Genomic DNA, 111,592 nt, shown 5'->3' on the forward strand with positions numbered 1-111,592 from the left:
CCGACCGGGGCCGAGGCCCGGCCCCACCGCGTCAGGCAGCCGGATTCCGCCTCCAGGTGGGGGCGGCCGGGCCGCAGCCCAACCGCGCCTCGGGCGGCGGGACTGCCTACGCGCGGGTGTCCGGCCAGGCCCGCGGTCCCACCGCGTTGGGCGGCCGGATCCCTACGTGCGGGGGCCCGACCGGGGCCGAGGCCCGGCCCCACCGCGTCAGGCAGCCGGATTCCGCCTCCAGGTGGGGGCGGCCGGGCCGCAGCCCAACCGCGCCTCGGGCGGCCGGACTGCCTTCACGCGGGTGTCCGGCCAGGCCCGCGCCGCACCCGGCAGCCGGACGCAAGGGGGCGGATCCGGCCGGGTCGCATTCCCTCCGCGCCCTCCACCTGCCCGACCGAGCGGCTGGAGTTTCCAAGGCGGCAGACGAGCCGCGCCTGTGAAGTGTGCGGTACACGCGTGCCGGATGGTCACGTCCCGACGCCCGGCATCCCGCCCCTACACCCGCCGCAGCCGCAGTCCGACGAACGCCAGGCCCAGGCCCAGGCCGATCAGGACCAGCCCGCTGCCCAGGGGCAGGATGCGCAGGACCGGGCCGCTGGGCCGTTCGGCGGTCGCGGCCTCTCGTACGGGCTGCTCCGCCGGGGCGGACGGCACCGGGGCGAGCTCCCGGGGCGCCTCGGGGACGGCGGTGGCGTCGGTGACGCCCGGCCTCTCCCCGACGTCCTCCGGGCGTCCCGGACGTGCCCGGCCCTCACCGGCCCTGCTCCCGGCCCGCGAGGGCTCACCGGCTGTGGAGGGTGCCGCCAGGGCCGACGGGCCCGACGAGGCCGCCCGGGCCGAGGGTGCCGCCAGGGCCGACGAGGCCGCCCGGGCCGAGGGGGCGGACAGGGGGGACGGGGCGGCGAGGAGCCCGGCCTCTTCCTCCTCCTCGTCGGTGAGGGCGGCGGCCCCGTAGGACGGGACGGATCCGTAGGGTGAGACGACCGCGCCCGCCCCCAGGGCGAGCACCAGTCCCGCCGCCCGCAGTGCGCGTAGCCATGGAGTCACGTGGGTGACCCCCTCCCGCCGCGCCCGTCAGGGCAGAAACGGCAAGTTCGGTCATATCGAGGCAATCAGACTCACACCGTCCCGGACTTCCGGCACTCCGGACTCGGCCGACGGGCGGAATCGCTGCACAATCCGGTTATGTCGATACGTCACGGCCTGCTGGCGCTCCTGGTGGCCGGTCCCCGCTACGGCTCCCGCCTGCGCACCGACTTCGAGGCCCGCACCGGCGGGACCTGGCCGCTGAACATCGGGCAGGTCTACACGACGCTCGGCCGCCTGGAGCGGGACGGCATGGTCGTCCAGGACGACGTCGACGCGGCCGGACGGACGCTGTACGCGCTCACCGACGCCGGCCGGGCCGAGCTGCGCGCCTGGTACGACCACCCCGTGGAAAGGACCGGCCCGCCGCGCGACGAGCTGGCGATCAAGCTGGTGATGGCTCTCGGCACGGACGGCGTCGACGTACGGGAGGTCGTCGAGACCCAGCGCCGGCACGTGACGCGGGCGCTGCACGAGCACGTGCGGCAGCGGGCGGAGGCCCTGGCCCGCGCGCCGGAGCACCCCGAGGGGATGGCCCGGCTGCTCGTCCTGGAGCAGCTCGTCTTCCACGCCGAGGCCGAGGTCCGCTGGCTGGACCACTGCGAGGCCCGCCTGCTGCGCTTCACCCACGAGGAGGAACCACCCGGGCGGAAGCAACCCGAAGTCTGACCGATTCGTCTCCTTCGTCGTGGTGGATCAGCCTCCCGTGGGGGCACCACGGAGGTGAGGTGCAGGCGTGCGACAGAATGGCGACATGGAGATGCCGAGGAACGAAAGGTCGCCGGAGAACCCTCAGATCCTGGTCGTGGGCCAGGACGGCATGGCGCTCGGTGGCGGCAGCGCAGACGAGGACTCCCGCGAGACCCCGGTCACGGAACAGGTGGAGCAGCCCGCCAAGGTCATGCGGATCGGCAGCATGATCAAGCAGCTGCTGGAGGAAGTGCGCGCGGCTCCCCTGGACGAGGCCAGCCGGGTCCGGCTCAAGGACATCCACGCCAGCTCGGTGAAGGAGCTGGAGGACGGGCTGGCGCCCGAGCTGGTCGAGGAGCTGGAGCGGCTCTCCCTGCCCTTCACGGACGAGGCGACCCCCAGCGACGCGGAGCTGCGCATCGCGCAGGCCCAGCTCGTCGGCTGGCTGGAGGGGCTCTTCCACGGGATCCAGACGACGCTGTTCGCCCAGCAGATGGCGGCCCGTGCCCAGTTGGAGCAGATGCGCCGGGCCCTGCCGCCGGGTGTCGGCGACGGCCTCGACGAGCAGCAGCCGGGCGGCCGCTCCGGCGGTCCCTACCTCTAGACGAACCACCGGCCACACCGGCCGCACACCGACCACAAGGGCCCGGCGGCCGAAGCCGCCGGGCCCTTCCGTGTCAGGGGACCTCAGGAGGGCGGGTTGCCCGTCGAGACGCTGAGCTCGATCTCGGGCATGTCCTTCGGATCGACATCGGTGTCGGCGGACGGGAACTGGTTCATGACCGTGCCGTCGCCGTAGGTGTTCTCGTCGACCTTCTTCTCGTTCACTTCCCAGCCGGCCGCCTGGAGACAGGCCTTGACCGACTTGATGTTCTTGAACTTGAAGTCCGGGATCTGGATCTTGTCGGGGTCGTTGTAGGACTCCCGCGGCTCCGTGCACTCCTCGGTGTCGATCGTCTTCGTGGTGTCCGGGCCGCGGTAGCCGGGCTTCTTCTCCACGGAGGCCGAGGCGCTCGCGCTGCTGCCGCCGCCGCCCTTGTCGTCCTCGCTGCCGCCGTTCAGGAGCAGCGCCGTGACGAGGCCGCCGACCGCGACGACGGACACGATGATCGAGCCGATGATCACCGGCTTGTTGTTCCGGCCGCCGCCGGAGGAGGCCGGCGCGCTCTGGGGCGTCAGGTTGTACGGCGGCGGCGTCGACGGGCCCGGCTGCGGGGAGTAGGCCGCCGGGGACGGCGTCTGGTAGCCGCCCTGCTGCGGATAGCCGTACGCCGGGGACGGTCCCGTCGGGGCGGGCGTGCCGTACGGGTTCGGGGGCGGTGTCGGCTGGTAGGGCGTCTGGACCTGCCCCGAGGGCGGCGGGGTGGCCTGGTCGACCGGAGGGAACACGGCCGAGCCGACGCCCGCGCCGCTCGGGGTCGGCGTGCCCGGGACGATGCTCGGCGGCGCGGTCTGGACGGACGCCGCCACGCGCAGGCACTCGTCGCGCATGGCCTCGGCGCTCGGGAAGCGCTCGTTGGGGTTCTTCTTCAGCGCGCGGGCGATCAGCGCGTCCACGGCCGGCGGCAGCGCGCGGTTGATGGAGGACGGAACCGGCGGCTCCTCCTGCACGTGCGCGTACGCGATGGCCAGCGGCGAGTCCGCTTCGAACGGCAGCCGCCCGGTCACCAGCTGGAAGAGCATGATGCCGACCGAGTACAGGTCTGAGCGGGCGTCCACACCGCGGCCGAGGGCCTGCTCGGGCGAGAGGTACTGGGGGGTGCCGACGACCATGCCGGTCTGCGTCATCGACGTCACACCGGACTGCATGGCGCGGGCGATGCCGAAGTCCATGACCTTGACCACGGCGCGCTTGGTCATCATCACGTTGCCCGGCTTGATGTCGCGGTGGACCAGGCCCATCTCGTGGCTGATCTCCAGCGCGGCCAGCACGTCGGCCGTGATCTTCAGCGCCTTGTCGGCGGGCATCGCGCCCTGCTGCCGCACGTCCTCGTCGAGGACCGAGCCGAGCGGGCGGCCCTCGACGTACTCCATGACGATGTAGGGAGTCGTCATGCCGTCGAGGGTGTCCTCGCCGGTGTCGAAGACGGAGACGATGTTGGTGTGCGTGAGCTTGGCCACGGCCTGGGCCTCGCGACGGAACCGCTCGCGGAAGGCCGGTTCCCGTCCGAGGTCGGTGTGAAGTGTCTTGATGGCGACCTGGCGGTCGAGCACGCTGTCGTACGCGAGGTGCACCGAGGCCATGCCGCCCTGGCCGAGGAGGTCGCGCAGCTGATAGCGGCCACTGGCGAGCGCCCGCCCCGTGTACTGGCCCTGTGCGCCGTCCTGGCTCATGTCCCGTGTCCCCCGTAGCACCTGCTGGCGCCGCCGACTGCCGCTGATCCGCCGTTGATCCAAACCGCCATTCCCGGCCAAGTCTGCCCCAGGGCACTGACACGTCAAGCTCGGTGCCCGTTCCGTGACCGTACGCGAAAGAAGCGTCGCGGAAGCGTTACAGGGGGCATACGGCCGGAGCACAGAATTTGCACGACAGTACGGAGTGAAGGTTTCATGGCCGGTCCGTCTCGTGCCGGTCCGGGCACCCCTTCCCGGACCGGAGGCTTGCGCGGAGGCTGTAGCGTGGCCGACGGAGACCGTAACAACACCGCGCGCACCGCGGGCAGAAACGACGGCGAGGACTGATGGCACAGCAGCAGCGCGCTCAGGGCCCGTCCGACCCCGAGGCGGCTGGCAGCGGTATGTCGGACGCGCCGGAGTCCTGGGGGAACGGCGGGCTGGTCGGGGACGGCCGGTACCGGCTGACCCACAGACTCGGCCGGGGCGGCATGGCCGAGGTGTTCGCAGCCGAGGACGTCCGCCTCGGACGCACCGTCGCCGTCAAGCTGCTCCGCTCCGACCTCGCCGAGGACCCGGTGTCCAAGGCGCGCTTCACGCGCGAGGCCCAGTCGGTGGCCGGCCTCAACCACCACGCGATCGTCGCCGTGTACGACTCCGGCGAGGACTTCGTCGGCGGCCAGTCCGTGCCCTACATCGTGATGGAACTGGTCGAGGGCCGAACCATCCGCGACCTGCTGCTGAACGCGGAGGCCCCCGGCCCCGAGCAGGCGCTGATCATCGTCTCGGGCGTCCTGGAGGCGCTCGCGTACTCGCACCAGCACGGCATCGTGCACCGCGACATCAAGCCCGCCAACGTCATCATCACGCACAACGGCGCCGTGAAGGTGATGGACTTCGGCATCGCCCGCGCCCTGCACGGCGCGTCCACGACGATGACGCAGACCGGCATGGTCATGGGCACCCCGCAGTACCTCTCCCCCGAGCAGGCCCTCGGCAAGGCCGTCGACCACCGCTCCGACCTGTACGCCACGGGCTGCCTGCTCTACGAACTCCTCGCGTTGCGCCCGCCGTTCACCGGCGAGACCCCGCTGTCGGTGGTCTACCAGCACGTCCAGGACATCCCGACGCCGCCGTCCGAGGCCTCCGACGCCTGCCCGCCGGAGCTGGACGGCCTGGCCATGCGCGCTCTCGCCAAGGAGCCCGACGACCGCTTCCAGACGGCCGAGGAGATGCGCGGGCTGGTCCAGTACGCGCTCCAGATGCTCTACGACCAGGGCGGCCACACCGGCACCTGGAACACCGGCCCGGTCGTCCTGCACGAGGGCCGGAACACCCCGTCGGGCGGCTTCGCCGGCACGGCCGTGATGGGCCACCCCGGGGACGCCTCCGGCACCACGCAGATCCCCTCGCCGATCCTGCCCGGCGGCTACGGCGGCGGGGACGACGGCGGTTTCGAGGGCCACGGCAACAAGGGCAGCGGCCGGGGCAAGCTGTGGATCCTGGCCGTGCTCGCGGTGATCGCGATCGCGGCGGGTGTCGCCCTGGCCCTGCAGAACACCGGTGACGGCAAAGACGACCCGAGCAAGAAGCAGTCGCCGACCACCTCGCAGACGACCGAGAAGAAGACGCCCAGCGAGACGCCGAGCGACGAGCCGAGCGACGAGCCGACCGACACGAACACGGACGACGGCACCGGTACCGGCTCGGGCAACGGCAACTGGACGCCCTCCTACACGCCCTCCTACACGCCCTCGCAGAGCGCTCCCCAGTCGCCCACCGGCCAGCCGTCCGACCCGCCGACCTCGACGGAGCCGACCGGCGAGCCGACGGGCGAGGAGCCCACGGACCCGGAGACGCCGCCGGACGACACGGGCGGTGCGGACGGCGGCACCACGGAGGGCGTGGTCGGCGGCGCGGGCGGCGCCGGCGAAGGCTGACCTCGCTGCTCAGAGGCATGATCCACGCGCGCGTGGGACCCGGGAACGGGGCCCACGCGCGCGTGCCGTTTGGACGCGCCGACAAGAGGACTCTTCCCGTGACCTGGGTCACCGGGTTAACGTGCGGTTGCTCCGGCCTCCTGCAAGGCTGTGACCAGGGACCCTTCACCGCCTTTCCGATTTACTTGGATATCCAAGCAAAATCCCAGGTCAGAGGGGGTTTCACAGAAATGTGGAGCACTGGGTAACGTGCTTTCTGCAGGGCGCTCGCCGGGGCACCTGTCACGCCTGTCCCCGGCCGAGTGGCACCCACCCCGTGCACGGTGGTCGAGAACAGGTGAGCCGCTCCCCCAGGCTCAAAAGAGCAGGGGGGACCCCCAGGCCTACCGGCAACCCCGTGGCCCGGACCGACGGAGGAGCACACGTGACCGTGGAGAGCACTGCCGCGCGCACACCGCGACGCAGCGCCGGAAGCAAGGCCGGCACCACCGGCACCAAGCGCACCACCCGCACGACTGCCAAGAAGGACGTCGGCACCGAGCCCCAGCTCGTGCAGCTGCTGACGCCCGAGGGCAAGCGTGTCAAGAACGCCGAGTACGACAAGTACGTCGCCGGCATCACCCCGGAAGAGCTCCGCGGGCTCTACCGCGACATGGTGCTCACCCGCCGCTTCGACGCCGAGGCCACCTCACTGCAGCGCCAGGGCGAGCTGGGCCTGTGGGCGTCGCTGCTCGGGCAGGAGGCCGCCCAGATCGGGTCCGGCCGGGCCACCCGCGAGGACGACTACGTCTTCCCGACCTACCGCGAGCACGGCGTGGCCTGGTGCCGAGGCGTCGACCCGTCGAACCTGCTCGGGATGTTCCGCGGCGTGAACAACGGTGGCTGGGACCCCAACAGCAACAACTTCCAGCTCTACACGATCGTCATCGGCTCCCAGACGCTGCACGCCACGGGCTACGCGATGGGCGTCGCCAAGGACGGTGCGGACAGCGCGGTGATCGCGTACTTCGGTGACGGCGCCTCCAGCCAGGGCGACGTGGCCGAGTCGTTCACCTTCTCCGCGGTCTACAACGCCCCGGTCGTGTTCTTCTGCCAGAACAACCAGTGGGCGATCTCCGAGCCGACCGAGAAGCAGTCCCGCGTGCCGATCTACCAGCGCGCCCAGGGCTTCGGCTTCCCGGGCGTCCGGGTGGACGGCAACGACGTGCTCGGTGTCCTCGCGGTCACCCGCTGGGCCCTGGAGCGGGCCCGCAGCGGCGAGGGCCCGACCCTCGTCGAGGCCTTCACCTACCGCATGGGCGCCCACACCACCTCCGACGACCCGACCCGCTACCGGGGCGACGAGGAGCGCCAGGCCTGGGAGGCCAAGGACCCGATCCTGCGCCTTCGCCGCTACCTGGAGGCCTCGAACCACGCGGACGAGGGATTCTTCGCGGAACTGGAGGCCGAGTCCGAGGCGTTGGGCAAGCGAGTGCGCGAGGCGGTCCGTGCCATGCCCGACCCGGACCACTTCGCCATCTTCGAGAACGCCTACGCGGACGGCCACGCGCTCGTCGACGAGGAGCGCGCCCAGTTCGCCGCGTACCAGGCGTCGTTCGCCGACGAGGGGGGTAACTGAGATGGCCGACAAGATGGCACTGGCCAAGGCGATCAACGAGTCGCTGCGCCGCGCCCTGGAGTCCGACCCCAAGGTCCTGATCATGGGCGAGGACGTCGGCAAGCTCGGCGGCGTCTTCCGGGTGACGGACGGCCTGCAGAAGGACTTCGGCGAGAGCCGCGTCATCGACACCCCGCTCGCCGAGTCGGGCATCGTTGGCACGGCGATCGGGCTGGCCCTGCGCGGTTACCGCCCGGTGGTGGAGATCCAGTTCGACGGCTTCGTCTTCCCGGCGTACGACCAGATCGTCACGCAGCTCGCGAAGATGCACGCCCGTTCGCTGGGCAAGGTCAAGCTGCCGGTCGTCGTACGCATCCCGTACGGCGGCGGCATCGGCGCGGTGGAGCACCACTCCGAGTCGCCCGAGGCGCTCTTCGCGCACGTGGCGGGCCTGAAGATCGTCAGCCCGTCGAACGCGTCGGACGCCTACTGGATGATGCAGCAGGCCATCCAGAGCGACGACCCGGTGATCTTCTTCGAGCCCAAGCGCCGCTACTGGGACAAGGGCGAGGTCAACACGGAGGCCATCCCGGGCCCGCTGCACAAGGCCCAGGTGGTCCGCGAGGGCACCGACCTCACCCTGGCCGCCTACGGCCCGATGGTGAAGCTCTGCCAGGAGGTCGCGGACGCGGCCGCCGAGGAGGGCAAGAACCTGGAGGTCCTGGACCTGCGCTCGGTCTCCCCGCTCGACTTCGACTCGATCCAGGCGTCGGTGGAGAAGACGCGCCGTCTGGTCGTCGTGCACGAGGCGCCGGTGTTCTTCGGGTCGGGCGCGGAGATCGCCGCCCGGATCACGGAGCGCTGCTTCTACCACCTGGAGGCCCCGGTGCTCCGGGTCGGCGGCTACCACGCGCCGTACCCGCCGGCCCGCCTGGAAGAGGAGTACCTGCCGAACCTGGACCGGGTACTGGACGCCGTCGACCGCTCGCTGGCGTACTGAGGAGAGGGTCGTGACGACGATGACGGAAGCGTCCGTGCGCGAGTTCAAGATGCCCGACGTGGGCGAGGGACTCACCGAGGCCGAGATCCTCAAGTGGTACGTGCAGCCCGGCGACACGGTCACCGACGGCCAGGTGGTCTGCGAGGTGGAGACGGCGAAGGCGGCCGTCGAGCTCCCCATCCCGTACGACGGCGTGGTCCGGGACCTGCACTTCCCCGAGGGCACCACGGTCGACGTGGGCACGTCGATCATCGCGGTGGACGTGGGCGGTGGCGGCGCCGCACCCGCGCCCGCACCCGCCGCCGAGCAGCCGGCGGCGGCAGAGCCCGCCGAGGAGCCCAAGGCGGCGGGCTCGGGACGCCAGCCGGTCCTGGTGGGCTACGGGGTGGCGACCTCGTCCACCCGCCGCCGCCCCCGCAAGGGCCCGGAGGTCCCGGTCCAGCAGGCCTCGACGGCGATCCAGACGGAGCTGAACGGCCACGCGCCGGCAGCCCCTGCCGCATCCGCCCCGGCGGCCCCCGCCCCGGTGGCCTCCGCCGCTTCCGCGCCGGCCGGCGCGGAACGCCCGCTGGCCAAGCCCCCCGTCCGCAAGCTGGCCAAGGACCTGGGCGTCGACCTGACGACGGTCGTCCCGACCGGCCCGGACGGCATCATCACCCGCGAGGACGTGCACGCGGCGGTCGCCGCCGCCGTCCCGGCGGTTCCCGAGCCGTCGGTCGCCCCCACCCCGGCCGCGGCCCAGACGCCGGCGTCGTACGACACGGCCCGCGAGACCCGCATCCCGGTCAAGGGGGTCCGCAAGGCGACGGCGGCGGCGATGGTCGGCTCGGCGTTCACCGCGCCGCACGTCACCGAGTTCGTGACGGTCGACGTGACGCGCACGATGAAGCTGGTCGAGGAGCTGAAGGCGGACAAGGAGTTCGCGGGCCTGCGCGTGAACCCCCTGCTGCTGATCGCCAAGGCGCTGCTCGTCGCGATCCGGCGCAACCCGGACGTCAACGCGTCCTGGGACGAGGCCGCCCAGGAGATCGTGGTCAAGCACTACGTGAACCTGGGCATCGCGGCCGCGACCCCGCGCGGCCTGATCGTGCCGAACATCAAGGACGCCCACGCCAAGACGCTGCCGCAGCTGGCCGAGTCGCTGGGCGAGCTGGTGGCGACGGCCCGGGACGGCAAGACGTCCCCGGCGGCCATGCAGGGCGGCACGGTGACGATCACCAACGTCGGCGTCTTCGGCGTCGACACGGGCACGCCGATCCTGAACCCGGGCGAGTCCGCGATCCTCGCGGTCGGTGCGATCAAGCCCCAGCCGTGGGTCCACAAGGGCAAGGTGAAGCCCCGTCAGGTCACCACCCTGGCCCTCTCCTTCGACCACCGTCTGGTCGACGGCGAGCTGGGCTCGAAGGTCCTGGCCGACGTGGCGGCGATCCTGGAGCAGCCGAAGCGCCTGATCACCTGGGCGTGAGCCGAGTCCGGCGGCCCCCTGCCCCTCGGGGTGGGGGCCGCCGGCGTTCGCCACGGGTGCGGACGGCCGTCACCCGGCTGAAGAGCGACATGGGCGTCGAACAGGCCTTCCCGGGCGCCGGGTTGACGCCCAAGGTGGTCAAGGCGCTGCTGACGATGGACTCCTACGTCCTCGGCGCCCCGGGCACCGGCCAGATCAGGGCCGTCCAGCGGTGGCTCAACGGCCGCTACCTCGGCCGGCGGGACTTCTACGTCATCGCCTGCGACGGGCTCGTCTCCCGGGACATCGTCAAGGCACTGCTCTTCGGCGTGCGGTACGAGCTGGGCACGCCGGGGCGATGCCGTCGGGTGGCGCGAGCCGTCCGGCCTCGCCGGGAGCGGGCCCGAGTCCAATCTCTCCTCCGGCACGGCCGTGCGGATCAGGCCGGGCTTCTACCCGCGCGGCGCCCGGGGCGGGTTCTTCCCGCACCAGGAGGTCGTGATCCACGACATCCTCGCCGAGCTCGACGGGGTGGTCCGCTGGGGCGGCGACGACCGTACGCCCGACGAATCGCTGTTCAGCGTCGACGTCCGCCCGGGCGACCAGCGGCCGGCCCGCGTCGCGGCACGGATCCGCGGCCGGCAATTGGAGCCGGGCGCCGGTGCGGGCTCCCCGGTGAAGGTGCTGGCGGGCGGGCGGCGCAAGGCGGCCCGGGCGCCTGGAGCGCCGGCAACGCACCGCGGTATGACAAAGGGGGCTCCGCCGCGGTGCGCGGCGGAGCCCCCTCGGTCGTGCTACCTGGTGAAGCCGTAGTTGAGCAGCTTCGTCGCGTCCGCCTTGCGGGCGTCCAGGCCGGTCGAGGCGAGGACCGTGCCGATGACCGTCTTGCCGCCACGGGTGGCGGCGAAGACCAGGCAGTACTTCGCCTCGGGGCCGGAGCCGGTCTTCACACCGATCGCGCCGCTGTAACTGCCGAGCAGCGGGTTGGTGTTCTCCCACGGGGCCATCGTCCGCGTGCCGCCGGTCTTGGTGATCGTCTTCGCCGTGTACTTCTTCGTCTTGACGACCGTGCGGAAGTTGGCATTCTTCATCGCGGCGCTGGCGAGCTTCGTCAGGTCGCGCGGCGTGGAGTAGTTGGCGCCGTGGCCGATGCCGTCGAACGAGTCGAAGTGGGTGTTCTTCAGACCCAGGTTCTTGGCGGTGGTGTTCATCTTGCCGATGAACGACTTCACGCGCGCCGAGCGCGTCGAGCCCGAGCCGAACTTGTCGGCGAGCGCGTAGGCCGCGTCACAACCGGACGGCAGCATCAGCCCGTACAGCAGCTGGCGGACGGTGACCTTGTCGCCGACGATCAACTTGGCGTTGGACGCGTAGTTGTTGTCGACGATGTAGTCGCTGTACGCCTTCTGGATCGTGACCTTGCTGTCCATGTTGAGGTTCGACTGCTTCAGCACCACCAGTGCCGTCATGATCTTGGTGGTCGAGCCGGTCGAGCGGCGCGTGTCGGCAGCCTTGGTGTAGAGCGACTTGCCGGTCGCGTTGTTCATCGCGTAGCCGCCCTTGGCGGCGATGGAGGGCGCCGAGGCGGCCTGCGCCGGCGCGACGGTGAGGGCACCGGTCGCGAGCATGGCGCCGGTGGTGACGGCGACGGCCGCGGCTCTGCGGAGACGAGTGCCCTGAATGCCGGTTATCAAGTGAAGTACCCCGATTGCGTCGAATGCCCCAACGGTGCGGCCGAGTTGAGGACGAGGGGAAAGGGGGCCGCACGTGTCTGACTCGTAACTAGCACACGAGGTTGTGCTGTTGCCGAGCGGGACCCCCGCTTTGCCACAGATGTGTGACATTCGAGTCCGCATTTTGGACGTATCCCTCCATGCGTACCTGTTGTATCTATGCTGTCCGCATGACCTTGGCCGTGAAGCAACCGCCCGCCGCCGACCGTGTCTACGCCCACGTCAAACAGGGCGTCCTGGAGCGCCGCTACGAGGGCGGGACCCTCCTCACCGAGGGTGAACTCGCCGAGGCCGTCGGGGTCTCGCGCACACCGGTCCGCGAGGCGCTGCTCCGGCTGGAGGCCGAGGGGCTGATCCGGCTCTATCCCAAGAAGGGCGCCCTCGTGCTGCCCGTCTCCGCGCAGGAGATCGCCGACGTCGTCGAGACGCGGCTGCTCGTCGAGGAGCACGCGGCGCGCAAGGCCGTGCCCGCGCCCCCGGGACTCATCGAGCGCCTGGAGGAACTGCTGGCCCGGCAGAAGAGGCAGGCCGCCGCCGGAGACCTCGCGGGCGCCGCCGTCACCGACCGCTGCTTCCACGCCGAGATCGTCCGCAGCGGCGGCAACGAGATCCTCTCCCGCCTCTACGACCAGCTGCGCGACCGCCAGCTGCGCATGGGCGTCGCCGTCATGCACTCCCACCCCGACCGCATCGCCAAGACCCTCGCCGAACACGAGGAGATCCTCGACGCGCTGCGCTCCGGGGACGCCGAGGCGGCCGTCGGCCTCGTCCACCGGCACATCGGCTGGTTCTCGCACCTGGCCCGGGGGGAGGTCCGATGAGCTCCGGCACCACACTCCCGGACGATCCGCCGGGCGGCCGCCGCGCCCTGGCCGTCTGGGGCATCGGCGTCTCGGTCTACTTCGTCGCGGTCATCTTCCGCACGTCCCTGGGCGTGGCCGGCCTCGACGCCGCCGACCGCTTCCATGTGAACGCCTCCGCCCTGTCCACCTTCTCCATCCTCCAGCTGCTGGTCTACGCGGGCATGCAGATACCCGTCGGCCTGCTCGTCGACCGGCTCGGCACCAAGAAGGTGCTCGCCCTCGGCGCGGTGCTGTTCACGGCCGGACAGCTGGGCTTCGCGTTCTCCCCCTCGTACGGCACCGCGCTCGCCTCCCGGGCCCTTCTCGGCTGCGGTGACGCGCTGACGTTCATCAGCGTGCTGCGCCTCGGCAGCCGCTGGTTCCCGGCCCGGCGCGGGCCGCTCGTCGCCCAGTTCGCGGGACTGGTCGGCATGGCCGGCAACCTGGTCTCCACGCTCGTCCTGGCCCGGCTGCTGCACGGCGTCGGCTGGACGGCGGCGTTCGCGGGCAGCGCCGTCGCCGGGGCGGTGGTGTTCGTCCTGGTGCTGCTGTTCCTCAAGGACCACCCCGAGGGCCGCGAACCGGAACCGCTCCCGCACCAGGGCGCGGCCTACGTACGGCGGCAGATCGCCGCCTCCTGGCGGGAGCCCGGCACCCGCCTCGGCCTCTGGGTGCACTTCACCACCCAGTTCCCGGCCATGGTGTTCCTGCTGCTGTGGGGCCTGCCGTTCCTCGTCGAGGCACAGGGGCTCTCCCGGGCCACGGCCGGTGAACTCCTCACGCTCGTCGTGCTGTCCAACATGGTCGTCGGCCTGGTCTACGGCCAGATCGTCGCCCGGCACCACGGGGCGCGGCTGCCGCTCGCCCTCGGGACGGTCGGCGCGACGGCGGCCCTGTGGGCGGCGACGCTCGCCCATCCCGGCCCGCACGCCCCGATGTGGCTGCTGATCGTGCTGTGCACGGTGCTCGGGGCATGCGGACCCGCGTCGATGATCGGCTTCGACTTCGCCCGCCCGGCCAATCCGCCGGAACGGCAGGGCACCGCCTCCGGCATCACCAACATGGGCGGCTTCGTGGCCTCCATGACCACGCTGTTCGCGATCGGTGTGCTCCTGGACGCCACCGGCGACGACTACTCCCTGGCCTTCTCGGTGGTGTTCGTGCTCCAGGCGGTGGGCATCTCCCAGATCCTGCGGCTGCGCGGGCGCGCGGCCCGGCGGGAGCGGGAGCGGCTGGTGGCCAGCCGGGTGGAGACGGTGCACGTCCCGGCGTAGCTCAGCGGTCCGCCACCGGCACGAGGGTGAGGTAGGCCAGGCCGAGGACGCCTCGGTAGGTGAGCCACCTGGCCCGGTGCCGGTCGACGCGCTCACGGGTCTGGGCCGCCAGGGGATGACCGGGGTGCTCGGCGAGCCACACCTCGGTGTCCGCGAGGTACCCCGACTCGAACTCCTCCCATTCGTCGAGGCTCGCGGTCTCCGTCCACTCGGGCCTGAACCCCGCGTCGATCGCCAGGCCGATGAGCGTCGCGAGGTCGGGATGGTCGGTGACCGCGGCGTCCGGCCACATGCGGGACAGTTCGGCGGGGGTGGGGGTGCGCTGCCAGAAGCCCTCGCCGAGCAGGACGCGACCGCCGTCGGCGACCAGGCGGCGCAGTTCCTGGAGGGCCTCCGGCAGCCGGTCGCCGAGGGCCTGGCTCGATCCCACGCACAGGACGAGGTCGGCGGGGCCGTGCGCGGTGCCCGTGGCGGACTCCTCCACGAAACGGGTCCGGGACGCCAGTCCGCGGTTGTCGGCGGCCTCCCGCCCCCGCGCCAGGTCGTCGGCGTTCAGGTCGACGCCGGTACCGGTGGCCTCCGGGGCGGCGGCCAGGACGCGGAGCATGAGCTCGCCCGTGCCGCAGCCGATGTCCAGGACGGTGGTGGGGCGATGGCGGGTGAGGCGTTGTACGAGGGCGTCCGCCCGGGCTTCGGACAGCGGGCCGTGGAAGGTGAGGCGGGTGCGGTGGGGTGGGGTCATGTCGACGGACGCTACGGGTGAGGGCGGGTCTGCGGCACGGGGTTTTCCGGTGCGTGCTGCCGCGGCCCGGGCCGGGTGGGCGCGCGGCCCGGCGGAACGGGGTGCTCCCCGCGCTCTCGACCGCGGTCGAGCAGAGGGTGCCCCCACGCCCACCCGTGCGGGAGGGCCGGCGGCTCGGGAACGGCTGCCTACCGCGTCACCGTGAAGTGCCTCAGGATGGCCGCCGTCAGCTCCGGGTCGCCCTCCGTCTTCAGGCGGTCGGACACCGACTCCGGGCTCACGCGGCCGCAGGCCAGGCGGACGTACGTCTCCCAGTCGAGCGTGAGGGTCGCGGCCGGGCCGAGGGCCGGTGCCGTTTCCAGGGTGCCGCGGCCCTGGATGTCGACGCGGATCGTGCGCAGGAACTCGACGGGCCCGTGCACGTCGAAGACGATGGCCGAGCTGCGCGGCGCCTGCGCGTCCTCGGCCACCACGCGCGGGAGTTCGCCGAGCAGTACGTCACGGGCGACCAGCGCGCCGGGGGAGTCGAGGTTGCCGGGGCGGCCGAGGGCCGTGCGCAGGTCCTGCTCGTGCACCCATACGTCGAACGCGTGCCGCCGCATCGACTCCTCGAGCGTGAGTTCGCTGCCGAGCGGCCCCCGCACCTTCGTGCCCGGGTCACGCGACTCGTTGCGCAGCTGCCGGTTGCGGCGGATGATCACGTACTCCAGCTCGGAGGTCATCTCCGGCGCCGTGTGGTGACGGCGGACGTCGACCTGCATCTCCATGTAGCGCTGGTGCTCGTTGGTGACGTGGAAGAGGTCGCGCGGGAGGCTGTGGATGGGCCGTGGGTCGCCGAGCATCTCGCAGTCCAGACCGATGACATGGGAAACCACGTCCCGCACCGACCACCCCGGGCACGGCGTCCGCCGGTTCCATTCGGCCTCCACGAGCGGCTGGACCAGCTCGGATATCGCTTCGATGGAGTGGGTCCAGGCGTCGGCGTAGGGCTGGAGGGTGGGATGCAGACTCACGGAACGGGACCCCTCGGCGGTCGGTGCACGGGCTGGTGGTGGCGGCGTTGCCAGTGGGAGGTGGCGGCTGTCGGCGGGCGTCTTGCGAGCTAAGTTACGCTGCTGTGAGGCACCCCGGCAGTGCTTTCGTGTGACGATCGTAGGCCCGTGTGGACGACTCGAATGCCAGGACGGTGGTAGTGTGCGCGCCTCTGTGATCCAGATCGCCGTAAACGAGGACGAATCGGTCGAAGCGCGTCGGCGGCGGGCGGTCACGATGGTCCGCGAGCAGGCCGGAGCCGATCTCGTCGTCCTGCCGGAGCTGTGGACCACGGGTGCCTTCGCCTACGAGGAGTTCGGGCGTGAGGCCGAGCCGCTCGAAGGGCCGACGTACGAGGCGATGGCGAAGGCCGCGAGCGACGCGGGCGTGTGGCTGCACGCGGGGTCGATCCCCGAGCGGGATCCCGACGGCCCCCTGTACAACACCTCCCTCGTCTTCTCCCCCTCCGGCGATCTGGCCGCCGTCTACCGCAAGATCCACCGCTTCGGCTTCGACAAGGGCGAGGCCGTGCTGATGGGCGCGGGCACGGAGCTGGTGACGGTGCGTCTGCCCGCCACGACCCTGGGCCTGTCGACCTGCTACGACCTGCGCTTCCCCGAACTCTTCCGCGGTCTCGTGGACGCCGGTGCCGAGACGCTCGTGGTGTCGGCGGGCTGGCCGGAGCGCCGCCGGTCCCACTGGACGCTGCTGGCCCAGGCGCGGGCCGTGGAGAACCAGTCGTTCGTCATCGCCTGCGCGACGGCCGGGACGCACGCCGGGGTTCCCCAGGCCGGTCACTCGATCGTGGTCGACCCGTGGGGCGAGGTGCTGGCCCGGGCCGGCGCCGGCGAGGAGGTCCTCACGGTGGAGTTCGACCCGGGGAAGGTCGCGACGACCCGGGAGCAGTTCCCGGCGCTGAAGGACCGGATGCTGGGCCTCCAGCCTCCCCGCCGCCCCTGAAGGACGGACCCGGCCCTGGGACGGGCTCTCCGGCGGCTCAGCCCTCCCGCTCCTTCTCCGCCAGGTGGATCACACACACGGCCACGGCGATCAGCAGCGCGGGATCCGCGTCCTCGCGGACGACGTCCACGCCGTAGGTGTCCCGCACGGTCAGCCACCGCCGGGAGATCACCGCCAGCAGCTCCCCGTCGTACTCGACGGCGAACTCCCGGTCGAGGATCTTCCCGCTGACGTCGAGTTCGTTGCCGTCGGCCAGGGACACCCGGTAGTGGTTGCGCAGCAGGGACAGCCGCTTCCTGCGGATCGTCGCCAGCGGCTCCCCGCTCCGCTGGAGCACCATCGTGTCCCGCAGGGCGAGCATCTTCTGGTGGATGTCGACGAGGACGCGGCCCTGGGCGTCCTTCAGCTCCCAGGTGTCCCGCAGCCGCAGCGCCTTGCCGTCGACGAGGAACACCTTGCTGCCGTGGTCGTCCTCGATCCAGTAGTCGTCACCGAAGCCGAGGAGCCGGTCGTACACGAGGAATCTCATGAGACCAGGGCTTCCCCGCCACCGGCCCGGAAACGCAACGGCTAGGCCGAAGGGCCGAGGCGTGTCCGGCAGGGCCCGGCCTCGAGCCCGGATCGTTCACGGCGACCGTACGGTGACGGTGAGCAGCCGCCACATCCGCACCCTGGAGAGACCATGCACCCGGCCGCAGAAGACCGCGATCTTCCCGAGGAGCCAGCCACTGGCGGCCCACCCGCCGGGGTCACGTGCCCGTTCTGCCGCATCGTGCGCGGGCTCGCACCTGCCCGGGTGCTGCGCGACTGGTCGGATGCGCTGGCGATCCTGCCCCATGGCGGGGGCGTCACGTCGGGGCATGTGCTGGTGCTGCCCAAGACGCACGTCCCGGACGTGGCGGCGGACCCGCTGGTGTCCGCGGCGACGATGCGGCGCGTCGCGGAACTCGCGGCCGAGGCGGGCGACTGCAACGTCATCACGTCGCGGGGCGCCGCCGCCACGCAGACCGTGCCTCACATGCACGTCCACTTGGTGCCGCGGCGCCATGGCGACGGCCTCCTGCTGCCCTGGACGCCGCCGGTCGCGAGCGGGAGCCGACGGCCGGGCCGGGACAGGTGGCCCTGGTCGTCCCGCACGGCCGGTCGGTGAACCGGCTTCCGGCGGCCCGGCATGTGTCAGCCCAGAAAAACGAGCAGCAAACTGTTGGCGACGGCCAGCACGCCGTAGCAGAACAGCATCGGCCGGGACAGCAGCACGGCGGACCATGACACAGGGCCCCCGTAGCGCTCGGCATCCATGGTGAACGGGGGCGGCAGGTCGCCCCCGTCGCTGACGACCCTCTCGTAGAGGGCGCGGAAAAGGCGCTCCTGCCTGAGGTAGTAGCCGTCCAGCAGCCAAAAGCCGACGGCTAGGGCCAAAGCCACGGGGACCGTTTCGCAACCCCGACTCCGGTCCGCGACCGCGACGAACACGCCGCTCAGCGTGATGCACCAGCCCTTGATCAAGAATGAGTTGTTGCCGAGCCGGGCTATCACGCTCTGGAGCATCTCCAGGTGCTTGAGGCGCTGTTCGTCGAGGCCTGGGCCACCCGTCATGCGGCGGGTGCCTTGTCCGGCCCGGACGGCGTGCTGGGCGGCTCTTGCTCCGCACGCCGGGTTCCGGGTGGCTCGTCTTCCGGTGCCGCAGCGACGGGAGGGGCGATGTCCGGCAGTGAGAACTGTGTGTTGAGCTCCCCGACGGTGTCCTCCAGCCAGTTCTCCAGCAGACTCGGGGCGTACCGTTCCAGCAGACCGTCGCTGTGCTCCAGTATTTCCAGGCGCAGACGTGGCAGGGTGGTTCTGCTGTCATTCCCGGCCGGGTCCGAGTCCCCGGCACTCGGCCATGCGTAGCCGCGCAACGGCAGCCTCAGGGTGCCTGCGACGCCGCTGTCGGACCGCTCCTCGACGATCAGAACGCAGGCGTCGTCCACGGTGCGATGCGCGTCGGCCTCCGTCTGCTCCAGGGCGGAGCGCAGCCGGTGCCAGGAGGTGCTGTGCGAGACGAGCCGCTGCCTCGCCTCGGACACGAGTCGGTTCGCGTCTTCCTCGGCGTCGGACACCGTGTCCGTCGCCGACCTGTCGGCCTCGGCGCAGGGGTTGTGCGCCAGGACGGCCGTCGCCGAGGTGGCGAGGCCGAGCGCGACGATGAGGAAGACGGCCATCACCGTGCCGGCCGTGTCAAAGGCCAGCGGGTTGCTCTGGTCCGTGCGCGTGTAGGCGGTCGTGGCGAGCAGGCCGAGCAGCAGCAGGTTGGCGAGAACCGGAAGGACCGGAGCGGACCAGGGCAGGTCATCCGGCCGCCGGGTCTCGGTGCGGGGGCCGTCCAGCCGCAGCGCGTGCCGCAGGGCGGGCCACGGCGCACGTCGTACCCGTTCGGTCCGGTGACCGGCGCGAACTCGCAGCCGGAATAGCGATCTCGCCAGCCAGCAACTCAGTGCGAACTGGAGTGCGGACACCCCCAGGGCGACCAGGAAGGCGAAGCCGTAGACCACGTTCTGCCACAGGCCGCCCGGGCCGACGCTCAGGGCCTGTGCCGTGGCCTGGCCGACGAAGGGCAGGTCGAACAAGGCGCTCAGCCCCAGCATCACCCACTGAAGCCACGACCAGGGCCGTGGGCTGCGGCGCAGCCCCTCTGGCCCGTCGGAGGTGTGCCGCACCCGCACAGCACCGACCCGGTTCCGGGCCTCTCCAGCCGACCGGCCGACCGCGTAACGCTCCACGGCGTCGATCGCGGTCAGCGCAGACTGGAACGTCTCGACCAAGGCGGTCCCCAGGTCCCCGAGTTGCCTTTGCGCCTTGGCCAGTCCGGAGTTGGCCTGGGCGAAGGCCCGCATCAGCACGGCCTGTTCCCGGTTCTCCACTGGGTCGGCCGACCGCCCGGCGGGCCGGGGCCCGTCCGGGCTGACGAGGGGAAGGAACGACTTGGGGCAGGGTATCGGCGCCTCGCGGGCGCCCCCATGCGGCGAACCGTTGCTGCTGTTCACTTTCATGGCGGTCTGTCTCGCCTCACTTCCGGATGATCTCGACGTCCACGCGACGGTCACACTGCAACCGCTGCGCCCGGGTCATGTCGGTGACGGCCTTCTCCTTGGGGCAGCCTGGCGACCGGCCGCGGCCGTGTGCCGTCACACGGGAAGCGGGCACCCCGTGGTCGACGAGGACCTCCCGCACCGAGTCGGCACGGTCCTGGGACAGCTCACGGTCGTTGCCACTGCCGCCGCGCGGGTCGACGTAGCCGTTGACTACGACCCGGTCGAGGGAGGGAGTGGTGCGTGCCGTCGCGGCGACGTCGGCGAGCGTGGGGACAGCCGCCGGCCGCAGCCGCGGCGAGTCCGTGTCGAACAGGGCGGCTCCCGGCAACGTGATCGTCCGTGACCGGCTGTCCCCGTAGCCCACCGTCGGCTCGTCGGGGGAACCCGGCCCAGCCGGGGCGGGTGACTCCGCCATGACGGAGGCGTCCTCAGCGTCGCAGGTGCCGCCGGCCCGCCCGCACAGCGTGGTCCACAGCTTGCGCAGCCAGGCTCGTTGGGCCGTATCGGCGGAGGGCTGGCCACCTGCGGAGTGCCCCAGGCCGACGAATGTGACCTTCACCCCTGACAGATGGGGGAGCTCGCTGAACTCCCCCTGTGCGTCACATACCGAGACGATGGATTTCAAGTCCTGCGGTGAGCCGAACCGTGCCCCCCGCAGGTCGGCGCAGCCTGCGGTGGACAGTCCGTCGCTGAGCACGAGCAGTCGTCGTTCGCCCTTGGCGCCGCTGAGCATCTCGGCTCCCGCCGCCAGAGCGGCGAGGACATCGGTGCCCCCGTCGACGGGCCGGGTCCGCTGGGCCGTGGCGAGGTCGTCTCGGAGACAGCCGTTCGCGGCCTGGCGGTTCAGCTCCTGGTTACGCGGGTTTTCGTTGCTCTCCTTCCAGTCGCCTGGCCGCTCCTGCACCGTCCACACGACGTCTCCCGCGGGCCCGCCGAAGGTACCGATGGAGACGGTCTCCCCCTGTTCGTCCTCCTTGCCGAGCAGTTCGTCTACCGTCCGCCCGTAGTCGGGACCTCGGGCCCCGGCCTTCTTGACGTGCACGGACGCCGAGCCGTCGACGAGGACGACGGTGCTCCCGGCTTCCGCAGTGGGCGCCTGGGTCTTCGTCCAGGCGCATCCGGCTCTTTCATCGTCCTCGTCGCAGCCGGTGAGCACGGTGGTGGCCGTCAGGATGCCCACCACCGCGACGGCGGCGATAAGCCTCCGACCACGGCGGTCTGGTGCCGGCGGCCGGGTGGGCAGGCCGGTGGAACCGTGGTGTCGCCCCTGCCGGGCAGCACGTGCGGCGCTCACAGCGCCGACCCGTCGGGCGCGATGGCGTCCTCGATCCAAGAGGACTCGCTGAGCCCCATTTCCCGGCGGAATGCGCTGATCGCCTTGTCGTAGGCATCGGCGAATTCGAACAACCCGGCCTCCTGATGAGCGCCGCGCGCTCCCTCGAGCGTGGTGATCAGCGCGTCGACGCTCGTACGACGCTGCCTGCGCAGTCCCTCCATCACCTTGCGGAAGTCCTGGTCGGCCAGTGTGGCCGCGAACGGGACCAGCAGACGCCTCTGGTGGGCGTCGAGTTCGCCGATCAGCTCCAGTTCGCTGATCACCTTCAGCCACGCCTCAGTGAGCTCCCGCGCCCGCTCCGCCTTGATCAGTTCCAGGCGCTGCGTCTCCCGGAGCGTCAGCTCGTGCAGGCGGTGCGGCAGTACGTGATCGCGCAGGGCGGGGTCGACCCGGACCCGGACCGAGGGCGTGCACCGGATGAGTCCCTCGGTGTCGTCGAAGCACCAGTTGCCGTCGACCGACAGCTTCTCGTTGATCGCGCGCTCCGCGGCGACCGGGTCGGCCGGGTCGCAGTCGCGGGCGGCCGACCAGCCCACCCGCAGCAGTTCCTCGCGTGCGGTCGCCTCGTGGTGTACGACGCGCTCCCTCAGCGTCTCCCGGGACATCGCCGAGCTGTTCCACTGGAACGTCGGGAACACCTCGTAGGAGAAGACGTCGTCCCGTGCCGCCATGGAGAGCGGTGTCTCCGGGGGCAGGGACTGCACGAAAACCTTCCTGCGGTGGGGCTGGGGAGCGGTCTCGTCCCCCTCGTCGAAGCCGGTCTCCGGCTCCTCCTTGAAGGTGTCGTCGTACCGATTCCGTCGCCAGGTGCGCCACGCCTCGCGCAGCGTGGCGAACAGGCCTTTGCGCCGTGCCATGTCGATCCTCCTGTAAAACTGTCTGTTTTCGGGTGCCGTGTGCCGGGTCGAGTGGTGCGGCTGGGAGAAGGCGGGACGTGGTACGCCTGGGGTCAACGGCCGCCCAGGGCACGCAGCAGCCGGGCCACCAACCGGGCGTCCGGCAGCTGGCGCGTCCACCGGCGCAAGTGGAAGAGCGCACGGCGGTCCTCGGGCAGCCAGATCCGGAGTGCGAACTTCTCCAAGAACAGCGTCAGTTCCTCGTCGTCGTCTGCTGCCACCAGCCAGTCGCGCAGCAGTTGCCATGCCTGTCCCGAGTGGGCCGGATCGATCAGCGCGCGCTGCCACAGCAGCATGAGGGTCTCCTCGCGCCCGACAGCCTCCATCGCCTGGTGCGCGAGCGTCGGACGAGACGGCAGCTCGGGTCCGGCGGCCAGGGGACCAAGGACCAGCAGAGTGCGGACCGCGTGGCGCGGCAGATGACCGTCATCCGAACGGATCCATCGGCCGAGGGCCTCGCCGACGGGCTCCGCCCCGCCTTCGGCGAGGAACAGCGTCGCGGTCGAGTAGGCGACGGACGCGTAGGGGTCGAGCGCGGGCCTTCCGGCCAGGTCTTGCAGGGCCCGCAGGGTGCCCGGCACGTCTTGGGCGCCCACCTGCGTCCCGTAAACCCGCGCGGCGCTGTCCTGGAGTTGCGGACGGGGGCTGCCGGCCCAATCCCGTACCTGACGGCCGACCTGGGCTGTGAGCTGGGGATCATTGGCCGCCATCGCCACCGACAGCGCCGTGGCGGCGTATCGGCGGTCCCGCACGGAAGGGCTGCGCGCCCAGTCCTTCACCACGTCTCGGTAGACGCCGTCGAAATCGTGCCGGAGCAGCTGGCCGACAATCATGGCGGCCCGGGAACCGACCCGTTCCAGACGGTCGTCGGCCAGGGCCCGCAGCCAGGCCACCAGCGGGTCGCGGAGCCAGCCGAATCCGTGCCAGATCACCTCGACGACCGCCGGCATCAGCTCCGGGTCCGTGAGCCGGGCACGGCGGGGGTTGTCGGACAAGTGGGCGCCGGGGTCGGCTGCGATGCCCATGCCCGGCGCGACCAGCCGGTCCAGGTCCAGCTCGAAGACGGGCCGCGCGGGTGCCGACTCGCGGTACTCGGCGCGCAGCATCTCGGCGCTCAGCCGCGTGCCCATCCGCAGGACGTCGGACAGCGGCAGGTCGTGTCCGAGGACGTAGGAGATCCGCACGGCCTGGTGGTGAGTCTCGGCCTCCCAGGCGGACGGTTCTCCTTCGGCACTGTGCGGCTCCGACAGTTTCAGAAACCTCCTGGCAAGACTCCGTAAGTCCTCGTGAGGGGTGTCGAGAAGGATGTCCAGGGCGTCCTCGGGACCGTGCAGACACCCGGCGATGTTCCGGGCGAAGGACGTGACCCAGTCGACCGTGCGGGCGGCGTCGAGCTTGCCGCCGACCCGCGGGTCGTCCAGCACCTCGTCCGCGAACCGGCGTACCCGAGCACGGTCGCAGCGGTCGCGCTCCGTACATCGGGCGCGATGCGCTTCGAGCGCGGAGCGAAGGTGGGCGTCCAGCACCGGCCTGAGCTCCGGGCGTTGGTGCCGAAGGGCGTACGGGGCCGGGAGATCGTCGCCGGTCCGGGTGTCCTCGACGACCAGGACGACGTACGCCCCGTGTTCGCGGGCGAGCAGGCTGAGCGCCTTGAGCGTGCTCTGGCCGGGGCGCCGGGTGCCCAGACCGACCAAGACGCCGTCCCCGTGCTTCAGGCAGCGCCGGGCCTGCGCGACCAGGGCTTGCAGCAGGTCGGTGTCCGCACTGTGTAGGACGGCGACCCGGTCGCTGCCGCATCGGTCGGCCAGCAGGAATGTGCCGGTGCCTTCGCGTCCGCTGCCCGCCGGTCCGACCAGGGCGACGAGGTGGTGGTCCCGCAGCGTTTCGACCATCCGCTTCTGTTGGGGGACCGGGTGGTGCAGTTGATGCTGCCGTGCCGTCTCCGCGGTTTCGAGGCGTATGCGCTGTACTTCGATGCCCTTGGCCGTACCGACGTTCAGGGTGTAGGCGTTGCCACCGAAGGACATGGCGTTGTTGAACGCCTCATTGAAGGCGGCGGAGGACACGGTCTCGGCACGGTACCGGTCCTCCGCGTCGCGTCCCTGCGGCCTGGACGGCCGCAGGGACTCGCCCTCGTCCGGCGGCCGGTCGGGCGACTCGCCGGCCTCTTCGTCCTGCCGTCCTTCACCGTCCGGGCCGGTACCGGTCCGCTCGCCGGAGTCCACGTCCGAGGCGGCGCCGTCCGGCGCGGAAGGCTCTTCGTGCTCGGCGAGTGGGGCGTCCGGTCTCGTCTCGGGGGCGGGTTCGGGGCCCGGGGCGCCGGGCGTAGGGACGTCGTCAGTCGTGCTCATGAGCGTTCCTCGTCGTCTTCCTCGGGGTCGGAGTTGTACGTGTTCGCTGTGTTGCCGTTGCCGCCGAAGTTCGCCGAGCCGTGGTCAAATCGCTCGATGCGGTAGGTCGCTCCGCCGCCGTCGCCCTGGGGCCCGCGCGGCCGCCTGCGGCGCAGGTCGGGCACCGCCTTGTGGACGGCCTCGAAGAGCGGAGGGAAGTCGATGTGTTCTTGATGGGGCCGGAAGAACACACACTGATGGCTTGTCAGCTCCCGGATTTCCTCCGGGAGTTCTGAGGCATCGGGCATGTCCGCGCCGTCGACCAGGACGGGGAGGACGGTGATGTTCCAGTCGAGGGCCAAGGCGATCTCCTTGCGGACCCAGTCCTCCGGGTTGTCGATGCAGCGGCGGTTGTCGTCGTCCGTTACCGATGCCCACCGATGACCCATGACCGCGAGTAGGAGGTCGCACTTGCGCAGGGCACCCTTGATCTCGGCAGGGAAGTGGGTGCCTTTCCCGATTGACCGTTGGTCCCGGAACACCTCCTGCTCACCGAACTCGTGCCGAAGCGCGGTGTCGAGGTGCGGACCGGTCGTACCGGTGTCCGCCCGACGGAAGTTGACGAAGACACGCGGAGCCATGCTGTTCCTCGTTTCGTGAAAGGGTGCGCGCCCGGCAGGTCCGGGTGGGCTGGGCGGATACCGGGAGCCGTGTGCTCCGCGGACGGGTCGGGAAGGGCCGTCGAAGTGGTACCGGCGGGGGCTGAATTCGACATTTTCAGCCGCTGTGCGGGCGGTCAACGCGTTGCCTGTTGACACTTCCGGTGCCAACAGGACACAGGTCCCGGGGTTGCCGTCGGTGGCCGCCCGGGCGGCTGTCGCGGCCGGGCCCGGCGGTGCAGGCCTTTCAGCTGGTCCGGGCCCCGCGCAGGCTCGTGGCGATGACCGGCAGGATGTCGCGGACCGCGGGATGTTTCCGCCGGGTGGCCAGCGACGACCTGAGTTGCCGCAAGTCGGCCCGTACGGTGGCGGAGTCGGTGGTTTGCACGTCCTGGGCGACCGATCGGGCCACCGTGCAGGCCCGGTCGACCTCATCGGCGTCCGCGAGGGCCAGGGCCAGCCGGGCGCCGTGGCGGGCACGGGCTCGTAGGGCGTGCGGAGCGATGGTGTCCCGACCCGAGTCGAGCAGGGTGACGGCGGCATCGGACTCGCCGAGTTCCCGCAGGCACCAGGCCGCGACGAAGGCGGCGAGGTCGGGGAGGTGGGTACCGCCCAGGGCGGGGCCGTCGTCCGTCGACGTTCGGGCGGAGTCTACGAGTCCGGCTGCGCGGTCCAAAGCGCGCCGACACTGCGTCTCGCTGCCCATGAGCGCGTAGCCCTGGGCCTCGCGTTGTGCGGCCAGTCCCCTGGTCCGCAGGCCGCGCGCCTGCCGACCGGCCGCCTCCGCGAGGTCCACGGTGGTCTGCGCGTCGCCTTGGTAGAGAGCCAGTTCAGCCTGACGCAGCAGCGAGTACGCGGCCATCTCGTGATCGCCGCAGGAGGCGGCCAGATGGGCCGCTTGCTCGGTCCACCAGCGGGCGGCCCGGTCGTCGTCCGCCTCCTGCCACATCCAGCCCGTGTACTCGGCGAAGCGCGCGGCGAGCCGGAGCACGGCGGCGCGGCTCGCAGGCGCGGTGCTGTGGGCGAGGCCGCGTAGTGCCCCGGTGGCCGTGCTGCTCAGCGGGATCACGAGGGCAGGGCCGGAGCACTGGCCGAGTCGGCGGTATTCCTCGAAGACGGCGTGGAACACGGGGAGCGACACCTCCATCGAGGCTGCCTCCCTGCAGCCCGGTGCGACCACCCAGTGAGCCATGGCCGATGAGGCATGACCGTCGGCGAGGGCTTTGGGGTCGCAGGCCGTGAAGGTGCTCTCGCCGGCGACGGACACACTCAGCGACCACGGCACGCCGTCGCGCGAGGCGGGGCGCTCCTCCCGCGTCCGTGCCGCAGCGGGCAGCAGGGCGAGGAGTTGACCGTCCGCGCGCAGCTTGGCGTCACAGGCGCGGGCGAGTTCGATGCTGGGGTTGCGGTGGCCCCGTTCGATCTTGCTCAGGTGCGACCTCGTCGCATGGACGAGGCGTTCCATGTCTGTCAGCGACTTACCGGACTCGTTCCTTCGTCGGCGTAGTTCCTCGCCGAACGTCGGGGCCTGTGCTGACATGGTGGCTCCCCCGCCTCGTGCCAATCGTCGCTCGAGTTTGGCATACGTTTGAGCAAGATCATCTATTAAATGCAGATATGCAAAAAGAGGGGGATCATGTGTTCTATGTCTGAAATCTAAGTTCGAATGCTCTGGGTCTCTCCATGCACTGGAACCATGAGCGACCAGGAACAGCCGATGCCCCGCCGCTCCCGCGTCCGCGCCCCCGAACTGATCGGCAAGGGCGGCTGGCTGAACACGGGCGGCAGTACCCCCTTCCCGAGCTGCGGGGGCGGATTGGCATCCTGGATTTCTGGACCTTCTGCTGCATCAACTGCCTGCACGTCCTCGACGAACTGCGTGACCTGGAGGAGAGGCACCGGGACACGGTCGTCGTCATCGGGGTGCACTCGCCGAAGTTCGCGCACGAGGCCGAGCACCGGGCGGTCGTCGACGCCGTGGAGCGTTACGGGGTGGAGCACCCGGTGCTGGACGACCCCGAGCTGGTCACCTGGAAGCAGTACGCCGTGCGGGCCTGGCCGACGCTGGTGGTGATCGACCCCGAGGGGTACGTCGTCGCGCGGCACTCCGGTGAGGGGCATGTGCACGCCATCGAGCGGCTGGTCGGGGAGCTGGAGGCCGAGCACACGGCGAAGGGGACGCTGCGGCGCGGGGACGGGCCGTACGTGGCGCCGGAGCCGGAGCCGACGGTGCTGCGGTTCCCGGGGAAGGCCCTGCTGCTGCCGTCGGGGAACTTCCTGGTCAGCGACACCACCCGGCATCAGCTGGTGGAACTCGCCGGGGACGGGGAGAGCGTGGTGCGGCGGATCGGGTCCGGGGAGCGGGGGTTCGCGGACGGGGCCGGCGGCACCGTCACCTTCAACGAGCCACAGGGGCTCACCCTGCTCGACGACGGCTCGGTGGTCGTCGCCGACACCGTCAACCACGCCCTGCGGCGGCTGGACCTCGTCACCGGCGAGGTCACCACCGTCGCCGGTACGGGCCGGCAGTGGTGGCGCGGCTCACCCACCTCGGGCCCGGCCCGCGAGGTCGGCCTCTCCTCCCCCTGGGACGTCGCCTGGTGGCAGGGCCGGGTGTGGATCGCCATGGCCGGTGTTCATCAGCTGTGGGCGTACGACCCGGAGGAGGGGACGGTGGCCGTCACGGCCGGGACCACGAACGAGGGGCTGGTCGACGGGCCGGGTGCCGAGGCCTGGTTCGCGCAGCCCTCCGGCCTCGCCGCCACGCCCGAACGGCTGTGGCTCGCCGACTCGGAGACGTCGGCCCTGCGCTGGGTGGAGCCGGACGGTTCCGTGCACACCGCCGTCGGCACCGGTCTGTTCGACTTCGGCCACCGCGACGGCGCCGCCGAACAAGCCCTGCTGCAGCATCCGCTGGGCGTCACGGCCCTGCCGGACGGCTCGGTCGCGGTCAGCGACACCTACAACCACGCCCTGCGGCGCTACGACCCGGTGACCGGCGAGGTCACCACGCTGGCCACGGACCTGCGGGAACCGTCGGCCGCGGTGCTCGCCGGCGAGGACATCGTGGTCGTGGAGTCGGCCCGGCACCGGCTGACCCGGCTGCGGCTGCCGGGGGAGGTGGTGAAGGGGCCCGAGCCCGCTCACCGCACGCGGCGGGAAGCGACCGAAGTCGCCCCCGGACGCCTCCGGGTGGACGTGATCTTCCGGACCCCGGCGGGACGGAAACCCGACCTTCGCCACGGGCCCTCGACCCGTCTGCTCGTCTCCTCCACCCCGCCGGAGCTGCTGCGCGGCGGTGAGGGCGCGGGGACCGATCCGTCCCGCGCCCTCGACCTGGACCCCTCCGTGCCGGAGGGCGTGCTGCACATTTCCGCGATGGCCGCCACCTGCGACGACGATCCGTCGAACCCCTACCCCGCCTGCCATGTCCACCGGCAGGACTGGGACATACCCGTCCGCCTCACCGAAGCGGGGACGGACCGGCTGTCCCTGGTGCCGGCCGGGCCGGACGCCTGAGAGCCCCGGGCGTCAGACCCCGTATCCGTCGCTGTAGCCGTCGCGGCGGTGGTGGTGTGCCGCCGGGTCTTCGACGACCTGCGTCGTGGGGGGCACGACCACGCGCCGACGCCGGGCGATGCTGCTGAACGTGGTGACGCCGATCAGTCCGACGATCATCAGGATGATGCCGACCAGGTCGAGGTTGACCCCCTGCATGTCCCAGTCGGTCGCGAACGTGAGGATGGCTCCCACGGCGATGAGGATGATGCATCCGCCGAGGCCCATGAGTGTCGCCTCCCTGTACGGTCCGGTCGTTCCGGTCCCGAACACCGGGTACCCCCGCGGCGAACACCCATGCGGTAAGGCTCTGTTCTACCTCTCCAGGAATGCCGTCAGCGCGTTGGCGAGGAGGAACGGATCGTCGGCGCCGCACAGTTCGCGGACGCTGTGCATCGACAGGATGGCCACGCCGATGTCGACGGTCTTGATGCCGTGCCGGGCGGCGGTGATCGGGCCGATCGTGGTGCCGCAGGGCATGGAGTTGTTGGAGACGAAGGACTGGAAGGGCACGTCGGCCGCCTCGCAGGCCGCCGTGAACTCGGCGCGGCCCGAACCGTCCGTGGCGTAGCGGTTGTTGACGTTGACCTTGAGGATCGGGCCGCCGTTGACGCGCGGGTGGTGCGTCGGGTCGTGCCGCTCCGCGTAGTTGGGGTGGACGGCGTGGCCGGTGTCGGAGGACAGGCAGACGGTTCCGGCGAAGGCGCGGGCCCGGTCCTCGTAGGAGCCGCCACGGGCGAACACCGAGCGTTCCAGCACGTTGCCGAGCAGCGGTCCGTCCGCGCCGGTGTCCGACTGGGAGCCGTTCTCCTCGTGGTCGAACGCGGCCAGGACCGGGATGGAGGCCGGCTGCGACGACGACGAGGCGACGGCCGCGAGGGCCGCGGTGCCGGCGTGCACCGACAGCAGGTTGTCCATGCGCGGCCCGGCCAGGAGCTCGCGGTCACGGCCCAGGTAGGCGGGCGGTTCCACGGAGTGCGTCATCAGGTCCCAGCCGGTGACCTCGCCCGCCGGGATGCCGGCCGTCTCCTCCAGGAAGGCGATCAGGTCGCCGTCGCGGACGTCGCGGCCGAGGCCCCACACCGGCTGCATGTGCCGCTGCTTGTCGAGCTTGAGGCCGTCGGCCGTCACCGAGCGGTCCAGGTGGATGGCGAGCTGCGGGACCCGCAGCAGCGGCCGGTCGACGTTGACCAGGCGCGTCGAGCCGTCGCGCAGGGTCAGCCGGCCCGCGAGGCCCAGATCGCGGTCCAGCCAGGAGTTCAGCAGCGGTCCGCCGTAGATCTCCACGGCCACCTGGCGCCAGCCGTGCGCCCCGCTGTCGGGGAGCGGCTTGACGCGCAGATTGGGGGAGTCGGTGTGGGCGCCGACGATCCGGAACGGTGTGTGGGGTGCGGCGCCCTCCGGCACGTACCAGGCGACGATCGCGCCGCCGCGCAGCACGTACTTGCCGCCGCTCGTCCCGTCCCACGCGTCCGTCTCGGCGACCTGCCTGAAGCCCGCCTTCTCCAGCCGTTCGGCGGCGGTGGCCACGGCGTGGTACGGCGTCGGGCTCGCCGCCAGGAAGGTCATGAGGTCGTCGGTGTGGCCGCGGTCGAAGCGGGCTGGTTCGGTCATGGGTTCACCTTAACGACGGACGAGGGCCCGCTCCCCTGGGAAGGGAACAGGCCCTCGTGCGGAGGACGTGAGGGCCTAGAACGCGGCCTCGTCCAGCTCCATCAGGTCCAGCTCGACGCCCTCGGCGACCTTGCGGGCCAGGGTGACGCCCGGCAGGACGTTGGCGGCGAAGAACTTCGCGGCGGCGATCTTGCCGGTGTAGAAGGCCTTGTCCTTGGCGGAGGCGGTCTCCAGCTTCTCGGCGGCGATCGCGGCGCCCTTGAGCAGCAGGTAGCCGACGACGACGTCACCGGAGGCCATCAGCAGGCGGGTGGTGTTGAGCCCGACCTTGTAGATGTTCTTGACGTCCTGCTCGGTGGCCGCGAGGTCGGTCAGCATCAGGCCGACGATGGCCTCCAGCTCGACGGCGGCCTTGGCGAGGTGCTCGCGGGCACCGGCCAGCTCCTCGCCGCCCGTGCCGAGGGCGAGGAACTTCTTGATGTCCTCGGCGAGGGAGTTCAGCGCGGCGCCCTGGTTGCGGACGATCTTCCGGAAGAAGAAGTCCTGGCCCTGGATCGCCGTGGTGCCCTCGTAGAGGGTGTCGATCTTGGAGTCCCGGATGTACTGCTCGATCGGGTACTCCTGCAGGAAGCCGGAGCCGCCGAAGGTCTGCAGCGACTGGGCGAGCTGCTCGTAGCCCTTCTCGGAGCCGTAGCCCTTGACGATCGGCAGGAGCAGGTCGTTGAGCGCGTGATCGGCGGAGGCGTCCTCGCCGGCGGCCTCCTTGATCTGGATCGCGTCCTGGATCGAGGCGGTGTACATCACCAGGGCGCGCATGCCCTCCGCGTACGCCTTCTGCGTCATGAGGGCGCGGCGCACGTCGGGGTGGTGGGTGATGGTGACCTTGGGCGCGGTCTTGTCCATGAAGTTCGCGAGGTCGGGACCCTGGACGCGCTCCTTGGCGTACTCCAGCGCGTTCAGGTAGCCCGTGGACAGCGTGGAGATCGCCTTCGTGCCGACCATCATGCGGGCGAACTCGATGATGCGGAACATCTGGCGGATGCCGTCGTGCTTGTCGCCGATCAGCCAGCCCTTGGCGGGGTGCTGGTCGCCGAAGGTCATCTCGCACGTGTTGGAGGCCTTCAGGCCCATCTTGTGCTCGACGTTGGTGGCGTAGACGCCGTTGCGCTCGCCCAGCTCGCCGGTCTCGAAGTCGAAGAGGTACTTCGGGACGAGGAAGAGGGACAGGCCCTTGGTGCCGGGGCCGGCGCCCTCGGGGCGGGCCAGCACGTAGTGGAGGATGTTCTCCGACATGTCGTGCTCACCGGACGTGATGAAGCGCTTCACGCCCTCGATGTGCCAGGAGCCGTCCTCCTGCTGCACGGCCTTGGTGCGGCCGGCGCCCACGTCGGAGCCCGCGTCGGGCTCGGTGAGGACCATCGTGGAGCCCCACTGCTTCTCCACGGCGACCTTGGCTATGTGCTTCTGGACCTCGTTGCCCTCCTCGAAGAGGATGCCGGCGAAGGCGGGGCCCGAGGAGTACATCCACACGGCCGGGTTGGCGCCCAGGATGAGCTCGGCGTAGGCCCAGATGAGGGAGCGGGGCGAGGTGGTGCCGCCGATCTCCTCGGGCAGGCCGAGACGCCAGTACTCGGAGTCCATGAAGGCCTGGTAGCTCTTCTTGAAGGAGGCCGGGACCGGCGCCGTGTTGGTCTCCGGGTCGAAGACCGGCGGGTTGCGGTCGGCGTCGATGAAGGACTCGGCCAGCTCGTTCTCCGAGAGGCGGGTCATCTCCTCCAGGATGCTCTTCGCGGTCTCGACGTCCGTCTCCTCGAACGGGCCGGTGCCGTACACCTTGTCGCGCCCGAGTACTTCGAAGAGGTTGAACTCGATGTCGCGGAGATTCGACTTGTAGTGCCCCATGGCGACGGCTCCCGGCTCCCTAGAGAGATCGGCGAGGCACTGGCTCCTCGCGCTAGTTCACGTACCAACAAGTAGCTACGATGATGCTACCCGCCAGTAATAAGACGCAACCCCATCCGGTCATCTGTGACAGGTCACACCGGAACGGTCAAGACCGCGGTGTAGCCGTCCGCCGTGCTGCCCGTCACCCTCGCCAGCTGCCGCTCGTGGCCGTCGCCGAAGACGCCGTCGTCCTCCAGGGCCAGGCTGCTCAGGTTCCGCACGCTGGCGCCGTAGCCGTCCGTGGCGTACACGGCATCGCAGACGTCCTTCGGGAAGGCGAGCTGCGAGGTGTTGGTGATCGACGTGGCGGCGGTGGCGTCGGCCAGGCTGCCGTAGACCTCGAAGTGAACGTGCGGCCAGCGGCCCGGGTAGCAGCCGGGGAAGATGCTCGTGAACGTGACCTGTCCCTTCTCGTCCGTCTCCTGGACGCCCCGCAGGTAGTTCTCCTCGGTGACGCCCTCGGAGTACAGGGAGTAGGCGCCGTCCCGGTCGCAGTGCCAGAGGTAGACGGCGGCGCCCTCCTTCGGCGTCCCGCAGCGGGAGGCCGCGTCCACCACGGTGAAGGTGATCGTCAGGGGAACGCCCTCGGCCGTGCCGCCCGCGGAGTCGCCGAAGCTGCTGGTGATGTCGCCGCGGACGACCCCGCTCTCCTTCAGGACGTTCACGCCGTTCGAGCCGTCGCCGGGGAAGGGCCCGGCCGTCTCCTCGGGGATCTCCGCGCACCCGGCGGAGGCGGAGGAAGGGGAGGAGGAGGGGGACGCCGTGGTCTTCTCCGGCGTGGTGCAGCCCGCCAGCGGGACCAGGCTCACGCCCGCCATCAGCCGGATCATCCGGCGGCGGGCGAGGACGGGCAGATCGTAGGAAAGGCCTCTGTCGTGTTCGTGCGGGCCCTCGTCATGGCGTCCGTTCATGGATCGACGCTACGAGCGGCGGGCGCGGCGATCCACAGAGACGGTGCTGTCAGGTCGCTGTCGGTTTGCCGGGCCTGCCGTACCGGCCCGATCGCCCGGCCGCTCTCGGTACTCTTGCGCTCATGTACGGCTACGACCAGACAGCGGGCCCGCAAGGGCAGTACGCCCCTCCGCAGCAGCCGATGTCCGGCGGGTACGGGCAGCAGCCGCCGCTGTACCCCGAGCCGTCCCCGCCCTCCCTCACGGACGCGGTGCGGGCGTTCACCACCGGGCAGATGGCCGCCGAGGACTTCCAGCAGGTCTTCGCGACGTCGAAGGTCTACTGCCCGCGCGGCGACAACCCCGGCTTCCTCGCGCTGCACAACACCCAGCAGCCGGTGATCCCGATGTTCAGCACCCTCAAGGAACTGCGCCGGTACGCGGGCAAGGAGTCCAAGTACTTCGTGATCACCGGTGCCGAGGTGCTGGACCTGCTGCCGACCGGCTACGGCTTCGTCCTCGACATGGAGGGCGATCACCGCATGGTGTTCGACGCGAAGGCCGTGGAGCAGATGGTCGAGTTCGCGATGCGCCGGATGTACGGCTAGCCTCCCCGGCTCACTCGGCAGGCGCAGGGCCAGGCCGTCCAGGACGACCTCCAGGCCGTAGCGAGTTTCATGTCGCGCCGGTTGGCCGTCACCCCGCAGCGGGGTGACGGCCTTTCGTCATGCCGGTCCGCCGTGGTTCGCTGCGCCGTCGCCCGGTCGGGAATGCCCTCCCGGATTTCTCTGTTCTGGGTGGCAGAAAGTTCAACGCTCAACTAAACTGGGCGTACACGAGGAGGAACCGACATGCCTGCAGTGACCGTCGAGAACCCGTTGACGCTGCCCCGCGTGACCGCGTCTGCCGATGCCGTGGCACGTCCCGTGCTGGCCGTCACGACCGCTCCGAGCGGTTTCGAGGGCGAGGGCTTCCCGGTCCGCCGGGCGTTCGCGGGGATCAACTACCGCCATCTCGACCCGTTCATCATGATGGACCAGATGGGCGAGGTGGAGTACGCGCCGGGCGAGCCCAAGGGCACGCCGTGGCACCCCCACCGTGGCTTCGAGACCGTCACCTACATCATCGACGGCATCTTCGATCACCAGGACTCCAACGGCGGTGGCGGCACCATCACCGACGGGGACACCCAGTGGATGACCGCGGGCTCGGGTCTCCTGCACATCGAGGCCCCACCCGAGCATCTCGTCGTGTCCGGCGGGCTCTTCCACGGCCTCCAGCTGTGGGTGAACCTCCCGGCCAAGGACAAGATGATGGCCCCGCGCTACCAGGACATCCGCGGCGGCTCCGTCCAGCTGCTCAGCACCCCCGACGGCGGCGCGCTGCTGCGGGTCATCGCCGGTGAGCTGGACGGGCACCAGGGTCCCGGCATCACGCACACGCCGATCACGATGATCCACGCGACGGTTGCTCCGGGTGCGGAACTCACCCTGCCGTGGCGCGAGGACTTCAACGGCCTGGCGTACGTCATGGCCGGCCGCGGCAGCGTCGGCGCCGAGCGCCGCCCGGTGCACATGGGGCAGACGGCCGTCTTCGGCGCGGGCTCCTCGCTGACCGTCCGTGCGGACGAGAAGCAGGACTCCCACACGCCCGACCTCGAGGTCGTCCTGCTCGGCGGACAGCCCATCCGCGAGCCCATGGCCCACTACGGTCCGTTCGTCATGAACACCAAGGACGAGCTCATGCAGGCCTTCGAGGACTTCCAGAAGGGCCGCCTGGGCACGGTGCCCGCGGTGCACGGCATGACCGCGAGCGGTCCGCAGGACTGACGCGGATCACCCCGCCTCGGAGTTCTCCCAGGTGGTGACGTCCATGGTGATGGACGACAGGCCCTCACCGTTCTTCTGCCAGCCGAGGACGGTGAGGGCGGCGACCCGGTTCTCGTCGGTGAGCACGCACGCGGTGAGCCCCCTGCGGATGTTCTTCTGATCGATGGTGAACCCGAACCGGGTGGCCGCGGCGCAGCTCTCGGCGGTCGCCGGGCCGTCCACGGTGGCGAGATCGCCGCTGTCGCCGGCGAGGGTCCAGCCGTTGCCGTTCGACGGCATGGTGAAGGTGATGTCGGAGAACTGCTTGGTGAAGTCGAGGTCCACACTCGACGCGGACCGCAGCACCACCTTGCGGTGCTCCCGCACCACCGCCGCTCCCGCTCCGCCGTCGGCCGCCGGAGTCGCGCCGCCGGGCGGTGAAGCGGGCGGGCCGGACGTGGCGGGCGCCGGATCCGTCGTGCCGCCCGTGGTCGCGGCCGTCGTGCTCGGGTCCGACGTCGCACCGGCGCCGGACGTCACGCTCGTACCCGGCCCTGCCCCCGTGCCGCCGGCATCGCCCCGACCGTCGAGCAACCGGTAGGCGACCACGCCCCCGGCGGCCACCAGGGCGAGCGCCACCACGGCGGTGGCGGGACCCTTGTACGAGAGGCGACCCAGTTTGACGTGGGTGGAGGGGTCGCGTTGGCCGCTGCCCTCGTACGACACCGAGAACGAGGACCTCTTGTCCCGGTCTTCCCGGGATGCGGACTTGCCCATGCGACTTCCTTGCCTGCGGTCGGGATTCGGCCAGGGCACTCATCGTGCAGGCGGTGCGGGGAACGTCGTCGTCACTCACCCGGCGGTCACACGAAAGGGTGGATTGGTGTCGGATTGTTGACGCCGGTGCGGCGGGGGGCCGCTCCAGCGACCAGGCGCAGGCGCAGCGACCAGGACCGGTCACAGCGGCCGGGGCCGGTCACAGCGGCCAGGTACCGGCGCCCGAGCCGTCCGCCGGCTCGTAGAGCTCGAACCAGATGCTCTTGCCCTCGCCGCGCGGCTCCACCCCCCAGGCGTGCGCGAGCAGTTCGATCAGCACCAGTCCGCGGCCGGAGGACGCCAGCTCCCCGGGGCTGCGCTTGTGCGGCAGGTCGTCGCCGGCGTCCGCGACCTCGATCCGCAGGCGCCGCTCACCCACCCCGCCCGTGATCTCGGCGACCAGCAGCGCGTCGGAGTCGGTGTGCACGAGGACGTTGGTCAGCAGCTCGGACAGCAGCAGCACGGCCGAGTCGACCTGGTCCGGCGAGGTCCAGTCGTGCAGCAGCTCGCGCATCTGCTGCCGGGCGACCGCGACCCGCTCGGGCTCGGCCTGCGCGACGGTCAGCACCGAGCGGCGCACCGGAGACCGTACGACCATCGAGTCACCGCACCCGCAGCCGTCACCGTCCCGGCTCAGCAGCAGCATCGCGATGTCGTCCTCGCGCCGGTCCGCGAGCGGGCCGGTGGTGTGGTGCGAGGACGGCCCGTGCACGGCCTGCACCAACGCGTCGGCGAGTTCCTCCAGGTCGCCCTTGTGGTCCTCCAGGATCACGCGCAGCCGCCGCCAGCCGGTGTCCAGGTCGTGGCCGCCGGTCTCGATCAGGCCGTCCGTGCAGATCAGCATCGTCTCGCCGGCTTCCAGGGTGAGCCGGGTCGTGGGGTAGTCGGCGTCCGGGTCGATGCCCAGCGGCAGGCCGCCCGACGTCGGACGGGTCAGCACCGTGCCGTCGGCCATCCGGATCGCCGGGTCCGGGTGCCCGGCGCGGGCGATGTCCAGCACCCCGGTCGCCGGGTCGACCTCGACGTACACACAGGTCGCGAAGCGCGGGTCGGCCGGGTCCTCGTCGCTGATGCCGTGCAGGAAACGGGAGGCGCGGGAGAGCACCGCGTCCGGGCGGTGCCCCTCCGAGGCGTAGGCCCGCAGGGCGATCCGCAGCTGGCCCATCAGCCCCGCCGCCCGTACGTCATGGCCCTGGACGTCGCCGATGACCAGGGCGAACCGCCCGCTGGGCAGCGGGATCACGTCGTACCAGTCGCCGCCGACCTGGAGCCCGCCGCCGGTGGGGACGTAGCGGGCGGCCACGCTCATGCCCGGGATGCGCTGCGGGCCGAGCTTCGGCAGCATCGTGCGCTGGAGCCCGTCGGTCAGTGCCCGCTCGCTCTCGGCCACGCCCGCCCGGGTCAGGGCCTGCGCCAGCATCCGCGCCACCGTCGCCAGCACGGACCGCTCGTCCGGGGTGAACGCGACCGGGTAGGTGAACGCCGCCATCCACGCGCCCATCGTGCGCCCGGCCACGGTCAGCGGCAGGAACGCCCAGGACCGGCGTCCGAAGCGCTCGGCGAGCGGCCAGGTCAGCGGATAGCGGGCCTTGTACTGCTCGGCGGAGGACAGATAGACGGCCCGGCCGGTCCGCACCACCTCGGCGGCCGGGTAGTCCGTGTCCAGCGGCATCTCCGAGAAGGGGCTCTCGGTGCCCCGCTGCTGCCCGTGGTGGCCGATGATCGTCAGGCGATCGCCCGAGACGCCGAACACCGCCAGTCCGTCCGGCGAGAACCCGGGCATCGACAGATTGGCCGTGACCCGAAGAACCTCCTGCGTGGAGCGCGCCTCGGCCAGCGCCCGGCCCGCGTCCAGCAGGAACGCCTCCCGCGAGCGCCGCCAGTCCCCGGTGACCGCGCTGCGCCCGGCCGGGGTGCCCGGCGTCGGCTCGGTGACCTCCTGGAGCGTGCCGATCAGCCGGTACGCCTTACGGGCCCGGTCGAAGGACGGCTTGGAGCGGCTGCGGACGACGCGGACGACCCGGCCCTGCTCGTCCATGATCCGGATTCGGACCTCCGCGAGGGTGCCCTCGGAGACGGCCAGCTGGATCACACCGGTGATCTCGTTCCAGTCGACGGGGTGCAGCCGGGCCCGGGCCTGGGCCTCCGTGAGGCTGACCTGCTCGGCGGGCAGCCCGAGCAACCGGGCCGCCTCGGCGTCGACCGTGACCAGCCCGGTGGCGGTGTCCCAGTGCCACAAGCCGGTCGCGAGGGCGGCGAGAGCCTCCCCCACGGCGGGCAGAGGCTCGCCAGTGCGCATTGCCCTACTTTAAGAAGACGCGATCGAACACTGCCACCCATGGCGGACCTGCGCCCGAACGACGGTGTGCGCGTGCTCGATCGATAACTGTGGAGAGCCGGTCTTCGCCTGCCCGGTACGCTGGGGACCAGTTTCACGTGAAACACAGACCCCGATCAGCGAAGACTGGATGAACGACGATGCATCGGTACAGGTCCCACACCTGCGGCGAGCTCCGCTCCTCTGACGTCGGCAGCGACGTCCGGCTGAGTGGCTGGCTGCACAATCGGCGCGACCTGGGCGGCATCCTCTTCATCGATCTGCGCGATCACTACGGCATCACGCAGCTCGTGGCCCGTCCCGGCACGCCCTCCTACGAGGCTCTCGACAAGCTCTCCAAGGAGTCGACCGTCCGTGTCGACGGCAAGGTCGTCTCCCGGGGCGCCGAGAACATCAACCCCGAGCTGCCGACCGGTGAGGTCGAGGTCGAGGTGGGCGAGGTCGAGCTGCTCGGTGCCGCTCAGCCGCTGCCCTTCACGATCAACACCGAGGACGGGGTCAACGAGGAGCGGCGCCTGGAGTACCGCTTCCTGGACCTGCGCCGCGAGCGCATGCACCGCAACATCCTGCTGCGCACGTCGGTCATCTCGGCGATCCGCCACAAGATGACGGCGCTGGGCTTCAACGAGATGGCCACGCCGATCCTCTCGGCGACCTCCCCCGAGGGCGCCCGTGACTTCGTCGTCCCGTCCCGCCTGAACCCGGGCAAGTTCTACGCCCTTCCCCAGGCACCCCAGCAGTTCAAGCAGCTGCTGATGATCTCCGGCTTCGACCGCTACTTCCAGATCGCGCCCTGCTTCCGTGACGAGGACGCGCGTGCCGACCGCTCGCCGGGCGAGTTCTACCAGCTCGACATCGAGATGAGCTTCGTCGAGCAGGAGGACGTCTTCCAGCCCGTCGAGAAGCTCATGACCGAGCTGTTCGAGGAGTTCGGCAAGGGCCGCCACGTCACCTCGCCGTTCCCGCGGATCCCGTTCCGCGAGGCGATGCTGAAGTACGGCTCCGACAAGCCCGACCTGCGTGCCCAGCTCGAACTCGTCGACATCACCGACATCTTCGAGGGCTCGGAGTTCAAGGCGTTCGCCGGCAAGCACGTACGGGCCCTGCCCGTGCCGGACGTCTCCGGCCAGCCCCGCAAGTTCTTCGACCAGCTCGGCGACTACGCCGTCTCGCAGGGCGCCAAGGGCCTGGCCTGGGTCCGGGTCGGCGAGGACGGCTCGCTGTCCGGCCCGATCGCGAAGTTCCTCACCGAGGAGAACGTCGCCGAGCTGACCAAGCGCCTGTCGCTCGCGGCCGGCCACGCGGTCTTCTTCGGCGCGGGCGAGTTCGACGAGGTCTCCAAGATCATGGGCGCGGTGCGGGTGGAAGCCGCCAAGCGTGCCGGGCACTTCGAGGAGAACGTCTTCCGGTTCTGCTGGATCGTCGACTTCCCGATGTACGAGAAGGACGAGGAGACCGGCGCGATCGACTTCTCGCACAACCCGTTCTCCATGCCGCAGGGCGGTCTGGAAGCCCTGGAGACCCAGGACCCGCTGGACATCCTCGGCTGGCAGTACGACATCGTGTGCAACGGCGTCGAGCTGTCCTCCGGCGCGATCCGGAACCACGAGCCGGAGATCATGCTCAAGGCCTTCGAGATCGCCGGGTACGACCGCGAGACCGTCGAGGAGAAGTTCGCGGGCATGCTGCGCGCCTTCCGCTTCGGCGCCCCGCCGCACGGCGGCATCGCCCCGGGCGTCGACCGCATCGTGATGCTGCTCGCCGACGAGCCCAACATCCGTGAGACCATCGCCTTCCCGCTCAACGGCAACGCCCAGGACCTGATGATGGGCGCGCCGACGGAGCTGGAGGAGGCGCGGCTGAAGGAGCTGCACCTGTCGGTGCGCAAGCCGCAGCCGAAGTAGGCGATCCCTCGGGAGTGGCCCGGAACCGTCGCCGGTTCCGGGCCACTGTCGTACCCAGGGCTCCTCCCCAGCTCGTACCCAGGCTCCTGACAGGCGCGCTCCCTAGGTTCCCTCCCATGACGGGACAGGAGACGGCCCAAGGGCCGAACCACGAACGGGATCTGACACGCCGTAAGGTCGTCGCCGCGGGAGCCGGTGCGGTGGTGGCGGCGGGCGTCGGCGGACGCGCCCGAGCAGACTCTGACCGTCCGCCCCGCATTCATCTGGTTCGGCCTCGCCGCCCTGCCCCTGGCCGCGGTCGGCGGCACATGCGCGGCCACCCTGTTCTGGCCGATGGCCGTCTGTCACTCCGCGGTGAACAGGTCCTCTGCCGTGGTGGCCGTCAGGGAGCGGTCGAACCAGAGGGTGAGGGTGTCGAGGTCGGTGCACGTGGTGATGCGGTCGCGGGTGTCCTGGGAGACGTCGATACCGCGCTTGTTCAGTACGCGCAGGATCAAAGTGACGCGATCTTCAGCTTTGCCTTCAGCTTTGCCTTCAGCTTTGCCTTCAGCAATGCCTGCGGCCTTGCCCTCGAGGTACGTCTCCTCGAAAAGGGTTCCCCTGCCCGGGAAGTAAGTGCCGACCATCTTCTCCAGCTCTCTCCATGTGTCCCGGACCGGGGTGTCCTCCAGCCCGACTTCAAGCCATTCACACCAGTACTTCGCTGTTGCCTTGTCGAACGCCCGCATGCCGCGGGCCACCATGTCCAGTATGGCGGGCGCGTTTTCGCTCTCGCTATGCACGATGGCCGAGAAGGTGGCCAACGCCGGTTCCCGGGCCACCGCGGATTCGTCGGTGATCTCGGGTACGTTGTCCGGTCCCAGTACGAAGGGCCGTGTGACCTGAGTCGTCCAGGTACCGACGCGGCTCTCGAACGGACCGGCTGCCCAAGCCGCGGTCGCCCGGTTACGGCAGACCGCGACGAGCAGGACCGGCAGATCGAACTTCGCGCGCAGGTACGCCACGTAGTAGGACCAGCTGGAGCCCTTGTCGCGTGATCGAGCGGTCTGGGCCTCGATGGCGATCAGGAAGCCGTCGCCGTCGGACGGTTCGACCTTCAGCACCGTGTCGACGCGACGTTCCAGCGGTTTGACCTCCGTGGCGTCGGGGGTGAGCGCCTCGATGATCGCTTTCGCGGGCGGCGGTAACCCCAATGCCTCGAAGGCGGGACTGAGCACCTCCGGATGGTCCTGGAAGATCCGGTGCGAGGTCTCATGGGTTGATGTGACCATGAGCGCAAGCTAGATCCGTCGACAGGCGGTGTATTACGGGAACGAGCTGCGTTCACTCTTTCGAGAGGCGGAGAAACGTTCCGGGCTCTTCGGGGGAGGTGGCTACCTCGCCACGAACTGGGTCAGGATCGCCTGGACCTCGTAGATGTCGACGCCCTTCGTGAAGGTCTTCTCGATGGGGGTCGGGGTGCCGGAGATCCAGATTTTCAGTTCGGCGTCCAGATCGAAGGTGCCCGCCGTTTCCACGGCGAAATGGGTGATGCTGCGGTAGGGCACCGAGTGGTACTCGACCTTCTTGCCGGTGATGCCCTGCTTGTCGATCAGGATCAGGCGGCGGTCGGTGAAGAGGATGGTGTCGCGGATCAGCAGGTACGCGGCGTGAACCTGCTCGCCGTGGCCGAGGAGACGGGCGTAGTCCTGCTGGGCCGATTGCGGGTTCACGGTGTGTGCGTTGCCGAACAGTGCCATCGGTGATCCCCCATGTGGTTGGCCAGGTGCCTCGGTCATCCTATGAACAGAGGTTCCCTGAGGCGATGAGCCTGAGGACGAGTCGTCGCGGAAACGCGTCCGCCCCCAGGAGGAGACTCCCCTAGGGGCGGACGCGGGGCGGGTGTGGGGCCGGGGTTACGCCGGCTCGCCGCCGAAGCGCTCCTTGTACGACTCCAGGTCCTCGTCCGTGAGCTTGGCGAACAGGACCGGCGGGATGGTGAAGGGGGTGCCGGCCGGGACGGCGGTGAGGGAGCGCGCCTCGTCCGCGGTGACCCAGAGCGCGCTGTCGTTCTCCAGGGAGAACGCCTCGCGCATCTTCTTCGCCGACGTCGGGATGAACGGCTCGGAGACCACGGCGTAGAGGTGGATCAGGTTCATCGCCGTACGCAGGGTGAGCGCGGCGCCCTCGGGATTGGTCTTGATCTCCAGCCAGGGGGCCTTCTCCTCCAGGTAGGAGTTGCCCGCCGACCACAGGGCGCGCAGCGCGGCCGCCGCCTTGCGGAACTGGATGGCCTCCATCTGGGACTCGTACTCCGCGAGCAGACGGGCGATCTCCTCGCCCAGCTTCGCCTCCGCCTCGCCGGGCTCGGCGCCCGCCGGGACCTCCTCGCCGAAGCGCTTCTTGGAGAAGGACAGCACACGGTTGACGAAGTTGCCGAGGGTGTCGGCCAGGTCCTTGTTCACCGTGGCGGTGAAGTGCTCCCACGTGAAGGACGAGTCGTCCGACTCGGGGGCGTTCGCCATCATGAAGTAGCGCCAGTAGTCGGCGGGCAGGATGTCGAGGGCGTCGTGCGTGAAGACGCCGCGGCGCTGGGACGTGGAGAACTTGCCGCCGTAGTAGTTCAGCCAGTTGAAGGCCTTGATGACGTCGACCTTCTTCCACGGGGCGCGGGTGCCCAGCAGCGTCGCCGGGAACATCACGCTGTGGAAGGGGACGTTGTCCTTGCCCATGAACTGCGTGTAGTGGACGTTCGCGTCCGACTCCCACCACCAGGAGCGCCAGTCACGGTTCTCCGGGTCCTGGTCCGCCCACTCCTTCGTCGCGCCGATGTACTCGATCGGGGCGTCGAACCAGACGTAGAAGACCTTGCCCTCCGCGGCGAGGTCCGGCCAGGTGTCGGCGGGGACGGGGACGCCCCAGTCCAGGTCACGGGTGATCGCCCGGTCGTGCAGCCCCTCCGTGAGCCACTTGCGGGCGATGGAGGACGCGAGGACGGGCCAGTTGTCGGCACGCTCGTCGACCCACGCCTCCACCTCGCCGGCGAGCGCCGACTGGAGGAGGAAGAGGTGCTTGGTCTCGCGGACCTCCAGGTCGCTGCTGCCGCTGATCGCGGAGCGGGCGTCGATCAGGTCGGTCGGGTCCAGGACGCGCGTGCAGTTCTCGCACTGGTCGCCGCGGGCCTTGTCGTAGCCGCAGTGCGGGCAGGTGCCGATGATGTAGCGGTCGGGCAGGAAGCGGCCGTCGGCGTTCGAGTACACCTGGCGGATCGCGCGCTCCTCGATGAAGCCGTTCGCCTTCAGCTCGCGGGCGATCTCCTGCGTGATCTCGTGGTTCTGCGGGGAGGAGCTGCGGCCGAAGTAGTCGAAGGCCAGGTTGAAGCCGTCGTAGATCGCCTTCTGCTGGTGGTGCGCCTCGGTGCAGAACGCGTCCACGGGCACGCCCTGCTCCTTGGCCGCGAGCTCCGCGGGGGTGCCGTGCTCGTCCGTCGCGCAGATGTAGAGGACCTCGTGGCCCCGCTGGCGCAGATAGCGGGAGTACACGTCCGCCGGGAGCATGGACCCCACCATGTTGCCCAGGTGCTTGATCCCGTTGATGTACGGAAGGGCGCTGGTGATGAGGTGTCGAGCCATCGCGGGCTGCTCCCAAGTCGCTACGTGGGGTGACGATCTCGTGGTCGCGGTCGTCTACGGAACCTTGAAATCGTAGCTGACACGGGTACGCCGCCCGCCTCCCCTTTTACGGGTGGGAAGCGGGCGGCGTCGTGGGCGGTGGATGGCTACGGGCGCCAGTTCGCCAGTACGCCCTCGTAGAGCTCCTTGTCCGTGAGCTCGCGGGGGGTTTCGCCGGCGAGGAAGTGGGACGTGTTCGGGGTCTTGAGCTTGCGGAGGTAGTCGAAGGCCTTGTTCTCCGGGTCCCCGAAGGCGACGAAGGAGAAGAAGACGGCGGGGTGGGTCTTGGCGGCCTCGGTGAGGGCCTGGGTGGCGGGGGTCTTCGCGTCCGGGGCGCCGTCGGTCTGGAAGACCACCAGGGCGGGGGTGGCGGGTTCCGCCGTCTTGTCGTGGTGGGCGAGGACGGCTTCGACCGCCGCGTGGTAGCTGGTGCGGCCCATGCGGCCGAGGCCCGCGTGCAGGTCGTCGATCTTGTTCTCGTGCTCGGTGAGGGTGATCTCACCGGTGCCGTCGAGTTCGGTGGAGAAGAAGACGACCGGGACGGTGGCCTCGGGGTCGAGGTGTGCCGCGAGGGCGAGCGTCTGCTCGGCGAGGGCCTGGGCGGAGCCGTCCTTGTAGTACGGGCGCATGGAGGCGGAGCGGTCGAGGACGAGGTAGACCTTGGCCCGGGTGCCGGTGAGGTCGTTGGCCTCGAGGGCGGCGGTGGCGGCCTTGTAGGCGGTGGTGAGGCCCGGAGCGCGGGTCTTGACGCGGGTGAGGGGGAGGGCGGGCCCGGCCTCGGCTTCGCCGTCGGCGGCCGCGGGTTCGGGGGCCGCATCGGCCTCGGCCTTCGGCTCGGCCCCCTTCTGCGTGGCCTCGGACTTCGGCTTCGGCTCGGCCGCCTTCCGCGTGGCCTCGGACTTCGGCTTCGGCTCAGCCGCCTTCTGCGTGGCCTTGGGCTCAGGCTTCGGCTCGGCCGCCTTCTGCGTGGCCTTGGGCTCAGGCTTCGGCTCGGCCGCCTTCTGCGTGGCCTCGGACTTCGGCTTGGCGGGTGCCTTGGCGGCGGGTACCGCGTCGGCTTCGGCCTCGGGGGCCGTCTTGGGCTTCGTCCCTGTGCCGGCCTCGGCCTTCGGCGCGGCCTTCCGCTTTGGCTTGGGCTCGGCCTTTGGCTCCGGGGCGGCCGGGGGCTCGGCTTCGGCCTCTGGCTTCGCGTCGGCCGTCGGCTCAGCCTCGACCTCGGCTTCGGGCGCCGGTTCCGCCTTCGGCTTCGGTTCCGCCTTGGGCTTCGATTCCGACTCGGGCTTCGACTCCGTCTCGGACTTCGATTCGGCCTTCGGGGCGGGGGCCTCCGTCGTTGCCGGTTCCGTGGCCTCCGACTCCGCCGGGGCGGACTCGGCCTTCGGCTCGGCCTTCGGCTCGACGGGCGTCTCGGCCTTCGGCTCGGCGGGCGTCTCGGCCTTCGGCTCGGCGGGCGTCTCGGCCTTCGCCTTCGCCTCCGCTTCCGCGTCCGTCGTGTCCGCAGGTGCGTCCGCCTCGGCCGATGCCTTCGCGTCCGTCGTCGCCGTGGGCTCCGGCTGCGCCTCTTCCGCCGGAGCGGTCTCCGTCTCGACCGGCTTCTCCGCCGGAGCGGCCTCCGCCTCGGTCGCCTTCTCCGCTACGGCCGGCTCCGAAGCCCCCGCCGGCTCGGCGGCCTCCGTCGGCTCCTCCGGCGTCTTCCGCTCCGCGGCAACTGCCGGTTCGTCGTCGGCAGCCGTCTTCTCGGCAGCCGTCTTCTCCGGGGCCGTCGGCTTCACCGCCGACTCCTCCTCCGCCGACCGCACGGGACGCGGAACCGTCACATTGTCGAAGGCCAACGACACCAGGTCGTGTTCCCCGGAGTCCGCCGTGCGGGGTTCGGGGACGCTCGCCGTCGGTGTCGGCTTCGGCTCCGGGGAGGGGGACGGGACCTTCGGGTCCGCGGAGGGGGCCGCGGCCGGTGTCCGCTCGGCAGGTGCGAGGGTGTCGCGGCCGGTGTGCTCGGCGGTCCGGTCCTCGGTCCCGCTGGTCTCACCGGCGGTCGTCGTCCGCGCCGCACCCTCGGCCTCGGCGGTCCGTGACTTGCGTGACCGTCCGAACGCGTTCCGCAAGAGAGTGAGAATGCCCATGTGCGCGCAACCCTTCGCGTGAGTTGAAGCCCGTCAATCCCTGGCCAGGACGGACACGTAAGGTTAGCGGCCCTCCTGTGTGATCTTGGGCAGGGTCTGTGGTGCCCGGTCCACCCTGTCAAGGGGGACATCCGGCCTGTGCAGGTGTCGCGATGCTGAATGACAGCAACCCCCGTACGGCAGCCACGGGTTCACTCGGTGTTCATCAGGGCGCCCGGCTACCGCACGTATGTGCCCCTACGGTCACGCTGACACCAAGGGCATCCATGGGGAGAGTAAAGTGCGCAAGCTGCTGCCGTTGATCGGAACGCCGTCCGGTTCGCACCCTGGCGGCCGGTCCGCCATGACCTGTCGTTTCCGGTGTGGTGACGCCTGCTTCCACGAGGTGCCCAACACCAGCTCCAACGAGTACGTCGGTGACGTGATCGCCGGTGCGCTCAGCCGCCGGTCGATGATGCGGGCCGCGGCCGTGGTGACGGTGGCCGCCGCCGGAGCGGGTGCCGCGGGGGTCGCCCGGGCCCCGCAGGCCGCCGCCGCACCGGCCGCCACCCCGGCCGCCGCTGCCGCCTCCGTGGCCGCCCGGCGCAAGAACAAGGGTGCGCGCGGCCTGCGCTTCGCGCCCGTCGCGCCGAACACCGCCGACGCCGTGACCGTGCCGGAGGGGTACCGGCAGAACGTGGTCATCCGCTGGGGTGAGCCCATCCTGCGCGGGGCGCCCGCCTTCGACCCGGAGCAGCAGACCGCCAAGGCCCAGGCCGGTCAGTTCGGGTACAACTGCGACTTCCTCGCCCTCCTTCCGCTGCCCGGGGAGCGGAACAGGCAGCTGCTCGTCGCCAATCACGAGTACACCGACGAGATTCTGATGTTCCGCGGGTACGACGCCGCGAACCCCACCCGTGAGCAGGCTGAGATCGCCTGGGCCGCGCACGGGCTGTCCGCGGTCGTGGTGGAGGAGGACCGCCGGAGCGGGAAGCTCACCGCCGTCTCCCGGCATCAGCTGAACCGGCGGGTCACCGCCACCACCGAGTTCCGGCTCACCGGGCCCGTCGCCGGGTCCGAGCTCGTGAAGACCTCCGCCGACCCCACCGGCACCAAGGTGCTCGGCACCCTCAACAACTGCTCGGGCGGTGTCACCCCGTGGGGCACGACCCTGCACGGCGAGGAGAACTTCAACCAGTACTTCGCCAACAGCGGCCGGGCGACCGACAAGCGGTACGGGATCGGCACCGGCGCCACCGAGCGCAAGTGGGAGAGGTTCGACAAGCGGTTCGACGTCGCGCAGGAGCCGAACGAGGTGCACCGGTTCGGGTACGTCGTGGAGTTCGACCCGTACGACCCCGCGTCGACGCCGCGCAAGCACACCGCTCTCGGACGGTTCAAGCACGAGGCCGCGACCGTGCGGCTGACGCACGACGGCCGGCCGGTCGTGTACTCCGGTGACGACGAGCGGTTCGACTACTTCTACAAGTTCGTCGGCAGCAAGCGGATGCGGCACGGGTCTTCGCGTGCCGTGCGCGAGCACAACCTCTCCCTGCTCGACGAGGGCACGCTGTACGTCGCCAAGCTCACCGGTGACTCACCCGCCATCGAGATCGACGGCACGGGCAAGCTGCCGGGCGACGGCGAGTTCGACGGCGGCGGCGAGTGGATTCCGCTGGCCACCGCGACCGCGAAGGGCGCCGTCTCGCACGTGCCGGGGATGAGCGCCGAGGAGGTGTTCGTCTTCACGCGGCTCGCCGGCGACAAGGTGGGCGCCACCAAGATGGACCGGCCCGAGGACATCGAGCCCAACCCGGTGACCGGCAAGGTGTACGTCGCCCTGACCAACAACTCCAACCGCGGGGTCGGCGCCAACGCCAAGGCGGACGAGGCCAACCCGCGCCACGCCAACAAGCACGGGCACGTGCTGGAGCTGACCGAGCGGTGGAACCGGCCGGAGAGCACGAGGTTCGCCTGGTCGCTGTTCCTCGTCGCCGGTGACCCGGAGGACCCGGCGACGTACTTCGCGGGCTTCCCGAAGGACGGCGTGAGCCCCATCTCCTGCCCGGACAACGTGGCCTTCGACCCCTACGGCAACCTGTGGATCTCCACCGACGGCTCCCAGCTCGGCTCGCACGACGGCCTGTTCGGTGTGGCGACCCGGGGTGAGCGGCGCGGTGAGCTCAAGCAGTTCCTGACCGTGCCGAAGGGTGCCGAGACGTGCGGCCCGATCATCCAGGACCGGCGCGTCCTGGTCGCCGTGCAGCACCCGGGCGAGATCGACGGCGCGTCCGTGGAGAAGCCCGCCAGCACCTGGCCCGACGGACCGGGGACGTACGTCCGGCCGGCCGTCGTGGCCGTGTGGCGCGCCGACGGGCGCGACATCGGCGTCTGAGCCGGGTCGTCACCGGCAGGTCAGGGGAGGGCCGGGCTCGGCGGTCTGAGAGCACTGCCGGGCGCCGGCCGTTCCCCGCGGCGCCACTCCCGGTACGCCGGTGCCTGCCGCGCCACCTCCCCGTACGCCTCCTCCAGCGCGGGGTAGACCCCGTCCAGATCCGTCTCCGTACGGGCCGCGGCGAGCAGCCGTACGCCGAGCGGATCGCCCTTGATGCGGCGGACCGCCATGTCGGGGCGGGGGGTGCGGGTCGGCTGGCAGACGGTGACGACCTCGCCGGTCGCGACCAGGGCGTCGGCCGTGTGGTAGTCGCCGTGCAGGACGTGCGGGCTGACGCGGGCGGCGCGGAACATCTGCTGGACGGCGTCCCATTCGCCGTCGACCGTCGGGTCGATCATCCAGCGGTCACCGGCCAGGTCGGCCAGCTCGACCTCCTGCTTCACGGCCGCCGGATGGTCGACGGGCAGTGACACGCACTGCGGTTCGCGCTCGACCAGGACGCGCAGCCGGAGTTCCGCGGGGATGCGCAGCGGGCAGCCCTCCACCTCGTGCACGAAGGCGACGTCGAGCTGGCCGTCGGCGACCATGCGGAGCAGGGCGTTGGGGGAGACGTTCATGTGGAGGCTGGGGTTCTGACCCCGGGCGCGCAGTCGGCGCAGCCAGCCCGCCAGGGCCTTGCTCGCCGTCGAGCCGATGCGGAGCTCGGTGCCGCTGGACGCCGCCGCCCGCGCCTCGGTGACCAGCAGGTGCAGGTCGGCCATCAGCGGACGGGCGCGGCTCAGGACCAGGCGGCCGAGCGGGGTGGGGCGGCAGCCGGTGTGGGAGCGCAGGAACAGCGGTCCGCCCAGCTCCTGCTCGATGCGGCGCAGTTGTGTGCTCAACGACGGCTGGGCGACGCCCAGTTGCCGGGCGGCACGGTGCAGACTGCCGGTGTCGGCTATGGCGCACAGCGCGCGGAGGTGCCTCACCTCGAGCTCCATGCTCCGTGAGGCTAAAGCGGAATGGCGGCGTTAACCAGCCACATAATTCATCGCTAAAGCAGGTGAATTGGGCGGCCAATAGCGTCGTCCTATCCCCGGTTGCCATCATCACAGGCGGCGCACAGGCATCGAGACTCACCGGTGAGACTCAACCCCCACCCAAGGAGTCCTCGATGCGAAAGACCACGTCCGCCCTGGCGGTTCTCGGTCTCGGCCTGGTGACGGCCGGTCTCGGCACGGCGGTTCCCGCCGCGGCGGCCCCGGTCGCGGAGGCGGCCCACACCGGTTTCGTCGCCACGCCCGCCCCGGCCGCCGGTTCCGACGCGAGCAGAGCGTTCTTCCAGGCGGTCCTGAAGTCCGTCGCCGAGAAGCGCGCCGAGAACCCGAGTGCCACCGCGGCCGTCACCGTCGTCTACGACGCCTCCCGCGCGCCCACGTTCAGCGCCCAGATAGCGCGCAGCACCCAGATATGGAACAGCTCGGTGTCGAACGTGAGGCTCCAGGCGGGCTCCGCGTCGGCGGCCGACTTCAGCTACCGGGAGGGCAACGACTCCCGGGGCTCGTACGCCTCAACCGACGGTCACGGCAACGGCTACATCTTCCTGGACTACCGGCAGAACCAGCAGTACGACTCCACGCGGGTCACCGCCCACGAGACGGGCCACGTCCTGGGTCTTCCCGACCACTACCAGGGCCCGTGCAGTGAGCTGATGTCCGGCGGCGGCCCCGGCCCGTCCTGCACCAACGCCGTCCCGAACGCGACCGAGCGGTCCCGCGTCAACCGGCTGTGGGCCAACGGCCTGGCGGCGGCGATGGACAAGGCCCTGGAGAAGTCGGCCCGTTGAGACCCCACGCGGATACGGCCGCCCTGCTGCGAGGGGCGGCCGTATCCGCGTGCGCGCACCGGGCCCGGGTCAGCGGCCCTCGTGGAGCGTGAGGTCGGTGACGACCGCGCGGTGGTCGGTGTCGGACAGGTCCAGGATGCGGGTACGGCTCGCCCCGAAGTCCTCCGACACCAGGACGTGGTCGATCTGCGCGCCGAGCGTGGGCGCCGTCAGGGCCGGCCAGGTGGCCGTGCGGTCGGCGCCGTCCAGGCGGGAGGCGTCGCGCAGGCCGGTGTCGAGGATGCGGCGGAAGGCCGCGTGGTCCTGGGAGGCGTTGAAGTCGCCGGCCAGGACGAGGGGGGTGCCGGGGCCGGCGGCGGCCGCGTCGCGCAGGGCGCCGAGCTCCCGGCGCCAGAGGTCCACCTGGCCGGGGAGCGGAGGCATGGGGTGGGCGAGCTGGAGTCGTACGGCGTGCCCGTCGACGTCGGCGACCGCCCCGGGCATGCCCATCGTGCCGCGCACGCCCTCGGTGGGCCGGAGCGGGAAGCGGCTGAGGATGACGGACCCCTCGGAGCCGCCGCCCTCCACCGCCCGGCGGTGCGGGTAGTCCTGGGAGAGGTCCCGCTTCAGCAGGGCGTCGCACTCGTGGTCGCACTCCTCGACGAAGACCACGTCCGGTTTCTCGCGGCGGACGGCGGTGACGAGGGAGGCGGTGCCCTGGCCGAACTCGACGTTGGAGGTCAGCACCCGCAGTTCGGCGACCGGACGGCCCACGGGGTCGCCGACCTTGCCGTACGGCTCGATGAACCAGGCCAGCAGGCCGAGCAGGACCACCCCCCAGAGGGTGGCGAGCCACCGGCGGGACAGCAGGGTGAGCAGCAGTCCCACGGCGGTGGGCACGAGCAGCCAGGGGAGGAAGGCGAGGAGCTGCGGGACGGGGGTGATGCCGTCGCTGTCGGCGGCGCGGAAACCGACGACCACGCTCACGCCGGCGAACAGCAGGCCGGCGCACCAGGCGCCGAGCCGCCGTCCGGGCGGACGGTGCTCGCGCCCGTCGTCCCTGGCGGTCCACTCGGCAGCGGCGGTGTCCAAGGCCCGGCCTTCCGTTCGCGGGGTGGGTCGCCCGCATCCTCCCTCAAAGACGGGGTGGGGCGGGGGAAGGTTGCCGGGCATCGACCCGGGCCAGGAATTCCTCCAGCGCCCGGTCGAACACCTCGGGGCGTTCCAGGTTCGGCATGTGGGCCGCGCCCTCGATGACGTGCAGTTCGGCGTCCGGGAGGGCCGCGTGCATGGCCCGGGCGTCGGAGACCGGCGTGAAGGTGTCGTCGGCTCCCACGACGACCAGGGCCGGGACGGTGACGCGGGTCAGCAGGGTGTCGAAGCCGGGGCGGCGGGCCCGGGCGCGCAGGGCCGCGGCGGCGCCCTCGGGGGCGGTGGCGGTCATCATGCCGTGGACGTGCGCCTTGACCTCGGCGGACGCGTACGGGGCGACCATCCGCTCCAGGACCTCGTCGGCGTAGCCGCGCATGCCTTCGGCGAGGAGGCGGTCCGCCATGGCGTCGCGGGTGCGCACGCCCTCGGGGGTCTCCGCCGACGGGAAGGTGTCCGCGAGGACCAGGCCGCGGACGCGCTCGGGGAACAGGCGGTAGCAGTCCATGACGATCTGGCCGCCCATCGACAGCCCCGCGAGGACGAACGACTCCACCTTCAGTTCGTCCAGCAAGGCCTCGATGTCCCGGGCGAAGGCGGAGAAGTCCGGGACGGCCGGGGCCGTCGGGGAGGCGCCGTAGCCGCGCAGGTCGGGGGCGATGACGCGGCGGGTACCCGGGAACCTGTCGAGCTGTGGGGCCCACATCGTGCGGTCGAAGGGGTGGCCGTGGACGAGGACCAGGGGTACCCGATGGGTATCCGGGCCTTTGTCCTCGTATGCGAGGAAGGGTGCCATGACGCCGACCCTAGGCCGCCCAACTACTCGGTGCAATAAGATCTTTGCTCTCGGTGCAATCCAAGGGGGAGACCGGCCGATGAGTGACTACCGGCGTATCGCCGACCGCATCGCCGACGACATCGCCACCGGGCGGCTGCGGCCGGGCCAACGGCTGCCTCCGCAGCGGGCGTTCGCGCGCCGCCGGGGCGTCGCCCCGTCCACGGCGGGGCGGGTGTACGGCGAGCTCGTGCGGCGCGGGCTGGTCGTCGGGGAGGTCGGGCGCGGCACCTTCGTACGGGCCGCCCCGGTGCTGGGCCGGGCGGGGCAGACGCTCACCGAGGCCGCTCCGGGCGCCGCGCACGTCAACCTGGAGCTCAACTACCCGTCCGCCCCGGGCCAGCCGGAGCTTCTCGCCCCCGTTCTCGCCCCGCTGCTGCGCCCCGACGTGCTGGCCGAGGCGCTGTTACCGGCGGCCGCCACCGGCACCGAGGCCGCGCGGGAGGCCGCGGCCGCGCTGCTCACCACCCCGGGCTGGCGCCCCGCCCCCGAGCGGGTGCTGTTCACCGGCAACGCCCGGCAGGCCATCGCCGCCGTCCTCGCCTCACTGGTCCGGCCCGGCGGCCGGGTCGGGGTGGAGCAGTTGACGTATCCACTGGTCAAGGAGATCGCGGCGCGGCTCGGCATCACGCTGGTGCCGCTGGCCGGGGACGCGGCCGGGCTGCTCCCGGAGGCCGTCGCCGCGGCGCACCGCACGGCGCCGCTGTCCGCCCTCTACGTGCAGCCGACGCTGCACAACCCGACGTCCCTCACGACGGGCCGGCCGCGGCTGCTGCACCTCGCCCAGCTGGTCCACGAGCTGGACCTGCCCGTGGTGGAGGACCGCATCTGGTCCTTCCTCCGGGAGCCCGGTGATCCGCTCGCCGTGCACGCCCCGGCCCTCACCCACGTCGTCGACGGGCTCTCCAAGCGGGTCGCCCCGGGGCTCACCGCCGGGTTCCTCGTGGTGCCGCCGCACCGGGTCGCCGCCGTGGCGGGCGCCGTGCGGTCGGGTGGCTGGAGCGCAGGGCGGTTCGCGCTGGAGGCGGCGGTGCGGTGGGCCGGGGAGGGGACGGTGGCGCGGCTGGTGGAGGCCAAGCGGGCGGACGCGGCGCGGCGGCAGGGGATCCTCGCCGAGGAACTCGCGGGCTTCGCCGTACGGTCCGACCCGGGGGCCTACTTCGCCTGGTGGGAGCTGCCCGCCCCGTGGCGCGCCGACACCTTCACGGCCGCCGCCGCGGCGCACGGCATCGCCGTCACGCCCGGCAAGGACTTCGCCGTCGCCCCCGGGCAAACGCCCGACGCCGTCAGGCTCGGGCTCGCGTCGGCTCCGGAACCGGATCTGCGACGGGCCCTGCGGACCCTCGCGCAGGTCGCCGCGCGGCGAGCCGGGGAGCGTACCGGCCCGTGACCCAGGCGGCGGCCGCCACGGTCAGGCCCAGCGCGCACAGCAGCCACGACACCGCGCGCAGGGTGGAGGTGAGGGCGTCGTAGACCGCGCCCGCGGCGGGGCGGTGGAGCGCGTCGGGCAGGTCGGCGAGGGTGAGGCGGCGGCCGATCGCGACGGCGAGGACCAGCAGCGCCCCGCCCAGGGCCGTGCCCAGCCCGAGGGCGGTGACCGCGCGGCGGCGGCACGCGGCGACGGTGATCCCCGCGACCGCGAGGACGGCGGTGGCGAGCGGCAGCCAGAAGGCGGCGGTGTCCAGCACGTGGTACCCCTTGCGCAGTCGGTCCACGTCCGCGGCCGGGAGCACCGGGATCCGCGTGTGCGTGACCGGGATGCGGTGGGCGAACGACACGTGGTCATCAGCGAGTTGCTGTTTGATCCGGGCGATGACGGGGGCCGGGTCGACGGTGACCGGGGCGCCGTGGGCGCCGTCGTCGCGCAGGGCGCGCAGCACCGCGTCGTGCACGGCCAGGTTCGACGCGTCCCAGGCCGCGCGATAGGCCTCGGTGCGGGTGAAGGAGCGGGCCGCGTCGTGCACGAAGGGCCCGACCGCCCCGCGCAGCGGACCGGTGTCGAGCTCGTGCCCGGCCTCCCGCATGACGCCGTCCCCGACGGCGTCCGCGACCGCCCGCCGTACGTCCGGGTCGGCGGCGAGCGGCGCCATCGTCCGGACGTAGCGGCCGGTGTCGGTCAGTCCGTGGGCGGCCCAGGACGCGAGCGCGCCGAAGGGCAGGAGCAGGCACGCCAGGGTGAGCAGAACGGCCGACAGGACGTTCCTCGATCGTGGGGGCGCCTTCTCGGACACGGGCGCCCGGTTGCGCCGGGACACCCCTCCAGGCAAGGCGCCCCGGCCCCTGTCCGCGAGCGGTGCGACGGCGTCCGGCTGCCCGCCCGCCGCGTCGAACGGCCTCCCCACCTGCGAAGAGTGACGCCTCCCGGTCCGGCGGAGGGTTGCTCCGAACGGGTGTCCCGGTCCCCTCAGTCGAGGCGCCGGCCCGCGGCGTCCTCGTGCGTGTAGAAGCGGTAGAACATCATCGCCATGACGCCCGCCCCCACCAGCAGCCCCAGGCCGCTGGAGCTGAACACGGACGCACCGGTCTGGTTGTAGAGGAAGCCGACCGCACAGCCCGTCAGGACGAACCAGCTCAGCGCGTGCAGTTCGCGGGGCAGCCGCGGGGACAGCTGCCACACGGCGGCGAAGGCCACGGCGAACACGAGCGCCGTGACGAAGCCGAACAGCAGGTTCCAGCCCGTGATGGGCCCGCCGTGGCGCCGGTTGGCCGCGGCCCAGAAGCCGTAGACCAACCCGAGGACGACGGGCAGCGCCACCCTCGCGGCGGCGTGGGTGCGCGCACCGAAGACATCGGGCCTGCGACGAGGCGTGGTCATCGTGCGTGAGGCGGGTGCCGCATGAGCCATGACAGCTCTCCTCTCTGTCCCTGCCCCTGGATCCAGGGCACACCGGCCGGGACACCCTGGCAAGTCGGCGCAGCGCACGGAACGGGATGCGGCCGGTCCCGCCGCGTGTTTCGCTGGGGCCGTGAGCCGCCACCGCAGGGGGCACGGCCCGCTCGTCCGGTACGCCCGGGCCGGGGGCCGGACGGCCGTGCGGCGGCAGGAGCTGCTGCGGGTGCGGGGCCGCAGCGTGGCCTGGGTGCCGCCGCTGCTGCTCCTCGTCGCCATCGCGGTGGCCGACTACCACACCATCGGCGAGTTCCGGATGATCTCCTGGATCGTGCTGGTACCGGGTATCGCCGCCGCGCTCTGCGGAGTGTGGGGCACGGCCCTGTTCGCGGTCCTCTCCCTGGTGACGTACGTCGTCGCCGACAGCGCCTGGCCGCACGAATACCGGGCCGGCCGCGCCGACTTCGTCCTCGTCGCCCTCGGCGGCATCCTCGCCGTCCTGGCCTGCGTGATCCGTGTGCGCGACGAGCACCGCGCCCTGCACATGGGCGACGTCACCGACACCATCCGGCGCACGGTACTGCGCCCGCTGCCCCCCGGCTGGGGCGGCCTCGACCATGCCGGTGTCTACCTCACCGCCGACGCCCACGCCCGTGTCGGCGGCGACTTCTACGACATCCAGCCCGGCCCGCACGGCACCCGCGTCCTGGTCGGCGACGTGCAGGGCAAGGGCCTGGGCGCGGTGGAGGCGGCGGCCGCGCTGCTCGGCACGTTCCGCGAGGCCGCGTACCACGAGGCGGACCTGGCGACGGTCGCCGAGCGGCTGGAGACACGGATGACCCGGCACCGCGAGCACACCGTCGCCCTGGGCCGCTCGGACGGCGACCGGTTCGCCACGGCCGTCCTGCTCGCCTTCCCCGACGACGACCAGGAGGCGGTGGACGTCCTGCTGTTCGGGCACGAACCGCCGCTCGCCGTCGGGCGGGGCGAGGTGCGCACCCTGTCGGCCGGAGCGGGGCTGCCGCTCGGCTTCCGGGGCCTCGCGCCCGGGCCCGCGGAGATCCGGCGGTGGCGGATCAGCGGTGACGAGACGCTGCTGCTGGTGACGGACGGGGTGACGGAGACCCGGGACGGCACCGGGGCGTTCTACCCGCTCGCCGACGAACTGGCCCGGGCGGTCGCCGAGGACCCGGGCACCGCCGAACCGGCCCGCCTGGCGGCCTTCGTCAGGGACGGCACGCTGCGGCACGGCGGCGGGCACCTCGCCGACGACACCACGGTGTTCGCCGTCCGCAGGAGAGCCCGGTGCGAAGCCCCCGAAGGCGGACGTTTGCGGTCCTGAGACCCACCTTTGCAGCCGCAGCCGTTACGGTGCTGACGTACGTGATCGACACAGGGGGTGGGGCGATGCCCGGAACCGTGCTGCTGCTGGCGGCCTCGCCGGTGGGCAAGGGGCGCCTGGTGGACGCCGCCTCCGTGCTCCCCGTACTCGCCGCCGTGGCACCCGCCGTGCTGTCCGGCACCGACACCGCGAACGTCGTCGAACTCGCCGACCCGCTGGAGCCGCAGGCCGTCCTCACCCGGCTGCGCGCCGCCGCCGCGGCCCCCGGCCCCCTCACCGTGTACGTCACCGGCCAGCTCCAGCTCGACCGCCGGCAGCGCCTGCCCCACCTCGCGCTGGCCCGCACCACCGCCTCCACCACCCGCTACACGGCCTTCCCCTGGCACTGGTTCCGGGAGGAACTGCGGCTCAGACCGGCCGGCGCCACGACCCTGCTGCTCGACCTGCACGCCGACGCCGAGACCTGGCAGTCGCTGCGCGGCACCCCGCTGGACTCGGGCCGCGGCAACGCCGTTCACGGTCGCATCGCCCCACCGCCGTCCCGGCGCACGGTCGCGCAACCGGCGTACATGAAGGCTGTCGCGACGATCCTGCGCAGCGGGTTCCGGCCGCCGGTCGAGCAACTGCACCAGCAGGCGCTGACCCGGATCGCGCCCGAGAGCGCGGGCACGGACCTGGTGCTGAACACACCGGGTCCGACGGGCGGGGATCCGCACGCCGCCATCACCGCCGCGGTCCAGTCCGGCCGGCACGCCGACGCGGACGCGCTCGCCGCCCGGCACGAGCAGCTCGCCGTCACCGCGCACGGGCCCGCCTCCGAAGAGGCCCTGCACTGGGCCGAAGTCCGCGCCGATCTGGCGATGTTCGCCGGGGACGCCGCCCGCAGCTGCCGCACCTGGCTGATGATCGCCGGCGCCCGCCTGAACGCCGGCCAGGCGCCGGACGCCCCCGCCGTCGAGGCTGCCGTGGACCGGGCGCACCACCAGTGGAGCCAGGTCCGCGACACCATCCCCGCCCGTGAACTGGGCGCCGCGCTCGCCGCGTTGCGCGGCAGGGTGCCCGGGCGGCGCGAAGGGGCGCTGGACCATGTGCAGCGGCAGCTGAGGCAGTTGCAGATCCAGGGCTGAGCCGGGTGTGGCTGCCCGCCCTGAGCGAGGCGGTGCAGCACCCTCCGCGCGCAGTTGTACGGCGCCGTCACACAAACCCTCATCAAGAGAAGTCCTGGCGAGGTGTTGAGGAAGGTTTTACCGGTTGAATTTCCTCCCGGTGATGTTCACAGTTTCTCCATTGCGGACGCCCGTCCTCGTGGGTAGCCTCAATTTCGCACTGACCATGCAATTCATGAAAACGGGGATGGACTTCGTGAGCATACGAAGCAAGGGAATTTCTTCCGTAATCGCCTTCGCCATGACCGGCGCGCTGTGCGGTGTCGGAGCGCAGGCCGCTCAGGCGGCTCCGGCACAGCCGGAAGTGCGCGCGGGAGCGGACGAGATCTGCGCGGTCCTGGGGATCGGCAGTGGCGCGGCAGGCCTCACCAAGGCACTGGCCAAGGGCGCCTCATGGGTGGGGATCGGCGCGAGCATCGGGTGCTACGCGTACACGAAGGCGAAGGAGGCCACGCCTGCGGAAAGGCGGGCCGCCATGATCGCGTCGTACAAGAAGTACCAGGCCATGAGTGACATCAAGAAGCTCGATGCGCTCGGCTACTACTGCCGGAAGAAGGAGAGCGGCGGCGGTGGTGGAACGGACGTCGCGCCCACCGACGTGTCGGTGAAGGTGGGGTACCGCGACATCAGGATGAAGGGCGTGACGTACAAGTGCACGGCTACCGGGGACTGACCGGCCGGCGCGGGCCGGGCTATGGAGAACGCCTGCTGTTCTCCGTGGCGCTGGCCGCGGTGAGTCTGCTGTGGATCACTCACGACATGGCCACGTGGGCGACAGCGGCATGCGCCGTGGGTGCGGTCGGTGGCGCAGCTGGAATTCTCTATTTCGGGTGGCGCTATATTCGCTCACGCGGTAATTCCCGCTGACCGAATTCCTTGAGCGCGTCACACGCGAATCAGGCGGCCGAACCGGGCCGGTGGGGCAGCGGATCGCACCCCCGCCGGTCTGTGATGGCGTCGACGATCAGCACGCCGCGTCCGTCCTCGGCGCCTTCTTCCACAGCTGTGGACAGCGGTGCCCGCGGGCAGGTGCCCGTGACCTCCACGCACAGTTCCCGCCCACCCGGTCCCCGGGGCGCGAGGACGGAGCGGCACATCGGTCCCCGCAGGGCCCGGGCGTGGCCAGGTGCATCCGGCCGGTTCTCCTCGGGCGGACGGAGGCACGTCCGTGTCGGTGCGGGTCCGGGCAATGAGCCGGAATTGCCTTGGACCGGCGGAACGTTGGGCGTCCGTTCGATGGTGTCAGGGCCGAGAGGTACGCCCGGTGGGACGAGGCGAGAAGCCGGTTGACCGCGCCACCATGTGACAAAGGGGCTCGCGTGCGGAACACCGGCGCCTTCCCCGCTGAAGGGCGACCCGGCGACCGGACCCCTGGTCGCCGGAGCCTGTCCGCCCGAAGCGTCCGGCGCTCAGCGGGAGCCGGCGACGGCCCGCGGGCCGTGGTGCGGGGCCTCGGCTCGCGCCGGGCCCGCGTTCGCCGCGAGCAGCAGGGTCGCCACGGCGACGAGGGCGGCGGTGAAGCCTCGGGCGTACCGCTCGGCGGTGCGTGTGCGTTCGAGCACGGCGACCTCGCAACTGGGGCGGCGACTACGGGGCAGCGTGTTAAGCGTGTTCGACAATGCGGCTTAACACTCCGTTTAACCTAGGGGCAGTTCAGGTCGAACGGCAAGAGGCGCAGGGGGAGTTGGCGTGGGGGAGCGTGACGATCCAGGGACCATCGGTCGCCGGGTGCAGCGGTTGCGTGTGGAACGCGGACTGACCCAGCGGCAGTTGGCGGAACCCGTGTACACACCGGCCTACATCTCCACCCTGGAGTCGGGCCGGGTGCGGCCCTCCGACGACGCCCTGCGGCATCTCGCGGAACGGCTCGGCGTCGCCTTCGACGAGCTCGCCGGCGGACGCTCGGCCCGGCTCGTCACCGGGCTGCGGCTGCGGCTGACCGAGGCGCAGCGCACCCTCGCGATCGGCGAGGCCGAGGCGGCGGCCGAACAGTACGCCGAGCTGCTCGTCGAGGCCGGGACGCACAACCTGGCCGCCGAGCAGTCCGCCGCCCTGCTCGGGCTCGGCGAGTGCGCTCTGGAGACGGGCGAGCTCGTGGCCGGCCGGCAGTACTTCGAGCGGGCCGAGGAGCGGCTGGCCGACGCGCCGCTGCCCGCCCGGGTCCCGGCCCTGCGCGGCCGGGCCGTGGCGCACTACCTCGCCGGTGAGCTCCGGTACGCCGTCTACCTGCTGGAGACCACGCTCGACGAACTCAACCGCGGCGGACTGCACGACCCCGACGCCCTGCTGCTGCTCTACGCCAGCGCCATCGGCCCCTACATGGACATGGGCGCGCACGCCCGGGCCGCGCAGGCCGCCGAGTTCGCCCTGGCGCTGGCCCCGCAGTCCGGCGACCCCGCCCTGGTCGCCCGCATGCACCGGTCCGTCGCCCGCACCCTGGTCGCCGAGGGCCGCCTCGCCGAGGCCGACGCCTCCCTGGCCAAGGCCGCCGAGCTGTACCGGGGCCTGCGGATCCGCACCGAACTCGCCAACTGCCACTGGATGCGCGGCTACGTCTACGCCCAGGACGGACAGCTGGAGCGGGCGGAGGCCGAACTGCGGGAGGCCCTCGGCATGCTGTCGGCCAAGCGCGCCGCCTTGTACAGCAGCCAGGTCACCGTCGAGCTGGCCGACGTGCTGCACAAGCGCGGCAGGTCCGACGAGGCGGCGGCCCTGCTGCACGACGTCCTCGGTCACCTGTCCCCCGAGCGCGGCGCCGTCCACTCCGCCGCCGCGCACCGGCTGCTCGGCATCATCGCCGAGGACGCCCGCCGCACGGAGGACGCCGAGGAGCACTACGTCCGCGCCCTGAGCCTGCTGGAACGGGCCGGCGCCGCCGGTGACCTGGCCGACCTGTGCCGGCTGCTGGGCGACCTGCTGCGGCGGACCGGCCGGGTGGAGGCGGCCCTGGACGCCTACCGGACGGGCCTCGGGCACCGTACGGCCCCCGGCACCACCACCCTCGGCCCCGCGCCCGCACAGCCGCCTCTGTGAGGAAACCGGGCCCTCGCACAGCCGTGCGGGTTAGCCTCCTTGCGGGAAGTGAACGACCGGGGCGGGTGCGTGGAGAACCGACGAACGATGGCCGACGGCATACGGCTGGGCCTGCGGGCCCTGGTGTACGCCGTGCTCGGCGGTGCCGCGCTGCTCGCCGTCGCGACGGTGGCGTCGGTGCTCGGGCCGATGCTGGCGCTCGACCTCTACACCCCGCCCGTCGCGGCCTGGTGGACGGTGTTCACCGCGATCACGGTCCAGGGCGTGCCGTTCCTGCTGCTGGGCACGGTCGTGTCGGCGGCGATCGGGGCGTTCGTGCCCGAGCGGGTGTTCCAGCGGCTGCTGCCCCGCCGAACGGTGCTCGCCGTGCCCGTCGCCGGGGCCGCCGGGGTCGTGCTGCCCGGCTGCGAGTGCGCGTCCGTGCCGGTGGCGGGGAGCCTGATGCGGCGGGGTGTCGCGCCCGCCGCCGCGCTGGCCTTCCTGCTGTCGGCGCCCGCGATCAACCCCGTCGTCCTCGTGGCGACGTCGATCGCCTTCCCGGGGCAGCCGGAGATGGTCCTCGGCCGGCTTCTCGCCTCGCTCGGCACGGCCGTGGTGATGGGCTGGCTGTGGGCGCGCTTCGGGCGGGAGGAGTGGCTGCGGCTGCCGAAGCGGAGCGGTGCGCGGGCGCCGGCCGGCGGGCCGCGCGCCTTCGTCCTCGGACTTCAGCACGACTTCCTGCACGCGGGCGGGTTCCTCGTCCTCGGGGCGGCGGCAGCGGCGACGTTCGACATCGTCGTGCCGCGGTCGCTGCTGGAGGTGTTCACCGGGTCGGCCTGGCTGTCGGTGCTGCTGCTCGCGCTGCTCGCGGTCGTGCTGTGCGTGTGCAGTGAGGCCGACGCGTTCGTGGCGGCGTCGCTGAGCGGCTTCTCCCCGACGGCGAGACTGGCCTTCATGGTGGTCGGGCCGATGGTCGACCTGAAGCTGATCGCGTTGCAGACGGGCACGTTCGGCAGGGCCTTCGCGGTGCGGTTCTCGGCGGCGACATGGGTGGTCGCCGTGGTGAGCAGCGTCCTGGTGGGGTGGTGGCTGCTGTGAGGCGCTACGGACCGGCCGTACTGCTCGCGCTCGTGGGCGCGGCGATCCTGCGGGTGTCGCTCCTCAGCGAGCTGTACCTCCGGTACGTGCAGGCGGGACTGCGGCCGTACCTGGTGATCTCCGGGGTGACGCTGGTGCTGCTGGCGGTGGCGGTGGCGCTGGTGACACGCGCGGCGGAGGGCGACGAGGGCGACGAGGCCGACGAGGGCGCACCGGAGCCCGAGCCGCACGCTCACGATCACGGCCATGGCCCCGCCGGCCCCCGGGTCGCCTGGTTTCTCACCCTGCCCGCCCTCGCCCTCCTGCTGTTCCCGCCGCCCGCCCTCGGCTCCTACAGCGCGGAGCGCGAGGCGGACCGGCGTGCCGCCCAGGGCGTCGGCACCTTCCCGTCCCTGCCGGCGGGCGACCCGGTCGATCTCGCCCTCGGAGAGTTCGGCTCCCGGGCGGTCTACGACAGCGGCCGCTCCCTGCAAGGCCGTACGGTCCGGCTCACCGGCTTCGTCACCCGCGACGCCGACGGCACCTGGTACGTCACCCGCCTCCTCGTCTCCTGCTGCGCCGCCGACGCCACGACCGCGAAGGCCGAGGTGCGCGGCGCGCAGGCCCCACCGGTCGACACATGGGTGACGGTCACCGGCACGTGGCACCCCGAGGGGGCGCTGGGCTCGGACGCCGCCTGGCCGCCGGTCGTCGACGTCACCTCCGTACGGCGGGTGGCGCAGCCGGACAGCCCCTACGAGAGGCGCTGAGCCGATCCGCCACGGCCACGGCCCCGCACAGGGGTTTTGCCCCCCTGCCCTCGGGTAGTCGGGGGCACGACTCCGGGAGGGCTCGGAGTGATCCGGGCGGGTGTCGGGCGCGATGCCCGGCGGGCATCGGGCGAGGTCGTGGGCGCTGATGCACGCCGGGCGCGGGCGCACGGTGCGCGCAGGCGGGTCGGCTTGCGCCCGGCCACGCACCGGCGAACCGCGCGGCCGGTCACCCGACGGCCTGCTCGCTAGGTCAGGTCCCGGCGGCCTGCCCGGCCCGCGGTCAGCCCCGGAAACGAACGGCGATGGTGGAAGCCGCGGTGATCGAAGGAGGCGGTGGCCGTGCGGCCCAGGGACGACCCGCGAGGCGCCCACGGCGGCGACCCGGGCCCCGGCCGTAGCGAGGGAGGCGGCCCGGACCTGGACGGAGTCCGGGCCGCCGACGTGATCGCCAGAGGGGTGCGGGGCGCCGAACCGGGAGAGGTGCCGGGGCGGCTGTGCGAGGTCGCGGTGGAACTGCTGCCGGTGATCGGGGCGAGCGTGTCGCTGCGCAGCCAGGGCATGCCCGTGCAGCTGAGCGCGAGCAGCGCGCAGGCCGCGCACCTGGCGCAGATCCAGGCCACGCTGGGCGACGGCCCCTGCCAGAGCGCGCTGGAGGAGGGCGCGCCCGTGCTCGCCTGCGACCTGACCACGGGCCGTGACGCGGGACGCTGGCCGGTCTTCGCCCAGCAGGCGACGGAGGCCGGGGTACGGGCGGTGTACGCGGTGCCACTGGGCAGCGGCGCGGTGTGCGTGGGCACCCTCGACCTGTACCGCGACCGCCCGGGCGGACTCACCGACCGCCAGCTGCACGTGGCCCGGATCGTGGCCGGTGTCATGACCGTGGCCCTGATGGCACTGCCGCACGGGGACGAGCCCGGGACGCAGGACGGCGAGGACTGGCTGAGCGGGCTGGCCGCGGACCACGACGAGGTCTACCAGGCCGTCGGCATGATCATGGCCCAGCTCGGGGTGGGCGCGGACGACGCGCTCGCGCGGCTGCGGGCGGACGCCTTCGCACGGGGGCGCACGGCCCTGGACGTGGCACGGGACGTGACCGCCCACCGCACGCGTTTCGACCGGTACTGAACCCGGGGCGTCAGATCTGCGCCCTGGCCTGCTTCGTCATCTCGGCCAGGCGCTGCGCCCCGAGCTGCGCGGCCTGCTGCGTGACCTCCGCGTACACCTCGCCGAGGCCTCCGTTGGTGAGGGTGATCGCCTCCTCGCCGACGCGGACGGCGGCGATGTCCATCGTGAGGTACGTCAGCTCCCCCTCCTCCGACTCGCCGGCCAGTGTGACCCGCAGGGCCTGCCGGGCCTCCCCCACCGGTGGCAGCGGCAGGGCGTGGACCTCGACGTTCTGGATGCCGCCGCGGGTGGTCGCGGCCGTGAACTGGCCGCACCTGCCGGGCAGCGACTTCATCCAGCCCAGCGCGCGGTCCACGTCCGCCGGGCGATGGGCGGCGACCTGGTAGCGCAGCTGGGCGTCGGTGTCCCCGTCGTCGAGCGCGGAGGTCGCCCGCGGTCCCTTCGGGGCGCCGAAGGGCTCCTCCGTGTAGAGGACGTCGAGCAGCCGCTGACAGTCCCGCTCCTCCGTGGTCGCCTTCAGCAGCCCGTCCCGCCAGGTCCGCGCGCCCCGGGTCGGCCCCCACGGCTCCCCCAGATCGGTCTCGGTGACGAGCACCGCCCGGGCCTGCGCCTCGGTGAGGGCGGCCCCGGAACCGGCGGGCTGCTCGACGGCGGGTGACGCGGCGGAGGCCGACGCGGAGGCCGACGCGGAGGCGGAGAACCACCGGGGCCGCGGCTCGTCCCCGACGGAGCAGCCGGCCGTGGCCAGCAGGGCGGTCACGGACAGCGCGGAGGCGAGGAGGGCACGGGTGGCCGGAGGATGCGTCATCGGGGTGCCTCCTGCGTGGGGGCATGGAGGCGCCGCCGGGCGGGGCGGGCTCCACGATCGGGTACGTGCTCTTACGGCACCACCGCGACCGCCCGCCCACCAGCGATACGGTCCGTCCGGGTGAGCGGCCCCGGGACGCCCGCGGCCGCCCGTCCGAAAACCCGTCGCCCCGCCCCGGGCCCCCTTGTTACGGTCATGCCCATGCAGCGCGTCCAGCCGTTCCCGTCCGCCACGACGACGCCGGAGAATGTCCCGGCGCGCTGACAGCTGACCCAGATGTCCGAAGCCCCGGGGCGAGTGCCCCGGGGCTTCGCCGTGTGGTGCTCGCCTCCGACCCAGAGGAGCCACCATGCACGACCACCGCCGGCTCGGCCGTGAACTGGACCTGTTCGACACCGATCCGCTGATGGGCGCGGGGCTGCCGTACTGGCTGCCCGACGGCGCGATCGTGCGGCACACCCTGGAGGAGTACATCCGTGACGCGGAACGGCGGGCCGGCTACCGGCACGTGTACTCACCCGCCCTCGGCAAACGCGAGCTGTACGAGATCTCCGGGCACTGGGACCACTACGGCGACGACATGTTCCCGCCGATGGACGTGGGCGCCGAGCAGGTCCTGCTGCGCCCCAGTCTCTGTCCCCACCACGCCCTGATCTACCGTTCCCGCGCCCACAGTTACCGCGAACTACCCCTTCGCATGGCCGAGTTGGGTGGTATGTACCGCTCGGAGCTGTCCGGCGTGCTCGGCGGTCTGACCCGGGTGCGGGCCATCACCCTCAACGACGCGCACATCTTCTGCACCCTGGACCAGGCCGTGGAGGAGGCCCGTGCCGCGCTGGAGCTGATCGGCCGCGCCTACGCGGACCTCGGCATCCGCGCGGCCCGGTACCGGCTGTCCCTGCCCGGCGAGGGCGGCAAGTACGTGGCCGATCCGGAGCTGTGGGGGCGCGCCACCGCCCTGCTGAGGGAGGTTCTGGACGGCTCCGGCATCCCGTACGAGGCGGCCGAGGGCGAGGCGGCCTTCTACGGCCCCAAGATCGACGTGCAGATCACCGACCCGGCCGGCCGGGAGGCCACCCTCTCCACCGTCCAGATCGACTTCCACCAGCCCGAACGGTTCGACCTGCACTACATCGGCCCCGACGGGGCGAAACACCGCCCGGTCATGGTGCACCGCAGCATCATCGGCAGCGTGGAGCGCGCGGTCGCCCACCTCCTCGAGGAGCACGGTGGCGCCTTCCCGCCGTGGCTGGCCCCGGTGCAGCTGGCCGTCCTGCCGGTGGGGGACGAGCAGGACGACGCCGCCCACGCCCTGGCGGGGCGCGCGCGGGAGCTCGGCCTGCGCGCCGAGGTCAGCGGCCCCGAGCAGGGCACCCTCGCCGCCCGGATCCGCGCCGGCCGGCTGGTCCCCTACCAGGCGGTGATCGGCGGGCGGGAGGCCGCCGCCGGTCTCGCGGCACCCCGCCTGCGCGACGGCACCCGGCCGGACGCCCTGCCCGGCGCCGAACTGCTGCGCCGGATCGGCGACCGCGTGGCGGCCCGGGGCACCGCGCTGTGGGACCCGTCGTAGGGCGGGTCCACCAGGGTTCAGAACGTCCAGCGCGTGTGGCTGTAGACCCCGTTGTCCCGGCCGAAGCCGTACGCGCTGTCCGGGGACACCGCGAACACCACCGCCTCGCCGCTGCGGAACGCGTCCCCGATCCCGTGGAAGGTGCCCTCGGGGGAGGTGATGTGCGGCCCGTACTTCGTCTCGTACGCCGTGATCACCTCCTCCAGCAGCGCACGGTCGGCGACCGGCTCCGCCGTGCCCTCGACCACGACGTCGAACCCCTCGGTGAGCGCGTTCGCCCCGGTGGTCAGGGCGCAGTGGGCGTCGTGTGCGAGGTTCTTCGCCTTCTGCTCCCGGCGGCCGGTGGAGAAGTACAGCGCTCCCTCGTGCCAGGCGGCGATGCAGGGCGTGACGTGCAGCCGGCCGTCGGGCCGCACCGTGGACACCCAGAAGATCTCGGCGGCCTCCAGCCGGCGTTGCGCCTCGGCCCATTCGGTGGCCGTGACCTGCGAGGCACCCGGGCGGGGGTTGAGCGCGGAGCTGTAGCGGGCGTCGAGCTCGGTCGTGGGTCGTTGTGCGGGCATGGCGGGACTCCTTCCGTCTCCTCCCGGTAACGACCGGCCGCCGGGGCCGAAATCATCGCCGCGTCCGTTCGTGGGTCCGGCGGCGCCGGTCAGTGCGCCGTCCACGGCCGGAGCGCGACGGGCATCTGCGACGGCGCCGACTTCCTCGACGCGGACGCCCACCCGGCCCTCACCTTCACCTCGACCCGCGTGGAGCAGGCCGGTGGGACCCGCTTCCAGGTCACCGGCGACCTGACCGTGCGCGGCGTGAGGGGGCAGGTCACCGTGGACTTCGAACCGACCGGCGCCGGCCACGACCCGCAGGGCGCCTTCCTGGCCGCCTTCACGGGCCGCACGGTGATCGACCGGGGGGCCTGGGGCGTCGGCGGGGCCCGCGGCATGGTCGGCCGGAAGGTGGCGCTGGACTTCGACGTCACGGCGATACGGCGGTCCTGACGCCACGCGCCCGCGGCGGGCCGTCCCGCGGGCCGTAGGGTCGCTGTCACGGAGCTTCCCCGCGGACCACTGGAAGGAGTCCCCGCCGTGACGGACGGTCAGCGCATCCCGGTGATCATCGACTGCGACACCGGCGTCGACGACGCCCTCGCCCTGCTGTTCGCCGTCCGGCACCCGGCGCTCGACGTGCGGGCGATCACCTGCGTGGCCGGGAACACGGACGTGGACGGCGTCGTCCGCAACACCCTGACGGTGCTGGAACAGGCGGGCGCCCCCGAGATCCCCGTGGCCCGGGGCGCCGAGCGGCCGCTGATCGAGGCCCCCCGGTCCGCGCGGCACGTGCACGGACACGACGGCATGGGCGACCTGGGCCTGCCCGAGCCGACGCGGGGGCCCGCCGACGTCGACGCGGTGACGCTGCTGCGCCGCGAGATCCTCGCCTCCCCGCGCCCGGTCACGCTCATCCCCACGGCACCGCTCACGAACATCGCGCTGCTCCTGCGTACGCATCCGGAGGTGGTCCGCAACATCGAGCGGATCGTCTTCATGGGCGGCGCGGCGGCCGTCGGGAACGCCACGCCCGTCGCGGAGTTCAACGTCTGGCACGACCCGGAGGCGGCCGCGATCCTGCTCACCGCCGGGGTGCCGATCACGATGTACGGGCTGGACGTGTTCACGCGGGTCGTGGTCCCGGCGGCACAGGTGCGCAGGCTGCGCGCGAGCGGCGAGCCGGGGGCGCGGCTGGCCGGGGAGCTGCTCGCCCACCGCCCCGCCCACCCGGACAGCCGTCCCGACGACCCCTCCGAGACGGCCGGCGGTCTCGGTGACGCGGGTGCGGTGTGCGCGGTCGCCGACCCGGAGGGCCTGACGACCCACCGCCTCCCGGTGGACGTCTCCCTCGCGCCCGGACCGACACGCGGCATGACGATCGTGGACCGCCGCGCCCGGCCCGGCGAGTCGGAACTGCACGAGGGCACGCGCGAACAGCCGCTGGTCGACGTGGCGCTGGACGTGGACGTGGAGCGCTACGTGAAGCTGTACCTGGCGACGGTCGAGGTGTGATCGCCGCCGGGACATGAGAGCGCCCGGTGCGCTGTCGCCGCCGGACGACAGCGCACCGGGCGCTCTTCAGGCTCGGACGTCCTACGCGCCGCGCTTGGCCGCACGGCGGCGGGTCACGACGACGAGGGCCGCGCCGCCCGCCAGCAGGGCCGCCGCGCCGAAGGCGATCGGGCCGGTGCTGCTGTTGGCGCCGGTCTCGGCGAGGTCACCGCCGCCACCGTTCGGCTTGGGAGCGGTGGGCGTCGACTCGGAGGCGCTCGGGGTGGGCGTGTCCGTGTCGGAGGACGGCGGCGTCGAGGGCTCGGCCGGCTCGGACGGGGACGCCGGAGGGGTCGTCTCCTCGGCCGGCTCGGAGGGGGACGCGGGCGGCGTGGAGGCCGGGGGCTCCTCCTCCGCCGGCGGCGGGGTCGTGCAGTCCTTCGTGCCGCCGTTCCAGGCCGCGATCAGCTTGTCCTTGATGACCGGGCGGTCCGGGCCCTTGGGCAGCTCGCCGTGCTCGAAGCCGTCCTTCGCGTCGAGCTCGCCGTCGAACTTCACGGCGCCCCGGTAGAGGTCGATCTGCCCGAAGCAGCCCTTGTCCGGGATGGCGATGTCGAGCGAGTCGGTGGCGCCCGGCTTGACCGTCACCGTGTCGAAGTCGACGAACACCTGCTCGCCGGAGGTCGCGAACGTCGCGCCGTGCGCGAGGTAGGACGCGAGGGAGGCCGTGCAGGTGACCGCGTCACCGGCGGTGCGGACCTTGATGTGGACCTTGCCGTCGTCGGTCGGCTTCAGGTTCTGGTCGTCGACCTTGACCGAGTCGTAGAAGTTCGTGCCGTCGAGCGAGAACTGGCAGCGGTCGGTCCCGGTCTCCGTGCCCGCGCCGGTACCGGGCTGGTAGCTGCCGCCGGACGACCAGCCGTCGCCGCCGGGCGTACCGGTGGCGAACGCGGTGGTGGCGGAGGCGGCGCAGAGGGCGAGGGCCGCGGCGCCCGTCCCCAGCAGGCGGCGCGCGGTGACACGTCTCGCTATGGACATGCGTATCCCATTTCTTGGCGTGTGCAGAACCCGGGTGGCGGCATGCGGGCAGCGCGCGGCGCACGGCTGCCGGGCCGCACCGGGGGGTGAGTGGTCTGAGAAACACTGGGCTCATAGGTCACATGCGCCTCAGTGAGCCCCCATCGTGGCGGCGTCGCAGCACGCTGTCAACCTGCGCTGATGCAAAGGAAGTTGCTCTGCCATCACACTTTCATCACAGCAGGAATGGATCACTCCGATCAACGCGATGGTTCCTTTTTCCGGCATTCTGGACAGATTCAATGCTGTCGCCCGTATGCCCTTCGAAGGAGACCGCGTGACCGATCGCTCCACCCTCGACCTGTCCTCCCGGGATCCGGACTGGTGGCGCCAGGCCGTCGTCTACCAGATCTACCCGCGCAGCTTCGCCGACGCCGACGGCGACGGACTCGGTGACCTGCGCGGCATCACCCGCCGCCTCACCCACCTCGCCGCCCTGGGCGTGGACGCCCTGTGGCTGAGCCCCTTCTACCCCTCCGAGCTCGCCGACGGCGGCTACGACGTCGCCGACCCCCGGGGCGTCGACCCGCGCCTGGGCACCCTCGACGACTTCGACGCCCTGGTCGGCGAGGCCCACCGCCTCGGACTGAAGGTCATCGTCGACATCGTGCCCAACCACTCCTCGCACCGGCACGCGTGGTTCGAGGAGGCCCTGTCCGCGGGTCCCGGCTCGGCGGCCCGCGACCGCTACGTCTTCCGCGACGGCCGCGGCGAGCACGGCGAACTCCCGCCCACCGACTGGCAGTCCGTCTTCGGCGGCAGCGCGTGGAAGCGGGTGCCCGACGGCCAGTGGTACCTGCACCTGTTCGCCCCCGAACAGCCCGACCTCAACTGGGAGAACCAGGAGGTCCGCGCCGACTACCGCACCACCCTGCGCTTCTGGTCCGACCGCGGGGTCGACGGCTTCCGGGTGGACGTCGCCCACGCCCTCGTCAAGGACCTGAGCGAACCGCTGCGCGACCTCGGCCGGCCCGAGCTGAGCCGCGAGGAGGCACTCACCGCGCTGCCGCCCGGCACCCACCCCTTCTACGACCGCGACGACGTGCACGAGATCTACCGCGACTGGCGCAAGATCCTCGACGCCTACCGCCCGCCTCGCATGGCCGTCGCCGAGGCGTGGGTGCCCGGCGCCCGGCGCGCCCTGTACGCCCGCCCGGACGAGCTGGGCCAGGCCTTCAACTTCGAGTACCTGGAGGCCGGCTGGGACGCGGACGAGCTCAGGCAGGTCATCACCGACTCGCTCGCCACCGCCCGGGCCGCGGGCGCCTCGGCCACCTGGGTGCTGTCCAACCACGACGTGATCCGGCACGCCTCCCGTCTGATGCTGCCGCCGGACACCGACCTCAACGCCTGGCTGCTGTCCGGCGGCCACGCCCCGGCCGTCGACCCGGCGGCCGGGCTGCGCCGGGCCCGGGCGGCCACCCTGCTGATGCTGGCGCTGCCCGGCTCGGCCTACGTCTACCAGGGCGAGGAACTCGGCCTGCCCGAGGTCCCCGACCTGCCCACCGAAGTGCTCCAGGACCCGATCTGGGAGCAGACGGGCCACGTCCGCAAGGGCCGCGACGGCTGCCGGGTGCCCCTGCCGTGGACGACGGCCGGACCCTCGTACGGCTTCGGGCCCGGCGGTGCCTGGCTGCCGCAGCCGCCCGGCTTCGCCGCCTACGCCGTCGAGGCGCAGGACGGAGTCGAGGGCTCCACCCTAGAGCTGTACCGCACCGCCCTGCGGCTGCGCCGCAAACTCCTCGACGGCGAGGAGCTGACCTGGGCGGCGGACGCCCCGGACGGCGTGCTCCGGTTCGACCGCTGCGAGGGCTGGCGCTGCGTCACGAACCTGTCCGACGCGCCGGTCGGGCTGCCGGCCGGTGAGGTCCTGCTGACCAGCGCGCCCCTGGAGGACGGCCGGCTCGGCCCGGACACGACGGCGTGGCTCGGACGCTGAGCGCTCCGCGGGCGGCCCTGTGGAGGTCGTCCATCGTGTGCGGCGCCGTCGTGGCTGGTCGCGCGGTTCCCCGCGCCCCTTCGGGGCGCGGGGCCCACTCGCGTGGCCCCGCGGGGCGTGCCACCAGCGGGGACCGTCGTGAGAATCGTCGGCGGAGTGTCTTCGACAGCCCGGACACGGACAGGGAGCCCCGCCCGCGATGAACTGGTACAGCAGGACAGCAGCCGTGGCGGGGGCCCTCGCGGTGGGGGTGCTCGCGCTTCCCGGTGCGCCGGCGCTGGCCCGGGACGGCGGGCTGTGGGGTGCCGCGACCATCGCACCCGGCCGGGAGGGCGTCGTCGAGATCGCGGGCGTCCCGGAGGCCGCTGAGGGCGCGACGCTGACGCTCACCGCACCCCGGGGCACCCGGGTGATCCGCACGCCGCTCGACGCCTCCGGCCACCGCGGCTCGGTCGCCGCCGACGGGCGCAGCGCGACCTACACCGTCACCGGCGACGCGGCCGGACCGGACCGGGTGTTCCCCTTCGTGCTGGCCGTGCCCGGGGACGCCGTCCCGGGCACCCGGCTGCGCGACTGTGCCCTGCGCGTCACCGACGCCCGGGGCGTTGCGCGGGCCGTGGGTCGGTGTGCCGTGACCGTGGGCCTGGCCGGGCCGACGCTGACCCGCCCGCTGTCCGGTGTACCGCTGGCCACCCGGCCGGAGATCTCCGGCACGGCCCACCCGGGCGCCCAGGTCACCGTCCGCGACAAGGACGATCAGGAGGCCTGCGCGACCACCGCCGCCGCCGACGGCACCTGGTCCTGCGTCCCGGGCCCCGGCCTCCCGGCGGGCGCCAACCGGCTCCAGGCGGTCGCCACCCTGAACGGGGTGAGCGCGATGAGCGACCAGATCGACATCTCCGTGACGGAGCCCGGCTCCGGTCAGTAGCGCAGCGCCCGGGCCACCTCCGCCCGGACCTCCCCGGGCAGGTCGCGGGTGCCGCGGGCGGTGGCCGTGGCGGAGTGGCCGGTCTGCACGTGGTCCACCGTGACGATGACCGTGTCGACCAGCCGTCCCCCGGCGTCCCGGAAGTCGACCTGGACGGCGAAGGACCGGGACGCGTCGTCGGTGTTGCGGACGGTGACCTCCGTGCGGGCCCGGCCGTCGGACCCGGTGACGAGTGGGCCGGTCCTCACGTCGTCCTTGACGTCGGTGCCGCCCCGGATGGCGTCGAGCCGCTGTCCGGCCTCGGCCGTGGCGGACCCGACCGCCTCGGAGGCCTCCGAGGCGATGGACCCCACTGCGGACTCCGCCTTCCGCGCGGTGTCCGCCGGGCTCTCGTCACCGCTGCAGCCCGCGAGCACGGCGGACAGGGCCGGCGCCAGGGCCGCCCCTCCCGTCGCCCGGCGCGTCCGGTGGCGGGCAGCCATGTCGCCTCCCTGGGAGACCGCCGGCCCTCGGCGGCCCCACGGCCTCAGGTGCGTCCGAGTCCGCCGCCGCCGAAGGATCCGCTGGATCCGGGCGACCAGCGGCGCGGATTCTGGTCCTTGCCGGTCTTGGTGCTCGCACGATGCAACTCGTGCGGCATGATCCGCTGACCGTCGCGCGCCACGACCGGCACGTCGTCGGGCTCCCGCATCTCCCGCATCTCGCGGACCGGCCCGGAGTCCGGCATGTGCGGCTGCTCCTCCGGGGCGGGGTGATGGGTGTCCGTGTCCATGACCCGCATTCCGACCCGCACGGCCCAGATCAGCGCACAGGCCACGATCAGCCCGCCGACGAAGGCGAGGGTCACGGCGACCGCGTGATCTGACGAGGCCGCCAGTTCTGCATACGTTGCCGTATTCATGCCCCAAGTATCGCCGACGAAATGCGATAAAGCGCCCGGAATGCCCCACGGGAAGACCCCGGGTATCCTCGCCGCCACGCCCGGCGTGGCGTCCGGCAGGGCGCGGGCCGCCGACGACCGGAACCCGCCCGCACACCTCGCCCAGCCCCTGCACGAGAGGGGGAACGACGTCTCGTCACGGCGCGGACGGGCCCCGCTCCCGTGCCGCCCGCGGGGTACGGTGGAGGGACCGGGGGTATGCCGCAACCGGTGGCCGAACCGGTCTCGCCCTCGGCGCTCCACGCACTCCCAGGACCTCCCCACCGGGCCCGCGGCCTCGCCACCTCCTCGCCACGCACCCCATCCGCAGCAGGAGCCCCTCGATGACGTCCGCCTCTTCGCCCCCGCCGTCCGTCCCCGCGCCGTCCGAGGTCCGGCTACGGCTCGCGGACCAGCCGCGCCAGGGGCCCACCGCCCGCCGGATCGACGGGGCGTGGTGGCCCCGCTCCTACGACCTGGCCGCCGAACTGCCCGGGCTGCTCGGCGGACTTCCGGACGCCTGGGGCAGGATCAGCAGCGTCCTGGTCAACGGGGACACCTGGCCGGCCTGCCCGGAGCGGCTGGACGTCGCGGGGCAGGCGGTGCACGTCGGCCGCACGGACTCGCCGACCGCCCCGCACACCGTCTGTCTGCTCGCCCCCGGCCGCGGCCGCTGGGACCTGCTGGTGGTACCGCCCGCCACGGAGGAGGCGGAGGCCGTCCGGCTCATGGAACAAGCCGTCGCGCAGGGCGTCTGACGTCAGCGCGCGAGCAGCACCAGGGCCAGGGCGGCCAGCGCCGGGACGGTCTGGACGAAGAGGATCTTCCGGCTGGCGGTGGCGGCGCCGTAGAGCCCCGCGATCGCCACGCACACCAGGAAGAACACCGAGACTCGGAAGCCGACCGGGTCGGACGCCACCGCGCCCCACACCAGGCCGGCGGCGAGGAAGCCGTTGTAGAGGCCCTGGTTCGCCGCCAGGGCCTTCGTCGCGGTGGCGAACTCGGCGCTGGTGCCGAAGGCGGCCCGGGCCCGCGGCGTGGTCCACAGGAACATCTCCAGCACCAGGATGTACACGTGGAGCGCGGCGAGGGCCAGCACCGCGAGCGTGGCGACGGTCGACATGCGCTCATCATCACAGGCCCGCCCCGCCCGTCCCCGTTCGGGCCCTCCCGGGAGGCGGCGGGCCCCGCCGGGTGGCAGATTGCGGCCAGAGGAAGGCCGGGCCCGGCCGTCGCGTCCCCGCGTGTGCCGCTCGGGAGCCGGGCCCGGCCTTCCCGCCTGCGCGCACTCCGCCAGGCCACCCCCGTGTCCGGAATCAACCATTCTCGGTTGACCGGCAGCCTCAGGTTTGATCAGCTGTCCCACTAGTCATGTTCGATTCTGATCGAGCACTTCATGGCTCCCTGGGGGGGAGCTTGTGACCAGTGGGGGAGTCTCCTTGAAGCATCATGGTTCCGCTGTGCCGCGCCGCGCCGGATTCCGGCGCGGCGCCGCGGCGTTGACCTTCGTGGCGCTGGCCGCCGGTACCGCCCTGTCGGGCGCGACGGCCGCGACGGCCGCCGGCGGCGCGGCGCTCGCCGGGCAGGCCTGCACACCGACCGAGGGCTTCTCCGGTTGCCGGCTGTTCGACCCGGCGACGGCGAAGCAGGAGTTCAAGGTGCCGTCCGGGGTGACGGGCCTGGACGTACGGGCCTGGGGAGAGGGCGGCGCCGGCAACTCCATGGCGAACGGCGGTGCGGGCGGCTTCGTCGCCGGCACCCTGAAGGTCACCCCCGGAGAGGCGCTGAGCGTCGCCGTCGCGGGGCTGAACGCCGGTGACGCCCTCGGCGGCAAGGCCGGCAGCAGCGGCGCCGAGCGCGGCGGCAACAGCAGCGCGATCCGTACGAGCGGCGGCTCGGCGCTGGTCGTCGCCGGCGGCGGGGGCGGCGGGGGCGGCGACATGGCCCACGGCCAGGCGGGCGCCGCCGGTGGCGAGTCCGGCCAGGACGCCTCCGAGGCGGGCCGCGGCGGCAAGGGTGCCACGGGTGCGAAGGGCGGTGCGGGCACCGGCAACGGCGTCGCGGGCGCCGACCACGCCAAGGGCGGTGCCGGCGGGGCCGGCGGCGCGGGCCGGTACGGCGGTGGCGGCGGCGGTGCCGGCTACGCGGGCGGTGGCGGCGGCACGGGGGCCGAGACCGGCTCGTCCACCGGCAACGACCCCACCACCGGCAGCGGTGGCGGCGGCTCCAGCTACGCCGAGCCGGCCCGGGTGGACGACGCCCGGTTCGTCGTCGGCAACCGCTACACGGCGCCGGAGAAGACCGACCCGTTCTGGGCCCCCTCCGACAACCCGATCGACTCCGGTGTGGCCGAGGGCGGCGTCAACGCGCCCGGCGGCCCGGGCCGGATCGTCCTGCAGTGGCGGCAGTCGCCCCCGGTCGGCGAACTGATCCAGGTCTCCGGCACCGATGTGACGACCCAGCCGGGCGGCGGCGTCAAGCCGCTGGCCGTGGTGGCCCGGGACAAGGACGGCGAGCCGGTCGCGGACGCCTCGGTGACGTTCACGCTCGACGACCCGGACGGCCTGAAGCCGATCTTCCACATCGCCGACGGCCCGGACGACGACGAGACCGTCGTGGCGACCGACGCCCAGGGCCGCGCGCAGACCCCGTTCATCAACCTGAGCGGCCGCAAGGAAGGCCGGTTCACCGTCCGGGCGAAGACCCTGGGCGCGTCGACGGTCTTCACCGTGCGGGTCAAGGAGTCGCCGTACGTCGTGAGCGTGGGCGGCGGCGACGGGCAGAAGGCCGAGCAGGGGCAGGACTTCGCCGACGCGCTGCTCGCCCGGGTGGTCAAGTCGGGCAAGGACGCACCGGCCGGCACGGAGGTGGAGTTCCGCGTCGAGGACACCGGCGAGGACGCTCCCCGCTTCGAGGGCGAGGACCGGGTCGTCCGCGTCAGGACCGACGACTCGGGCAAGGCGACGGCCCCGGCCCTGACCGCGGGTGAGGGCACGGGCACGTACACCGTGGCCGCTTCGGTCGGTGACGCCATGACCCAGTTCGCGGTCGAGGTCGTCCCCGGTGACGGCTCGGAGGAGCCCGGCCCCGGCGACGAGTCCGGCTCCCCGTCCCCGTCCCCGAGCCCCACGACCGACCCGAGTCCCTCCGCGGAGCCCAGCCCGACGACCGGCGGCGCCACCTCCGGCACGACCGGCGGCGACGGCACCTCGACCACGGGCGGCACGTCCACGGACCTCGCCGGCGGCAGCCTCGCCTCCACCGGCGCGGGCGGCACGGGCCTCCTCCTCGCGGCGGCCGCGGCCTTGGCAGCGGTGGGCTTCGCGGCCTTCCGCCTCGCCCCGCGCCTGAAGCTCCGCTCCCGCGACGACGCCTGACGTTCTCCACCGCGACTGTCCGCACCCGGCTTCGGGGTGCGGGCAGTCGTCTTTCGTTTTGCGGAACCTTTGCCTGGGCGCCGGGCGTTGAGTGGGTGTGCGCGCGTGAGCTCGTGCGGTAGGTGATGCCGACTAGTACCGAGGTGACCTCAATGGCAGTGTGGGACCGGCTCAAGGACCAGGCCAAGGCTCTCCAGCAGGGGCAGGGCGGGCGGAGTGCGCCGGCCGGCGGGCACAGCGGTGGGACGAGGTCCGGTGGTGGCGGCAAGGCCCAGCTGGTCGGCCTGTTCAAGACGCAGCTCGGGTCGCTGAAGAACGAGCTGAAGAGCGGTGCGTACCGGGACGCGAGCATGGCGATGTGCGCCCTGGTCGCGGCGGCCGACGGGCAGGTGGACCCGGCCGAGCGCCAGCAGGTCGAGTCGATGATCCTCAGCAACGACGTGCTGCAGAACTTCCCGCCGGAGCAGCTCCGCCAGCGTTTCAACAAGCATGTGGACCAGCTGACCGCCAACTTCCTGCTCGGCAAGACCGAGGCGATGCAGGAGATCGCGAAGGCCGCCAAGAAGCCCACCGAGGCCAGGGCCGTGATCCAGACGGGCATGGTCATCGCCGGTGCCGACGGCCACTTCTCCCAGGCGGAGGCGACGGTCCTGCGCGAGGCCTGCGCGGCGCTGGGGGTGTCCCCGGCCGAGTTCCAGCTCTGACCGGTGGGACACGGGGCGGCAGCGACGGCCCGGTCGTCCACGGCGTGCCGGCCGGGCGGCTGCGACGGCTGGGTGTTCACGGCGTGCCGACCGGACGGCTGCGAAGGCCCCGGGAGGCTCCGAGCGACGGAAACCCGCAGGACCGCTCGCCGAGTGACGGGAGCACCCGGAGCTCCCTCGGCCACGCCGTGAAGGAGCCCGCCGCATGACCCCCGACCGGACCGCCCCCTCGCGCCGCGCTCTCCTGGCCGCCTCGGTCCTGCTCCCGCTCGCGGCCTGCGGTACGGACGACCGCCCCACCCGCGAGGCGAGGCGGCGAACCGCTACGCCCACCGGCACGGCGGCCGGCGGACCCCCGGTCCACCGGCCCCGGCTTGCGGACCTGGAGCGCGCGTACGGCGCCCGCGTCGGTGTCTACGCCCTCGCGACCGGCACCGGTGCCACCGTCGTCCACCGCGCCGGTGAGCGCTTCGCGTTCTGCTCGACGTTCAAGGCGCTCGCCGCGGCGGCGGTCCTGCACCACCGCTCCCCGGGCGGCCTGGACCGCCGCGTCACCTACACCGAGGCCGACCTGCGCTCCACCTCCCCGGTCACCGGCAAGCACGTCGCGACCGGGATGACGCTCCGTGAGCTCTGCGACGCCGCGGTCCGCCACAGCGACGGCACGGCGGGCAATCTGCTGATGCGCGACATCGGCGGCCCCGCCGGGCTCACCGCCTATCTGCGCCGGCTCGGCGACCCCACGAGCCGCATGGACCACTACGAGCCCGAGCTGCACGACGTACCGCCGGACGACCCGGCCGACACCACCACCCCGCAGGCGATCGCCACCGACTTCCGCACGCTCCTCCTGGGCGCCGCCCTGCCCGCCCGTGAACGCCGGCTCCTCATGGACTGGCTCTCGCGCAACGCCACCGTCGTCGGCGCCCGCCGCATCCGGGCCGGGCTCCCCGAGGGCTGGAAGGTGGCCGACAAGACCGGGACGGGCAACTACGGCCGGGCCAACGACATCGCGGTCGTCCACCCGCCGCGCACCGAGCCGCTCGTCCTGGCCGTCATGACCGACCGGCCGGGTGACGACACCGACCCCTCGGACGCCCTGATCGCCGAAGCGACCCGGCGGACCATCGCCGCCCTGAAGCTCCCGGGGCTCCCGTCGGCGTCTATAACGGGGCCATGATCTATCACGTCGTACCGCTCACCGTCTGGAACACCGCCCCCGGCCAGGCGTACGCGCCCGCCTCCCTCACCGAGGAGGGCTTCGTGCACTGCTCCCCGGACGAGGCGACCACCCTGGCCGTCGTCAACGCCTTCTACCGGGACGCGCCCCGGCCCCTGCTCGTGCTCGCCCTCGACGAGGCGCGGCTCACCGCCCGGGTGGAGTGGGAGGCGGCGGCCCCCGCCCCACCGCCCGGCGTCAGCGGCGACACCCTGTTCCCGCACGTGTTCGGCCCCCTCGACCGGGACGCCGTCGACCACGTCCTCGAAGTGCGGTGGGACGCAAAGGGCCGGGCCTCGGAGCTGCGTACGGCAGGATGATCAGGTGATCGAACAGAAGTCCAGCCCCACCGCCCCCGCCCCGCACCCCGTCCGGGGAGCGGCCCTCGTCGCCATCGGGACCCTCGCCCTCGCCGCACTGGCCTGGGTGACCCGGGCGGTCTGGCACCTCCGGCTCGCCGCGGCCGGGGAGCCTGCGTCCGGCCCGATCCACCAGGGAGGCGGCGTGCACCGCCCGCTGAACACGCTGGAGGACTCCTACCACCTGATCGACTCGGTCGGCAGCGCCGTCACGGCCGTCTGCGCCATCGCGTTCCTGTTCTGGCTCGACCGGATGCGGGACAACGCCAAGGCCCTCTCGGGCGCGGAGCCGCGCTACAGCTACCCCTGGCTCTGGCTGGGCTGGATCGTGCCCGTCGTGAATCTGTGGATACCCCGGGGCCTCGTCGCGGACGTCCACCGCTCGGTCTTCCCCGAGCGGCGGCTGCCCGCCGTCGTGAACTGGTGGTGGGGCCTGTGGCTGGCCGGTCTGGCCGGCGGCGTGGGGCTCATCTACGCCGACGACACGGACGAGGTCATCGCCCGCGCCTACGACGGCGCTCTCCCCCTGGTCGTCGCCGACCTGGTGATCGTGGCCGCGGCCGGAGTCGCGGCCCTCATGATCTCCACACTCACCACGGCCCAGCAGCGGCGCGTGGACGAGCTCGCCCCGGCCGCCTAGGGAGCGTTGCGGCCCCGTCCTCGACGCGGCCGGTACACCGACGCGACGAACGAGGCGGTCACCCGCACCGGTGTCTCCAACTCGCTGATGCGGTCCCGCAGTTGCTCCGCGTCGACGTGATGCGCGGCCGGGCTCATGGTCACCAGACCGGCGACCTCCTCGGCCGTGAGGCTCATCGCGTACTCCAGCGACTCGGCGCGCTCGTGCCGGAAGTGCGCCGCCAGGCTCCGGCGCAGGCGCTCCTCCTTCCCGGGGTCGACGGCCAGCAGCCCCGTGGAGGCGCGCAGTTCGCGCAGGTGCCGGGTGGTGGGGGTGACGACGAGCAGCGCGCCGTCCGGGGCGAGGACGCGGTGGAACTCGGGTCCGTTGCGGGGTGCGAACACGTTGAGGACGAGGTCGGCGCAGCCGGTGCGGACGGGCCACGGCTGCCACACGTCCCAGCCGGCGGCCTCGGCACGGGCGTGCGCGCGGGCCGCCGCGCGCAGGGCGGGCACGGAGCTGTCCAGTCCCAGACCGAGGGCCCGGGGGAGGGCGTCCAGGACCGCCGCGAGGTAGTGGCCGGTGCCCGTCCCCGCGTCCAGCACGGTCGCGTCGGGCGGGGCCAGGTCCGTGGCGAGCTCCGCGAGGGTGCGGGCGAGCGGGCCGTAGTGCCCGGCGCCCAGGAACGCGGCGCGGCGGCGGACCATGTCGGGGGAGTCGGCGCTCGGGGCGCGGCGGTGGCCGGTCAGCAGGCTGACGTAGCCGTGCCGGGCGATGTCGAAGGTGTGCCGGTTGGCGCAGCGCAGGGCGCCGCTGAAGCGCTGGAGGGCGGCCGGGCACTGGGGGCAGGTCAGGACGGACAGGAGTCGGTCGGACGGCATGGGTGCTCCTCGGAACGCGGCGCACCGCCGGGAAGCGGGGGCGCCGCGTGCGGGTGGCGGACGGTGAGACGTCGGCGCCCGCCGGCCGGCCGCCGTGCACCGGAGGCCGGGGTGCGGGTACGCCGAGGACGGCGACGTGAGTTCGTCACGTCGCGGTCCTCACCGCGGCGTCAGAGGAAGCAGTGGGGCAGGGCGTTGCATGCCAGGGCCATACGGCAAGGCTAGCGACTGCCGCCGAACGCCACGACGAGCGGCCCGTGTGCGGCGAACGACCAGCGGACGTGCACGGGTCTGAACACCGTCGGGGCTCGTGCGGGCCGTGCCCACCCTGCCGCCGGCCCCCGGAACTTCGGGGGTTATCGTCCGCTGGTGAGCGAACTGTCGGCTGTGTACCTGCCGGAACCGACCGTCGGACGGCTGCTGGGATCGTGGCAGCCGGACGTTCCCGCGCTGCTGCTCGTCGCCCTGCTGGGCGGGCTCTACGCCTGGGGTGTCGTCCGGGTGCGCGGCCGGGGCGGGTCCTGGCCGCCGGCCCGGTCCGCCGCCTTCGTGCTGCTCGGGCTGGGGACGATCGTCGTGGCCACCATGTCCGGCCTCGCCGTCTACGGCCGTGAACTGTTCTGGCCGGCCGCCGTGCAGAACGTCGGGCTCGATCTGCTCGCGCCGCTCGGCCTCGCCCTGGGCGACCCGCTGCGGCTCGCGGTGGAGGCGCTGCCGGAGGGCGGCGCGGGCCGGGTGCGGCGGGTGCTGACCGGACGGCTGGTCGGGCTGCTGACGTTCCCCCTCGTCAGCACGGTCCTGGTGCTGGCCACCGAACTGACCGTCTATTTCACGCCGTACTTCGCCACCGCGCTGCGGGTGGGCTGGCTGCACGAACTGCTGTATCTGCATCTGCTGGCGGCCGGCTGCCTGTTCGTCCTGCCGGTGCTCACGCGCGAGCAGGCCCTGCCCGTCTGGTGCACCCACCCGGTGCGGGCGGCCCTGGTCTTCCTGGACGGGATCGTCGACGCGCTCCCGGGACTGGTGGTCATGACGCACGGCACCCTGATCGCGGGCGCCTGGTACCTGCACCACGCGCCGCCTTGGTCCCCGGACGTCCACCACGACCAGCAGGTGGGCGGCGGCGCCATGCTGGGCATCGCCGAACTGGCCGCGATCCCCTTCCTGCTGGCGGTCCTCGCGCAGTGGGTGCGTGCCGAGCGTGCCCAGACGGCCGTGCTGGACCGGCGCCTCGACGGTGAACTCGCCGCCGTCGCCCCCGCGGCCGCTTCGGAAGGGGCTCCCGCACGCGTCCGGCCCTGGTGGGAGACCGAGGAGGGCGAGGTGGCGGAACGCGTGCGGCGGCAGGGGCGGGGAGACTGAACCGGGCCCCGCGGGGCCGGTCAGCGGCTGTCGGACGCCCCCCGGTCCGTGCTCGGGCGGGCCGCCGACGGGACGGGGCGTGTCGAGGCCGGGGTGGCCGACGGGGAGCGGGACGGGTCCGCCGGGCCGGTCGGCTCCTGCGGGGCGCGGGTGCCGGGGACGGACGCACGGGGAACGTCGGTGGCCGGGCGGGGGGTGCCCGGGGACGAGGGGCGGGACTCGGACGGGGACGGTGCCGGGGTGGCGGGCTCCGAGGGAGTGGGCGGTGTCGCCCGTGGGGCGGGCGGGGCCATGGGGATCGTCGGAGTGGTGGGGCGTTCGGGTGCCGTGAGGCGCAGGGGGAGGCTGATCAGCGCGGCGGCGACGCAGCACAGGCCCGCCCCGGCCGCGGCGCGCAGCAGGCGGCGGCGGGTCGCACGGCGGCGGATCACCTCGTACTGACCGGCGGGCGCGCCCAGGTAGTCGGGGGAGGAGGGGCGCAGGATCACGGCGAGCGGGTCGTCGGGGGCGAACTCCGGGTCGCCCGGGTCTCCGTCAAGGCGTGTGGTCAAGGCTTCTCCTCAGGTGGACGCGGAGCAGTTCCCGGGCCGCGTGCAGGTCGGCCTTGACGGTTCCTTCCTTGCGCCCGGTCAGTGCGGACACCTCCCGGATCGGCATGTCAGCGTAGTAGTGGAGGAGGATCGGGACGCGCAGTCGTTCCGGCAGCGACTGCACCAGCAGCCGCACCGACGGGTCGGCCTGCTCGGCGTGGGGGCGTACGGCGGCTTCCGAGGTGACGCGGTGCATGGCCCGGCGCTCACGCTCCAGCTTGCGCCAGTGGTCCCGGACGAGATTGGCCGCGGTGACGTAGAGGAACCCGCGCGGTTCCTCCACGGACGTCCAGCGGGCCCAGAGCCGGGTGAACGCCTCGGAGGCGATCTCGTGGGCCGTCCCGTCGTCGTCGACGAGACGGCGGCACCAGCCGGCGAGACGCGGGTAGAGGGCGGCGAACAGCTCGGACGCTGCCTTCTCGCGGGACCGTTTCAACGCTCTCCAGGGGTGGGGGACTCGGAGCCGCTCAGCGCCGCGAACACGATGACGTTGTCCGCGTAACCGTCACCGGTCCGCGCACCCCCGCACGTGATCAGCCGCAGCTCCGGGCGGTCCACGTTCCCGTAGACGTCGTCCGCCGGGAAGTCGGTTTTCGGGATCGTGCGCAGGGCCGTGACGACGAACTCCGCCGCGGTGCCGTTCTCCAGGCGCGCCACGATCCGGTCGCCCCGGTGCAGCCGGGCGAGGTGGCGGAAGACGCCGTCGCCGTACGGGCCGACCGTGACATGGCCGAGGAGCACCGACGGGCCGGTCCGGCCGGGCGTCGGCGAGTGCCGGTACCAGCCCGCCCGGTCGTGGGCCGTGACCGGCGGCACCTGCACCGTGCCGTCGGCCGCCAGGCCCAGCCGGATGACCGGGGTGTCGACGCCGATGGCCGGGATCAGCAGCCGCACCGGGACCGAACGGGACAGGGGGCGGGCCCGCTCGGCCGGAACCGGCCGAGCGGTGGTCCTCGCCCGTGGCGCGGTGGTCCCGTCGCTCCCGCACGCCGTCAGCACGGACGCCAGAGCCCCGGCCGTGAACGCGCGCCTGGAGAACGAGCTCATGCCCCGGTCGCCCGGCGGCGGCGTACGACGAAGACGGTGCCGCCGCCCAGGGCGAGCACCGCGGCGGCGCCCGCGCCGATCGCCGTGCCGTCGCTCCCGGACGCCGGGGACGCCGCCGTCACACCGGTGTCGGGCGCGCCGCTCGGCCTGACGGAGACCTGGTCGTCGGAGGGCGCCCGGGTCGGTTCGTCCTTGGCCGGCGCAGGGGTCGGTTCGGCCGCCCGGGTCGGTTCGGCGCTCTCCTCGGGGTGGGCGGTGGGCGCGGCGGGCGAAGGGACCGGGCTCGGGGTCGTCGCCCCGTCCGCGAACGCGGGGCCCGTGCCCATCAGTACGGCGGTGGCCGCGAGGGCCAGGGCACTGAGGACGGTTCGGCGCATGGAATCGCACTCCTTCATCGGTCCGGCCCGACGGTCGGCGGGCTGGATGACAGATCGTGCGGAGAGACGAGGCGGCGACGGGGCGGGTTGTAAAGAGATGGCAAAGTCGCCGCAGGGGTGCCCGGAAATTCGGCTGCGCGCCGAGGCCGGGGGCCGTTAGCATCCGTCGCGATGACGACTCACTCTGTGAACAGATTGGGGGACCCGTCCGCGCAAGGTGAGTGCTGATGCTCACCGACCTCGCGAACGGGGAATCCCCGCTTTCCTTCTGGCCGCGCGTGCGCGAGTTCGCCGTGCCGCCCTCCATGATCGAGACCGCCACCGCGCGCCGCCGTGCCGGTGACTGGGCGGGCGCCTGTGCCGCCGCGCACCTCGACGTCGACCTCCAGCCGCGTCTCGTGGCGCGGCGACACGGCCAAGAGGTCGCCGCCCGGCTCCGGGCCGACCTCCGGCACCTCGCCCCCGACCTGCTGCGCTGGCACATGCCGAGGATCGCCCCCGACGGACTGCTGCGGCCGGGCCTGACCCTCACCCTGGCCCGCTACGGCACCGGGAGCGCGGGACAACTGCACCTCGTGGTGCGGACGCCACCGGCCTGGGCGGACGCCGGGCAGCGGATCAGCCTCGCCCTGTGGGACACCTCCCGCACCCGGGAGACCGACCGGCGCCATCCGCACCCCCGCCCCAGCCGGCGCTTCCGGCTCGACCTCCACCGCCACCTGTGGGACGCGCGCCGGGCCGGCGAGCTGCGGGCCCGGTCGGGAGACGGCCGGTCGGCCGAAGTGGAACCGCCCGGGCCGCTGCCCCACGGGCAGCGGTGCGCCGTCGACCGGTGGGCGGCCGAGGCGGAGATCCTGCTGCGGGCCGAGGGACGGTCGAGCGGCAAGGTCTGCGTACGGCTCGGAGCCCGGCACCGGGTCGTCCTGGACGTGTCCGGCGGCGGCGGCCCGACCGCGATGTCGTCCACGCGCGCCCCCGACCCCTCGCTGCCCGTGCTGCCCGACGCGGCGACCTGGGTGCCGCCCGACCTGGAACTGCTCCGCACCGGGGCGATCGACCCGGGGCGCCTGCATCCGCTGGTCGCCTCGGCGTTGGGGGCCGAGCACACCGGCACCTGCGGGGCGCCGGAGCGGGCGGGTGATCCACGGGTGGTGGAGTGCCGGGGCGCCCGGCATCGGATCGGGCTGGTCGACGGCGAACTGGCCGCGCTCGACCACGACCCGGCCGAGCTCCGGCGGGAGGAACTGCTCGCCGCCCTCGGCGGGCCGCCGCTGCCCTGCCTGCGGGCCGTCGACGAGGCACACCGCCGGCCCGACTGCCTCCCCGGCGTCCGCGAGCGCCTGCACCACGGCGACATCACCGGCGCGCTCGCCGCCGTCGAGAGTCTGCTGGGCCCCGAAGCGGTGCTGCGCGACGGCCCGTTGCGGGACGCCCTGGAGACGGCCGCGCGGCGGCGCATCACCCACGGGCTGTTCCGGGCGGGCCTGGAGGGGCCCGCGCCGGGCAGCCTGCGCCCCTGGGACCGCCGCCGCTCCCGCGCCGACGGCCCGCACCCACGCCACATGTGAACGACTCGAACCCGACCGGTCCGGCTCCTCCCGTCCCCGGGCCCGCTCCACGTTCCGCTGCCCTTCCCGCCTTCCCGCCTTCCCTTTTCTCTTCTTCTCTCTCTTCCAACTTCCGCCGAGACGGCTCACCACCGGCACACAGGTGATCACACATGCGCCCTCACATCCCGTCCCTGCCCGACACCGCTTCCCGGCTCGACGTGGCCGGTGACCTGCTCGCCCTGCTGCGGGACACCGCCACCGAACCGCGCCCCGACACCCAACTGGAGGCCCTCACCCTGGCCGTGGCCGCCGACCTGCCCGTGCTGCTGTGGGGCGAGCCGGGCATCGGCAAGACCGCGGCCCTGACCCAGCTCGCCGCGGCCCTGGACCTGCCGCTGACCACGGTGATCGCGAGCGTGCACGAGCCGTCCGACTTCTCCGGGCTGCCGATCGTCGGCGACGACCCCGCCGAGCAGGGCGTGCCGATGGCCCCGCCGGACTGGGCCGTGCGCCTGGTGCGGGCCGGCCGGGGACTGCTGTTCCTCGACGAACTCTCCACCGCGCCGCCGGCCGTGCAGGCCGCCCTGCTCCGACTCGTGCTGGAGCGGCGGATCGGCGCGCTGCGGCTGCCGCCGGGCGTACGGATCGTGGCCGCCGCCAACCCCCGCTCCTCGGCCGCCGACGGCTGGGAACTGAGCCCGCCGCTCGCCAACCGCTTCGTGCATCTGCAGTGGACGCACGACACCGACGTGGTCGTGCGCGGCCTCGGCGGGGTCTGGCCGCGGGCGACCCTGCCCCGGCTCGACCCGGAGAAGCTGCCCGAGGCCGTGGACCACGCCCGCCGTGCCGTGTGCGGGCTGCTCACCGGCCGGCCCGGGCTGGTGCACCGGCTGCCCAGCGGCGAGATGCGCCGGGGCGGGCCCTGGCCGTCCCCGCGCAGCTGGGAGATGACGCTGCACCTGATCGCCTTCGCGACCGCGGCGGGCTCCTCCCGTGACGTCCTGTCCCTGCTGGTGCGGGGCACCGTGGGGGACGGGCCCGGTCTCGAACTGCTGGCGAGCCTGGACCGGATGGACCTCCCGGACCCCGAGACGCTGCTGGCCGATCCGGCCGCCGCGGTGCTGCCCGAGCGGGGGGATCTGCGCCAGGCCGCGCTGGACGGTGTCGTCGCCGCCGTGCGCAACCGCCCGGAGCGGCCCCGCTGGGACGCGGCCTGGGCGCTCCTGGTCAGGGCCGTGGAGACCGGCCCCCCGGACGTGGTGGTGGTCCCCGCGACCACGCTCGCCTCGCTGCGGCGTGACGACTGGGACGTCCCGGCGTCGATCGAGCGCCTGGCCGGGGTGGTGTCCCTGTCCCGGCGGGCGGACCGGACCACGGCGGCGGTCGCTGCCGCGGCGAAGGCGGTCCGATGACGGCCTACGCACCCGGGACCGCACCTGAGACCGCCCCCGGCACCCTCGACCGGGACAAGCTCTTCACGGCCCGCCTGCACGCCGCCCGCGTCCGCCCCTACCTCGCCACCGCCCTCTTCGCCCTGCACGTCGTCGAGTCGCGGCGGGTGCCGACGATGGGCGTCGACCGGTACTGGCGGTGCTACGTGTCCCCGGCGTTCGTGGATCGCACCCCCGTCGAGGAACTGGCGGGTGTGTGGGTGCACGAGGTGTCGCACCTGCTGCGCGACCACCACGCGCGCAGCGACCGGGTCGCCCGGGAACGGGGTTTGAACGGCCCCGGGGAACGGCTGCGGATGAACATCGCCGCGGACTTCGAGATCAACGACGACGTCTACGGCGACGGCCTGGCCCGCCCGGAGGACATCGTCCAGCCGGGCGATCTCGGCCTGGCCGAAGGCGAGTTGATGGAGGAGTATCTACGGCAGTTCAGCCTGGGCCCGCGCATGCAGGACCTGGCCTGGCTGGACTGCGGCAGCGGCGCCGACGGCCTGGACCGGGAGTGGGAGCTGGGCCCGGACGGCGCGCACGGCCTGAGCGAGCAGGAGCGGGACGCGGTCCGCTTCCGGGTCGCGCAGGGCATCACCGGCCGCCCCGGCAACGCCCCGCAGGGCTGGCGGCGCTGGGCCGAGGAGGCCTTTCACCCACCGCAGCCGTGGCGGCAGCTGCTGGGCGCGGCGGTCCGCTCGGCGGCGTCCGCCCCCGGCGCGGGCGAGGACTACACCTACGGCCGGCCCGCCCGCCGCTCCACCGCCCTGCCCGGCACGGTCCTGCCGAGTCTGCGCCGCCGCCCGCCCCGGGTGTCCGTCGTCATCGACACCTCCGGCTCGGTCAGCGACGCCGAACTGGGCAGCGCGCTCCTGGAGGTCGCCGCGATCGCCCGGGCCGTCGGCGGACGCCGCGACCTGGTCACCGTGGTGCCCTGCGACGCCTCGGCCGGGGCCGCCCGCCGCCTGTGCCGCACCGAGGGCATCCCGCTCACGGGCGGCGGCGGCACGGACCTGCGCGCCGGGTTCACCCGCGCCCTGCGCACCCGCCCGGCCCCCGACGTCATCGTCGCCCTCACCGACGGCCAGACCCCCTGGCCGGACACCCGGCCCCCCTGCCGCACCGTGGTGGGCCTGTTCCCCCGCCGGTACGAGAACCACTCCTACGACGAGTCCGACCCGGAGTACGTCCCGGACTCACCCCCGCAGTGGGCCCGGGTGGTGGACATCGGCTGAAACCGGGGGTCGGCCCGGCTGCATGACGATCGCCGGGCATGCCACGTCGCGGGTCACCGTCCGGGTGCCGACCACGACCACGACCGGGATCCGGTACGGGCGTCGCCCAGTACGTCGCGGTAGGCGCGGACCTGCCCCCGAACCGGCTGCCCCGGACGACCGGGGCGGCCGTCCCGAGGCCTGCTACGCGGTCCGGAAGCGGTCCGTCGCCGCCAGCACCGCCGTCGTCGTGGAGGTTCCCGACAGCCCGTGCCCCTCGTCGTCGATCAGGACGAGTTCCGCGTCCGGCCACACCCGGGCCAGCCGCCACGCGATGTCCGGAGGTCCGCTGATGTCCATCCGGCCGTGGACCATCACGCCGGGGATGCCGGCCAGCTTCCCGGCGTCGCGCAGCAGCGACCCGTCCTCCAGGAAGGCGGCATGGCGCCAGTAGTGCGTGACGAGCCGGGCGAAGCGCATCCGGAAGCGCGGGTCCGCGTAACGGGGGTCGGGCCGGTGCCCCGGCCGGGTGGAGACGTGCACGTCCTCCCACCGGCACCACTCCCGCGCGGCCCGGTCCCGTACGGCCGGGTCGGGGTCGGCGAGCATCCGGGCGTAGGCGTCCACGAGGCTGCCGTCGCGCTCCGCCTCCGGTACGGCGTCCCGGAACCGGGCCCACTCCTCGGGGAAGATCCGCCCCATGTCCCGGGTGACCCACTCCACCTCGCGGCGCGTGGTGCTGGTGACGCTGAAGAGGACCAGCTCGGTCACGGCCCCGGGGTGCTGCTCGGCGTAGGCGAGGGCGAGGGTCACGCCCCAGGAGCCGCCGAGGACCAGCCACTCCTCGATGCCGAGATGCCGTCGCAGCCGCTCGATGTCGGCGATCAGGTGGTGCGTGGTGTTGGCGGCGAGGGAGGTTGCCGGGTCGGCGGCGTCGGGGGTGCTCCGCCCGCAGCCGCGCTGGTCGAGGAGCACGACACGGTAGGCCTGCGGGTCGAACAGCCGGCGCCAGAACGGCCCCGCCCCCGACCCCGGCCCGCCGTGCAGCACGAGGGCGGGTCTGCCCGCGGGATTCCCGCAGGTCTCCCAGTACACGTGGTTGCCGTCACCGACGTCGAGCATGCCGTGGGCGTACGGCTCGATACCGGCGGGATACAGCTCGGCCATGCGAGAGGTCCTCTCCTGATCTGCCTGCCTCGGATCACAGGGGGTGGGACAGCACATGTAACAGCGCTGTTAGATTAACAGCGTGAGCAATCAACCCGATCCGGTCGCCGTGGGGACGCTGCTGCGTCACGTCCTGGAACTGCTGGACGGCGAGGTGGCCAAGGTCTACGAGGAGCAGGGCCTCGCCGAGTACCGGCCCCGCTTCTCCCCGGTCGTCCGGGCACTCGTGGCCGAAGGCCCGCTCTCCGTCAGCGCGTTGGCCGCGGCGACCGGCGTCACGCACTCGGCCGCGAGCCAGACGGCGGCCCAGATGGCCCGCGCGGGCCTGGTCACCCACACCCCCGACCCGCGGGACGCCCGCCGCCGGCTGGTCGGCCTCACACCCAAGGCCCGGGCGCTGCTGCCGCGGATCGAGGCGGAGTGGGAGGCGACGAAGGCGGCGATGGCGGAGCTCGACGCGGAACTGTCCATGCCGCTCGGGGAGTTGCTGACGGAGGTGGTCCAGGCGGTGGGCCGGCGGCCGTTCGGGGAGCGGATGGCGGCGACTCGCACGACTACCTGACCTTGGTCCACCCCGCCGGGGTCACCCGGTAGTGGTCCCCGTCGTCGGCGTCCATTCGCGAGCTGGCGTGCACATGCACATAATCCCGCTCCAGGTGGTACCGGAAGCCGCCCATCATGCCGACCACCGTGAAGACGACCCTCACGGAGAGCCCCTCCGTGAGGGGAGCCAGGGGCGGCAGCAGGTGTTCGATCTCCTCGAAGCACCGGCCGGTCGTCTCCCGCATGAGGCGGTGGACCTGCTGCTCCAGGGCGTCCGGCGGGGCGGGCAGGGGCCGTACCGTGACCGGTTCCAGGAGGTCGAGCAGGTGGGTGTGCCCCTGCTCCCGGGCGACGTCGACGGGGCGGCGTCCGTCCCGGGCGCGCTGGGTGCGCCAGGCGCCGTGTGCGATCAGCCGGGACACGACGGCGAAGTCCGCGCCGTGCCAGGCCGCCTGGTGCAGCGGGGAGAAGCCGCTGCGGTTCCCGGGCCGGGGCAGATTGACCCACTCCGGCCGCTCTCCCAGCACCTCGAAGAGACGGTTCCAGTCGGCGTCCCGGGCCATGTCCGAGAACCGGTCCCGCTCGTCCAGGTACCACTGGTTGAAGCGCTCGCGGTCGGTGAGGCCGTCCCATTGCAGCAGCGTGATCACCGGGTCACGCTAACCGACCCGGTCCGGGGCGCGGAGGACGGCGAGGGCCGGGGCGGCCGCCCCGGGCCCGCCGGAGTACCCACTTTTTTGTGGGGACTTGGCAGTGTGCCGGCGCCGGGCGAACCTGGTGGTGGGCGGCCGGCGAGGCACAGGATCCGGAAGGGACGGAGGTGACATCCGCGTCAGGAGGCCGGCCGGGCGGCCTCGGCCAGCTTCTCCAGGCGACGGTGGCCCCAGTCGGACAACGGCGCCAGCGCCTCGGCGAGTTCACGTCCGAACGCGGTCAGGGAGTAGACCGTCTTCGGCGGCAGCACGTCGTACACCTCCCGGTGCACCAGCCCGTCGGCGGCCATCTCCCGCAGGGCCTCGGTCAGCACCTTCTCGGAGAGGCCCGGCAGTCGCCGGCGCAGCTCCGCCGGGCGGTGCGGGCCCGACTCCAGCAGCCAGAGTAGGGCCGTCTTCCACTTGCCGTCGACCACGGCGATCGCGGCCGTCACCCCGCAGACGTCCGAATCCTGGCGCCGACGCGTCATGACCGTCCCTTTCCTAGTCCGTTGTCGTGCAGATCAGAGGAGTCCTCGATGTCTTCGTACAGCGCTTCCCCGGCCCCGGCGCATTCCGGCGGTCCGGTCGACGAGCACCCGGCCGCCACGGTCACCGTCCTCGGTCTCGGCCCCATGGGCCGGGCGCTGGCCGGTGCGTTCGTCGACGCGGGCCTGCGCACCACCGTGTGGAACCGCACCCCGGGCCGGGACCGGGAGCTCCTCGACCGCGGCGCGGCGGGCGCGGCGTCGGCAGCCGAAGCGGCGGCGGCGAGCGAGGTGGTCGTCGTCTGCGTGGTGAACTACGACGCCGCCGACGCCGTGCTGCGCCAGGACGAGGTCACGGCCGCCCTCAAGGGCCGTACGCTCGTGCAGCTGACCGCCGACACCCCGGCCCGGGCCCGCGACACCGCCACCTGGGCCGCCGCGCACGGCGTCCGCCACCTGGACGGCGCGATCATGACCCCGGCGGCCACCATCGGCACGCCCGACGCGGTCTTCCTGTACAGCGGGCCCGAGGACCTCTACCGCGAACTCGCGCCTGTGCGACAGGCGTTGGGCGGCACCCACACCCACCTCGGTGAGGACACGGGCCGGGCCGCGGCCTACGACATCGCCCTGCTCGACATCTTCTGGACGGCGATGGCGGGCTACGCGCACGCCCTGGCGGTGGCCCGGGCCGAGGGAGTCACCGCGACCGAACTGGCGCCCTTCGCCCAGGGCATCGGCGCGATCCTCCCGCCGCTGTTCGCCCAGACCGCCGCGGACGCCGACGCCGGCACCTACTCCGGCGAGGGCAATCCGCTCACCTCGGCCGTGTCGTCCATGTCCCACATCGTCCACGTCTCCGAGTCGCACGGGATCGACGCCGGTGTCATGCGCGCGGCCGAGGGCATGGCCCGGCGCGCCATCGGACGGGGTCACGGGCAGGACGGCTTCATCCGCGTCGCGGAGGTCATCGGACGGCGCTGACCGCTACCCGGGGCCGCCGGACTCGCCGAACGCCCGCCGGCACCGCGCGAGCAGCTCGCGCACCGCGGGACTCTGCCCGCTGCGCCAGACCAGGGCGAGCAGGGCCGGTGTCTCGACGTCGTCGACGAGCCGGACGACGAGCCGGTCCCGGTGGCCCGCGGCCATCGACTCGCTGAGGACGGCGACGCCGAGTCCGCGGGCCGCGAGGTCCGTGACCGCGTCCGCGGCGCTGGCCTGCAACGCGATCCCGGGCCGCAGATCCCGCGCCGCACAGGCGGCGTCGAAGACGGTCCGCAGGCCGGTGCCCGGGGGCATGCACACGATCGGATGGGCGACGACGTCCCGCAGCGTGACCCGCCGCCGGGACGCCAGGGGATGCCCCTCCGGAACGACCACGACGAGCCGCTCGCTGATGATCGTCAACGCCTCCAGCCCCTCGGGGGCGGCGGCCGTCCCGACGAGGGCCACGTCGACCGTGCCGAGACGCACCGCCTCGACGAGCCGGTCGGAGTGGTCCTCCAGCAGGGAGATCTCCACCCCCGGGTGGGCCCGGTGGAACGCGGCGAGGGCGTCGAACAGGGGCGTGACGGTGCAGCCGATGACCATGCCGACCACCAGCCTGCCCCGGATCAGGCCGGTCACCTCGCCCACCGCCTGCCCGACCGCCCCGGCCGAGGCGAGCGCCGCACGGGCGTGGTCGAGCGCCGCCCTTCCCGCAGCGGTGAGGGTGGCGGTGCGCGCCGACCGGTCGAAGAGCTCGGCCCCGAGCTCCCGCTCCAACTGGCGGATCTGGGCGCTGACTCCGGACTGGCTGATGTGCACCCGCTCGGCGGCCCGGGTGAAGTTCCGCTCCTCGGCGACCGCGACGAAGTACTCCAGCTGCCTCAGTTCCATGACTGTGAATTCTAGCTTCGATCAAAACCATCTGTTGGACTTCTGATCGCTGCCCGGCGAGGCTGGAAGCACCTGCCCCTCACGACGTCAGGAGGACCCCGTGCCGGAGTACGAGAAGGCCATGCGCCCCGAGGACATCACCCGCCTGTTCGTCGAACGCTCCAACGCCGGCGACGCGGCCGGTGTCGCCGCGCTCTACGAGGAGGACGCGGTCCTCGCCTACCCGCCCGGCCGGCGCACGGTGGGCAGGGAAGCGATCCGCGCCCTCTGGGAGAAGGTCCTGGCCGACCGCCCCCGCTTCGAGCCGGAACAGCCCCTGCCGACCCTGGTGCACGGCGACATCGCCCTCACCTCCACCCCGCCGAAGGACGGCACGGGGGCCCGGGCACAGGTCGTCCGGAGGCAGGCGGACGGAAGCTGGCTGCGGATCCTGGACCAGCCGGAGTTCCTCCCGGCCGCACCCTGAGACGACCTCAGTGCCGGTCCGGAGAGGCCGGTGACACGGCGAACCAGCCCGGCCTCACCTCCGTCAGCACAGGACCGGCCAGGGCGCCGACAGCGGACCGCAGCGCGTCCCCCGAGGGGACGGCGGGCGACGGCAGGCTCTCGGCGTACCGGCCCAGACGCCACAGGTCGAAGATCTCCGTTCCGTCGGCGGTGAAGTCCACGTCGACCTCGACTCCGTCCGGGCTCGTCAGCAGGCATCCCGCGCCATGCACCGCGTACGCGTAGCCACCCGCCTCGCCCCGGCGGCCGATCCGGCCCGACCGAACCAGCGGGAACAGGTCCGCCAGCCTCGTCAGTCCCGGCCCCCCTGCCCGAGCGCGGCGTCGGCGGCGCCGAGAGCACGAACGAACCCGAGCACGATCTCGCGCGCCACCGGGTCTCCGTGCGCCGATGCGGCCTGGCGTGCCGGACCGTTCTCGCCTGCACCCGGGTCGATAGTCGCCCCCTTCACCCCGGGGCAGCAGTCGTCCCGGCTTCACCCGGGTCCGTCGCCCCCGCTTCACCCGGGCACGTCGCCCCGGTCCCCTCCGCGTCCGTCATCCCGGCCTCCGTGCCGTGCTCGCCCGCCGGACCAGTCGTGTGGGCACCAGCGTCGTCCCGTGTTCCGCCCCGGCCTCCCGCATCTTGCTGAGCACCCCTTCCACGCACAACCGTCCCACTTCCGCGAAGTCCTGGTGGATGGTGGTGAGGGGCGGGAGGAAGGACGCGGACTCGGGGATGTCGTCGAAGCCGATGACGCTGACGTCGTCGGGGACGCGGCGGCCGCGCTCGTGCAGGGCGCGGAGCAGGCCCAGGGCCATCTGGTCGTTGGCCGTGAACACCGCCGTGCAGTCCGGCTCGTCGGCGAGGAGCAGACCCGCCCGGTAGCCGGACTCGGCCGACCAGTCGCCGCGGACCGGGGGCGGCGGGGTCCGGCCCGCCTCGGTGAGGGTGGCGCGCCAGGCGTTGGCGCGGCGCTGGGCGGCGAAGGAGCCCTCCGGGCCGGCCAGGTGCCACACCGTGTCGTGGCCGAGGTCGAGGAGGTGCCGTACGGCGTCACGGGCGCCGCCCGCCTGGTCGGTGTCGACGACGGTGTAGCGGTCGCCGGCGTCGGAATCGGCCACCACGACCTGCACCCCGGGCGGGAGGGAGACCGTCGCCGCGTCGAGCAGGTGGATCTCCATGATGACGATGACGGCGTCCACGGCGAGTTCGCCCAGCCGGGAGAAGGCGCCGTTCACCTCGTCCTGGGTGGGGACGGCCAAGGGCAGGAGTGTGACGGCGTAACCGTGCTCGGCGGCGGAGGTGGCGATGGCCTCCAGGGTGCGGATGTTGCCCATGGTGGAGAGCGAGAAGGTGATCACGCCGAGGGTGCGGAACTCGCCCCTGCGCAGCGCCCGTGCCGCGCTGTTGGGCCGGTAGCCCAGCTCCCGCATGGCCGCCAGGACCTGCGCCCTGGTGTCCTCGGTGACGCCCGGGAAGCCGTTCGAGACGCGGGAGACCGTCTGGGACGAGACCCCGGCGAGCTGTGCGACGTCCGCCATGGACGCGCCCTGGCGGGGCCGGGCCGCGCGTCTTCTCGTCCGGCTCGTGCCGCTCGACTCGCTCTCGCCGTCCACTGTGCCCACATTCCCCTCCCTACGCGACCGGCGCGCAAGTTTCGGTCCGGAACGAGTCCTTGACCCCTGAGATTCGGACAGTGTAGACATCCCGCCAGTGGATGTTTACGTAAACATTGCCTAGTCGAAACCGTACGAGAAGCCGCCGAATCCGTACCAGTCGCACCACGTAGGCCCCGATCTCCGCGTCCGCCGGGAGCCCTCGTCACCGCGCGGCACGCAGAAGAGCTGGAGTACTCGAGATGGCACACCGCACCCGCAAGAGAAGGCTCCTCGGGGCCATCGGCGTCACCTTGGCGACCGGAGCCGTCCTGGCCACCGCCGGCCTGCCCGCCGCGCACGCCGAGACGACGGCTGCCGAGGCCGCCGCGGCCGGGGTCACCGTCCGGCCCGACCCCTCGTACTCGGGGGAGAAGTTCGAGGGCTGGGGCACCAGCCTGGTCTGGTTCGCCAACGCCACCGGCGACTACCCGCCCGCGGTCCGAGAGAAGCTCTACAAGCTCCTCTTCGGCGACGAGGGCCTCGCCCTGAACATCGCCCGCTACAACATCGGCGGCGGCAACGCCCCCGACGTCAAGGACTACCTGCGGGCCGGCGGCGCGGTCGAGGGCTGGTGGAAGGCCCCGGCGGGCACCACCCGCGAGGACGTCGACTGGTGGGACGCGGACGACCCGGCCGACTGGAACAAGAACGCGGACAAGACGCAGCGCTGGTGGGTCGACCGCATCAAGAAGGACATCACCCACTGGGAGACCTTCAGCAACTCCCCGCCCTGGTTCATGACCGAGAGCGGCTACGTCTCCGGCAACTTCGACGCCGGCAAGGACCAGCTGAAGTCCGAGTCGGTCGACGACTTCGCCGAGTACCTGGTGGGGGCGACCGAGCGGCTGGAGAAGGCGCACGGCATCAAGGTCGACACCCTCGACCCGTTCAACGAGCCGAACACGAACTACTGGGGCACCAAGCTCGGCCCGGACGGCGAGCCGGTCGGCGGCCGCCAGGAGGGCGCCCACATCGGCCCCGAGCTCCAGCAGAAGGTGATCCGCGCCCTGGCCCCGGTCCTGAAGAAGTCCCGCTCGGACGCGGAGATATCCGCGATGGACGAGACGAACCCGGGCATCTTCGCGACGAACTGGAACTCCTATCCCCAGGAGGTCCGCGACCTCGTCGGCCAGATGAACGTCCACACCTACGGCACCGGACAGCGCACCACCGTCCGCGACCTGGCCAAGGCCGCCGACAAGCCGCTGTGGATGAGCGAGGTCGAGGGCGACTGGGGCGACGGCCAGAGCTTCACGGACATGCGGCCCGGCCTGGGCCTGGCCCAGCGCATGGTGGACGACCTGCGCGAACTGGAGCCCAAGGCCTGGGTGTTCTGGCAGCCGGTCGAGGACTACGACAACATGAAGCCGGGCGGGGAGTCCGCCAAGGGCGGCAACTGGGGCGAGATCCAGCTCCCCTTCAGCTGCACCAAGAAGGACACCCTGAAGTCCTGCCCCATCCACACCAACACCAAGTTCGACACGGCTCGCAACTTCACGCACTTCATCAAGCCCGGCGACCGGCTGATCAAGACGAACGACACGTCCAGCACCGCGGCGGTCTCCCGCAAGGGCGACGCGGCGACCGTGGTCCACGTCAACAGCGCCACCGAGGCGCGCGAGGTCACGCTCGACCTGTCGAAGTTCGGCCGGGTCTCCTCCCACGCCACGGTCACCCCCGTGGTGACCAGCGCCGACGGCAAGCTGGAGAAGCAGAAGGCCGTCCGGGTCACCGGCAAGCAGGCCACGCTCACCGTGCCCGCCCAGTCGGTGACGTCCTTCCTCGTCAAGGGCGTCTCCGGTGTCGCGAAGGACGCGGCCGAACTGCGCAAGGGACACACCTACCGTCTGACCGGCGTCCAGAGCGGCAAGGACCTCACCATCGCCGGCAACGGCACGGGCCTGGTCATCAGGACCCCGAACGCCTCCGACGCCGGCGGCCGGCAGTGGCGGGTGGAGCAGGTCCGCGGTGACGGCAACCGCAAGCGCTACGTCCTCACCGAGACCGGTACGGACAAGCGCCTGGCCATCCGTGACGGCGCCCTGGTCGCCGAACCCGACGAGGGCCGCCGCGACGCCGCCGCGCAGTGGATCGCGTCCTCGACCGGCGACGGCACGTGGACCCTCGTGAACGCGGCGACCGGTCAACTCCCGGACGTCGGGGGCCAGTCCACGAACGACGGGGCTTCCGTCGGCGTCTGGCAGCCCAACTCCGGTTCCAACCAGCGCTGGAAGCTGACCGAGGTGACGGGCGGCTGACCCCCGCCCGGCGTCCGGCCCACGACGCCCCCGGCTTCCGCGCCCGCTACCGGGTGCGGAAGCCGGGGGCGTCGTACGTCACCACCCGGCCCCTCCGCTCACGGCCGGCCCGGCGCCGAACTCCCGGGACCTGTCGTGTGGATCGGGTCGCGGACGACAGGCCCTGGGACCGGCGGGCCGGTTCAGCGGCGGCGGCCCCGGGGAGGCCTGCCCCGGCGTCCGTTCGGAGCGGAACCCGTGCGCGCGGGCGGCTGCTCGGCGGCCGGCGGGGCGATGACGACGGGCACGCCCGAGGGCTCCTGCGCCCCGGTGATGCGGCTCAGCTCGGGCTCGCCCGAGCGGACGCGGGTGACCTGCGGGGTGATGCCGGCGTCGGCCATCAGCCGGGTCATCTCGCGGCGCTGATGGGGCAGGACCAGCGTGACGACGGTGCCGGACTCACCGGCGCGGGCGGTACGGCCGCCGCGGTGCAGGTAGTCCTTGTGGTCACCGGGCGGGTCCACGTTGACGACCAGGTCGAGGTTGTCGACGTGGATGCCGCGGGCGGCGACGTTGGTGGCCACCAGGACCGAGACCTGACCGTCCTTGAAGCGGGCCAGGGTCTTGGTCCGCTGCGACTGGGACTTGCCGCCGTGCAGGGCCATGGCGCGCACGCCGACCGCCAGCAGCTTCTTGGCCAGCCGGTCGGCGGCGTGCTTGGTGTCCAGGAACATGATCACGCGTCCGTCGCGGGCGGCGATCCGGGTCGTGGTGGCGTGCTTGTCCTCGTCCTCCACGTGCAGCAGGTGGTGCTCCATGGTGGTGACCGCGCCCGCGGACGGGTCGACGGAGTGCACCACCGGGTCGTTCAGGTACGTGCGGACCAGCCGGTCGACGTTGCGGTCCAGGGTGGCGGAGAAGAGCATCCGCTGTCCGCCCGGGCGCACCTGGTCGAGGAGTGCGGTGACCTGCGGCATGAAGCCCATGTCGGTCATCTGGTCGGCCTCGTCGAGGACGGTGATGCCGACGTGGTCCAGCCGGCAGTCGCCCCGGTCTATGAGGTCCTTGAGGCGGCCCGGCGTCGCGACGACGACCTCGGCACCGGTGCGCAGCGCGTTCGCCTGCCGGCCGATCGGCAGGCCGCCGACCACCGTGGTGAGCCGCAGCCGCAGCGCGCGGGCGAACGGGGCGAGGGCGTCGGTGACCTGCTGGGCCAGTTCGCGCGTGGGCACGAGGACGAGGGCCAGGGGCTGCCGGGCCTCCGCCCGCTGCCCGTCGACGCGGGCCAGCAGGGCGAGCCCGAAGGCGAGCGTCTTGCCCGAGCCGGTGCGCCCGCGGCCCAGGACGTCCCGGCCGGCCAGCGAGTTCGGCAGCGTCGCCGCCTGAATCGGGAACGGCGCGGTCAGGCCCTCGGCGGTCAGCGCGGCGAGCAGCCGCTCGGGCAGGTCGAGTTCGGCGAACGCCTCGACGGCCGGCAGCGCCGGGGTGACGGTGACGGGCGGTGCGAACTCCTGGCTGGGCGCGGTGCGGCGCCCGCCGCGGCCGCCGCCGGCCGGACGGGACGCGGTGCCCCCGCCGCCCGACTTCCGGGACCGGACCTGGTTGTTACGGGAGTGGGGGGAGCCGTTGCTCCTGCGAGCTGTGCGGTCCATGGGGAACCTTCCTCGATGCGGCACGCGTCGAGGAATGCGCGGCGGCACGAGAGCCGCAGGATTCGCAAGAGTTGAGCCGGAGAAGAACAAAACGAGCCGAGGCCCGCACCGCGAGGGTGCGGGCCCCGGTCAGGGCATTCGCGTACGCGTCAGGCGGGAACGATGTTCTCGGCCTGCGGGCCCTTCTGGCCCTGCGTGACGTCGAAGGTAACCTTCTGGCCTTCCTGAAGCTCGCGGAAGCCAGAGGTGGCGATGTTCGAGTAGTGGGCGAAGACGTCCGGGCCGCCACCCTCCTGCTCGATGAAGCCGAAGCCCTTTTCCGCGTTGAACCACTTCACGGTGCCAGTTGCCATGTGTATCTCCCTTGAGGGGGCAGTACCCGAGACCTGCACTTTGCCGACTCGGGGTCGCTGAAATGATCACCCTCCGGAGAGATTCGAAAATCCTCGGAAACAAAAAGAGTGCTCGTCGACGGAGGCCGATAGAGCACTCGAAGTCTTTGGGAACCAAAACTGCAACACCAGCCAAGGTAGCACAGGCCGGCCCGGATGGCTCGGGAATCTCAGACCGGAAGTGGATCAGGCCTCCCGTTCGTGCCGCGTTCCGAGCACCGCGGGTGGTCGGCGGCCGCACGACGACGGGTCGACCACGACGGTCCCGGCCCCACCGACCGGAGAGCCCGATGGGCATCCCCCTGGAGCGGCGCCACGCGGATCGCCTGGAGGAATGCGCCGAGCAGCACCCCTTCCTCGCCGACCCGGGTGACGGCCCTGGCGCTGATGGCGTGCGCGCCCTTCGGCACCTCCCTCACCCTGCCCAGCGCCGACCCGCCGGACCAGGACAGGGCGGGAGGCGTCCTCATGGGCGTGGCCTGCCTCGCCCTGCTCAGGCACCGCGCGTATCCGCGTATGTCGTCACGATCGCCACGGGCTGCACCGGGGCGGCGGTCGCGTCGGGCTATCCGCTCACGCCGCTGCTGCCGGGCCCGGTCATGGCGGCGCTGTACTGGCTCGCCACCCTCACCGACCGCGGGACCACCCGGGCCTACGGCGTCGTCACGATGGTGGCGGTGATCGTGGGGGCCGTGTTCACCGACTCCATGGACCACCTCTCGCTGCTGGTCCGCGACGCGAGGTGATGGCGCTGGCCACGGAGGGCAGGTCCGACTCGGAGATCGCCGGGGACCTCAGGCTCGGCCCGCTGGCCGTCCGCACGCACATCCGCCGGGCGATGACCGAGCTGGGCGCCCGGGACCGCGCGCAGCTGGTCCTCATCACCTACCGGACGGGCCTCGTCCGGGAGACGCCAGGCGGCGTGAGCCTTCCGAGCGGGCCGCGCTTTCGCCGTTCCGGCCTACGGCCTGCCGTAGGCCGCCACCATGATGTTCTCGGCGGTCCTGTTCATGTCGTTGCCCTTGGCGTCGGTGGAGTTGACGCTGTAGACGAGGGTGCGGGAGCCGTCGCGGGTGGAGGCGATGGCGGCGTTGTACCCCCAGCGCCCGCCCGTCTTGCCCCACACCTCGCGTCCGCCCAGCACCTTCATGGACAGGCCGGCGGAGTAGGCGGCCGGCTTCCCGCTCTTGAAGTCGGTCACCCCGGGCAGCGTGAACATCTCCTCCAGCAGCGGCCCGCGCACGATCCGTCCCCGGAACAGGGCGTCGGTGAACCGCTCCAGGTCAGCGGTGGTGGAGATGATGTCCCCGGCCGCCCATCCGTCCGTCGCCCCCCACACGGAGACGTCCCGGAGCCCGGTCGTGCCGTCGTCGAGCCGCATGGTCTGGTAGCCGTGGTTGTGCGGCCCGGTGATGCGCGGGTTCGTCCCCGGGAAGTAGGTGTTCCGCAGCCCCAGCGGCCCGAGCACCCGCCGGGCGACCTGACGCTCGTAGGAGTCATGGGTGACGCGCTCGATGAGCAGGCCCGCGACGGTGTACCCGATGTTGTGGTAGTGCTGCCGCCTGCCCGGCGCGAACTCGGGGTCCTTCGACGTCGCCGAGCGGACCACGTCCCGGGGGTCGTGGACGCGGAAGCGGTTCGCGTACCACTCCTCGACGGTGGTGCCGGGGAAGTCCGCGGCCGGGATGCCGTGCGTGTGGTTGAGAAGCTGCCGGACGGTGACGCGCTGGTACGACGCCGGGATCAGGTCCGGCAGATACGAGCGGACGCTGCGGTCCAGGTCCAGCCGTCCCTCTTCGGCCAGTTGGAGCGCGACCGCGGCGGTGAAGACCTTGGTCACGGACCCGGCGCGGAAGCGGGCTGCCGGATCGGCGGCCCGGCCGGTCCGCAGATCGTGCACGCCTGAACTGCCGTGCCAGACACCCTTCTTGCCGCCGACGCGGACGAGGGCGGCGGTGGCGTCGGCGCTGGGGAGACCGGCGATCGCGGCTTCGAGGGCGGGATTCGGGGACTGCGCGGCCGTCGACGCGGCCGGGGCGGAGGCGGTGACCGGGGCGGAGGCGGCGGCCGGGAGCACGGACGGCCCCGCGGCGATCCCCACGACGAGCACGGCGGCGGTCAGCAGGCTGGTTCGGGTCTTCATGGCGAACTCCGGTGAGAAAGGCCGACGTTGAGTGACGGCTTCATCCTCCGCGGTGCAGCCGCCCCGCGGATCGCCCGCACCGGTGGTCCTGGAACGTCACTTCCTCGCCGGTGCGGGGGAGGACCCGGAGCGGGCGGCTCCCCCGGGCGGGGGATCCCCGGCAGCGACCAGGCCGGTCTCGTACGCGCAGATGACGGCCTGGATCCGGTCCCTGAGGCCCAGCTTCGCGAGCACGTTGCCGACATGCGTCTTGACGGTGTGGTCGCTGACCACCAGCTCGGCGGCGATCTCGGCGTTCGACAGGCCTCGGGCGAGCAGCAGCATCGTCTCGCGCTCCCGGGCGGTCAGCGCGTCCAGCCGGGGGTCGGGCCGGCGGGCCCGGGCGGCGGGCCGGGTGTACTGCTCCACCAGGCGCCGGGCGACGGAGGGCGCGAGCAGCGAGTCGCCCCGGGCGACGACCCGTACGGCGTGCACGAGGTCGTCCCGGCGGACGTCCTTGAGGAGGAAGCCGCTCGCGCCCGCGTGCAGCGCCTCGTACACGTACTCGTCGGAGTCGAAGGTCGTCAGCATCACCGTCCGGCAGCCGCCCGCGGCACTGATCGCACGGCAGGCCTCGATGCCGTCCATGCGGGGCATCCGGATGTCGAGCAGCGCCACCTCGGGCGCGTGCCGCCGCACCGCGTCGACGGCCTCGCCACCGTCGCCCGCCTCGGCGACGACGTCGATGTCCGGCTGCGCGTCCAGGATCATCGCGAAGCCGCTGCGCACGAGCTCCTGGTCGTCGGCGATCACGACACGGATCGTCACGCCCCCACCCCCGCCGCGGCGGACAGGGGAATCCGCACCCGCACCTCGAAGCCGCGTCCGCCCGTCCCCGGTCGGGCGGCCGCGCTGCCCCCGTGGGCCGCGGCCCGCTCACGGATCCCGACGAGCCCGTGCCCGCCGCGGCGGGACACGGCGTGCGCCCCACGCCCGTCATCGGTCACGGCAACCTCCAACTCGTCTACCAGGCGGGACAGTTGGACTGTAACCGTATGCGCATCCGCATGCTTGACGACATTGGTCAGGGCCTCCTGCACCACCCGGAAGACGGTGACCTCCACCTCGTCGGCCACCGGCCCGACGTCCCCCTCGGTCCGGTACACCACATCGAGTCCGCTCCCGCGCACCCGGTCGAGGAGCTCCGGCAGCGCCGCGAGTCCGGGCTGCGGCTCGCGCGGGGCGGTGTCGTCGCCGCCGTCGCGCAGCACCCCCAGCATGTGGCGCAACTGGGCCATGGCGTCCCGCCCGGTCGCGGAGATGGCGTCGAAGGCGGCCTCGGCCCGCTCGGGCGCGGCCCGCACCGCCACCGGCCCGGCCTCGGCCTGCACGATCATCAGGCTCACGGCGTGGGAGAGGATGTCGTGCATCTCCCGTGCGATGCGCGCCCGTTCGCGTGCGGCGGCCTGCTCGGCCTCGACGCGGTGCGCCCGCTGCCGGGCATCGGTCAGCCGCCCGAAGACGTAGGCGGCGGTGAAGACGAAGAGGGAGAAGGTCAGTTCACGCGCCGACCGGGTGTTGAGCCACACGCCCACCGGCACGGCGACCATCAGCACCAGCCCGGTGAGGAGCCGCGCCGGCGGGCTCGACAGCGCGGCGACGGTGTAGGCGACCACCAGCCCCGTGTACGGCAGCGGTTGCCCGGGGCCGTCGACGGTCAGCCGGTACAGCGCGTTGGTGGCCAGCACCGCGAACAGCACGGCGAGGGGAGCGCGCCTGCGCCAGACCAGGGGCACGACGGTGAGCGTGCTCAGCCCGTACGCGGCCCAGGTCGCCGGCGGCAGCCCGGGCGCACGCGGTACGAGGAACGGCATGGTCATCGCGCCTTGGACGAGCAGCGCGACGCCGATGTCGACCAGCAGCGGATTGTCCGCCGCGAGGGCCCGCCCCCGCTCCCACCACCCGCGCAACTCCCCGCGTATGCCCATGGCGACGTACGACCCCCCGTCTCGTGCGGCGCGACTCCCGAAACCGTAGCGGGGGCGGGGGGCTGGCATGGAGGAACCGGGGTTCTCGTATTCCGTCATGACCAAGGGCGTTTCGCGTCCCTTTCCGCCACGGCCACTTGGCTGGTTCGACCCCGGATCCCGGACTCCGGACCCCCGTCCCAGGCCCCCGGCCTCGGCGAGGGAGTACGGGCTCAGCGGATAGGCTGAACGCCGTGGAGCTCCTGCACCTGCGCTACTTCCTCGCCGTCGCCCAAGAACTGAACTTCTCCACCGCGGCCCGCAAACTGCACATGGCCGCCTCCCCGTTGAGCCGGCGGATCAAGGATCTCGAGAACGAGGTCGGGCACCGGCTGTTCGACCGTGACACCCATCATGTGCGGCTCACCCCGGCCGGCAGCGCGCTGCTGCCGATCGCCCGGGGGGTGCTGGAGCAGGTCGACTCCATCCGGTGGCGGCTGGACGAGACGGCCCGGCCGCGGCGGACCACCCTGCTGCTGGGTGTCCCCAGCGGTGTCCATCCCGACCTGCGGGAACGGATGGCGGCCCTCGCCGAGCGGGTCAGCGAACGGTTCGAGATCAAACGCTGGCCCGGCGGCACCGACCGGCTCGTCGACGCGGTGTGCGACGGCAGGCTGGCGCTGACCCTGGCCCGGCTCCCGGCCGGCGGCGACCCGGCGCTGGAGCAACTGCCGGTGATGTCGGAGCGGCTCGGCGCGGTCGTGCCCCGGGACCGGTTCGCGGGGCGGGAGTCCGTCGCCCTCGCGGAACTGGCCGACCTCGCCTACGCGGGCTCCCCGACGGCGTCGACCAACGCCTACTTCCGCGGCCTCGACCAGCAGCTCGCCGAACTCGGCGTCAGGAAGCGCGTCGAACTGGGCAGCGCCACATTCGACGGAGTTTCCGAAATAGTGTCGAGCGGTCTGGCCTTCTCCATTTCCATGCTGGATTCCAGAAGTCCCGTGCATAATTATCGTCTGGACAATGTCGCGGTCCTTCCCTTCTCCGATTTCCATCCCCATCTGGAGACCGGGCTGATCTGGCGCAAGGACCGGGCCAACGGTGGTGACCTGGAGGAAGTCGTGGTTGCGGCCCGCGAGGTGTTCGCCGAGCCGCTCCACTCATAATCATCAGAAAACCTTCACACAAAGCGGTATGACCGCTGCGGTCATACCGCTTTTCGTTATTCGGTCATTCCATTCGTTTCCCTTTGCCGACTTTCCGGACTAACTTAGTTTCCAGATACACACACATGGCGAACCGAGGAGTGAAGAAAACCGATGACGGACATCACCGACACCGTCGCCGGCCCCCTGGAGGGCGTCCGCGTGATCGACCTCTCGACCGTGGTGATGGGCCCCTACGCCGCCCAGATCCTCGGCGACCTGGGCGCCGACGTGATCAAGATCGAGTCGCCGTCCGACACGGTGCGTACCGGCCACTACCGCACCACCCCCGGCATGACCCCGCTGAACCTCAACGTCAACCGCAACAAGCGCAGCGTGTCCCTCAACCTCAAGGACGACACCGACCGCGAGCGCGCCCTGCGGCTGATCGACACCGCGGACGTGCTGATCACCAACATGCGCCCCGGCGCCCTGCACCGCCTCGGCCTGTCCTACGAGGACATCGCCGCCCGCAACCCCGGCCTCGTCTACGCGCACGCCCAGGGCTTCCGCAGCGACTCGGACCGGGCGGGCAACGCCGCGTACGACGAGACCGTGCAGGCCGCCTCCGGTCTGGTCGACATCGCCGACCGCGCGCTGGGCGAGCCCGTCTACCTGCCGACCATCATCGGCGACAAGGTCTCCTCCCTCACCATCGCCTACAGCGTCCTGGCCGCCCTGCTGCACCGGAACCGCGGCGGGCAGGGTCAGCTCATCGAGATCCCGATGACCGACACGCTCATCGCGTTCAACCTGGTCGAGCACCTCGCGGGCCACACCCACGTGCCCGAGACGGGCCCCACCGGCTTCGCCCTGTCGATGCTGAAGGGCCACAAGGCGGTGCGCACCAAGGACGGCCTGGCCTGCGTCATGCCGTACAACCCGCAGAACTACCGGGACTTCCTCACCGCCGCCGGGCGCCCGGACCTCGCCGAGGACCCGCGCGTCAACGGCGACGCCATCGACAGCGCCGACCACGAGGACCTGGCCGCGCTCCTGGAGATCTGCGCCCCCGCGCTGACCACCGAGGAGTGGGCGGAGGTGTGCGCCAAGCACAGCATCCCGATGGCCCCGGTGCTGGAACTCGACCGCGCCCACGAGGACCCCTACGTCCGCGACGGCCACCTGCTCGACACCGTCGAGCACCCGACCGAGGGCACGGTCCGCACCATCGGCATCCCGCTGCGCTTCTCCGCCACCCCCGGCTCGATCCGCCGCCTGGCGCCGGTCGCGGGCCAGGACACCGAGGACGTCTTCGCCGAACTCGACGCCACCGCCCGCTGATCACCACAGGAGGACAGCCATGAGCACCCCCACCCCTCCCGTCGTGCGTACCGAACGCATCGACTCCACCCTGCTGATCACCCTCGACCGCCCCGAGGCCCGCAACGCCGTCGACGCGGCGACCGCCACCGCCCTGGCCGCCGCACTCGACGCACTGGAGGCCGACCCGACTCTGCGGGCCGGCGTCCTGACCGGCGAGGGCGGCACGTTCAGCGCCGGCATGGACCTCAAGGCCGCCCTGCGCGGTGAGTCGCCCGAGGTCGAGGGCCGCGGGTTCGGCGGCCTGACCGAGGCCCGGCCGGACAAGCCCCTCATCGCCGCCGTGGAGGGCTTCGCCATGGGCGGCGGATTCGAACTGGCCCTGGCCTGCGACCTGATCGTCGCCGCCGAGGACGCCCGGTTCGGCCTGCCCGAGGTCAAGCGCGGCCTGATCGCCGCGGGCGGCGGCGTGATCCGGCTGCCGCGGCGCGTCCCGCACCACCTCGCGATGGAACTGCTGCTGACCGGTGAGCCCGTCGACGGCCGCCGCGCCGGCGAACTGGGCCTGGCCAACCGGGTCACCGCTGCGGGGCAGGCCGTCGCCGAGGCACTCCGGCTGGCCGGACAGCTCGCCGAGAACGCCCCGCTCGCCCTCGCGGCCGTCAAGCGCGTCGTCCGCGCCGCCGACGGAGCGTCCGACGACGAGGCCTTCGCGTTCCAGCGCGGGGAGATGAAGACCCTGATGGCCTCGGACGACGTCCGCGAGGGCATGACCGCCTTCGCCGAGCGCCGGCCCGCCCGGTGGACGGGGCGGTGAGGCCGGCATGAGGACCGAGGACGTACGACAGCACCTCACCACCCCGCTCACCAGCCCGGCGTACGCACCGGTGGTCCCGCGCTTCACCGACCGCGAGTACCTCAACGTCGTCTACCGCACCGACCCCGACGCGCTGCGGGCCGTCGTGCCCGAGCCGCTGCGGATCGACGAGCCGCTGGTCCGGTTCGAGGTCATGAAGATGGGCGACGTCAGCGGCTACGGCCCCTACACCGAGGCCGGCCAGGCGATCCCCGTCAGCTTCGAGGGCGAGCGGGGCGAGTACCTGCACGCCATGTACCTCGACAACTTCCCGGCGACCGCCTCAGGGCGCGAGGTCTCCGCCTACCCGAAGGTCATCGGCTCCCCGGCGCTGTACGCCGACTCCGGCGCGCTGGTCGGCACCCTCGACCACGGCAGCCTGCGGGTCGCCACCGCGACCATGGGCTACAAGCACCACGAACTGGACCGGCGCGAGGCCCGGGAACAGATCGGCGTGCCGACGTTCATGCTCAAGACGATCCCGGGCTACGACGGCATGCCGCGCGTGCAGGAACTCGTCCGCACCCGCATCACCGACCTCACCGTCAAGGAGGCCTGGACCGGCCCCGCGCGGCTCCAGCTGTTCCAGCACGTGCTGGCCCCGCTGGCCGACCTGCCGGTGCTGGAGGTCGTCTCCGCCAGCCACATCCTCACCGACCTGACGCTCGCGGGCGCCGAGCCGGTCCACGACTACCTGAAGGGAGCCGCGTGATGACCCGCACCTTCCGTACGGCCGCGGTGATCGGCGCCGGGACCATCGGACTGTCCTGGACGGCCCTGTTCGCCGCGCACGGCCTGACCGTCCGGGTGAGCGACCCGCGCGAGGACCTCGCCCGGGCCGTCACCGAGGCCCTGGAGCAGTACGCGCCGCACCTGGCCGCCCGCGGCCTGGACGTCACCGGCCTCGCCGACCGGGTGCACATCGCGGCCGGCGTCACCGAGGCGGTCCGGGACGCGGACGTCGTCCAGGAGAACGGCCCCGAGCGCGTCGAGTTCAAGCAGGACCTGTTCGCCACCCTCGCCCGCGAGGCCCCCGCGCACGCGCTGCTGCTCAGCTCCTCCTCGGCGATCCCGTCGACCGCGTTCACGGGGGAGCTGGCGGACGGGGACGCCGCCCGCGTGCTGATCGGCCACCCGTTCAACCCGCCCCACCTGGTCCCGCTGGTCGAGGTCGTTCCCGGCGAACGCACCGGCGAGGAAGCCGTACAGGCCGCGCTGGACTTCTACACCTCGGTCGGACGCACCCCCGTCGTCGAGCGCAAGGAGATCCCCGGGTTCGTCGGCAACCGTCTGCAGAACGCGCTCAGCCGCGAAGCGGTGTACCTCGTCGAGCAGGGCGTGGTGACCCCCGAGGACCTCGACACGGTCGTGACGAACTCGCTGGGCCTGCGCTGGGCCACGGTCGGGCCGTTCCTCGGCTCGCACCTGGGCGGCGGACCGGGCGGCTACCGCCACCTGGTCGAGCACATCGGCGCCTCGATGCAGGACATGTGGGACGGCCTCGGTCGCCCCGCGCAAACCCCCGAACAGCAGGAACGGCTCATCGAAGCCGTAGAGAAGGCTTACGGCTCCTCCACGTACTCGGAACTCGCCGAGACGCGCGACCGCAGGCAACTCGCCGTCCTGGACGCCCTGGACAGCACCGAAAAGGAGGACAACTGAGATGACCACCCCCACCGCCGGCCCGATCACCGACGAACTGACCGCCGACTTCTACCACTACGAGTCGATGCTCCCGGACGAGGAGCGCAAGATCCTCCTCAAGGCCCGTGCCCTCATGCGCGACGAGGTCAAGCCGCTGGTCAACGACAACTGGGCCAAGGGCGAGTTCCCGAAGGAGCTCATCGGCCTCTTCCGCGACAGCGGTCTGGCCGGCCTGCCCTACGAGGGCTACGGCGAGCACAAGCCCGCCGCGAGCAACCTGCTGACCGGCATGCTCGCGCTGGAGATGACCCGCACCGACGCCTCGGTGTCGACCTTCTTCGGCGTCCACAACGGCCTGGCCATGTACTCGATCTACTCGGGCGGCGACCAGGAGCAGCGCGACCGCTGGCTTCCGGAGATGGCCGCGATGGACACGATCGGCGCGTTCGCGATGACCGAGCCCCTCGGCGGCTCCGACGTCGCGGGCGGGATGCGCACCACCGCCAGGCGCGAGGGGGACACCTGGGTCCTCAACGGCGCCAAGAAGTGGATCGGCAACGCCACCTTCGCCGACCACGTCGTGGTGTGGGCCCGTGACGTCGACGACAACCACGTCAAGGGATTCGTCGTCGAGAAGGACATGCCCGGCTTCGACCCGGTGAAGATCGAGAACAAGCTCGCCTTCCGGATCGTGGAGAACGCCGAGATCACCCTGACCGACGTCCGGGTGCCCGAGGCCAACCGCCTGCAGAACATCAACTCCTTCCGGGACGTCGCCGAGATCCTGCGCGCCACCCGCGCCGGAGTGGCCTGGCAGGCGCTCGGTGTCATGACCGGCGCCTACGAACTGGCCCTGGACTACGCCCGCGAGCGCCGCCAGTTCGGCCGCCCGATCGGCGGCTTCCAGCTCGTGCAGGACCTGCTGGTCAAGAGCCTGGGCAACATCACCGCGTCCTGGGGGATGCTGGTGCAGCTCGCCCGGCTCCAGGGCGCCGGCATCTTCCGCGACGAACACTCCGCCTTGGCCAAGGCGTTCGTCACCGCCCGGATGCGGGAGGTCGTCGCCTGGAGCCGCGAGATCTTCGGCGGCAACGGCATCCTGCTGGACCACGACATCGCCCGCTTCTTCGCCGATGCCGAGGCGATCTACTCCTTCGAGGGCACCCGCGAGATGAACACCCTGATCGTCGGCAAGTCGATCACCGGTGAGAGCGCCTTCGTCTGACCTCGACCGGCATACCGCGGAACGAACCAACCCCGGGTCCTCACCCGGGGTTTCGTTCTGCCGGCCGGCATATTGCCTGGCCCGCCCGCCCCGGATTGCGTACGGTCGGCGCGGTGAGCAGGAGACGCTATGTGGCCCGGGGCGTGCCCGGCGGCTACCGCATCTGGGACAACCGGGGGCGCCGCTGGTGGGGCGACCTCTACGAGCTGTGCCCCGACGACCTCCTGACCGAGCTCAACGGGCCGTCGGACCAGACGCGGATCACCGCGCTGATGAAGCGCTACCGCGCGCAGAAGCGCTAAGCGCCCGAGCCCCGCGCCCCCGCGCTAGGTGTAGTGAGCACGAGCGTTGTTGACACGGGCCCGGGCTTGATCATGACGAAGAGCGGCCGTCCGGTCGCCCATGGCGCGGCCGGAATGGGTATCTCTCGCCGGCCGGTCTCACTGACGGACGAGCTTCTCGAAGAAGAACTCGTGCTTGAGGAACGACGTCGTGTGCTCCGCCCCCGGGTACGGCGGCACGAGCGGGGACGCCTGAAAGAGCCGCCAGCCGTCCTCCAGGGCACCGACCCCCGTCTCGTACGGGGGTTCGTCGCTGTCGCCGGTCGTCGGGCGGGTCGAGCCCGTGCCGTCGTAGCGGGCCCATCCGACGACCTCGGAGTCGAGGGCCGAGGTGTTGAGGTAGAGGACGAGGACCTGCTGCCGGGTGGTGCTCATGCGGTGCTCCTCTGTGCGGCCGGGGCGGAGGCGGCGGGGGCGGTGGGCCGGTTGGTGATGCGGGTGGCCCAGTGGTCGATGTCGAAGCCGGGGTCACCGGACAGGGAGCGCCACAGCAGGATCCGGTTGTGGATCTCCAGCCGGCCCGTGGCGTACTCGTACCAGGGGAACGTGCGCCGCAACTCCTCACGCACGTCCGGGGAGTCCAGGTCCTGGGTGTCCCACAGCCGCACCTGCGGCACGGTCGGGTTGAAGCGGATCTTGTACATGTGGCGGACGGTGTCACTGTCGTTGCGCCGCCCGCCGTGCCAGATGCCGTGGTGCAGCAGGAGCACGGTGCCGGCCGGGCAGGTCAGCCGGGTCTGGCCGCGCAGGTTCTGGTAGCGGCCGGTGTCGGACTCGTTGGTGCGGCGCAGATGACTGCCCGGGACGACGAGCGTGCCGCCCATCTGGGCGGTGACCTCCTGCGGGTAGTACATGAGCTGCACGTCGAACGCGTCGGCCCGTAGGTCGATGAGGGCGTCGGCGTGCAACGGCTGCGCACTGCCCTCATGGGGCGGGCGGGTGTGGACGAAGTGGTGGTCGACCGCCGGATCCGGCCCCACCAGACTCTCCAACGCGCCCGCCACGACGGGCAGACCGAGGAGCCGGCGGGTGAAGGAGCCCTCGGGGAAGGCCGCCGGTACGGGGGTGCCGTAGGCCACGTCGGGCAGCGTCCCGGCGGTGAACACACCGAGCGCCTCCTCGTTCATCTCCGGGGGCACGACACCGTCGAGGCGCAGAAAACCTTGGGCCGTGAACCGCGCCACCTCGACGGAGCTCAGCAGCTGCTTTGTGGTTGGCATGGCGCAACCGTAAGAGCCCCAGGGCGGGAAGTCGTGGGGCGTAATCGGCAACCACTGGTAATTTTCCACCATGCCCGCCTTCGTGGAACTGTCCCTCGACCGGCCGCCGGACCTGGTGCACGCGGGTGTGGGCGTGCACGGCTCCGCCGGCCCCCACGAGGTCTTCCGCCTCCCGCGCCTGTGGCAGCTCCACCTCTACGGCTACTCCGGCACCCTGGAGTTCGGCGGCGCGCGGCACCCGATCCGCCCCGGGCACCTCAGCCTCGTACCGCCCGGCACGGAGGTGCACTTCCACTACGACGCCCCGCGCTGCGAGCACCTGTACGCCCACTTCCGGCTGCCGGGCGACGGGGAGCGGCGCCGCCTGCCGGCGATGCAGGACGCCGGGGCGGAGGCGGCGGTGCTCAGCGCGCTGCTGCGCCAGACGATCGCGGCGAGCGCGCAGTCCCCGGCCCGGGCGTCGGCGGAACTGTGGACGGTGCTGTGGCGCACGACCGGCCTGACCGAGGCCACCGAGACGCCCGCCGGGTCCCGGCATCCGGCGCTGCGGGCGGCCATGGCCCATATCGAGGAACACCTGGCCGACCCACTGAGCGTCCCCGCGATCGCCCGGGCCGCCGGGGTGTCGCACACGCACCTGACCCGGCTGTTCCGGGAGGACACCGGGCACACCGTCGTCGGCTACGTCCGGCGCCGCCGCATGGAACGCGCCCGCCACCTGCTCATCGCCTCGACCCTGGCGATCCCGGCCGTCGCGGCGACGGTCGGGATCCCCGACCTCCAGGCGTTCAACAAGACCTGCCGCAAGGAACTCGGCGCGTCACCGCGCGCCGTGCGGCGGTACGGAACGTCCTGATCTGTGTCAGAACTGCTGTGCGATCACCGGCTGGTTGGCGTGCGCTAGGATTCTTTACCGAGCTCTTACGCTCGGTTGAGCGTGGCCACGCACAGTCGTCGCACGTGGTACGGCCCCGCTCGGTTCGTCGACACAGTGGCCGCCCGGTCTCCGGGCCGGTGTGAGGGGGGCGTGACATGGGGCGAGTGGTGCCTGTCCGCGTCCACAACGCCGCCCGTGACGGCGTCCCTGATACCGGCCGCGCCGCGTGAGCGGTTCCCCGTCCTTCTGACGTGTGACGTCTGGCGCGTCGGCGCGTGACGTCCCCCCGGCCGACGACCGCCCGGGCGGGGCACGCGCCGGGCGCCTCGACCACACCGTGTGATCCGGACCCTCGCCGTCCTGGGGCCAGATCACCTCATGCTCCCGCTCACCGCTCACCGCTCACCGCTCACCGAGCCGTACCACCGGGCGTCCGCGCCCGCCGCCGGTCCGGCCGGGCAGCGCCCGCCCGCCCCGCGCCACCCCTGCGACGCGCCCGGCCCCGCGCCCGGCCGTCGCACCGCAATGGCACAGACGCCGCAGACCCGATCAACGGAGGTCAGACGCCC

At 72.4% G+C, this 111,592-nt stretch carries 105 protein-coding genes and 2 pseudogenes; 54 read left to right on the forward strand and 53 right to left on the reverse strand.

Annotation, left to right across the window (positions count from 1 at the left end; all coding sequences use genetic code 11):
* Positions 1–486 precede the first annotated feature (486 nt).
* The gene (locus ACFY9E_RS13865) at positions 487–1,038 is read right to left on the reverse strand and encodes a hypothetical protein (RefSeq protein ID WP_390982737.1); all 552 of its coding nucleotides are present in this window, start codon (positions 1,036–1,038) and stop codon (positions 487–489) included.
* Between the two features lie 138 nt (positions 1,039–1,176).
* Here ACFY9E_RS13865 and ACFY9E_RS13870 point away from each other — a divergent pair, with 138 nt between their 5' ends.
* Positions 1,177–1,746: a helix-turn-helix transcriptional regulator gene (locus ACFY9E_RS13870; RefSeq protein ID WP_390982739.1), complete on the forward strand. Its 570-nt coding sequence runs from the start codon at positions 1,177–1,179 to the stop codon at positions 1,744–1,746.
* 85 nt (positions 1,747–1,831) lie between these two features.
* Positions 1,832–2,371: a proteasome activator gene (locus ACFY9E_RS13875; RefSeq protein WP_390982741.1), complete on the forward strand. Its 540-nt coding sequence runs from the start codon at positions 1,832–1,834 to the stop codon at positions 2,369–2,371.
* 83 nt (positions 2,372–2,454) lie between these two features.
* On the opposite strand, the gene ACFY9E_RS13880 is transcribed toward ACFY9E_RS13875, so the two are convergent.
* A complete protein-coding gene (locus ACFY9E_RS13880; RefSeq protein WP_390982743.1) occupies positions 2,455–4,101 on the reverse strand; it encodes a protein kinase in 1,647 nt (548 codons plus the stop codon).
* Between the two features lie 347 nt (positions 4,102–4,448).
* Between ACFY9E_RS13880 and ACFY9E_RS13885 the strand changes: the two genes are divergently transcribed.
* The 5 genes from ACFY9E_RS13885 (at position 4,449) to ACFY9E_RS13905 (ending at position 10,895) form a co-directional block, all read left to right on the forward strand.
* Entirely contained in the window at positions 4,449–6,041 is a 1,593-nt protein-coding gene (locus tag ACFY9E_RS13885; RefSeq protein WP_390982746.1) for a protein kinase, read from the forward strand.
* A gap of 424 nt (positions 6,042–6,465) precedes the next feature.
* Entirely contained in the window at positions 6,466–7,659 is a 1,194-nt protein-coding gene (gene pdhA, locus ACFY9E_RS13890) for a pyruvate dehydrogenase (acetyl-transferring) E1 component subunit alpha (protein WP_390982748.1), read from the forward strand.
* Position 7,660: 1 nt separating this feature from the next.
* Complete coding sequence (locus ACFY9E_RS13895; RefSeq protein ID WP_362043640.1) at positions 7,661–8,638, forward strand: alpha-ketoacid dehydrogenase subunit beta; 978 nt, start codon at positions 7,661–7,663, stop codon at positions 8,636–8,638.
* A 10-nt stretch (positions 8,639–8,648) separates the two neighbouring features.
* Complete coding sequence (locus ACFY9E_RS13900; protein ID WP_390982751.1) at positions 8,649–10,103, forward strand: 2-oxo acid dehydrogenase subunit E2; 1,455 nt, start codon at positions 8,649–8,651, stop codon at positions 10,101–10,103.
* 411 nt (positions 10,104–10,514) lie between these two features.
* A complete protein-coding gene (locus ACFY9E_RS13905) occupies positions 10,515–10,895 on the forward strand; it encodes a hypothetical protein (protein WP_390982754.1) in 381 nt (126 codons plus the stop codon).
* Here ACFY9E_RS13905 and ACFY9E_RS13910 read toward each other — a convergent pair.
* The gene (locus tag ACFY9E_RS13910; protein ID WP_390982756.1) at positions 10,877–11,776 is read right to left on the reverse strand and encodes a serine hydrolase; all 900 of its coding nucleotides are present in this window, start codon (positions 11,774–11,776) and stop codon (positions 10,877–10,879) included. The genes ACFY9E_RS13905 and ACFY9E_RS13910 overlap by 19 nt on opposite strands.
* A 209-nt stretch (positions 11,777–11,985) precedes the next feature.
* On the opposite strand from ACFY9E_RS13910, the gene ACFY9E_RS13915 reads away from it, so the two are divergent.
* The gene (locus tag ACFY9E_RS13915) at positions 11,986–12,636 is read left to right on the forward strand and encodes an FCD domain-containing protein (RefSeq protein WP_390982757.1); all 651 of its coding nucleotides are present in this window, start codon (positions 11,986–11,988) and stop codon (positions 12,634–12,636) included.
* The gene (locus ACFY9E_RS13920) at positions 12,633–13,931 is read left to right on the forward strand and encodes an MFS transporter (protein ID WP_390982759.1); all 1,299 of its coding nucleotides are present in this window, start codon (positions 12,633–12,635) and stop codon (positions 13,929–13,931) included. Before ACFY9E_RS13915 ends, ACFY9E_RS13920 begins: the two co-directional genes overlap by 4 nt.
* Position 13,932: 1 nt before the next feature.
* Here ACFY9E_RS13920 and ACFY9E_RS13925 read toward each other — a convergent pair whose 3' ends face one another.
* Both ACFY9E_RS13925 and ACFY9E_RS13930 read right to left on the reverse strand, forming a co-directional pair.
* A complete protein-coding gene (locus ACFY9E_RS13925; RefSeq protein ID WP_390982762.1) occupies positions 13,933–14,673 on the reverse strand; it encodes a methyltransferase in 741 nt (246 codons plus the stop codon).
* 188 nt (positions 14,674–14,861) lie between these two features.
* On the reverse strand, positions 14,862–15,686 hold the full coding sequence (locus tag ACFY9E_RS13930; protein ID WP_390982765.1) for a maleylpyruvate isomerase family mycothiol-dependent enzyme: 825 nt from the start codon (positions 15,684–15,686) through the stop codon (positions 14,862–14,864).
* A 181-nt stretch (positions 15,687–15,867) separates the two neighbouring features.
* Between ACFY9E_RS13930 and ACFY9E_RS13935 the strand changes: the two genes are divergently transcribed.
* A complete protein-coding gene (locus ACFY9E_RS13935; protein ID WP_390982767.1) occupies positions 15,868–16,665 on the forward strand; it encodes a nitrilase-related carbon-nitrogen hydrolase in 798 nt (265 codons plus the stop codon).
* Between the two features lie 37 nt (positions 16,666–16,702).
* Here ACFY9E_RS13935 and ACFY9E_RS13940 read toward each other — a convergent pair whose 3' ends face one another.
* Positions 16,703–17,194, reverse strand: coding sequence for an LURP-one-related family protein (locus ACFY9E_RS13940; protein WP_390982769.1), 492 nt, complete (start codon positions 17,192–17,194; stop codon positions 16,703–16,705).
* A 243-nt stretch (positions 17,195–17,437) separates the two neighbouring features.
* Here ACFY9E_RS13940 and ACFY9E_RS13945 point away from each other — a divergent pair, with 243 nt between their 5' ends.
* On the forward strand, positions 17,438–17,815 hold the full coding sequence (locus tag ACFY9E_RS13945) for an HIT domain-containing protein (protein WP_390982771.1): 378 nt from the start codon (positions 17,438–17,440) through the stop codon (positions 17,813–17,815).
* A 26-nt stretch (positions 17,816–17,841) separates the two neighbouring features.
* On the opposite strand, the gene ACFY9E_RS13950 is transcribed toward ACFY9E_RS13945, so the two are convergent.
* The 7 genes from ACFY9E_RS13950 to ACFY9E_RS13980 form a co-directional block, all read right to left on the reverse strand.
* Complete coding sequence (locus ACFY9E_RS13950; RefSeq protein WP_390982774.1) at positions 17,842–18,261, reverse strand: hypothetical protein; 420 nt, start codon at positions 18,259–18,261, stop codon at positions 17,842–17,844.
* Positions 18,258–19,694 (reverse strand): hypothetical protein, encoded by a 1,437-nt coding sequence (locus ACFY9E_RS13955; RefSeq protein ID WP_390982777.1) that lies wholly within the window; start codon positions 19,692–19,694, stop codon positions 18,258–18,260. Before ACFY9E_RS13955 ends, ACFY9E_RS13950 begins: the two co-directional genes overlap by 4 nt.
* 16 nt (positions 19,695–19,710) lie before the next feature.
* A complete protein-coding gene (locus ACFY9E_RS13960) occupies positions 19,711–20,916 on the reverse strand; it encodes an OmpA family protein (protein WP_390982780.1) in 1,206 nt (401 codons plus the stop codon).
* Positions 20,917–21,026: 110 nt separating this feature from the next.
* Complete coding sequence (locus ACFY9E_RS13965) at positions 21,027–21,929, reverse strand: hypothetical protein (protein WP_390982783.1); 903 nt, start codon at positions 21,927–21,929, stop codon at positions 21,027–21,029.
* 92 nt (positions 21,930–22,021) lie between these two features.
* On the reverse strand, positions 22,022–24,319 hold the full coding sequence (locus ACFY9E_RS13970; RefSeq protein ID WP_390982786.1) for a hypothetical protein: 2,298 nt from the start codon (positions 24,317–24,319) through the stop codon (positions 22,022–22,024).
* The gene (locus ACFY9E_RS13975) at positions 24,316–24,939 is read right to left on the reverse strand and encodes a TIR domain-containing protein (protein ID WP_390982789.1); all 624 of its coding nucleotides are present in this window, start codon (positions 24,937–24,939) and stop codon (positions 24,316–24,318) included. Before ACFY9E_RS13975 ends, ACFY9E_RS13970 begins: the two co-directional genes overlap by 4 nt.
* A 265-nt stretch (positions 24,940–25,204) precedes the next feature.
* Positions 25,205–26,497 (reverse strand): helix-turn-helix domain-containing protein, encoded by a 1,293-nt coding sequence (locus tag ACFY9E_RS13980; protein ID WP_390982792.1) that lies wholly within the window; start codon positions 26,495–26,497, stop codon positions 25,205–25,207.
* Positions 26,498–26,653: 156 nt separating this feature from the next.
* Here ACFY9E_RS13980 and ACFY9E_RS13985 point away from each other — a divergent pair.
* A pseudogene (locus ACFY9E_RS13985) lies at positions 26,654–28,476 on the forward strand (NHL domain-containing thioredoxin family protein).
* Between the two features lie 12 nt (positions 28,477–28,488).
* Here the strand turns inward: ACFY9E_RS13985 and ACFY9E_RS13990 are convergent.
* The 4 genes from ACFY9E_RS13990 to ACFY9E_RS14005 all read right to left on the reverse strand — a co-directional run bounded on the left by ACFY9E_RS13990 (position 28,489) and on the right by ACFY9E_RS14005 (position 32,984).
* On the reverse strand, positions 28,489–28,743 hold the full coding sequence (locus tag ACFY9E_RS13990; protein ID WP_031137490.1) for a DUF6458 family protein: 255 nt from the start codon (positions 28,741–28,743) through the stop codon (positions 28,489–28,491).
* Positions 28,744–28,830: 87 nt separating this feature from the next.
* The gene (locus ACFY9E_RS13995; RefSeq protein WP_390982796.1) at positions 28,831–30,129 is read right to left on the reverse strand and encodes a M18 family aminopeptidase; all 1,299 of its coding nucleotides are present in this window, start codon (positions 30,127–30,129) and stop codon (positions 28,831–28,833) included.
* 75 nt (positions 30,130–30,204) lie between these two features.
* The gene (locus ACFY9E_RS14000) at positions 30,205–32,031 is read right to left on the reverse strand and encodes an acyl-CoA dehydrogenase C-terminal domain-containing protein (RefSeq protein ID WP_390982799.1); all 1,827 of its coding nucleotides are present in this window, start codon (positions 32,029–32,031) and stop codon (positions 30,205–30,207) included.
* 134 nt (positions 32,032–32,165) lie between these two features.
* Positions 32,166–32,984, reverse strand: coding sequence for an intradiol ring-cleavage dioxygenase (locus ACFY9E_RS14005; RefSeq protein WP_390982802.1), 819 nt, complete (start codon positions 32,982–32,984; stop codon positions 32,166–32,168).
* A 122-nt stretch (positions 32,985–33,106) separates the two neighbouring features.
* On the opposite strand from ACFY9E_RS14005, the gene ACFY9E_RS14010 reads away from it, so the two are divergent.
* Both ACFY9E_RS14010 and ACFY9E_RS14015 read left to right on the forward strand, forming a co-directional pair.
* Complete coding sequence (locus ACFY9E_RS14010; RefSeq protein WP_363121359.1) at positions 33,107–33,571, forward strand: SseB family protein; 465 nt, start codon at positions 33,107–33,109, stop codon at positions 33,569–33,571.
* A gap of 243 nt (positions 33,572–33,814) precedes the next feature.
* Positions 33,815–34,792, forward strand: a complete 978-nt coding sequence (locus ACFY9E_RS14015) for a pirin family protein (RefSeq protein WP_390982805.1) — start codon at positions 33,815–33,817, stop codon at positions 34,790–34,792.
* A gap of 6 nt (positions 34,793–34,798) precedes the next feature.
* Here ACFY9E_RS14015 and ACFY9E_RS14020 read toward each other — a convergent pair whose 3' ends face one another.
* Together ACFY9E_RS14020 and ACFY9E_RS14025 are read right to left on the reverse strand one after the other, a co-directional pair.
* Entirely contained in the window at positions 34,799–35,548 is a 750-nt protein-coding gene (locus tag ACFY9E_RS14020) for a hypothetical protein (RefSeq protein WP_390982808.1), read from the reverse strand.
* Between the two features lie 199 nt (positions 35,549–35,747).
* Positions 35,748–37,886, reverse strand: coding sequence for a SpoIIE family protein phosphatase (locus ACFY9E_RS14025; RefSeq protein ID WP_390982811.1), 2,139 nt, complete (start codon positions 37,884–37,886; stop codon positions 35,748–35,750).
* 179 nt (positions 37,887–38,065) lie between these two features.
* Here ACFY9E_RS14025 and aspS point away from each other — a divergent pair, with 179 nt between their 5' ends.
* Entirely contained in the window at positions 38,066–39,829 is a 1,764-nt protein-coding gene (aspS, locus tag ACFY9E_RS14030; protein ID WP_390982814.1) for an aspartate--tRNA ligase, read from the forward strand.
* Positions 39,830–40,173: 344 nt separating this feature from the next.
* On the opposite strand, the gene ACFY9E_RS14035 is transcribed toward aspS, so the two are convergent.
* The 4 genes from ACFY9E_RS14035 to ACFY9E_RS14050 form a co-directional block, all read right to left on the reverse strand.
* Positions 40,174–41,100 (reverse strand): hypothetical protein, encoded by a 927-nt coding sequence (locus ACFY9E_RS14035; protein ID WP_390982817.1) that lies wholly within the window; start codon positions 41,098–41,100, stop codon positions 40,174–40,176.
* Positions 41,101–41,202: 102 nt separating this feature from the next.
* Positions 41,203–41,568, reverse strand: a complete 366-nt coding sequence (locus ACFY9E_RS14040) for a PH domain-containing protein (protein ID WP_221758613.1) — start codon at positions 41,566–41,568, stop codon at positions 41,203–41,205.
* A gap of 156 nt (positions 41,569–41,724) precedes the next feature.
* Positions 41,725–43,440 carry a methionine--tRNA ligase gene (gene metG, locus ACFY9E_RS14045; RefSeq protein WP_390982820.1) on the reverse strand — a complete coding sequence of 572 codons (1,716 nt, stop codon included), beginning with the start codon at positions 43,438–43,440 and terminating at the stop codon, positions 41,725–41,727.
* 146 nt (positions 43,441–43,586) lie between these two features.
* Complete coding sequence (locus tag ACFY9E_RS14050) at positions 43,587–45,602, reverse strand: VWA domain-containing protein (protein WP_390982823.1); 2,016 nt, start codon at positions 45,600–45,602, stop codon at positions 43,587–43,589.
* 280 nt (positions 45,603–45,882) lie between these two features.
* Between ACFY9E_RS14050 and ACFY9E_RS14055 the strand changes: the two genes are divergently transcribed.
* On the forward strand, positions 45,883–47,976 hold the full coding sequence (locus tag ACFY9E_RS14055; RefSeq protein ID WP_390982826.1) for an alkaline phosphatase PhoX: 2,094 nt from the start codon (positions 45,883–45,885) through the stop codon (positions 47,974–47,976).
* Positions 47,977–47,996: 20 nt separating this feature from the next.
* Here the strand turns inward: ACFY9E_RS14055 and ACFY9E_RS14060 are convergent, their stop codons facing one another.
* Entirely contained in the window at positions 47,997–48,956 is a 960-nt protein-coding gene (locus ACFY9E_RS14060; RefSeq protein WP_390982829.1) for a LysR family transcriptional regulator, read from the reverse strand.
* A gap of 173 nt (positions 48,957–49,129) precedes the next feature.
* Between ACFY9E_RS14060 and snpA the strand changes: the two genes are divergently transcribed.
* Positions 49,130–49,801: a snapalysin gene (gene snpA / locus ACFY9E_RS14065; protein ID WP_390982832.1), complete on the forward strand. Its 672-nt coding sequence runs from the start codon at positions 49,130–49,132 to the stop codon at positions 49,799–49,801.
* A gap of 69 nt (positions 49,802–49,870) precedes the next feature.
* Here snpA and ACFY9E_RS14070 read toward each other — a convergent pair whose 3' ends face one another.
* Positions 49,871–50,872, reverse strand: coding sequence for an endonuclease/exonuclease/phosphatase family protein (locus tag ACFY9E_RS14070; RefSeq protein WP_390982835.1), 1,002 nt, complete (start codon positions 50,870–50,872; stop codon positions 49,871–49,873).
* A gap of 43 nt (positions 50,873–50,915) precedes the next feature.
* The gene (locus tag ACFY9E_RS14075) at positions 50,916–51,725 is read right to left on the reverse strand and encodes an alpha/beta fold hydrolase (RefSeq protein WP_390982838.1); all 810 of its coding nucleotides are present in this window, start codon (positions 51,723–51,725) and stop codon (positions 50,916–50,918) included.
* A gap of 79 nt (positions 51,726–51,804) precedes the next feature.
* Between ACFY9E_RS14075 and ACFY9E_RS14080 the strand changes: the two genes are divergently transcribed.
* Positions 51,805–53,154, forward strand: a complete 1,350-nt coding sequence (locus tag ACFY9E_RS14080) for an aminotransferase class I/II-fold pyridoxal phosphate-dependent enzyme (protein WP_390982841.1) — start codon at positions 51,805–51,807, stop codon at positions 53,152–53,154.
* Here the strand turns inward: ACFY9E_RS14080 and ACFY9E_RS14085 are convergent.
* Together ACFY9E_RS14085 and ACFY9E_RS14090 are read right to left on the reverse strand one after the other, a co-directional pair.
* Positions 53,051–54,019 carry a hypothetical protein gene (locus ACFY9E_RS14085; RefSeq protein WP_390983689.1) on the reverse strand — a complete coding sequence of 323 codons (969 nt, stop codon included), beginning with the start codon at positions 54,017–54,019 and terminating at the stop codon, positions 53,051–53,053. The genes ACFY9E_RS14080 and ACFY9E_RS14085 overlap by 104 nt on opposite strands.
* Positions 54,020–54,168: 149 nt before the next feature.
* Complete coding sequence (locus ACFY9E_RS14090; protein ID WP_390982844.1) at positions 54,169–54,609, reverse strand: hypothetical protein; 441 nt, start codon at positions 54,607–54,609, stop codon at positions 54,169–54,171.
* 121 nt (positions 54,610–54,730) lie between these two features.
* Here ACFY9E_RS14090 and ACFY9E_RS14095 point away from each other — a divergent pair, with 121 nt between their 5' ends.
* The 3 genes from ACFY9E_RS14095 to ACFY9E_RS14105 all read left to right on the forward strand — a co-directional run bounded on the left by ACFY9E_RS14095 (position 54,731) and on the right by ACFY9E_RS14105 (position 57,775).
* Positions 54,731–55,936, forward strand: coding sequence for a SpoIIE family protein phosphatase (locus tag ACFY9E_RS14095; protein ID WP_390982847.1), 1,206 nt, complete (start codon positions 54,731–54,733; stop codon positions 55,934–55,936).
* A 65-nt stretch (positions 55,937–56,001) separates the two neighbouring features.
* Positions 56,002–57,063, forward strand: coding sequence for a hypothetical protein (locus ACFY9E_RS14100; protein ID WP_390982849.1), 1,062 nt, complete (start codon positions 56,002–56,004; stop codon positions 57,061–57,063).
* A gap of 142 nt (positions 57,064–57,205) precedes the next feature.
* Positions 57,206–57,775: a hypothetical protein gene (locus ACFY9E_RS14105; protein ID WP_390982852.1), complete on the forward strand. Its 570-nt coding sequence runs from the start codon at positions 57,206–57,208 to the stop codon at positions 57,773–57,775.
* Between the two features lie 736 nt (positions 57,776–58,511).
* On the opposite strand, the gene ACFY9E_RS14110 is transcribed toward ACFY9E_RS14105, so the two are convergent.
* Positions 58,512–58,664, reverse strand: a complete 153-nt coding sequence (locus ACFY9E_RS14110) for a hypothetical protein (protein ID WP_390982854.1) — start codon at positions 58,662–58,664, stop codon at positions 58,512–58,514.
* A 127-nt stretch (positions 58,665–58,791) separates the two neighbouring features.
* On the opposite strand from ACFY9E_RS14110, the gene ACFY9E_RS14115 reads away from it, so the two are divergent.
* From ACFY9E_RS14115 to ACFY9E_RS14130, 4 genes are all read left to right on the forward strand, one after another.
* Positions 58,792–60,135: a tetratricopeptide repeat protein gene (locus tag ACFY9E_RS14115; protein WP_390982857.1), complete on the forward strand. Its 1,344-nt coding sequence runs from the start codon at positions 58,792–58,794 to the stop codon at positions 60,133–60,135.
* A gap of 87 nt (positions 60,136–60,222) precedes the next feature.
* The gene (locus ACFY9E_RS14120) at positions 60,223–61,212 is read left to right on the forward strand and encodes a permease (RefSeq protein ID WP_390982859.1); all 990 of its coding nucleotides are present in this window, start codon (positions 60,223–60,225) and stop codon (positions 61,210–61,212) included.
* Positions 61,209–61,961 (forward strand): TIGR03943 family putative permease subunit, encoded by a 753-nt coding sequence (locus tag ACFY9E_RS14125; protein WP_390983691.1) that lies wholly within the window; start codon positions 61,209–61,211, stop codon positions 61,959–61,961. The genes ACFY9E_RS14120 and ACFY9E_RS14125 overlap by 4 nt, the downstream gene beginning before the upstream one ends.
* Positions 61,962–62,297: 336 nt before the next feature.
* Positions 62,298–63,089 carry a GAF domain-containing protein gene (locus tag ACFY9E_RS14130; protein ID WP_390982861.1) on the forward strand — a complete coding sequence of 264 codons (792 nt, stop codon included), beginning with the start codon at positions 62,298–62,300 and terminating at the stop codon, positions 63,087–63,089.
* Positions 63,090–63,099: 10 nt separating this feature from the next.
* On the opposite strand, the gene ACFY9E_RS14135 is transcribed toward ACFY9E_RS14130, so the two are convergent.
* Positions 63,100–63,897, reverse strand: a complete 798-nt coding sequence (locus tag ACFY9E_RS14135) for a hypothetical protein (RefSeq protein ID WP_390982863.1) — start codon at positions 63,895–63,897, stop codon at positions 63,100–63,102.
* Positions 63,898–64,246: 349 nt separating this feature from the next.
* Between ACFY9E_RS14135 and thrS the strand changes: the two genes are divergently transcribed.
* Positions 64,247–65,467, forward strand: coding sequence for a threonine--tRNA ligase (gene thrS, locus ACFY9E_RS14140; RefSeq protein WP_390982866.1), 1,221 nt, complete (start codon positions 64,247–64,249; stop codon positions 65,465–65,467).
* Positions 65,468–65,484: 17 nt separating this feature from the next.
* Here thrS and ACFY9E_RS14145 read toward each other — a convergent pair whose 3' ends face one another.
* Positions 65,485–66,030, reverse strand: a complete 546-nt coding sequence (locus ACFY9E_RS14145; RefSeq protein ID WP_390982868.1) for a pyridoxamine 5'-phosphate oxidase family protein — start codon at positions 66,028–66,030, stop codon at positions 65,485–65,487.
* 189 nt (positions 66,031–66,219) lie between these two features.
* Here ACFY9E_RS14145 and ACFY9E_RS14150 point away from each other — a divergent pair, with 189 nt between their 5' ends.
* Both ACFY9E_RS14150 and ACFY9E_RS14155 read left to right on the forward strand, forming a co-directional pair.
* Complete coding sequence (locus ACFY9E_RS14150; RefSeq protein ID WP_390982870.1) at positions 66,220–66,465, forward strand: YceI family protein; 246 nt, start codon at positions 66,220–66,222, stop codon at positions 66,463–66,465.
* An 87-nt stretch (positions 66,466–66,552) separates the two neighbouring features.
* Complete coding sequence (locus ACFY9E_RS14155) at positions 66,553–67,527, forward strand: nucleoside hydrolase (protein ID WP_390982873.1); 975 nt, start codon at positions 66,553–66,555, stop codon at positions 67,525–67,527.
* Positions 67,528–67,608: 81 nt separating this feature from the next.
* On the opposite strand, the gene ACFY9E_RS14160 is transcribed toward ACFY9E_RS14155, so the two are convergent.
* Positions 67,609–68,544 (reverse strand): LAETG motif-containing sortase-dependent surface protein, encoded by a 936-nt coding sequence (locus tag ACFY9E_RS14160; RefSeq protein WP_390982875.1) that lies wholly within the window; start codon positions 68,542–68,544, stop codon positions 67,609–67,611.
* Positions 68,545–68,839: 295 nt separating this feature from the next.
* On the opposite strand from ACFY9E_RS14160, the gene ACFY9E_RS14165 reads away from it, so the two are divergent.
* Together ACFY9E_RS14165 and ACFY9E_RS14170 are read left to right on the forward strand one after the other, a co-directional pair.
* A complete protein-coding gene (locus ACFY9E_RS14165) occupies positions 68,840–70,522 on the forward strand; it encodes an alpha-amylase family glycosyl hydrolase (protein ID WP_390982878.1) in 1,683 nt (560 codons plus the stop codon).
* A gap of 199 nt (positions 70,523–70,721) precedes the next feature.
* Positions 70,722–71,450, forward strand: a complete 729-nt coding sequence (locus tag ACFY9E_RS14170; RefSeq protein WP_390982880.1) for a carboxypeptidase regulatory-like domain-containing protein — start codon at positions 70,722–70,724, stop codon at positions 71,448–71,450.
* On the opposite strand, the gene ACFY9E_RS14175 is transcribed toward ACFY9E_RS14170, so the two are convergent.
* Together ACFY9E_RS14175 and ACFY9E_RS14180 are read right to left on the reverse strand one after the other, a co-directional pair.
* A complete protein-coding gene (locus ACFY9E_RS14175; RefSeq protein ID WP_390982882.1) occupies positions 71,444–71,932 on the reverse strand; it encodes a hypothetical protein in 489 nt (162 codons plus the stop codon). The genes ACFY9E_RS14170 and ACFY9E_RS14175 overlap by 7 nt on opposite strands.
* A gap of 44 nt (positions 71,933–71,976) precedes the next feature.
* Positions 71,977–72,351 (reverse strand): DUF6479 family protein, encoded by a 375-nt coding sequence (locus ACFY9E_RS14180; protein ID WP_390982884.1) that lies wholly within the window; start codon positions 72,349–72,351, stop codon positions 71,977–71,979.
* 362 nt (positions 72,352–72,713) lie between these two features.
* On the opposite strand from ACFY9E_RS14180, the gene ACFY9E_RS14185 reads away from it, so the two are divergent.
* Positions 72,714–73,127 carry a DUF5994 family protein gene (locus ACFY9E_RS14185; protein ID WP_390982887.1) on the forward strand — a complete coding sequence of 138 codons (414 nt, stop codon included), beginning with the start codon at positions 72,714–72,716 and terminating at the stop codon, positions 73,125–73,127.
* A gap of 2 nt (positions 73,128–73,129) precedes the next feature.
* Here ACFY9E_RS14185 and ACFY9E_RS14190 read toward each other — a convergent pair whose 3' ends face one another.
* Positions 73,130–73,492 (reverse strand): DUF1304 family protein, encoded by a 363-nt coding sequence (locus ACFY9E_RS14190; RefSeq protein ID WP_390982890.1) that lies wholly within the window; start codon positions 73,490–73,492, stop codon positions 73,130–73,132.
* A gap of 337 nt (positions 73,493–73,829) precedes the next feature.
* Between ACFY9E_RS14190 and ACFY9E_RS14195 the strand changes: the two genes are divergently transcribed.
* From ACFY9E_RS14195 to ACFY9E_RS14215, 5 genes are all read left to right on the forward strand, one after another.
* Positions 73,830–75,746: a hypothetical protein gene (locus tag ACFY9E_RS14195; protein ID WP_390982892.1), complete on the forward strand. Its 1,917-nt coding sequence runs from the start codon at positions 73,830–73,832 to the stop codon at positions 75,744–75,746.
* Positions 75,747–75,898: 152 nt separating this feature from the next.
* Complete coding sequence (locus ACFY9E_RS14200) at positions 75,899–76,450, forward strand: TerB family tellurite resistance protein (RefSeq protein WP_390982895.1); 552 nt, start codon at positions 75,899–75,901, stop codon at positions 76,448–76,450.
* Positions 76,451–76,655: 205 nt separating this feature from the next.
* Positions 76,656–77,630: a class A beta-lactamase gene (gene bla, locus ACFY9E_RS14205; RefSeq protein WP_390982897.1), complete on the forward strand. Its 975-nt coding sequence runs from the start codon at positions 76,656–76,658 to the stop codon at positions 77,628–77,630.
* Complete coding sequence (locus tag ACFY9E_RS14210; protein ID WP_390982900.1) at positions 77,627–77,989, forward strand: DUF952 domain-containing protein; 363 nt, start codon at positions 77,627–77,629, stop codon at positions 77,987–77,989. The genes bla and ACFY9E_RS14210 overlap by 4 nt, the downstream gene beginning before the upstream one ends.
* 4 nt (positions 77,990–77,993) lie before the next feature.
* The gene (locus ACFY9E_RS14215) at positions 77,994–78,668 is read left to right on the forward strand and encodes a DUF4328 domain-containing protein (protein ID WP_390982903.1); all 675 of its coding nucleotides are present in this window, start codon (positions 77,994–77,996) and stop codon (positions 78,666–78,668) included.
* On the opposite strand, the gene ACFY9E_RS14220 is transcribed toward ACFY9E_RS14215, so the two are convergent.
* Complete coding sequence (locus ACFY9E_RS14220) at positions 78,665–79,528, reverse strand: putative RNA methyltransferase (protein ID WP_390982906.1); 864 nt, start codon at positions 79,526–79,528, stop codon at positions 78,665–78,667. The genes ACFY9E_RS14215 and ACFY9E_RS14220 overlap by 4 nt on opposite strands.
* A gap of 369 nt (positions 79,529–79,897) precedes the next feature.
* On the opposite strand from ACFY9E_RS14220, the gene ACFY9E_RS14225 reads away from it, so the two are divergent.
* Entirely contained in the window at positions 79,898–80,890 is a 993-nt protein-coding gene (locus ACFY9E_RS14225) for a cytochrome c oxidase assembly protein (RefSeq protein ID WP_390982909.1), read from the forward strand.
* 20 nt (positions 80,891–80,910) lie between these two features.
* Here the strand turns inward: ACFY9E_RS14225 and ACFY9E_RS14230 are convergent, their stop codons facing one another.
* The 4 genes from ACFY9E_RS14230 to ACFY9E_RS14245 are packed head-to-tail and all read right to left on the reverse strand — an operon-like array spanning position 80,911 to position 82,904.
* The gene (locus ACFY9E_RS14230) at positions 80,911–81,441 is read right to left on the reverse strand and encodes a hypothetical protein (RefSeq protein WP_390982911.1); all 531 of its coding nucleotides are present in this window, start codon (positions 81,439–81,441) and stop codon (positions 80,911–80,913) included.
* Complete coding sequence (locus ACFY9E_RS14235) at positions 81,425–81,916, reverse strand: RNA polymerase sigma factor (RefSeq protein ID WP_352114132.1); 492 nt, start codon at positions 81,914–81,916, stop codon at positions 81,425–81,427. Before ACFY9E_RS14235 ends, ACFY9E_RS14230 begins: the two co-directional genes overlap by 17 nt.
* Positions 81,913–82,527 (reverse strand): class F sortase, encoded by a 615-nt coding sequence (locus ACFY9E_RS14240; RefSeq protein WP_390982914.1) that lies wholly within the window; start codon positions 82,525–82,527, stop codon positions 81,913–81,915. Before ACFY9E_RS14240 ends, ACFY9E_RS14235 begins: the two co-directional genes overlap by 4 nt.
* Complete coding sequence (locus ACFY9E_RS14245; protein ID WP_390982917.1) at positions 82,524–82,904, reverse strand: sortase-dependent protein; 381 nt, start codon at positions 82,902–82,904, stop codon at positions 82,524–82,526. The genes ACFY9E_RS14240 and ACFY9E_RS14245 overlap by 4 nt, the downstream gene beginning before the upstream one ends.
* A gap of 227 nt (positions 82,905–83,131) precedes the next feature.
* Here ACFY9E_RS14245 and ACFY9E_RS14250 point away from each other — a divergent pair, with 227 nt between their 5' ends.
* The 3 genes from ACFY9E_RS14250 to ACFY9E_RS14260 all read left to right on the forward strand — a co-directional run bounded on the left by ACFY9E_RS14250 (position 83,132) and on the right by ACFY9E_RS14260 (position 87,128).
* On the forward strand, positions 83,132–84,472 hold the full coding sequence (locus tag ACFY9E_RS14250) for a hypothetical protein (protein WP_390982919.1): 1,341 nt from the start codon (positions 83,132–83,134) through the stop codon (positions 84,470–84,472).
* Positions 84,473–84,624: 152 nt separating this feature from the next.
* Entirely contained in the window at positions 84,625–85,866 is a 1,242-nt protein-coding gene (locus tag ACFY9E_RS14255) for an AAA family ATPase (protein WP_390982922.1), read from the forward strand.
* The gene (locus tag ACFY9E_RS14260) at positions 85,863–87,128 is read left to right on the forward strand and encodes a VWA-like domain-containing protein (protein WP_390982925.1); all 1,266 of its coding nucleotides are present in this window, start codon (positions 85,863–85,865) and stop codon (positions 87,126–87,128) included. The genes ACFY9E_RS14255 and ACFY9E_RS14260 overlap by 4 nt, the downstream gene beginning before the upstream one ends.
* Positions 87,129–87,311: 183 nt before the next feature.
* Here ACFY9E_RS14260 and pip read toward each other — a convergent pair whose 3' ends face one another.
* A complete protein-coding gene (gene pip, locus ACFY9E_RS14265) occupies positions 87,312–88,274 on the reverse strand; it encodes a prolyl aminopeptidase (RefSeq protein WP_390982927.1) in 963 nt (320 codons plus the stop codon).
* A gap of 82 nt (positions 88,275–88,356) precedes the next feature.
* On the opposite strand from pip, the gene ACFY9E_RS14270 reads away from it, so the two are divergent.
* Complete coding sequence (locus ACFY9E_RS14270; RefSeq protein ID WP_390982930.1) at positions 88,357–88,836, forward strand: MarR family transcriptional regulator; 480 nt, start codon at positions 88,357–88,359, stop codon at positions 88,834–88,836.
* Here ACFY9E_RS14270 and ACFY9E_RS14275 read toward each other — a convergent pair.
* Positions 88,829–89,467 carry an ankyrin repeat domain-containing protein gene (locus ACFY9E_RS14275; protein ID WP_390982933.1) on the reverse strand — a complete coding sequence of 213 codons (639 nt, stop codon included), beginning with the start codon at positions 89,465–89,467 and terminating at the stop codon, positions 88,829–88,831. The two genes, ACFY9E_RS14270 and ACFY9E_RS14275, sit on opposite strands and share 8 nt — an antisense overlap.
* 182 nt (positions 89,468–89,649) lie before the next feature.
* Positions 89,650–90,000 carry a winged helix-turn-helix transcriptional regulator gene (locus ACFY9E_RS14280; RefSeq protein WP_390982935.1) on the reverse strand — a complete coding sequence of 117 codons (351 nt, stop codon included), beginning with the start codon at positions 89,998–90,000 and terminating at the stop codon, positions 89,650–89,652.
* Positions 90,001–90,048: 48 nt separating this feature from the next.
* Here ACFY9E_RS14280 and ACFY9E_RS14285 point away from each other — a divergent pair, with 48 nt between their 5' ends.
* Complete coding sequence (locus ACFY9E_RS14285; protein WP_390982938.1) at positions 90,049–90,981, forward strand: NAD(P)-binding domain-containing protein; 933 nt, start codon at positions 90,049–90,051, stop codon at positions 90,979–90,981.
* Between the two features lie 3 nt (positions 90,982–90,984).
* Here ACFY9E_RS14285 and ACFY9E_RS14290 read toward each other — a convergent pair whose 3' ends face one another.
* Entirely contained in the window at positions 90,985–91,875 is an 891-nt protein-coding gene (locus tag ACFY9E_RS14290) for a LysR substrate-binding domain-containing protein (RefSeq protein ID WP_390982941.1), read from the reverse strand.
* 100 nt (positions 91,876–91,975) lie between these two features.
* Here ACFY9E_RS14290 and ACFY9E_RS14295 point away from each other — a divergent pair, with 100 nt between their 5' ends.
* Positions 91,976–92,341, forward strand: a complete 366-nt coding sequence (locus ACFY9E_RS14295) for a nuclear transport factor 2 family protein (protein WP_390982943.1) — start codon at positions 91,976–91,978, stop codon at positions 92,339–92,341.
* Positions 92,342–92,348: 7 nt separating this feature from the next.
* Here the strand turns inward: ACFY9E_RS14295 and ACFY9E_RS14300 are convergent, their stop codons facing one another.
* Together ACFY9E_RS14300 and ACFY9E_RS14305 are read right to left on the reverse strand one after the other, a co-directional pair.
* Positions 92,349–92,594, reverse strand: a complete 246-nt coding sequence (locus tag ACFY9E_RS14300; RefSeq protein WP_390982946.1) for a DUF6896 domain-containing protein — start codon at positions 92,592–92,594, stop codon at positions 92,349–92,351.
* Positions 92,595–92,918: 324 nt separating this feature from the next.
* Complete coding sequence (locus ACFY9E_RS14305) at positions 92,919–93,905, reverse strand: substrate-binding domain-containing protein (RefSeq protein WP_390983694.1); 987 nt, start codon at positions 93,903–93,905, stop codon at positions 92,919–92,921.
* 317 nt (positions 93,906–94,222) lie between these two features.
* Here ACFY9E_RS14305 and ACFY9E_RS14310 point away from each other — a divergent pair, with 317 nt between their 5' ends.
* A complete protein-coding gene (locus tag ACFY9E_RS14310; protein ID WP_390982948.1) occupies positions 94,223–96,280 on the forward strand; it encodes a glycoside hydrolase in 2,058 nt (685 codons plus the stop codon).
* A 182-nt stretch (positions 96,281–96,462) separates the two neighbouring features.
* On the opposite strand, the gene ACFY9E_RS14315 is transcribed toward ACFY9E_RS14310, so the two are convergent.
* Both ACFY9E_RS14315 and ACFY9E_RS14320 read right to left on the reverse strand, forming a co-directional pair.
* Positions 96,463–97,911 (reverse strand): DEAD/DEAH box helicase, encoded by a 1,449-nt coding sequence (locus ACFY9E_RS14315; protein WP_390982950.1) that lies wholly within the window; start codon positions 97,909–97,911, stop codon positions 96,463–96,465.
* Positions 97,912–98,060: 149 nt separating this feature from the next.
* Positions 98,061–98,264, reverse strand: coding sequence for a cold-shock protein (locus tag ACFY9E_RS14320; RefSeq protein ID WP_030846597.1), 204 nt, complete (start codon positions 98,262–98,264; stop codon positions 98,061–98,063).
* Between the two features lie 638 nt (positions 98,265–98,902).
* On the opposite strand from ACFY9E_RS14320, the gene ACFY9E_RS14325 reads away from it, so the two are divergent.
* Positions 98,903–99,049 (forward strand): hypothetical protein, encoded by a 147-nt coding sequence (locus tag ACFY9E_RS14325; RefSeq protein WP_390982953.1) that lies wholly within the window; start codon positions 98,903–98,905, stop codon positions 99,047–99,049.
* Positions 99,040–99,219: pseudogene (locus ACFY9E_RS14330) on the forward strand (response regulator transcription factor); the annotation flags it as partial. The gene ACFY9E_RS14325 and the pseudogene ACFY9E_RS14330, both read left to right, overlap by 10 nt.
* A gap of 45 nt (positions 99,220–99,264) precedes the next feature.
* Here ACFY9E_RS14330 and ACFY9E_RS14335 read toward each other — a convergent pair.
* The 3 genes from ACFY9E_RS14335 to ACFY9E_RS14345 all read right to left on the reverse strand — a co-directional run bounded on the left by ACFY9E_RS14335 (position 99,265) and on the right by ACFY9E_RS14345 (position 102,413).
* A complete protein-coding gene (locus tag ACFY9E_RS14335) occupies positions 99,265–100,446 on the reverse strand; it encodes a serine hydrolase (protein WP_390982955.1) in 1,182 nt (393 codons plus the stop codon).
* Positions 100,447–100,542: 96 nt separating this feature from the next.
* Positions 100,543–101,253, reverse strand: a complete 711-nt coding sequence (locus tag ACFY9E_RS14340; protein ID WP_390982957.1) for a response regulator — start codon at positions 101,251–101,253, stop codon at positions 100,543–100,545.
* Positions 101,250–102,413, reverse strand: a complete 1,164-nt coding sequence (locus ACFY9E_RS14345; protein WP_390982959.1) for a histidine kinase — start codon at positions 102,411–102,413, stop codon at positions 101,250–101,252. The genes ACFY9E_RS14340 and ACFY9E_RS14345 overlap by 4 nt, the downstream gene beginning before the upstream one ends.
* A 233-nt stretch (positions 102,414–102,646) precedes the next feature.
* On the opposite strand from ACFY9E_RS14345, the gene ACFY9E_RS14350 reads away from it, so the two are divergent.
* The 7 genes from ACFY9E_RS14350 to ACFY9E_RS14380 all read left to right on the forward strand — a co-directional run bounded on the left by ACFY9E_RS14350 (position 102,647) and on the right by ACFY9E_RS14380 (position 108,887).
* Positions 102,647–103,558: a LysR family transcriptional regulator gene (locus ACFY9E_RS14350; RefSeq protein WP_390982961.1), complete on the forward strand. Its 912-nt coding sequence runs from the start codon at positions 102,647–102,649 to the stop codon at positions 103,556–103,558.
* A gap of 153 nt (positions 103,559–103,711) precedes the next feature.
* Positions 103,712–104,881 (forward strand): CoA transferase, encoded by a 1,170-nt coding sequence (locus ACFY9E_RS14355; protein WP_390982964.1) that lies wholly within the window; start codon positions 103,712–103,714, stop codon positions 104,879–104,881.
* A gap of 19 nt (positions 104,882–104,900) precedes the next feature.
* Positions 104,901–105,677, forward strand: coding sequence for a crotonase/enoyl-CoA hydratase family protein (locus ACFY9E_RS14360; protein WP_390982967.1), 777 nt, complete (start codon positions 104,901–104,903; stop codon positions 105,675–105,677).
* 7 nt (positions 105,678–105,684) lie between these two features.
* A complete protein-coding gene (locus ACFY9E_RS14365) occupies positions 105,685–106,428 on the forward strand; it encodes an acetoacetate decarboxylase (RefSeq protein ID WP_390982970.1) in 744 nt (247 codons plus the stop codon).
* The gene (locus tag ACFY9E_RS14370) at positions 106,428–107,378 is read left to right on the forward strand and encodes a 3-hydroxyacyl-CoA dehydrogenase NAD-binding domain-containing protein (protein ID WP_390982973.1); all 951 of its coding nucleotides are present in this window, start codon (positions 106,428–106,430) and stop codon (positions 107,376–107,378) included. Before ACFY9E_RS14365 ends, ACFY9E_RS14370 begins: the two co-directional genes overlap by 1 nt.
* A 1-nt stretch (position 107,379) precedes the next feature.
* Positions 107,380–108,585: an acyl-CoA dehydrogenase family protein gene (locus tag ACFY9E_RS14375; RefSeq protein WP_390982976.1), complete on the forward strand. Its 1,206-nt coding sequence runs from the start codon at positions 107,380–107,382 to the stop codon at positions 108,583–108,585.
* Between the two features lie 113 nt (positions 108,586–108,698).
* On the forward strand, positions 108,699–108,887 hold the full coding sequence (locus tag ACFY9E_RS14380) for a hypothetical protein (protein ID WP_390982979.1): 189 nt from the start codon (positions 108,699–108,701) through the stop codon (positions 108,885–108,887).
* Positions 108,888–109,025: 138 nt separating this feature from the next.
* Here ACFY9E_RS14380 and ACFY9E_RS14385 read toward each other — a convergent pair whose 3' ends face one another.
* The gene (locus ACFY9E_RS14385; RefSeq protein WP_390982981.1) at positions 109,026–109,301 is read right to left on the reverse strand and encodes a hypothetical protein; all 276 of its coding nucleotides are present in this window, start codon (positions 109,299–109,301) and stop codon (positions 109,026–109,028) included.
* Entirely contained in the window at positions 109,298–110,146 is an 849-nt protein-coding gene (locus tag ACFY9E_RS14390) for a phytanoyl-CoA dioxygenase family protein (protein ID WP_390982984.1), read from the reverse strand. Before ACFY9E_RS14390 ends, ACFY9E_RS14385 begins: the two co-directional genes overlap by 4 nt.
* A gap of 70 nt (positions 110,147–110,216) precedes the next feature.
* On the opposite strand from ACFY9E_RS14390, the gene ACFY9E_RS14395 reads away from it, so the two are divergent.
* Positions 110,217–111,002, forward strand: coding sequence for a helix-turn-helix domain-containing protein (locus ACFY9E_RS14395; RefSeq protein WP_390982987.1), 786 nt, complete (start codon positions 110,217–110,219; stop codon positions 111,000–111,002).
* The last annotated feature ends 590 nt before the right edge of the window (positions 111,003–111,592 follow it).

It is taken from the genome of Streptomyces sp. NPDC012466, assembly GCF_042955215.1.
Classification (GTDB): domain Bacteria; phylum Actinomycetota; class Actinomycetes; order Streptomycetales; family Streptomycetaceae; genus Streptomyces.

Excerpts from the sequence above, each read along its gene's own strand:
- ACFY9E_RS14355 (WP_390982964.1), top strand. The coding sequence starts at position 103,712 with ATGACGGACATCACCGACACCGTCGCCGGCCCCCTGGAGGGCGTCCGC.
- ACFY9E_RS13880 (WP_390982743.1), bottom strand. The coding sequence starts at position 4,101 with ATGAGCCAGGACGGCGCACAGGGCCAGTACACGGGGCGGGCGCTCGCC.
- ACFY9E_RS14385 (WP_390982981.1), bottom strand. The coding sequence starts at position 109,301 with ATGAGCACCACCCGGCAGCAGGTCCTCGTCCTCTACCTCAACACCTCG.
- ACFY9E_RS14310 (WP_390982948.1), top strand. The coding sequence starts at position 94,223 with ATGGCACACCGCACCCGCAAGAGAAGGCTCCTCGGGGCCATCGGCGTC.
- ACFY9E_RS13915 (WP_390982757.1), top strand. The coding sequence starts at position 11,986 with ATGACCTTGGCCGTGAAGCAACCGCCCGCCGCCGACCGTGTCTACGCC.
- ACFY9E_RS14165 (WP_390982878.1), top strand. The coding sequence starts at position 68,840 with ATGCCCTTCGAAGGAGACCGCGTGACCGATCGCTCCACCCTCGACCTG.
- ACFY9E_RS14320 (WP_030846597.1), bottom strand. The coding sequence starts at position 98,264 with ATGGCAACTGGCACCGTGAAGTGGTTCAACGCGGAAAAGGGCTTCGGC.
- ACFY9E_RS14090 (WP_390982844.1), bottom strand. The coding sequence starts at position 54,609 with ATGGCTCATGCGGCACCCGCCTCACGCACGATGACCACGCCTCGTCGC.
- ACFY9E_RS14315 (WP_390982950.1), bottom strand. The coding sequence starts at position 97,911 with ATGGACCGCACAGCTCGCAGGAGCAACGGCTCCCCCCACTCCCGTAAC.
- ACFY9E_RS14020 (WP_390982808.1), bottom strand. The coding sequence starts at position 35,548 with ATGGGCAAGTCCGCATCCCGGGAAGACCGGGACAAGAGGTCCTCGTTC.
- ACFY9E_RS14120 (WP_390982859.1), top strand. The coding sequence starts at position 60,223 with ATGGCCGACGGCATACGGCTGGGCCTGCGGGCCCTGGTGTACGCCGTG.
- ACFY9E_RS13875 (WP_390982741.1), top strand. The coding sequence starts at position 1,832 with ATGGAGATGCCGAGGAACGAAAGGTCGCCGGAGAACCCTCAGATCCTG.
- ACFY9E_RS14015 (WP_390982805.1), top strand. The coding sequence starts at position 33,815 with ATGCCTGCAGTGACCGTCGAGAACCCGTTGACGCTGCCCCGCGTGACC.
- ACFY9E_RS13870 (WP_390982739.1), top strand. The coding sequence starts at position 1,177 with ATGTCGATACGTCACGGCCTGCTGGCGCTCCTGGTGGCCGGTCCCCGC.
- ACFY9E_RS14135 (WP_390982863.1), bottom strand. The coding sequence starts at position 63,897 with ATGACGCATCCTCCGGCCACCCGTGCCCTCCTCGCCTCCGCGCTGTCC.
- ACFY9E_RS14060 (WP_390982829.1), bottom strand. The coding sequence starts at position 48,956 with ATGGAGCTCGAGGTGAGGCACCTCCGCGCGCTGTGCGCCATAGCCGAC.
- ACFY9E_RS14255 (WP_390982922.1), top strand. The coding sequence starts at position 84,625 with ATGCGCCCTCACATCCCGTCCCTGCCCGACACCGCTTCCCGGCTCGAC.
- ACFY9E_RS14180 (WP_390982884.1), bottom strand. The coding sequence starts at position 72,351 with ATGAATACGGCAACGTATGCAGAACTGGCGGCCTCGTCAGATCACGCG.
- ACFY9E_RS13920 (WP_390982759.1), top strand. The coding sequence starts at position 12,633 with ATGAGCTCCGGCACCACACTCCCGGACGATCCGCCGGGCGGCCGCCGC.
- ACFY9E_RS13965 (WP_390982783.1), bottom strand. The coding sequence starts at position 21,929 with ATGGCACGGCGCAAAGGCCTGTTCGCCACGCTGCGCGAGGCGTGGCGC.
- ACFY9E_RS14200 (WP_390982895.1), top strand. The coding sequence starts at position 75,899 with ATGGCAGTGTGGGACCGGCTCAAGGACCAGGCCAAGGCTCTCCAGCAG.
- ACFY9E_RS14080 (WP_390982841.1), top strand. The coding sequence starts at position 51,805 with ATGAGTGACTACCGGCGTATCGCCGACCGCATCGCCGACGACATCGCC.
- ACFY9E_RS14280 (WP_390982935.1), bottom strand. The coding sequence starts at position 90,000 with ATGACGCGTCGGCGCCAGGATTCGGACGTCTGCGGGGTGACGGCCGCG.
- ACFY9E_RS14000 (WP_390982799.1), bottom strand. The coding sequence starts at position 32,031 with ATGGGGCACTACAAGTCGAATCTCCGCGACATCGAGTTCAACCTCTTC.
- ACFY9E_RS14170 (WP_390982880.1), top strand. The coding sequence starts at position 70,722 with ATGAACTGGTACAGCAGGACAGCAGCCGTGGCGGGGGCCCTCGCGGTG.
- ACFY9E_RS14105 (WP_390982852.1), top strand. The coding sequence starts at position 57,206 with ATGTTCACAGTTTCTCCATTGCGGACGCCCGTCCTCGTGGGTAGCCTC.
- ACFY9E_RS13950 (WP_390982774.1), bottom strand. The coding sequence starts at position 18,261 with ATGACGGGTGGCCCAGGCCTCGACGAACAGCGCCTCAAGCACCTGGAG.
- ACFY9E_RS14220 (WP_390982906.1), bottom strand. The coding sequence starts at position 79,528 with ATGCCGTCCGACCGACTCCTGTCCGTCCTGACCTGCCCCCAGTGCCCG.
- ACFY9E_RS14075 (WP_390982838.1), bottom strand. The coding sequence starts at position 51,725 with ATGGCACCCTTCCTCGCATACGAGGACAAAGGCCCGGATACCCATCGG.
- ACFY9E_RS14285 (WP_390982938.1), top strand. The coding sequence starts at position 90,049 with ATGTCTTCGTACAGCGCTTCCCCGGCCCCGGCGCATTCCGGCGGTCCG.
- ACFY9E_RS13925 (WP_390982762.1), bottom strand. The coding sequence starts at position 14,673 with ATGACCCCACCCCACCGCACCCGCCTCACCTTCCACGGCCCGCTGTCC.
- ACFY9E_RS14035 (WP_390982817.1), bottom strand. The coding sequence starts at position 41,100 with ATGGTCACATCAACCCATGAGACCTCGCACCGGATCTTCCAGGACCAT.
- ACFY9E_RS14260 (WP_390982925.1), top strand. The coding sequence starts at position 85,863 with ATGACGGCCTACGCACCCGGGACCGCACCTGAGACCGCCCCCGGCACC.
- ACFY9E_RS14365 (WP_390982970.1), top strand. The coding sequence starts at position 105,685 with ATGAGGACCGAGGACGTACGACAGCACCTCACCACCCCGCTCACCAGC.
- ACFY9E_RS14175 (WP_390982882.1), bottom strand. The coding sequence starts at position 71,932 with ATGGCTGCCCGCCACCGGACGCGCCGGGCGACGGGAGGGGCGGCCCTG.
- ACFY9E_RS14210 (WP_390982900.1), top strand. The coding sequence starts at position 77,627 with ATGATCTATCACGTCGTACCGCTCACCGTCTGGAACACCGCCCCCGGC.
- ACFY9E_RS14240 (WP_390982914.1), bottom strand. The coding sequence starts at position 82,527 with ATGAGCTCGTTCTCCAGGCGCGCGTTCACGGCCGGGGCTCTGGCGTCC.
- ACFY9E_RS14370 (WP_390982973.1), top strand. The coding sequence starts at position 106,428 with ATGACCCGCACCTTCCGTACGGCCGCGGTGATCGGCGCCGGGACCATC.
- ACFY9E_RS14100 (WP_390982849.1), top strand. The coding sequence starts at position 56,002 with ATGCCCGGAACCGTGCTGCTGCTGGCGGCCTCGCCGGTGGGCAAGGGG.
- ACFY9E_RS13955 (WP_390982777.1), bottom strand. The coding sequence starts at position 19,694 with ATGAAAGTGAACAGCAGCAACGGTTCGCCGCATGGGGGCGCCCGCGAG.
- ACFY9E_RS14325 (WP_390982953.1), top strand. The coding sequence starts at position 98,903 with ATGGCGGCGCTGTACTGGCTCGCCACCCTCACCGACCGCGGGACCACC.
- ACFY9E_RS14335 (WP_390982955.1), bottom strand. The coding sequence starts at position 100,446 with ATGAAGACCCGAACCAGCCTGCTGACCGCCGCCGTGCTCGTCGTGGGG.
- snpA (WP_390982832.1), top strand. The coding sequence starts at position 49,130 with ATGCGAAAGACCACGTCCGCCCTGGCGGTTCTCGGTCTCGGCCTGGTG.
- ACFY9E_RS13980 (WP_390982792.1), bottom strand. The coding sequence starts at position 26,497 with ATGTCAGCACAGGCCCCGACGTTCGGCGAGGAACTACGCCGACGAAGG.
- ACFY9E_RS13885 (WP_390982746.1), top strand. The coding sequence starts at position 4,449 with ATGGCACAGCAGCAGCGCGCTCAGGGCCCGTCCGACCCCGAGGCGGCT.
- ACFY9E_RS14040 (WP_221758613.1), bottom strand. The coding sequence starts at position 41,568 with ATGGCACTGTTCGGCAACGCACACACCGTGAACCCGCAATCGGCCCAG.
- ACFY9E_RS14005 (WP_390982802.1), bottom strand. The coding sequence starts at position 32,984 with ATGAACGGACGCCATGACGAGGGCCCGCACGAACACGACAGAGGCCTT.
- ACFY9E_RS13975 (WP_390982789.1), bottom strand. The coding sequence starts at position 24,939 with ATGGCTCCGCGTGTCTTCGTCAACTTCCGTCGGGCGGACACCGGTACG.
- ACFY9E_RS14290 (WP_390982941.1), bottom strand. The coding sequence starts at position 91,875 with ATGGAACTGAGGCAGCTGGAGTACTTCGTCGCGGTCGCCGAGGAGCGG.
- ACFY9E_RS14360 (WP_390982967.1), top strand. The coding sequence starts at position 104,901 with ATGAGCACCCCCACCCCTCCCGTCGTGCGTACCGAACGCATCGACTCC.
- ACFY9E_RS13940 (WP_390982769.1), bottom strand. The coding sequence starts at position 17,194 with ATGAGATTCCTCGTGTACGACCGGCTCCTCGGCTTCGGTGACGACTAC.
- ACFY9E_RS14375 (WP_390982976.1), top strand. The coding sequence starts at position 107,380 with ATGACCACCCCCACCGCCGGCCCGATCACCGACGAACTGACCGCCGAC.
- pip (WP_390982927.1), bottom strand. The coding sequence starts at position 88,274 with ATGGCCGAGCTGTATCCCGCCGGTATCGAGCCGTACGCCCACGGCATG.
- ACFY9E_RS14395 (WP_390982987.1), top strand. The coding sequence starts at position 110,217 with ATGCCCGCCTTCGTGGAACTGTCCCTCGACCGGCCGCCGGACCTGGTG.
- ACFY9E_RS14245 (WP_390982917.1), bottom strand. The coding sequence starts at position 82,904 with ATGCGCCGAACCGTCCTCAGTGCCCTGGCCCTCGCGGCCACCGCCGTA.
- ACFY9E_RS14025 (WP_390982811.1), bottom strand. The coding sequence starts at position 37,886 with ATGCGCACTGGCGAGCCTCTGCCCGCCGTGGGGGAGGCTCTCGCCGCC.
- ACFY9E_RS14145 (WP_390982868.1), bottom strand. The coding sequence starts at position 66,030 with ATGCCCGCACAACGACCCACGACCGAGCTCGACGCCCGCTACAGCTCC.
- bla (WP_390982897.1), top strand. The coding sequence starts at position 76,656 with ATGACCCCCGACCGGACCGCCCCCTCGCGCCGCGCTCTCCTGGCCGCC.
- ACFY9E_RS14345 (WP_390982959.1), bottom strand. The coding sequence starts at position 102,413 with ATGGGCATACGCGGGGAGTTGCGCGGGTGGTGGGAGCGGGGGCGGGCC.
- ACFY9E_RS14190 (WP_390982890.1), bottom strand. The coding sequence starts at position 73,492 with ATGTCGACCGTCGCCACGCTCGCGGTGCTGGCCCTCGCCGCGCTCCAC.
- ACFY9E_RS14250 (WP_390982919.1), top strand. The coding sequence starts at position 83,132 with ATGCTCACCGACCTCGCGAACGGGGAATCCCCGCTTTCCTTCTGGCCG.
- ACFY9E_RS13970 (WP_390982786.1), bottom strand. The coding sequence starts at position 24,319 with ATGAGCACGACTGACGACGTCCCTACGCCCGGCGCCCCGGGCCCCGAA.
- ACFY9E_RS14160 (WP_390982875.1), bottom strand. The coding sequence starts at position 68,544 with ATGTCCATAGCGAGACGTGTCACCGCGCGCCGCCTGCTGGGGACGGGC.
- ACFY9E_RS13895 (WP_362043640.1), top strand. The coding sequence starts at position 7,661 with ATGGCCGACAAGATGGCACTGGCCAAGGCGATCAACGAGTCGCTGCGC.
- ACFY9E_RS14390 (WP_390982984.1), bottom strand. The coding sequence starts at position 110,146 with ATGCCAACCACAAAGCAGCTGCTGAGCTCCGTCGAGGTGGCGCGGTTC.
- ACFY9E_RS14185 (WP_390982887.1), top strand. The coding sequence starts at position 72,714 with ATGACGTCCGCCTCTTCGCCCCCGCCGTCCGTCCCCGCGCCGTCCGAG.
- ACFY9E_RS13990 (WP_031137490.1), bottom strand. The coding sequence starts at position 28,743 with ATGGGCCTCGGCGGATGCATCATCCTCATCGCCGTGGGAGCCATCCTC.
- thrS (WP_390982866.1), top strand. The coding sequence starts at position 64,247 with ATGCACGACCACCGCCGGCTCGGCCGTGAACTGGACCTGTTCGACACC.
- ACFY9E_RS14305 (WP_390983694.1), bottom strand. The coding sequence starts at position 93,905 with ATGGCGGACGTCGCACAGCTCGCCGGGGTCTCGTCCCAGACGGTCTCC.
- ACFY9E_RS14050 (WP_390982823.1), bottom strand. The coding sequence starts at position 45,602 with ATGGGCATTCTCACTCTCTTGCGGAACGCGTTCGGACGGTCACGCAAG.
- ACFY9E_RS14010 (WP_363121359.1), top strand. The coding sequence starts at position 33,107 with ATGTACGGCTACGACCAGACAGCGGGCCCGCAAGGGCAGTACGCCCCT.
- metG (WP_390982820.1), bottom strand. The coding sequence starts at position 43,440 with ATGGCTCGACACCTCATCACCAGCGCCCTTCCGTACATCAACGGGATC.
- ACFY9E_RS13995 (WP_390982796.1), bottom strand. The coding sequence starts at position 30,129 with ATGACCGAACCAGCCCGCTTCGACCGCGGCCACACCGACGACCTCATG.
- aspS (WP_390982814.1), top strand. The coding sequence starts at position 38,066 with ATGCATCGGTACAGGTCCCACACCTGCGGCGAGCTCCGCTCCTCTGAC.